Genomic DNA, 99941 nt, shown 5'->3' on the forward strand with positions numbered 1-99941 from the left:
TTCTGATCATATTAAAAAGAATATTTAAAGATAAAAGGTGCCTATAGGGCACCTTTTATATATGGGTAAGCTAAATTAAGTAGTTTTGACTGCGCTTGAGCATTGGGATGAATCAAATCATTTTGCATAAGCTGTTTTTGACCAGCAACACCATCTAGAAAAAACGGTAGTAGTTTCACCTGATGTTTTTGGCTTACGACTTTATAATTATTTTCAAAAGCTTTGCTATACGCAGCACCATAATTTGGCGGAATCTTCATGCCAAAAAGAATAACTTTGGCTTTTTGTTTTTGGCTTAATTGAATGAGCTGATCCAGATTTTTTTGAATCATTTGAGGTGGTTGCCCACGCAAGCCGTCATTTCCACCTAATTCAATCACGACCACATTCGGCTTATAGGTCTGCAATAATTTAGGTAATCGGGCTAAAGCGCCGCTTGTTGTTTCTCCACTAACACTTGCATTGACCACTTTGTGTTGTTTGGGATACTGTTGGTCTAAGCGTTTTTGCAGTAATTGCACCCAACCTTGTTTGGGATCAATTCCGTAACCGGCACTAATACTATCTCCTAAAATTAAAATAGTTTTCGCCGATACAAGCATAGGCAACATACTTAATGAGATGAGCATGATGCTTTTAGAACCAATCAAAAAAGATTTAGACATTTGTACTTCGACCCTGATTCTGAATACATAGGACTTTTCACATCATGCCACAACCCATCATTGCTGCCCATCAAGTTACACAAACTATTCAGATTAACCAAAATCAGTTTACGATTTTAAAAGATATTGATTTAGAGATTTTTGAAGGGGAACAGGTAGCAATTACGGGACGTTCCGGCTCAGGTAAATCAACCTTACTAGGAATTTTGGCGACTTTAGATCAACCGTCTGAAGGTGAAGTCTGGTTGTGTGGTCAAGCTGTACATCAGTTAACAGAGGAACAACGTGCCCAAATCAGAATGCAGCATATTGGTTTTGTATTTCAGTCTTTTCAACTTCTGCCTCAGTTGAGTGCGCTTGAAAATGTGATGTTACCTTTACGATTACGTAAAGATTTTGATTATAAAACAGCTGAGAAAAAAGCTTTAGATTGGTTGCATCGAGTTGGGCTGAGTCGTCAAGTTGAACAAACGCCCAAAGTCTTATCTGGTGGCGAGCAACAGCGTGTGGCGATTGCACGCGCTCTTATTGCAGAACCACAAATTATTTTTGCTGATGAGCCGACTGGAAATCTAGATGGTCAGACAGCACAAGAAATTGAAAGCTTACTCTTTGATTTAAACAGAGAACTAGGTACAACACTGATTTTAGTCACCCATGATCGTAATTTAGCAACCCTTTGTCAGCGTCATGTTGAGTTAGATGATGGCCGGCTAAAGACAGTACAGGGTGGTTAAACTATGCGTAATCTTCTCAAGCCTCTGTTGCTACAAAGTTTTCGTACCGGTGGATTATATCTACTCATTATTGCCCTATCGCTTGCGATCAGTGCAACAACTGCCCTGAAATTTAGTAATGACCAAGTTAAAAATGCAGTCAGTCTGCAAGCTTCACAAATGCTGGGTGCTGATTTAGTTCTGTCGAATAACGAGTCTATCGAACAGCAGTGGAAAAAGAAAGCTGAGCAGCTTGGTTTAAAGCAAACTAATGTCACTATATTTAGCTCGATGGCACATACCCAAGATCAGTTTGTCATGGTGAATGTAAAGGCAATTGAGCCTTTATTTCCACTCAGAGGACAGCTTGAAATTTCGCCAAAAACTCAAGCGATTCAATCTGGTGAAGTTTGGTTAAGTCAAAGAGCAGCAGATTTACTTAAAGTAAAGCGAGGAGATACTGTTTCTATTGCTGATGGTACCTTCCGTTTTAGTGGCGTGATTGTGCGTGATTCAAATCAGGAACTCGGTTTTTCAGGCTTTTCGCCAACCGTTATTATTCATCAAGCCGATATTGCTAAGACTCATGCGATTCAGACAGGGAGCAGAATTGACTATCGTTTATTAATGGCAGGTAGCCCTGAACAGGTTCAGTCATTTTCAAAGCAATTTAAGCAACAGCATGAACCTTCTAAAGATGTAGATGAAACGGCTGGCTTGCGTTTACGTGATGCAAGTGAATCGAACAGTAGGTTATTACGTCCGCTTGAAAACCTAGATACTTTTTTGCAATTGGCCAATATTTTAACGATTTTATTGTGTGGTATTGCCATCGCTTTAACGAGTCAACGTTATGTTCAACAAAACCAAGATCACATTGCACTTATTAGATGCTTAGGCGCTAGTAAATTCCAAATCTTGTGGGCATATATTGGATTGCTTTGTATTGTCAGTGCGATTTCAATTGTGCTGGGAAGCCTATTAGGTTTAATCATGGGGTTTGGCCTGCTGCAACTTATGCTGCAATTGATCCCTCAATTAGAGTTAAGTTTTTCGGTTGTACCTCTTTTAATCGGTCCTTTACCAATTGCTATTTTTACCAGCGTGATTGTGCTGCTTGGTTTTATTTTGCCAAGCATCTGGGAGCTTTTAAATACACCTCCAATTCGAGTTATTCGCGAGCAAGCCAAATCTCGCAAATCTTTATTTTTTATGTTTTTTGCAGGAATCACTAGCCTAGTCGTTTTTAGTTTGGTATTGAGTGAAAACTTAATGCTCAGCATTCTGGTTTTAGCAGCAATTATTGTTCTTTGTATTTTGCTTTACACTGTTGTTTGGCTATTGCTTCGTAGCTTAAAAAAGCTGAAAAATCGTTTGTCTTTTTATATTCGTTCGCCATCACAAAGTGCCTTACAAATTACTGCATTGGCTTTAGGCTTAAGCCTCATTACAGTGCTCAGTGTATTAAGAACAGATTTATTAGAGCGTTGGCAACAACAACTTCCGGAAGGAACACCGAATCAATTTGTTTATGGATTGCCTCCATTTGATTTAAAAACCTTTGAGCAACAGTTAAAGCAACATGGTTGGCAAAGCACCCCGTTATACCCCAATATTCGTGGCCGATTACTGGCTAAAAATGATGTACCTTTTTCAGAAGAGGCTATAAAGCAAAATAATTCTTTACGCCGTGAACTGAATTTGACTCAATCAGATTTACTACCAAATGACAATGTCATTACAAATGGTCAAGCCCAGTTTAATGGCATAGGACAAGTTTCAGTCGAAAGTAAAACTGCCGAAAGTTTGGGAATCCAAATTGGAGACAAGCTTACCTTTAGCCTGCCTGAAGGTACACTACAAGCCAAAGTTGTGAATTTCCGGAGTGTCGAGTGGGAAAGTTTTAGCCCTAACTTTTTCTTTATTTTTTCACCTAAAACCTTAGACGAAAATGCTGGAAGTTATTTAGGTAGTTTCTATGTGCCTAAGCAAGATCAACCTAAAATGATCACTATTATTCAGCAGTTCTCAAATACAGTATTTATTGATGTTGACCGGATTTTAGATGAAGTAAAACGCTTAATGAATGTTTTGGTCAAAATAGTAACTGTACTGGCAGCGTTAGTCGGTTTTTCTGGAATATTGGTACTGATTGCATGTTTAAACCTGTTAATGGACGAGCGACGCCGTGAGGTTGCTTTACTGCGCTCATTTGGTTTATCTAAAAATAAAATGAAGCAAATGCTCAGTTTTGAGATTGGTTTCTTAGGTCTGCTAGCAGGCATAGTTGCCTGCTGTTTTGCAGAAGTGATTAGTGCGATCGCAAGCTATAAAATGAATATGGCAATACAGTGGCATATTGAAATATGGCTGATTTTACCAATTGGCATGATGCTGGTTTGTGCGCTGATTGGTCGTTATCGACTAGGCTATCTCTGTAATTTGCCACCTTTACAAAGTTTAAGAGAATTAAACCAAGTGTAGTTTAAGGAATAATGTCAGGGTTCTGGATAATGATTTCATGCCATAGTGGAAGTAACGGTGAATTGATTTGTACACAGTACATATAAAAACCACCGGTAATAATTACTGCGCCTAATAGGCCGAAAATTTTAAGTATAGCTTTTAATTTGCTGACATAGCTTAAGTACCACATTAGTGCAAGGAATGCTCCAATAATCATGCCGCCAATATGCGCGGCATTATTAATACCCGTTGCGACAAAGCCAAAAACAAGGTTGATGGCCATAATCATTAATAATGCTTTTTTATCGAGTATGTAGGCTTGATGAGGCAGCGGGGGAAATAGAGAAAGTACTGTTAACGCAGCACCTAATCCCATCACGGCACCCGAAGCACCTGCACTGACATGAGGAAGTAAACTTTGATCGAAATGTTGCAGTAATTCATGCCCATTTTGAATGGTCATATAGCTACTGAGAAGGCTACCAAATAAGCCAGCAAGTAAATACATACCTATAAAATAGAAGCGACCAAATAGTGACTCAGCTACATTACCGAAAATATAGAGGGCCCACATGTTAAGCATGAGGTGAACAAGACCAAAATGAAAAAACATGCTGTTAAATAAGCGTTCGGGCTGCCCAGTAAAAGTAAGTGGTGTAAAATCAGCGCCCCAATGAATAGCATCTTTCATGGCTGGGTCGCTAATATCGACACCAGTCGCAATTTGCCAGACAAACAAACTTACATTAATCAAGATCAGTAAGGCGGTCAGCCACCAAGTTTGTACATTGAGTTTACGATTAATGTGCGGAGGCTGATATTGAGTCATGCTATGCTTTTGTTATATATGAACATGCTTAACAGCTTAACATGAAAAAAGTTGAATACAGGAGATCAGGACGAACATGAAAGCTTTTATTGTTCGCGTGTTGTTAATTTTTATTGGGGCAATTCTCCTTATTCAACTTTGGATTTTCTCAAGTTTGGTTTGGTGGCGTACACATGAAGTTGATACCACCATGTTTATGCGAATTGATTATTGGTCAGATACATCTGAGCCGATCATTCATGAATGGCTTGACTATGATGATATTAGCGACAATTTCAAACATGCGATTTTAGCTGGGGAAGATGCAAAATTCATCCATCATCATGGTTTTGACTGGGATGGCATCCGTTTTGCTCTAGAGCGTAATAATGAAGAAGGAGAGGTTGTTGCTGGTGGATCTACTGTGTCTCAGCAACTTGCAAAGAATTTGTTTTTATACAATAAGCGTTCGTTTATTCGTAAAGGCCAAGAAACTATCGCAACTTGGATGATGGAGCGAATGTGGTCAAAACGCCGAATTCTTGAGGTGTATATGAACTCTGTTGAATTTGGCAAAAATCGATATGGTGTTGAAGCAGCAGCTCAATATTATTATGGTAAAAGTGCGAGAAGCTTAACGCGTGAACAAGCAGCCTTTTTAGCTGCGTTATTGCCTGATCCGAAATATTATCAAGACCACCGTAACGATCGTAAACTACAATATAGAAAACGCGTTATTTTACGTTATATGAATAGTACCCAGATTCCTGAATAATGATGTTTAAAGATGTGTTAATTTTTTAGTTTTTACCAAATTGTCATATTTTTGCAGCATACTGTTTTATAGAGATTTTGGCTGGATAGAGAATTGAGTTAGACATGAATACAGCGATTACACCAACGCCCCCTACAGAATATAGTTATAATGACCGTTATATAAATCGTGAATTGTCTATTCTTGACTTCCATTTGCGTGTATTGGAGCAAGCGGTAGACCCTTTACATCCATTACTTGAGCGAATGAATTTCTTGCTCATTTTTTCACGTAATCTAGACGAGTTTTTCGAAATTCGTGTTGCGGGGGTGATGGAGCAATTTTCTCTAGGTAATGAGAGTCGTAGCCCTGATGGTTTGACTCCACGACAAGTCTTACAAAAAATCTCTGAAACTGCTCATGCTGCGATTGAACGTCAATATCGTATTTTAAATGAAGAAATTTTACCTAAGTTGCGTGAAGAAGATATTTGCTTCCTTCGCCGTGGTGAACTAACCCCAGCTCAGTCGGCTTGGATTAAGAAGTATTTTCAAGAGCAAGTTGCACCTGTATTAACTCCAATTAGCTTAGATCCAGCGCATCCGTTCCCACGTCTCGTAAACAAGAGCTTAAACTTTATTATTACCCTAGAAGGTAAAGATGCTTTTGGTCGTCAAATTGATTTAGCTGTGGTACCAGCACCACGTTCATTACCTCGTGTTGTCCGATTGCCAGATGAGTTAACGGGTGGTAAAGAACATCACGTCATGCTATCTGCAATTATTCATGAGCATGTGTCCGATTTATTCCCTGGAATGACAGCAACGGGATGTTATCAATTCCGTGTTACACGTAATGCGGACTTGGCATTAAATGAGGATGTTGAAGATTTAGCTAAAGCTTTAAAAGGCGAATTAAGTTCTCGACGTTTTGGTCGTGCTGTTCGCTTAGAAGTAACTCATAACTGTCCGCAGCATATTTACGAGTACTTATTAGAAGAATTTGATTTAACCGATGAGCAATTATATAAAGTTGATGGTCCTGTAAACTTGGCTCGTCTGGTTTCAAATTTTAAACGTCCTCATTTGCGTTATGACTCACATACGCCGGTTGTGCCTAAAGTGTTTAAAAAGACCGAGAGCATTTTCTCTGCAATGCAGAAGCAAGACATTTTGCTTCATCATCCGTTTGAATCTTTCGCTCCCGTGATTCAGTTACTTCGTGAAGCTGCTCGCGATCCACAAGTCTTGGCAATCAAGCAGACACTTTACCGTAGTGGTGCTGACTCTGAAATTGTACAGATTTTGGCAGAAGCGGCACGTAATGGAAAAGAGGTGACCGCGGTTATTGAATTGCGTGCTCGCTTTGATGAAGAGTCAAATATTGAAGTTGCTAACGTTTTACAAGAAGCGGGGGCTGTCGTTGTTTACGGTATCGTAGGTTATAAAACTCACGCCAAAATGATTATGGTGGTGCGCCGTGAAAACAATAAACTTGTGCGTTACGTTCATTTAGGCACTGGTAACTACCATGCAATGAATGCTCGAATTTATACCGATTATGGTCTTATGACGACCGATAAAGATCTGTGTGAAGACGTGCACCGTATCTTCCAAGAACTCACGGGTATGGGCAAAATGGCGAAATTGAAAAAGCTATTACATGCACCATTTACCTTACATGCTCAGCTCATCAACTTTATTGATGACGAAATTGCCAATGCTAAGGCAGGACGTAAAGCTCAAATCATTGTGAAAGTGAATGCCTTAACGGAAGTTCAATTGATCAATAAATTATATGAAGCATCTCAAGCGGGTGTTCAAATTGATCTGATTATTCGTTCAATTTGCTGTTTACGTCCAGGTTTACCTAACTTATCAGAAAATATTCGTGTACGTTCAATTGTAGGACGCTTCCTTGAGCATACGCGTGTTTATTACTTTAGCAATAATGGTGATGCCCGTATCTATTGTTCAAGTGCAGACTGGATGGATCGTAATTTATTTAATCGTGTTGAGGCATGTTTCCCTATTGAAGATCCTGTTTTGAAAAAGCGTATCTATCAACAAGGATTAGTAAACTATTTACAAGATAATCAACAGGCTTGGTTATTGCAAGCCGATGGTACTTGGGTACGTGCTGAGCCCGCAGAGGGTGAAAAACTACATAATGCTCAAAGGGCATTATTAGAAATGATTAAATAATAAGTTTTAAATTTAATTAAAAAAGCCGACAAAATGTCGGCTTTTTAATTTACTGAAATTCAAAGTAATTTAGTTAGTTTTTCTAAATGGTTGTTGGATAAACGATAATAATTTGAAGCACAGCAATATGTTTTTAAAATATGTGATTTTTGCCATAAAACATTGAATTTTAAGAATATACAAATCAGGAGAAATCTACTTTAATACGCCGCATTAAATATACTTAACTTTGGTAAATGAATAAGATGCAATGCTTTATTAGAAGTTTACTTTTTAAAATAATTTTGGGGATAATGCCAGTGACCGCTTACGCAGATCAGAAGTGTTATGGGGATATCATCGTATTTCAAAGATTTGATGACCAAGGGGTATATCCTTATTTTGTATTAGCTTCTAATGATAAAAATAAAAAGAGTGAGGTAAGGAATAAAGCAATAATCATTCAAAAAAGAAAACAAAAGCAAGATGAGTTTTTAGCTCAAAAGAAAACTGAGGATGTTCACACAAAGAAATTAGAAGAAAAGAAAAATTCTGAAAATAAAAAACAACTTGATGCTGCGATTGCTAAAGAAATTTTGGAAAATGGTGAAAAAAAATGGATGGTACAAGTTGCATTAGCTTCTAATCAAAATAAAGCCAATAGGATTCAATCACAGCTTGAAGCAAAAGGTTATAAGGTCGTAACTAGTTCAACCACTAAAGGAATACGGGTTATGATAGATCCGGCCAACGACTATGCTATAGCACAAATTATTAGAGAAAAAATTGTCGCCGATCCTAGTTTGAATATGCAATCTGCTTGGGTGTTTAAGTGGGCATCCCTTACCGCTCAATAAAATAAAAAGGAGTCCGAAGACTCCTTTTTTTATTCATGTAGGTTTGTTGTGATTTTCTGCATAATTTGCAGTAATACGTCAAATTCACTTTGTAGCGGCGTACTTTTACGAGTAACGAGTGCTAAAGTACGGCTTGGGGCATCTTCAATTGGTTTTGCAGTAATCTGATCATTAAATTTGATCATACTATTTTCAATTGCAATTTCTGGTAAAAGCGTAAAGCCTAAATCAGAAGAAACCATTTCAACTAAAGTTGGTAAAGAACTTGCTTTTAAACGGTTGTCGTTTTTACGTTCACCGATAGGGCAGGCACTTAAAACATGGTCGCGTAAACAGTGACCTTCCTCAAGCAGAATTAATCTTGATAAATCAAGGTCATCTAGAGAGTTTGCTTGTAAAGCATTTGCATCTTGCTTACTACACACAAGGTACAAATTTTCTTTCGAAATTTCAGCGACTTTTAGGCCTCTGGTATCAAATGGTAGAGCAAGAACAATCATGTCTAGATTACCGTGTTCTAGACGCTCTACAATTTTTTCACTTTGAGCTTCATGCAGATGCAATTGAATTTTAGGTAACTGCTGATGCACTTCATCAAGTAACCGTGTCAGGATAAAAGGTGCAATGGTTGGGATAACTCCCAAATGCAAATCACCTGTTAACGGTTCACTCATTTCACGGCTCAAACGCATTAAATCTTGAGCATCTGCTAGTAGTACACGGGCACGAGCAACGACTTGTTCACCTAAGGGTGTTAAACGCACATTCTGACGGTCACGCTCTACCAGAACGCCACCTAATAACCGTTCAAGCTCCATGATGCCGCCTGATAACGTCGATTGCGTGACAAAAGAGCGGCGTGCTGCTTCAGTAAAATGCAAAGTTTCCGACAACGTAACTAAATATGATAGCTGTCTTAGTGAGGGTAATGCAGCCATAGTGTCCTAGTATGATGATTTAAAATGATGCGCAAATAAACCGCTAAGTTGTGGAATAAAATGTGCAGGGATATCATGCCCCATTCCATCAATTAATTCAAACTTAGCACCGGAAATTGCTTTTGCTACGGCCTTACCGTGACTAGGTGGAAGTAAGCGATCACAAGAGCCATGTAAGACTAACGCTGGTTGCTTAATTTCACGGTCCAGTTGAAGTAAGGAGCCTGTACATAATATTGCTAAAAACTGTTGAAGTACACCAGCAGGATAATAGCTACGTTGATAAAGTTTGCGTGCAGTTTGCATTGCTTCAATCTGGTTGACGTAACCAGGTGAACCAATCAATTGAAATAGTTTTAAACTGTGATTAACAATACCTTCTTCGTCACGTGACTCAGGTTTGCCAATTAAACTCAAAAGCTGTTTTGGAAAAGGAGGGGGTAAAAAAGGCTGATTATTACTTGTAAACATGAGCCCCAATTTCTCAACCTTTTCAGGATATTTTGCTGCAAGAATTTGAGCAATCATCCCACCCATTGATGCACCAATGACATGTGTTTTAGCCACGCCTAAACGGTCAATGAGCATTGATACATCATCTGCCATATCGTGCAGGGTATAAGGTGCCCCTTGATTACTTAGACCGAGTGCAAAGCGACCCATCAATTTAACAGTATTTAAACGCTTACCTTCATGACGTACTTTTGAAGAAAGGCCAATATCACGGTTATCAAAACGAATAACACGAAAACCTTGATCAATGAGTGATTTACAGAAGAAATCTGGCCAGAAAAGCATTTGAGCCCCAAGACCCATAATCAGCAAAATGGTTGGATGTTCCGGTTTTCCACCTACTTCTACATGTAGCTCAATACCATTGCCTAAGTTGACTTTGGTTTCTTGCATGAAAGATGTGTAGGGCGAAATGTTAAACTGTAAGGCACTATTCATGTTATTCATTCCTTAAAGGAATACTCACAAAAGAGTATTCCTGATTCAAACCTTATGCTTGGGCTGGAATAAGATCTGGAACAAGCTTTGTTAAAGTTAAGCGTTGCTTACCTGCTGTTGCACCTAACAATACGAAACCACGCAATGTTCCTTCATTGTCAATTGCTTTAGCAAGCATACCATCGTCGAACTCTTCTGTTTCCCAGTTCACTTCTACATCTACTGGTGCCGGTAATACTGTAAGTGGAGCTGCAGGAGTTTTTACTGCAACGGGCATAGCAGGGTAGTGTACGGCAGTTTGTTGTCCGCTGAGGGTTTTTGCAAGAGCACGAGCTTGTTGCATAATTGGCATTACATATGGAAGTAGCGTGCCATTTACTTCTGCACAATCGCCAATTGCATAAATGTCGGCTTGATTCGTTTCAAGTAAACTATTGGTAATAATTCCACGGCTTGTTTGAATATCTGCACTTTTAGCAAGTGAAATATTTGGCTGTAAACCAATGGCTGAAAGAACAATGTCTGCTACCAAAGTTTGGCCATTTGCGAGTGTAATCGCATAATCTTCGCCATCATTAATTTTGCTGACTTTCTCAACGGTTGTGCCTAATGCAAATTTAACACCAGCCTCTTCGAGATTTTGCTGGAATGCAGAAGCAATATGACCTGGCAATAAGCGACCTAATGGTTGAGGTGCCAAATCAATGACAGTAATGTCATATTCACTGTGAAGTAAGTCATTGGCAAATTCACAACCAATCAAACCAGCCCCTAAAATAACAACACGCTTGTCTTTACGTTGAGCTAGATTTTCACGGAAAGCACGGTAATCAATTAGCGAGTTCACTACATGAATGTCATCGCTACCATCGCCTGCAATTGCAAGACGAATTGGGTTAGCACCAACAGCTAAAATTAGTTTTGAATAGGGTTGATTCGAAGTTACTCCGTCTTTCTCAAGAACAAGCTCATGGCGTTCAGTCAAAATTTCTTTTACGAAAGTAAAAGGCTCAATACGCATATTGAGTTGGGTACCCATTTTTGCAGCATCACCTAATGGAATTTGTTCAGGTGCTTTTTTACCTGCAAATGCATTTGATAATGTTGGTTTTGCATAATTCACTGCATCATCCGCACAAATCATCACAAGTTCTTGCTCTGGACTAAGCTTACGAAATTCACGCGCTAAGGTATAACCCGCCATGCCTGATCCGATAATGACGATAGGATGCATTTTTCTCTCCAGAGTTAGAATTATTTATTTAATACGGTGATTGGTAATATTCGTAAAAAAGACCATGTCAATCATGGCCTTTTACTTGAAGTCATTAGATTTCGATCATTTCGAAGTCAGCTTTTGAAACGCCGCAATCAGGGCAAGTCCAGTCATCAGGGATATCTTCCCATTTTGTTCCAGCTGCAATGCCGTCTTGTGGCCAACCTTCTGCTTCATCGTAAATCCATCCACAAACGATACATTGATATTTTTTCATGAGACTCTCCGCACTGATAAGTTTGCTCAAAGCTGCCTTTCAGTAAAACTATTCCATCTATTAATAATGTAACCACGATCCGGTCAATAATAACCAATGTGCCTTTGATCGGATATCAAATTTTTACGCAGTTCTACATTTAATGTAAAGCAAATAACGGAGTTTAATCATTCGTAAGCAAAGATGAATGGCAGGTTAGGACAAATAAGTGGTTTTTTAGGCAAAACTTGAGCATAAACTCATAATAACTAATACATTCTTAACGTTAATTTTAAACTTAATGTTGTTTTTGAAATTATTGAGAAATAAAAAGTGTCTGCTCATTTAAAAGATTTATATAATAAGGAAGCTAAATAACAACAAATGAAAATGTAATAGATGTCATTATTAAATCCGAAAATTAAAATTCGACATCATAAGAACGGAATAAATCAGGGAAGTGAACTATGGAAAACTTAGTATACGAAGTAGAAATTGAAGCGCCTATAGAGAAAGTATGGGAATTGCTCTGGAATAACGAGACATATAATGCTTGGACAAAATTCTTTGCCCCAGATTCCTTAATGCGTACCGATTGGCAAATCGGTGGTAAAACATATTTCTTAGATGGTGAAGGCAATGGCATGGTTTCTACCATTGAAGAATTGAAAAAGCCGGAAATTTTGATTTTTAAGCATTTAGGAATGATAAAGGACGGTAAGGAAGATTTAGAAAGTGAAGAAGTCAAAGGCTGGAGTGATTCATTAGAAAAATATTTTCTAAGCCAACACGATAATGTAACTACTTTAAGAGTCGAATTAGCCACCTTACCCGAATATATGGGTATGTTGAAAAGTGGCTTCGTCCAAGGTTTTGAGGTAATCAAGAAATTGGCAGAAAAAAATAAATAATCTGTTTAAATCTAAGCCAAATATTTTTTATAAATTTTCATAATCAAATCATTGATGCGAGAAGGATAGGCTAAGCGATGATGTCCACCTTCAAATGTTTCAACATTCATGTAGGGTGCAAGTTTTTCTTGAACCTGATACATATCAAGTTGCTCATCTCCTAATTCTAAATAGGCCATTTTAGGATTAGAGATGGTGAGCTCCTCTTCAGAAAGTTGAGGATAGTCAGGTCGAAAACTAGGTGTAAGACTTGGATTTGCCACAATCACAGCTAATTTATGTTGAGCGGCAGTTTTTAAGGCCCAATATCCTCCAAGGCTGTGACCAACCAGTAAATCTGGTTTGATCGTCTGAATAGCCTGATGATAAAAGTACTCAACAGACGCATAACTTAAGTTACGATAATCAACGTCAATACAAAATTTTTCAGGATGTAAAATGGCGTGGAACTTTGTTGATTCACGAGAAGAATCCAAGCCATGTAAAAATAGAATTTTCATTATTTACGACACAATCTCATTGATAAAATACAAGGCAAATAGGGCCTTTGAATATCGAGGTTATTTGGATTTTTTTATATTTTACTAAAAGCTTTAAAAAATGATCTTAGCGATTGGTCTAAGTCATTTTGCCTTTAAAAAGTACTGCTCTTTTCCATAAATTGTCTTTTTTCATTTTTGTTTGATTGAAATCATTCGAAAAACTCCTGCAATCTGTTAAGCTATGCCACTTCATTTTTACTTAATCGAGGCAGAGATGACGCAACAAAACGCTCAATCGACTTCTGAACCAACTATTTCCGAAAACGATTTAATTGCACAGCGTCATGCCAAATTAAAGCAAATCCAAGATGTTGCGAAGGAAACTGGAAAGAGTCCTTGGCCAAATACTTTTAAGCGTGAACATTACGCAGCTGATCTACAAGAACAATTTAAAGATCAGTCGAAAGAACAAATTGAAAGCGCTGAGCATGTTTATGTAAAAGTGGCTGGCCGTGTCATGTTAAACCGTGGTTCTTTCATGGTGATTCAAGACATGACAGGTCGTATTCAGTTATATGTTGACCGTAAAGGCTTACCAAAAGATATTCTTGAAACTATTAAAGGTTTAGATCTTGGTGACATTATTGCTGCCGAAGGTTATATCGGACGTTCAGGCAAAGGTGACTTATATGTTCATCTTGAAGGTTTTGAACTTCTTACAAAATCTCTTCGTCCGTTACCAGATAAATTTCATGGCTTAAATGACACAGAAGTTAAGTACCGTAAACGCTACCTTGACTTAATTGTGAATGAAGAAACACGTAAAACTTTTGAAATCCGCGCCAAAGTTGTTGCTGGTATCCGAGCGTTCTTAAACAAAGAACGTTTCATGGAAGTTGAAACGCCAATGATGCATGTGATTCCAGGTGGTGCTTCTGCACGTCCATTTGAAACGCATCACAATGCTTTGGATATGCCTTTATTCTTACGTATTGCGCCTGAACTTTATTTGAAGCGTTTAGTGGTTGGTGGTTTTGAGCGTGTGTTCGAAATCAACCGTAACTTCCGTAATGAAGGGGTGTCAACACGCCACAACCCTGAATTCACGATGATCGAGTTTTATCAGGCATATGCTGATTATAAAGACTTAATGGCATTGACTGAAAATATGCTTGAAAAGTTGGCTTTAGATATTCTAGGTACAACTGATGTTCCTTACCAAGGTGAAGTATTTAGCTTCAAAGGACCATTCAAGAAAATCTCTATGTTCGATGCGATTTTAGAGAATAACCCGCAGTTCACACCTGAAAATGTAAGTGATCGCGAGTTTCTTGCAAAATTTATTCGTGAAGAGTTGAAAGAAGAAGTTAAGCCAGGTTTTGGTTTAGGTAAGCTTCAAACAATCGTATTTGAAGAAACTGTTGAGACTAAACTTCGTCAGCCAACATTTATTACCGATTATCCAGCGGAAACATCTCCATTGGCTCGTCGTAACGATGACAATCCACACGTTACAGATCGTTTTGAATTCTTCATCGGTGGTCGTGAATTAGCAAATGGCTTCAGCGAGTTAAATGACCCAATCGATCAAGCTGAGCGTTTCCAAGCGCAAGTTGCTGAAAAAGACGCTGGTGATGATGAAGCAATGCATTACGATGCAGAGTTTGTTGAAGCACTTGAATATGGTTTACCTCCAACAGCAGGTGAAGGTATTGGTATTGACCGTTTGGTTATGTTATTTGCTGACGCACCAAGCATCCGCGATGTAATTTTATTCCCGCATATGCGCCGTAAAGAAGGCTAATCTTCTAAGATGCAAAAAGGCAGTATTTATACTGCCTTTTTTATTACTTTTTATATCTAGAAACTTACCTACTTATACTAATCTTAAGATAGCGTTAAAAAATGTAATTGCACAGTTTAACAATTGCAAAGTTGTGATAAAAAATTTAAGGTGTTGCTCATAAATAACTTTGAGAATTGTGCTGGCATGTTTCTAAGAAAAACACTTTCGATTGCAATATTGGCAACTGCTTCATCCGCTATTTTTGCACAAGGTTTGGTGCTAAATGATGAGGACTTACGTACAGACTTAAATTGGTTAAATCAGCAAGGTGTTATTAATATTAGCACTTCAACTTGGCCGTTAAGTGGTGATGAAATTCAGCGTGCGCTCTCTCAGGCAAAAGTGTCTCATCCAGCTCAACAAAAAGTTATTAACTCAGTTCTTAATGCATTAAAAGCAGATAACAATACAGTGAAAGTGGGTGCTTTTGCTGAAACTGATATTAAAAATATTCCACAAGCATTTGGTGATAACCAAAAAGCTCAATATCAAGGTTCGTTAGAATTTAATGCGGGTGGTGAAAACTGGGATGCAAAAATCCGAGTAAATGCAGAAAAAGACCCGCAAATCGACAATGGGCAAGATGTTAATGTCGAGGGTTCATATGTCGCTGGTAAACTTTGGAATCAATGGGTAGTTGCAGGTCAAATTCCAACATGGTGGGGACCTGGACACGATGGTAGTTTAATTCGTGGTGATGCGAGTCGTCCCGTTTATGGCGTGACTGCACAGCGTGCTGTGCAAAATGCTTTTGAAACAAAATGGTTATCTTGGATTGGGCCTTGGCAATATCAAGCTTTTGCAGGTCAATTAGATGATTATAAAGCAGTTCCTGATGCTAAATTATTAGGTTTACGTGTAACTGCAAGACCATTACCTTATTTAGAACTCGGTGCTTCTCGAACTTTACAATGGGGTGGTGAAGGACGTTCTGAAAGTTGGGATTCTTTATGGAATGCGATTAAGGGTAATGATAATGTTTATGATGCCTCTGAAGACAGGTCTAACCAAATTGCTGGATTTGATGCCCGTTTAAATCTTCAATCTCTTTTAAATGCTCCTGTTGGCGTTTATGGGCAATATGTGGGTGAAGATGAGGCTGGGTTACTACCATCTAAAAAGATGTATTTAGCTGGGGTTGATTATTCGTCAAGCTACAATGATATGCCATATCAACTTTATGCGGAATGGGCTGATACACGAACCAATGGTGATGTAAAAGGTATTTCTTATAACCATTATATTTATAAAGATGGTTATTACCAACACGGTTTCCCGTTAGGACATGCGATGGGGGGTGATGGGCAAATGTATTCAGTGGGTGGTGATATCCGCTTTGATGTCATGAACCGTTTAAGTGGTCGCGCTATGGTGGTTAAAGTTAACCAATCTAACTTGGCAATCAATAAAGCATTCCCTAAAGATGATGAAATTAAAGCACTTGATTTAACTTGGACGCATTTCATCAAACCTGATCTTCCATTAAAAATTAATGGCTGGGTAAGTGATTCTGATCTAGAAGGTAATGATGCAGGTGCATCTATTGGTATTGAAATTCCATTAGAACGTAAAATGTTTGGTTTCTAAGAATAGATCATGTTTTAGAAAAGAGAAGCCATCAAAGCTTCTCTTTTTTTATGGTTTTTAGAGAAATATAAAGACTAGAACATGATTTGCTTAAGTTGACTACACAGGCTAGGATTACAAAGTTGTGCAAGTGAATCAGCATATTACATGTATATGATTAAATCGAATATCAATATGAAAAAACAAGCAAAAGGAATCGGTTTTAAATCACTATAATGCATAACTAATGCTATAAGCCATATAAAGGCTTGTAGTTGGATTATCTATCACGAAAAATTGGAGTTGTTATGGCACTCGTTCCTCCACATGGTCTTCTAGGTGGTGGTTTAATACTACTTCTAGATTTTATGGGCAAAATGGATAGAGAAGGACGTGTTCATGACTGAATCAAGACTCACACATCTCAAGCAACTTGAAGCTGAAAGTATTCATATTATCCGTGAAGTTGCTGCAGAATTCGAAAACCCAGTCATGCTTTACTCAATTGGTAAAGACTCGGCTGTTATGCTTCATCTTGCATTAAAAGCATTTTATCCAGCGAAACTTCCATTCCCGTTATTACATGTAGATACGGGTTGGAAGTTTAAAGACATGATCGCGTTTCGCGATAACATGGCAAAAACTCATGGTTTTGACTTAATTGTTCATCAAAACAAAGAAGGCCGTGAAGCTGGGATCAACCCATTTGATCATGGTAGTTCAAAATATACAGATATTATGAAAACCCAAGCTTTAAAACAGGCTTTGGATAAATATCAATTTGATGCTGCTTTTGGTGGTGCACGTCGTGATGAAGAAAAATCACGTGCGAAAGAGCGTGTATATTCATTCCGTGATAGTAAACACCGTTGGGACCCTAAAAACCAACGTCCTGAACTTTGGAACCTTTACAATGGTAAAGTGAACAAAGGTGAAAGTATTCGTGTATTCCCATTATCGAACTGGACAGAGTTGGATATCTGGCAATATATCTATTTAGAAAATATTCAAATTGTTCCTCTTTATTTCTCTGCTGTTCGTCCAGTGGTAGAGCGTAGTGGTACGTTAATCATGGTTGATGACGAACGTATGCGCTTAAAAGAGGGTGAAGTTCCACAGATGAAGTCTGTACGTTTCCGTACGCTTGGCTGTTACCCGTTAACTGGTGCAGTAGAGTCTGAAGCAGATACGTTACCTGAAATTATCCAAGAGATGCTTTTAGCCACGAGTTCTGAGCGTCAAGGTCGTATGATTGACCATGATGAAGCGGGCTCAATGGAAAAGAAAAAGCAAGAAGGCTATTTCTAAGACAATTTCTAAATTTGTGGAGTTTGAGCAATGTCTCATCAATCAGAATTAATCAGCCAAGATATCTTGGCCTATTTAAAGCAACATGAACAAAAAGACCTTCTACGCTTTTTGACTTGCGGTAACGTAGATGATGGTAAAAGTACGCTTATTGGGCGTTTACTTTACGATTCAAAATTGATTTATGAAGATCAATTGCAAGCAGTAACACGTGACAGTAAAAAAGTAGGAACTACGGGTGATGCACCAGATTTGGCATTACTAGTAGATGGACTACAAGCAGAACGTGAACAAGGGATTACCATTGACGTAGCTTACCGCTATTTCTCGACTGAAAAGCGTAAGTTTATTATTGCGGATACCCCAGGGCATGAGCAATATACACGTAACATGGCAACAGGTGCGTCAACTGCGGACTTGGCAATCATCTTGATTGATGCCCGTTATGGTGTACAAACTCAAACTCGTCGCCATACGTTTATTGCAAGTTTGCTTGGTATTAAAAATATTGTTGTTGCAATCAATAAGATGGACTTGGTTGAATATTCACCTGAACGTTTTACTGAAATTCAGATTGAATATGATGCTTTCGTAGGCCAATTAGGTGATCGCCGTCCAGCCAATATTCAGTTTGTACCAATCTCTGCTTTAAATGGCGATAACGTTGTAAATCCGTCAGCTCATACACCTTGGTACAAGGGTCAAACCTTGATGAGCATTCTTGAGTCGGTAGAAATTAGTCGTGAATCAAACAAACACGAATTCCGTTTCCCTGTTCAGTATGTAAACCGTCCAAACCTTGATTTCCGTGGTTTTGCGGGTACCGTTGCTTTAGGTGAAATCAATGTTGGTGATGAGATTGTTGCACTACCATCAGGTAAGCGTTCAACAGTTAAAGAAATCGTTACTTTTGATGGAAACCTTGAGCAGGCTGTAGCGGGGCAAGCGGTTACATTGACCCTGAATGATGAAATTGATATTAGCCGTGGTAACGTTCTGGTACGTGCTGGCGAGCAACCATTAATTTCACGTAGTGTTCGTGCTTCAGTGGTGTGGATGAATGAACATCCGCTCGTGAAAGGTAAGTTATACAACGTTAAGATTGGTACCCAGACTGTTCCTGCTAAAGTAACTAACATTCACTATCGTGTGAATGTGAATACACTTGAACATACTCATGTGGAAGAGCTTGAGTTAAATGCAATTGCAGATGTTGTAGTTGAGTTCGACGCGCCAGTGGTGTTTGATCAATATCAAGATTCTCGTTATACAGGTTCATTCATCTTTATTGACCGCTTAAGCAACGTAACTGTTGGTGCAGGTATGGTTGAAGCTGCCGTTGAATGGACTGCACATAGTAATCCTGTAACAGCTGAAGATCGTGCTGCACGTTTGGGCCAAAAGCCAGCAGTGATTGGGATTTCTGCACAGTTAATCGAGAAAGCTCAAGTTTTAGAAAGTTTGCTGATTCAGCAAGGTGTAGTTGCGATTGCAAAAGCCAACTTAACTGCTGAGCAAATTACTTTATTGCGTGAGACAGGTGTTGTGGTTATCACAACTTCTGTGGAAGGTACGGATACAGAAGTTACTGCTGAAACCGTTGAAGAGGCAGCTGAAAAAGTTGTGGAATTAGTTCGTCTTTAATAGACTGAATTGATTTTGAAAAAACCCGCGTAAGCGGGTTTTTTTATTGAGTTTAGAAAACATTTTGAGTTCTTAAAGTTAAATATTCTCTCAAATCTTTAGGGTAGCTCTGAATCATTTTTAAAAATATATCTCGATCACCTTGATATAAGGCGCGTGTTGCTTCCTCATAATTTGGCATATTGCCTAACATGGCAGACATAAAACGGTCGATGGCTTGTTTGGCCAGCATAATATTGCCTTCAGAGTTTGGGTTATTTAATTCTTTATCAATTAACTTGCGAATCACTGCTGATGCACTCGCGCTTTGTTGATCTAACCAATCCCAATGTTTTTTTTGTAAAGTGATTTCACGCGAAATTACGCCAAGTTTAGGTCGTCCAACTTTTTTAATTTCTTCCGGTTCAGCATAACATTGTTGAATTTCTTGTTCCGAACCAGAAAGATCAAGATCAATTTGTTGACCTGTTTGATCATTAAAAATCAGAATATTTTCTGTTGTTTTAGGAAGAGTTTTTAGTTTTTTTGCAAGTTCAATCAGGGAGTCACTCGCAATAAGTGTGCTTCCAGTGAAAGCAGTATAGGTGATTTTAGTATTCATTTTAGTCGCATATTTTTATCAGGGTAAAATAATATTATCAGGGTAAAATTAATTTAGCAAATAGTAAAAATCATAACCAAGAATTAACTGATTTTATGAGTGTAGTCTCTGAAATTAGTACTATAAAAATAGTCAAGATAATAGGCTATTTAAAACTTTACTCTGCTTTAGTAGCGCTTTTATGAGAGAATACGCCTTTAGTTGTATGTATAGAGACTCCTATGTTTGAGCAATCTCCTGAATCTTTAAGCGATATCGAAATTTTAGACATTTTACAGTCGATGAAAAAAGATAAGCTAGATACGGAAGCAAATGAGATTATCCGTAATGGGGGGAAAGCTGGGCGTCAAGAAGCACATAAACAGGCTTTAGTTGCATTGAATGCAAATTTTGAAGAAAAGTTTGTAGAGGCAGTTACTCTTGCACTAGGTTTAAATGCAGCTCAAGCTAAAAAAATTCGCTATAAAAAAGATCGAATTCGTATTTTGAAAGCGCGTGGTATTGATTATTTAGCTATTGATGGTGCAGAAACAGCGCAAGTTTTGGCACAAATTTCACAAGCAATTGTTCGAGAAGACGCAATAGTTACTCATGATTTACATGACATCTTTCCATTTTGGAAAGAAGGTTGGCCAATGGTGCAATTTGATAATGCCTATAAAATTTTAGAAGAAGATATTAGCTTGCACTTTCATGCGTTCTTAGACGCCATGATTGAGTATATAAATAAATAAAAATAAAAGCCCCGTTTGGGGCTTTTATTTTATAGAAGAATAATTAAAGTGTGCTAAAGAGCGGAAAAACGCCAATCACTAATGCAGTGCCCATCAAAACCATACATGTTATAAATGCCCACTTAAATGTGAACTTTTGATGGTCAGCAAAGTCAACTTTAGCAAGACCGCATAACAAGTAAGTTGATGGAACAAGAGGCGATAGTAAGTGTACTGGTTGGCCTACAATTGATGCACGAGCAATAGCTTCTGGGCTAATACCGTAATGTGAAGCCGCTTCAGCAAGAATTGGTAGTACACCATAGAAGAATGCATCATTTGACATAAAGAATGTTAAAGGCATACTGACTAAAGCGGTAATCGGTGCAAGATATGGGCCCATGCTTGGAGGAATCATTGCGACGAATTCTTTAGACATCGCCTCAACCATACCTGTACCAGATAGAATACCTGTGAAAATACCTGCTGCGAAAATCAAACCTACAACAGCTAAAATACTATCTGCATGCATTGCGATACGCTTTTTCTGCATATCAACATCAGGATAGTTAATGAGCATTGCAATACAGAACGCTAGCATGAATAACACTGACATTGGCAAAATGCCTTTGATTAATGCAATCATAAGAATAATAGTAAGTACCATATTTACTTTGCGTAAATGTGGACGCGTCGCTTCAGGGTCTTTTGACACGGTAATATTGTCACCATGATGACTTTCAAGCTCAATCACGCCTAAACGTTTTTGCTCATAACGGCCATATAAATATGCCAAGAAGAATAACCAACCAATACTAATGATCATCGGAAGGATCATTGGTACGAAAATATGGCTTGGATCAACTTGTAATGCACTTGCAGCACGAGCAGTAGGACCACCCCATGGCGTTAGGTTCATTACACCACTACATAACAGCATAAGCGCAGTCATGATGAGTGTGTTCATTCCTAGACGTTGATAAAGTGGCAACATTGCAGCCACACAGATCATATAAGTGGTTGAGCCATCGCCATCTAAAGAAACGAGAGTGGTTAAAAAGACAGTTCCTAGAGTAATTTTTAAAGGATCGCCTTTAACTTTTTTCAAAATCCATTTAACCGGTGGGTCGAAAAGACCTGCATCGATCATTAAGGCAAAATACAAAATTGCGAATAAAAGCATTACGCCAGTTGGCGCTAATTTTTTGATGCCATCCAGCATCATCTCACTGAGACCTTTAAGTTCAATGTGACTTAAACTTTCAAAGTAATGACCTAGGCCCCAAGCAATGAGAGAAAAAATAAACGGGATGAGAATTAAAGCAATAATAGGGCTTAAACGTTTGGACATGATTAAGTACATGAAGCACAAAATCATGCCAACACCAAGTAATGTCAGCATACAATCAATCCTTTGCCTATAGTTTTACTGAACAAGTTTATTCAAAACTCTGACCTTGGTTATTCTTATTAATTTTTATTAAAAAGACAAATAATATATTTAGTTTATTTGGTTAATATATATTCGTTTGAAGGGGTATATTTAAATGAAATACTGAACATACATATTAAGGTTATAGTGGTCTTATAATAAATGCATATCATTATAAAAGAATATAAAGGTATTATAAAAATAAAAATTATATGGCATTTTTTGAAATTATATATATTTTGATGATTGAAATGAGAAGAAGAACCATTTAAAGATTGGCTTTGGGTTAAGTTACAGAAGTTTGTTTACAATGTAAATGGGACTTAATCATTTTATAGGCAGTTGAGAGATATAGATTATTTTATTAATTTTCAGTATTTAAGCTTTAATGGGGCGCTAAATAAAATAATAATACTTTTAGATTGAAAGAGCAAATTGAATAAATGAATCTAAAATAATTATTACATATATTTAAAAAAATTATTTAGTATTAAAAAATACCCCAGCTAAATTTGTGGGGTATTTAAATTAATACCGATTAATTTTCATCAATTGACGAGTGTACTTCGGTTTGTTCTAAAATTCGAGTTACAAGAAGTTGGTCAATTTTAAAATGGTCGACATCGACAACTTCAAATTTATAGCCACCAAATTCTACAAAATCTGCTGGACGCGGAATTTTACGTAAACGGTACATCATGAAGCCTGCGAGCGTCTCGTAATTTTCTTCATCAGGCATCTCATCAATTTCAAGTGCATGTCTTAGGTCATCAATCGGTGTACTGCCATCAATCAACCAAGAGTTATTATCACGTTTAATGATTTGTTGCTCTTCTTCAATAGGGGTAACCCAATCACCCATAACTGTAATCATAATATCACTCAAGGTGATTACCCCTACAACGAGTGCATATTCATTTATGACCACCGCAAATTTCTCTTTTGTTGAGCGGAAACGATCAAGTAGTTCAGAGAGTGTGAGGGTGTCGGGAATCATGAGTACAGTGCGAATGGTAGACTCATTTAATTGAGTTGGTGATTGATTGTTTAAAATACGAACTAGAAAGTCTTTGGCATCAACATACCCAATGACTTGATCGATATTTTCATTACACACCAAAAATTTTGAATAAGGATATTCTGCTAATTTTTGTCGAATACTATCTTCATGTTCATTTAAGGTGAAATAAACGACGTTCTCGCGTGTCGTCATGCTTGAGGGTACTGTGCGTTCTTCTAATTCAAAAACATTCTCAATAAAGTGGTGTTCTTGTTTTTGAAGTACGCCGGCTTGAGCACCGGCATCCATGACCGCTGAAATATCATCAAAAGTAATATTGTCTTCGCGTGTTGTATTGACTTTAAACAAGCGAAATAACAGATTCGCAATAGCATTAATTCCCCAAGCTAAGGGTTTACATACCTTAATAAAAACTTGAATCGGGTTAATAACGCTAATTGCAATTTTTTCAGGTGCAATCATTGCCAAACGTTTTGGCATGAGATCGGCGAATAAAATAAATAAGGAAGTTACTAAAGTGAAGGAGAGGGCAAAACCTATAGTTTGTGTCCAGGGACCTTCATAAAAGCGATCAACTAAAGTGACGAAAAAGGGACGAAAAGCAGCTTCACCCAAAATACCACCTAAAATTGCAACTGCATTTAGGCCAATTTGAGAAGCTGCAAAAAAGTCGGCAGATTGTTCTTGTAGATCAAGTACTTGTTGGGCACGTTCTTCGCCAGCTTCGGCTAAAATTTTTAACTTTACTTTTCTGGCGCCAGCCAATGCAATTTCAGTTAAAGATAAAAAGCCTGCTGCGATGATGAGCAGTACGATGATAATGATATTTTGAAAGAGACTCACAAATCACCCGAGGTTCATCATTATTATGACTATGTTTTAACACAAAAAAGCGCCGAGGTAATCAGATTGATTGCTCAGCGCTTGAAGATAATGTCTAAAATCGACAATTAAATCAAAATTTACTTAATAGTGAGAAAATTGCGAATTATTTGTTAGAAATTCACGGTTTTCTTCTTCAATCATTTGACGAGCAACAAATAAAATAAGTTGGCGCAACCAGCGATGAGCTGGGTGATGATGTAATAACGGGCACCAAGCCATTTTAAGTTCAAATTCTGGAATATAAAAAGGAGGATCTTTTATAACCAGTTTAGGATTTTGAGTTTGTAGGCGTGCCATTCGAGTTGGAAGGGTGGCAATTAGGTCAACATTTTGAGCAAGTAATGCTGGCATTTGGTAGTGGCGGGTAAAAACAGAAATTTTACGACGTTGACCAATACGTTCTAGTGCCTGATCGATCCAGCCTAAACCGCCTTGTTTATCTGGATTTACCCCAAAGCCTACACCCATACCAGTTTTAGAAACCCAGATATGCTGTGCATCTAGATAACTTTTAAGATTCAAATGGGTTACAGCAGGGTGTTTGTCATTAAGAATACAGCTGAAACTATCACGCCACACTAAAACCTGGTGGAAACTTTGCGGTATTTCATTAAATCTATTAATCGCAAGATCGACTTTACCTTGTTCCATATCTCTATAAGACACATCACTTGGTGTAAGAAAGTCGAGTACAACATTTGGAGCTTCAGAGCGTAGAGCTTTGACAAGACGAGGAACTAAAGTTGCCTCGGCATAGTCAGATGTCATAATGCGGAAAACGCGATTACTTGTATAAGGGCGAAATTCGGTACGGGGTTCCAAAATCATGGAGAGATCAGAAAGGGCATCACGAATACGAGGTTGTAATTCAAGTGCACGTTCTGTTGGGGTCATCCCTTCGGAAGAGCGGATAAGAAGCGGATCATTAAATAAATTACGTAAGCGACGTAAAATATTACTCATTGCAGGCTGAGTTACCCCAAGCTGTTCGGCTGCGCGCGTAACATTTTTTTCACGAAGAAGTACATCAAGATATATTAATAGATTAAGATCTACTCGCTCCAGATTCATAAAAAAAATACCGAAAATAAAACCCTGAAATTGTTTCAAATTATGCCATATTTAATAATCATTGTGTGAAAAAATGATGAGAAAAGCGACATTTTTTGTAGGAATTAAGTAGGGGCGAAAGGTGTTTCAAACGCACGATTTTATTGTCTTTGCTTAGTTTTGAATGTCTCAACTTTAAATAGAATATATTTATAAGTAATTTCTCAATTTCTAGCATATCAATTGACTTTTTTCATTGGCAAAAATAGCCTAATTTACAATTGACTTTTAGGTTTAAAAATGAGTGGAAAATCTCCGAAAATTGTATAAAAATAAGACTTAGTGAGTTTTTAGAATAAAACTCTATACTCCTTTAGGATAATTTTATTTTTATAAACAAGGTGTTAAGGTTTTTGGTTTTATCTATAATATCGATTTATTGGTATATTTTTTAAATAAATACTGAAGATTAACAAAGGATATTGGATTAATTGATTGGCTAAGTCTAAGCTGTGTTCATGAGGAAGCAGCTGGTGTCATAAGAAATTTAAGTAACGTGACTCTAGGCTTCAATCGATGAAATCCTAAAATGAATACAGGACAATATCATGACTACATATCAAACAGCGATTGATGCAGTACGTCAATTAAAAGCAAAATTCGGCAATACTTGGGCAGACATTAGCCCAGAAGATGCTGCTCGTATGCAACTTCAAAACCGTTTCAAAACTGGTTTAGATATTGCTAAGTATACAGCTGCGATTATGCGTCGTGATATGGCTGAATACGATGCTGACTCAAGCAAATACACTCAATCATTAGGTTGCTGGCATGGTTTCATCGCACAACAAAAAATGATTGCGAACAAAAAATATTTCGGTACTACAAGCAAACGTTATATCTACCTTTCTGGTTGGATGGTTGCTGCTCTTCGTTCTGAATTTGGTCCACTTCCTGACCAATCTATGCATGAAAAAACTTCTGTTCCTGCATTGATCGAAGAAATCTATACTTTCTTACGTCAAGCTGACGCAAAAGAATTAAACGATTTATTCCGTGCACTTAAAAAAGCACAAGAAGCTGGTGATACTGCTAAAGCAGCTGAAATCACAGCTCAAATCGACAACTTTGAAACTCACGTTGTGCCAATTATTGCGGACATCGATGCTGGTTTCGGTAATGAAGAAGCAACTTACTTACTTGCTAAGAAAATGATCGAAGCTGGTGCTTGTGCGCTTCAAATCGAAAACCAAGTATCTGATGCTAAACAATGTGGTCACCAAGCTGGTAAAGTAACTGTTCCACACGAAGACTTCATCGCTAAGATCCATGCATTACGTTATGCATTCTTAGAAATGGGTCTTGAAGAAGGTATCATTGTTGCGCGTACTGACTCTGAAGGCGCTGACTTGACTCAAAAAATCCCTGTGGTTAAAGAGCCAGGTGATATCGCTTCTCAATACATCAGCTACTTAGATACCCAAGAAATTGACATTGCTGATGCTCAAGAAGATGAAATCTTAATCAAGCGTGATGGTAAATTACACCGTCCTAAGCGTTTACCTTCTGGCTTATATCAGTTCCGTGCTGACACTCAAATTGACCGTGTTGTACTTGACTGTGTGTCTAGCTTACAAAATGGTGCTGACCTTCTTTGGATCGAAACTGCGACTCCAAACGTAGAAGAAATCGCACACATGGTTAACCGTGTTAAAGAAGTTGTTCCAAATGCTAAGCTTGTTTATAACAACAGCCCATCATTCAACTGGACTTTAAACTTCCGTCAACAAGCTTACGACCGTTGGGTTGCTGAAGGTAAAGACGTTTCTGCATATGACCGCGCTAAATTAATGAGTGCTGAATATGACAACACTGAATTAGCTGCTGATGCTGATGACAAGATCCGTACTTTCCAAGCAGATGCTTCTCGTGAAGCGGGTGTGTTCCATCACTTGATCACACTTCCGACTTACCACACTGCTGCTCTTTCTACTCATGAGCTTGCACAAGGTTACTTCGGTTCTGAAGGTATGTTGGCTTATGTTGCTGGCGTACAACGTAAAGAAATCCGTGGCGGTATCGCTTGTGTTAAACACCAAGCAATGGCGGGTTCTGACATCGGTGATGATCACAAAGAAATCTTCTCTGGTGATAACGCTCTTAAAGCACATGATGATGCTAAAAACACAATGAACCAATTCGCAGCTCACTAAGAATTGATTCATAAAAAACCCGCTCAAATGAGCGGGTTTTTTTCATAACTAAAAAATTATTTTTTCAAAACATAGTGTTCGGCTAAAGAACCTTCAACTTTCTTACCTTCCATATCTAAAGCAGTTGCAGTGTTTTCACCGATAAAGAATTTACGGTTTTGGCCTTTATCATCTAAGGTAATAACTGAAGTATTATCTTTGTCAAAAGTAAACGTACCATGGGTTTCAAATGGTTTTGTATCGCCTTTACCAAGATAGGTTTCAGTCAGCTCGTAGGTTTTATCATCTTTAAGTTCTAATTCGGTTTTAATACCTTCACAGTCTGCGCATGGGAGAGTGCCTTTATATGTGCCGTCCCAATCGAGTGAGTTTTCCGCTGTGTGCGCGCTATCTACAGCATTGTTATTTGCTTCAGTCGTTTGTGCTGGAGCAGATGCTTGAGTTGTCGTGTCGGTTTTATTTTCATTTTTGCTACAAGCGGCAAGAAGGATACTTAAGAGTGCTACTGATAATAGTGTTTTTTTCATGATGATCTAAACCTCGGAAAATAAATAAAAAACAAGTAAACAGGCTATGAAATATAAGAGCCTAATAAAAGTTTAAGTATGTAATTTAATTTTAACAAAAGGTAAAGTGAGTAAGATTTAATCAAAAGGAGAAAGAAATAAAAATTAAAAAGAAAAATTAAGGTATCCACTAAAATTAATGAATACCTTTATTTATCAAGGTTGAGAAGAAACTCCACCTAAAGAATCACAAGCTGATTTATAAAGTTGATATTGTTGCTTTAAAACTTCATCTAGCGGCATGTCGAATAACTCTTCACCATTCTTGTAACTCTCTACATATGAAGTCGCTTTTTCTTTGCTTACCGCTAAAGATTGTTGGTAGTAAGTATTAATTGAGCTTGTTGCAATCTGACTTGTCTCAACATTTTTACATTCAAAATTATGGAGAATTTTTTCTGCACGTTTGACCTCACTAGATTGGCCAAAAATACACCCAGTTAAAAAGACAAGTGGTGTTAACACAAAAAAAAGTTTCATGGAGAGTAAGTATGGAAGCAACGGTGGGCGCTATTGTATAAATAATTCCAAGAGTTACTGTGCTTTTATGTTAGACATTGATGATTTTTTAACTCATTAAAATCGAAAAATTGTATCTAATTTTATCATTTTGCTTATTTTTATATTTGGTGCGTATTTTGCTTATAACTTTAAGCACTTATTTTGAACATATGAACCAGAATGAATCAGGTACAAACGTTTTCTAAAAAATCTTTAGCACCATTTTGGTATGCGCGATTAGAGCTCGGATTTTGTTTTGAAAATTCGCGCACCATAATGAGTCACAGAAAGCATCATGGCCCTGTAAGGGTGCAAAAAATGCTCTGGCCTGAAAAAACAGGTGTATGTCACGCCATTATTGTACATCCCCCCGCAGGAATCGCAGGAGGTGATCATCTTACTTTTCAAATGGAAACCAAAGATCAAGCTCATGCGGTTGTAACGACTCCTGGTGCGGGAAAGTGGTACAAAACCAATGGAAAGCAAGCCTTTCAGCATATTCATCTTCATGTGCGAGATCAGTCTATTCTGGAGTGGGTTCCGCAGGAATCTATGTTATTTGACGGAGCTCTAGCACACTCAGAAACTCACATTCATCTTGACCATGCTGCCAGTTTTATTGGCTGGGATATGTTGGTACTCGGGCGACAGGCACGCGCTGAGCGTTTTGTGCAAGGAAGCTATCACAACCAGTTTAAGTTGTGGCGAGAACAAAAATTATTGGTTGCAGATACATTGTTTTTTGAAGGTGGAGATCGTTGGCTTCATTCATGTTTAGGTATGAATAATCAAGCCGTAATGGGAAGCTTTTGGGCAGTCGCTCCCGAAAAGTATCGCTCAGCTTTTTATTTAGAACAACAGCTCGAACTCATTCGCGAATTGATGATGCGTATGCAAGCACCTGTAACTTTAACATTATTAGATGATGTGATTTGTGCGCGTTTCTTGGGCAATGATGTCCGACATTGCCATGATGCTTTTGCGGCAATAAGAGCAAGATTAAGACATTATTGGTTTGATTTAGATGAAGAATTTCCGAGAATTTGGAGAACCTAATTTACGTTAAATTGCGTATTTAAAAAACGATTAAAACAAGTATGCTGCTTTTGAGCACGTATTTTGCTTAAAGAAAATTAGATGCTATTTAGGAAAGAGATATGGAACTCAATCCAACAGAAAAAGATAAATTACTTATTTTTACCGCAGGGCTAGTCGCTGAGCGCCGTAAAGCTCGTGGTTTGAAACTAAATTATCCGGAAGCTATCGCTTTTATTTCTGCTGCTTTGCTTGAAGGGGCGAGGGACGGTATGACGGTGAGTGACTTGATGCATTACGGTACAACTTTATTAAAGCGCGAAGATGTGATGGATGGTGTGCCAGAAATGATTGCTGAGGTTCAGGTCGAAGCAACTTTTCCTGATGGCTCGAAGTTAGTCACTGTTCATCAGCCAATCGTATAAAAGGAACGCTTATGATCCCCGGTGAAATCATTACTCCAGATGCTGATATTGAACTGAATGTTGGGCGGCAAACTTTAAAAGTTGTAGTTGCCAACATTGGCGATCGGCCTATTCAGGTGGGTTCTCATTTTCATTTTTATGAAGCAAATGATGCATTACAGTTTAATCGCGAAATGGCGAAGGGTTTTCGACTAAATATTGCAGCTGGTACAGCGATACGTTTTGAACCTGGACAAAGTCGGGAGGTTGAGCTTGTTGCTTTAGCGGGTAAGCGAGAAGTTTATGGTTTTGCAGGCCGAGTTATGGGCAAGCTGGACTAGACATAACAACGATAATGAAAGAGATGAGTAGTAAGTTATGAAAATGTCACGTCTTGCATATGCTGAGATGTTTGGTCCAACGGTTGGAGATCGTATTCGCTTGGCTGATACAGAGCTTTTTATTGAGGTTGAGCAAGATTTAACGACTTATGGTGAAGAAGTTAAGTTTGGCGGTGGCAAAGTCATTCGTGATGGAATGGGGCAATCTCAACTTTTAGCTGATGAAGTTGCCGACACTGTGATTACCAATGCTTTGATTGTGGATTGGTGGGGAATTATAAAGGCGGATGTTGGTTTAAAAAATGGTCGAATCTGGAAAATAGGGAAAGCTGGAAATCCTGATATTCAACCTGACATTACCATTCCTTTAGGTGCTGCAACAGAAGTGATTGCGGGTGAAGGGCAAATTTTAACGGCAGGTGGTATTGATACTCACATCCACTGGATTTGTCCTCAACAAGTTGAAACTGCACTTATGTCGGGTACAACAACAATGGTGGGTGGCGGAACAGGACCTGCGGCTGGAACTTCAGCAACGACAGTAACTCCAGGTCCTTGGCATATTGCGACTATGTTGCAGGCGATTGATGATTTGCCTATGAATATTGGCCTGTTAGGCAAAGGTAATTTGAGTTTGCCAGACCCAATTCGAGAGCAAATTAAAGCTGGTGTAATTGGGTTAAAACTACATGAAGACTGGGGCTCAACACCAGCAGCTATTGATAACTGCTTGAGTGTGGCGGATGAGTTTGATGTGCAGGTCGCTATTCATACAGATACTTTAAATGAAGGTGGTTTTTTAGAAGAAACACTGGCTGCGTTTAAAGATCGCACGATTCATACGTACCATACCGAAGGTGCGGGTGGTGGGCATGCACCTGACATTTTAAAAGCAATTGGACAAAGTAATGTCTTGCCGTCTTCAACTAATCCAACACGTCCTTATACGATCAATACTATTGATGAGCATTTAGATATGCTCATGGTTTGCCATCATTTAGATCCGGCAATTGCTGAAGATATCGCTTTTGCTGAAAGTCGTATTCGCCGTGAAACCATTGCCGCCGAAGATATTTTGCAAGATTTGGGCGCAATTTCGATGATGTCTTCTGACTCTCAGGCAATGGGCCGCGTAGGCGAAGTGATTTTACGTACTTGGCAAACTGCTCATAAAATGAAAGTTCAACGTGGTCCTCTAGAGGGTGATAATGAGTTTCATGATAACAATCGCGTTAAACGATACATTGCCAAATATACAATTAACCCAGCCATTACCCATGGTTTAAGCCATGAAGTGGGTTCGATTGAGGCTGGAAAACTTGCTGATCTGGTGTTATGGAAGCCTGCGTTTTTTGGTGTAAAACCTTCCATGATTATTAAAGGTGGCATGATTGCAGCGGCACCGATGGGTGATATCAATGCTTCAATTCCAACCCCACAACCCGTGCACTACCGACCAATGTTTGGTGCCTATCCGCGTGGTGTACATAACACCTGTATTACCTTTTTATCTCAAGCAGCAATTGATGAAAAAGTGGTTGAGAAATTAAACCTCAAAAAGTTAATTAGTCCCTGTAAAAACACGCGTGCAATTACTAAAGCCGATATGAAGCACAATACGTATTGTCCTGTCATGCAGGTTCATCCTGAAACTTATGAGGTGCGGGCTGATGGTGAATTATTAATGTGTGAACCTGCAGACGTATTACCTATGGCTCAGCGCTATTTCTTATTTTGATGAGTTTTATTGAGGTAATTTGCCTCATTACTTTAGATATGAATGAAAGAAATAAGGAGAGAGAAGCTAAATGAAAATCTATACCCAACGTCTTGAAGATATTTCTCCTGATCAGGCATTTGAAACAGTTGAATTGACTTTTGATACCCGTCAAAAATCACGATTTCGAGCGGCTTTGGCAAGTGGCATCGATATTGGTGCTGATTTACCACGTACTGGCATTTTGCGTAGTGGCTCATATATTGCAACGCAAGAGGGGGAGGTATTACGTGTGGATGCCAAGCCTGAACGGTTAATGCAAGTCACGGCTCAAACCGATTTTGATTTGCTTAAAGCTGCCTATCACTTAGGGAATAGACATGTGCCATTAATGCTGACACCTACAGCTTTGTATTTTGAGCCTGATCATGTGCTTGCAGAAATGGTAGAAGGTTTGGGACTTACGGTGACAGAAACCGATCATCCGTTTGAACCTGAAAGTGGGGCTTATGCGCAGCATAGTCATGACCATCGTTTAAGCCCGATTAAAGCTTTGCACCATGTCCATTCATAGCGCCGCGCAATTATTGCAATTACTGACACTGTCTTCTACGGCATTGCCAGTTGGGGCGTATTGTTATTCGCAAGGTGTAGAAACGGCAATTGATATTGGCCTAATACATGATGAAACCTCGGCAATTGCTTACTTTGAAGAAGTGCTTGAGATGTTGTTGGTAAGATTTGAGCTACCCGTATTAAAGCGTCTTATGCAATATCATGATGACTCAGAACAATTTTTGGTTTGGGCAAATTTGTATAAGGCGAGTCGAGAAAGTAAAGAACTTTTGGCAGAATCGCAACAGCTGGCATTTTCTTTAAATGCGTGGATTAAAGATGTTTTAAAAAAAACAGTTGAGGTTAAAAAGCAGTTTGGTTTCGTACCAGTCTATGCACAGCTTTGTGGCCGACTCGAACTCAACGACATGGATGTACTTACGGCTTATACCTTCACTGTTTTAGAAAATCAGGTTTTAGCCGCAGTAAAAACTGTTCCTTTAGGACAAATGGCTGGGCAAAGAATTTTATGGCACTTGCATGGTTTAGTACCACAAGCGGTAGAGAAAGCTTTGAAGCTGAAGGACGAGCAATTGAGTAGTGCTTTACCTCGTTATGCCATGCTGAGCATGAAACACGAAACACAATATTCACGGTTATTCAGATCTTAAGTTTAGGAAAAAAGGATAAAAATCATGACAGAACGTAGTCCATTACGAGTTGGAATTGGCGGACCAGTGGGTTCGGGTAAGACAGCACTTACACTTAATTTATGTTTAGCCTTGCGTAATAAATACAATATGGCTGTGGTGACAAATGATATTTACACCAAAGAAGATTCAAACTTTTTAACCCGTAATGAAGCGATGTCGCCAGATCGTATTGTGGGTGTTGAAACAGGTGGTTGTCCGCATACAGCAATTCGTGAAGATGCTTCAATTAACTTGGCTGCAATTGATGATTTGTGTGAAAAATTTGAAGGTTTAGAACTCATTATCATTGAAAGTGGTGGTGATAATTTGGCGGCAACATTTAGTCCAGAGCTTTCTGATCTAACTTTATATGTGATCGATGTGGCTGGTGGTGAAAAAATTCCTCGTAAAGGTGGCCCGGGTATTACCAAGTCAGATTTACTCATTATTAATAAAACTGATCTTGCGCCAATGGTAGGTGCAAACCTTGATGTCATGGACCAAGACGCAAAACGTATGCGCGGAGAAAAACCATTCTTATTTTCAAATATGAAAACACAAGATGGGCTTGAAGAAATTATTCAATTTATTGAGAAACAAGGGCTGTTTAAAGCTTAAGGAGAGATTATGGACTTCATGAAAAAATGGAGTGTAGCGCTCCTTTCATTATTGCCAGCTCTTGCAATGGCCCATCCGGGACATGATCACGTACATTCTGGTTTTATGGCAGGTTTTATTCACCCTTTTACAGGCTTAGATCATTTAGTCATGGCTTTAGGTTTTGGTGTCTTGTTGTGGTCAGCGGCTAAACAGTGGAAAATTGCTGGGGTCATAGCCTTAAGTATTACCTTAATTATAGGCTTTTTAATAGGTGCTCAAGGTTTGGTACCAGTTAATATAGCTGAATACGGAATTGTTGCTTCTTTAGTTATTACAGCAATTGCCCTATGGACAAAGTCAAATAAAGTTTTACCAATTGCTGCGGCTTTGCTTGCAAGTTTCCATGGTATGGCTCATGGTGTTGAGTTAGCACATGCAGGCCATATTGTTGCATTAGTAACAGGTATGGTTGCAGGTATGGCGCTCATCTATTTTGGTGGATTGGTGTTGGGTGCTGTGCTTACCCAATATGTGCCATATGGCAAAAAAATTGTTGGCGCCTGTGCAGCAGTTGTTGCAGTTATTGGCTTAAGCTAACTAAAAATTTGCAAAGAAAAAGGTAGCTTTAAGCTACCTTTTTTATTCGCTTACTTTTTGGTAAAGCCCTGCGTGAACTGTACCAGCTTTAGTGGTTTTAACTTGTTGCCATGTGGCTGGAAGATGAAGCTGAGATAAATCTCGGTCAGCTTCAACATAAATATATCCATTTTTTTTAATATGAGGCTCGGCCAAGTTCGAGAGTTCATGCCATAAATCAAGACTATAAGGTGGATCTAAAAACACAACATCGAATTGTTCTTTTAAGCGGGGGAGAGCTTGTTGAGCTGTTGCGTTAATTAGATGACAATTTTGGGCTTTTAATAGTTCAATATTATCTTTTAAAAATCGTGCCTGAGTCTTATCTGGCTCAATCATATAAACAGATGCAGCACCACGTGACAGAGCCTCAAAACCTAATGCACCAGAACCTGTACAGATGTCGAGAACTTGAGCATTTTGAATATCCCACATGAGCCAGTTAAATAGAGTTTCGCGTACTCTATCTGGGGTTGGACGTAGACCTTCAATGCTAGCGAAGGGAAGTACTCGTCTTTTCCATTCGCCACCAATTATACGTAATTGATTTTTCATTATTCATCTGCCTCATTGGTAGCAGAACGAGCAGGAGCAGCCTGTGGTGTTGATGCTGCTGGTTTGTTGGTGGTAGCTATAGCCGCTGCTGGGCCAGAACTTTCACCGCCGCTTGGAAGTTCACCTGGTTTAATTCCTGCTGTCATTAGCCCGCCATTTACTTGGTGATTTGCCGGACGAATCGGGTTTTTCTTACGGGTTAATAACCAGTAATCAAACACAGGTCTTGCAAGTTTAGCAGCAGAGCCACCATGACGACCATTTTCCCAAATTACTGCAATCGCAATTTCAGGTTTGTCAGCAGGGGCAAATCCAACGAATAAACCATGGTCAAGCTGACGCTCAGTCAAGGCTGCTTCATTATAACGTTTACCCTGTGCAATACTCTTAACCTGTGCTGTACCTGTTTTTCCTGCAATTTGATAGAGGGGAGTGCGAATACCGCGACCGGTACCTGATTGAATTACATCAATCATGGCATCACGCATTTGAATCCAGTCTTCATCTGTTCCGTTAAAGTTGATTTTGCCATCAGGTGCATTACGTACTGTAAAAGGTTTTGCACCATGAGTTGCGCGTAAAACATGAGGTGTTACATGAGAACCATGATTCGCAGTAATTGCTGTTGCCATCGCAAGCTGCAATGGAGTGGCTGTAAACGCGCCTTGACCAATACTGACAGAAATAGTTTCGCCCTTCATCCATTTCGTTTTACGCGTACGCATTTTCCATTCAGGACTTGGATAAAGGCCTTCACTTTCACTTGGTAAATCGACCCCTGTTTTTTGACCAAATCCAAATTGACGCATCCATTGGTTCATTTGATCAATGCCCATTTGATGGGCAAGAATGTAAAAATAGGTATCACAGGATTGCACAATGGCTTTATGCATATTCACGATGCCATGACCAGATTTTTTCCAGTCACGGAACTTATGTGAATCACCAGGTAAGTGGAAATAACCAGGGTCAGAAATTGCTGTTGACCAGTCTACAATACTGTAGTGTAAACCACCCATTGCTTCCATTGGCTTGATGGTAGAACCGGGTGGATATACACCTTGCACAGCGCGGTTATAGAGTGGTTGATCTAAATTGTCACGTAGTGAACTGTAGTCAGTATGACTAATACCAGTCACAAACAAATTAGGGTTAAAACTTGGGCTAGACACTAACGCTAGAATTTCACCCGTACGAGGATCAATGGCGACAATAGCTCCACGACGACCTGCAAGCTGTTGAGAAGCGACAACTTGTAAACCATAGTCTAAAGATAAATAGAGGTCATTACCGCGAGTAGGGTCTTTGCGGCCTAAATGACGTAATACATTGCTATGCGCATCTGCTTCAACAGATTCATAACCGGGTGTTCCGTGCAATAGGTCTTCATAGCTTTTTTCAACGCCAATTTTTCCAATTAGGTTGGTCCCAGCATATAAGTCTTTATCAATACTTTTTAATTCTTTGTCGTTGATACGCCCGACATAGCCAATCACATGGGCAAATAACTCACCGTGTGGATAATAACGAGTCATTTGTGTCTCGATTCTTACACCCGGAAACTTATATTTGGCTTCACTAAATTTAGCAATATTGGCTTCAGTTAGATTAAGTTTAATCGCGACGCGTTCAGTTTTACGGGCAGTTTTTATACGGCTTTTAAAACGGTCAATATCTTCTTGTGTTAAATCTAAAATAGGCTGTAATTGCTCAATGACACTATCAACATCTTCTACATCTGTTTTACTTAAAGTTGCTGTAAAAACAGGATAGTTATCTGCTAGTAATACACCGTTTCGGTCATAGATATAACCACGAGCAGGCGGAAGTGGTTGTAAGCGAATTCGGTTTTTGTCAGATGCAGTCGAGAATTCGTCGTAGTGAAAAATTTGCAGGTAAGCGTATCGGCTAATTAAGACTAATAAGCAGATGGTCACGATCCCTACGGCAAAAAAGATACGACCTCGATAAATGCGCTTTTCTTGCTGGATATCTTTTAAAGGAAAGTGCTGTTTCATAAGGATCGACTTAATGACATAAGGTAGAAAAATAGCTGCTTATTCTAACGCAAGAGCACTTAAAATATTGCATAATTTTCAAAGTTTCATTGCATTTTAATAAGATACTTTTTGACTTTGCAGACAACAAAATTGTAGATACTTGTATATAAGAAGCAAAATAATTCTGTTAAAGTCTCTCATTCAATAGAATAGGGTTGTTCTCACCATACGATTAGGGAAAATGGAGAAAATAATGAGAAAAATTTATCCCTTACTTGCAGTTTTGACAGTAAGTAGTTGGGCCCATGCTCAAGACTACTCGTTTCTTCCGGAAGCAAAATTAGCAGGACATAATGCATCTACTTGGAATGTGGGTGCAGGCGTTACTCAAAAATTATTACATCTAAATGGTGAGTGGGTAAATCCGTATGGCATTGCCTATGCGAAAGCCGGCGCATTTTTGAATGGTGACAAAACCGCTGGTGGTCAAGTTGGCTTCCGATATCCTTATTATCTTACTGGCACAGACAAAAATGGTTACTATATCGGTTTCTATGCTGGTCATCTTGATAGTAAAGAGGTCGATGGTGATTTTAAATCCCGTTTAGGTGCGGGTGTTGATTTGGCCTATGTGTGGTTAAATTCAGAAAGAATTAGCACTTTTAGTGTGGGTATCGGTGCGGCTGAAAAATTAACTGACCAGAACGGAAATGTTGCTGCAGATACTAAACCACAAATTCAATTTTCTTATTCTCTAAGTTTTGGTTTATAAAACAAAGCAGTTTATCGTTAACTCGCCATAAGCAGAGCACAAATAAATACGAGAGTCTTACATGTTAGAGTACGTCAGTGGATTGTGGCAGACCTTTTTACACAGACCTGATTTTTGGGCCGTTTTGAGTATTATTCCCGTAACGGCTTTTGTCACATGGGCACATGTGTGGATGGCTTTAAAAATGGTATTTTACCCAATTAAATTTTGGGGATTCCATTTAGGACCATTGCCGGTAGGTTGGCAAGGTATCGTGCCACGTAAAGCAGGACGTATCTCTGGGATTATTACCGATAACACTTTATCTAAATTAGGTTCATTGCGTGAATTTTTAGAAGCAATGGATCCTGAAGATATGGCGCGTATTATTGGTGAACAAGTCGGTTTTGAACTTGAACATCTTATTGATGAAGTCATGATCGATCGTAATGCCGTACTTTGGGAAAATCTACCTTATTCAATTAAACGCCGTATTTATGCTCAAGCACATAAGCAATTGCCGGGTGTGTTAAAAGAATTAGTGACTGAGCTGACCATGAATGTAGAGTCACTGGTTAACATGCGTGAAATGGTCGTGAGCCAGATGGAAGGTGATCGCCGTTTAATGGTACGTATGTTCTTAAAGGTTGGTCAAAAAGAAATTAACTTTATTTGGCATATTAGTGCACTGATTGGGATGTTCTTTGGTATTTTCCAAATGGTGGTTTGGTTTGTAGTACCATGGCACTGGACAGTACCATTTTGGGCTGCAATTTGGGGCTTTTTAACTAACTGGATCGCAATCTGGATGGTGTTTAACCCAATTGAGCCGCATTATATTCGTTATCCACAGATTTTTAGATTAACAAAAGATCGTAAGTTTCCATGGATTGTACCAGTTCTTCGAATTGGGACCTATAATGTCCAAGGCGCTTTTATGAAGCGTCAAGAGGAAGTCTCTGATGTGTTTTCGAGCGTAGTCACAGAAGATCTGATCACGTTAAAATCGATTATGACCGAAATGATGTACGGGCCGCGTAAAGATAAAACGCGCCGCATTGTTAAGCGTCATATTAACGAAATCATGGAAACTCCGTTAGTTCGCACCTCTTTACAGCTTTCTTTAGGGCCAAGAGAGTACGCAAGATTAAAGACGGACTTGATTGATCGTTCAATTGAAATTACGATGGGACCCGTATGTGACCCAGCACTGAACGCAAGCCGGGCACAGAAGATTTTTCAAATGTTTAAAGAGCGTATTCGTGAACTAACACCAAAAGAATTTCAGAATTTATTACGTCCTGCATTTCAGGAGGATGAGTGGATTCTTATTGTACTAGGTGGGGTAACCGGATTTATTGCTGGTACAATACATTTGTTTGTGGCTTTCTTATAATTCGATGTCAGGCAGGATCTATTGAAGATTAACGAGACTTTTTCTGCCGGACTTCATATTCATTGTTTTAAATGAGGATGTTTTTTATGCGCATTATTTTACTCGGACCACCTGGAGCAGGCAAAGGGACTCAGGCTCAGTTGATCTGTAAGCGCTACAATGTCCCACAAATTTCAACCGGTGATATGCTCCGTGCTGCGATTCGTGAAGGTACTGAATTAGGTCTAAAAGCTAAAAGTGTAATGGAATCTGGTGGTTTGGTTTCAGATGAACTTATTATCGGTTTAGTAAAAGAACGTATTGCTCAACCTGACTGTGCAAATGGCTGCATTTTCGATGGTTTTCCACGTACTATTCCACAAGCTGAAGCTTTGGAAAAAGAAGGGATTAGCATCGATCACGTGATTGAAATTGATGTTCCTGATGAAGAAATCGTAAAACGTCTTTCTGGTCGTCGTCAGCATCCAGCTTCTGGCCGTGTTTACCACACTGTTTACAATCCACCTAAAGTGGAAGGTAAAGATGATGAAACTGGTGAAGACCTTGTTCAACGTCCAGATGACCAAGAGGAAACAATTCGTAAGCGTTTAGCGTCTTATCACACTGAAACAGAGCAATTGGTTGGTTTCTACCAAGGCCGTGCTGCTTCTGGTGAAAATGCACCAACTTATGACAAGCTTGATGGCTTGCGTACAATTGAAGATGTACAAAAAGATTTGTTCAACATCTTGGACAAATAATTTAATATTGTTTGTGATAATGAGCCCTCTTTGTGAGGGCTCTTTTCTTTGATTAGGTGCAGGAGAACAATATGAAAATCATATTGATTTTAGTGGTATTGCTGAGTCTGACACTATTAATATTTTTGGCTTTTCAAAGCTACAAAATGCTAAGACAGGTTCAAAGACAAGCAAAAGAAGAGCGTAATGAAAAAAAGCGTCTAAAGTAAGTTTGATTGGGTATGATCCCTATACCCAACCTATTTTTAAGCTTCAATATTTTTAATGGCAATTTGCTTTTGTGCGCCAAATTCAAAACGATCAGGCCAGTTACAGACATCAGCAACAACACATTCTGCACATTTAGGTTTACGGGCGATACAACAATAACGACCGTGCAATATGAGCCAGTGATGCGAATCTAAAATAAATTCTTTAGGAATAACCTTAATTAAGCGGTGCTCAACTTCAAGTACATTTTTACCTACGGCTAAACCAGTTCGATTTCCAACTCGGAAAATATGGGTATCGACAGCCATAGTCGGTTGTCCAAAAGCTGTATTTAAAACAACATTTGCGGTTTTACGTCCGACACCCGGTAAAGCTTCCAAGTCTTTTCTATTGCTTGGAACTTCGCCGTTAAATTGTTCCATTAAAATCTTACAGGTCTTAATGACATTTTCTGCTTTAGCGTTGTAAAGGCCAATTGTCTTGATATATTCCTTTAACCCATCTACGCCCAAGTTATAGATTTTTTCAGCTGTATTTGCTACAGGGTAGAGCTTATCCGTTGCTTTATTGACACTTACGTCGGTCGCTTGAGCTGACAACATAACTGCAATCAGTAGCTCAAATGGAGATGAATATTTTAACTCGGTTTGAGGTGAAGGTCGTTGTTCGCGAAGGCGTTCAAAGAAAATTTGAATCTGCTTTTTCGTCATATTCTTGACAGCCATTCAGACCTCCTGTAATTGAATGAGTTGCTGTTGAAGTTCTTCAAGTTGAAGGCGTTTTTTAGTATCTTCACGTACACTGAGCTGTTTTTCCAACTTTTTAATTTGCGTACGAATTTTCGCTAACTCAATTGTAGTTTTCGCATCAGTTGGCACAACTTCTTTAGGTTTTTCGATGAGCTCAATTGAAGGTACTTCATCAAGTGCTTGAGAGAATTGGGCAAACAGTTGAGTATCAATTTCAGCGCGTACTACAGGCCCTTTACGGTGAGTACGACGCTTTTCTTCACGCTGAATGTGAGCGTAATAACGTTGTCTTAAATCATTTTGTTCAGCGATACGCTGTTGCTCATTTGGTAATGCTTGCGTGTCTTCGACCAAATCAATGCAATCTACCGGACAAGGTGGAATACATAGCTCACAACCCGTACATAAGTCAGTCAAAATGGTATGCATGAGCTTACCACTTCCAATAATAGCATCTACAGGGCAAGCACTAATACATTTGGTGCAACCAATACATTCATCTTCTCGAATAATTGCTTTCATTCGCTGGGGACGACCATCGGCCTGCACAGGCCATACGCTAGTTTCAGCGGTTAATACAGGACGACTTAATAGATTCGCAAGTGCATCGGCTACAGGCTGACCACCTGGAACACATTTATTTGCTTCTTCACCTTCAGCAATCGACTTTGCGTAGGGTAGACATCCATCACGATGTCCACATAAACCACACTGAGTCTGTGGTAATAACGCATCAATCTCGCGTATGAGAGAAATAGATGAATTCATAGTGGGCAAATAGCTTGGTTAAAACGATGCGATAATGAAGAAAAACCTAAGTAAGGTCAATGGATTTTAACGAATTTATTGGCTTTTTGGTTGACCTAAAATGTAGCTAATATTGCACAATAATAGATCAATAAAAATAAAAAGATAAATGACTATTTCTTATTTTTAAGTAGTTTTTCTAAAAATAAGTTTTTGATAATTAAGATAAATAAAATAATTTAAAATAAGTATTGTTAAAATTGATGGAAAGGGATTTAATATTTTGCTGCTAAATGATGCATTTAAAAAATGTATTGCACCAATTTAATTCATTACTATGCTGAGGACCGTGCATTGAAATACAACAACCTGAATGAATTCCTGAATTACGTGCAAGCGCGTGATCCGCATCAACCTGAGTTCTTGCAAGCTGTAGAAGAAGTCATGACAAGTTTGTGGCCATTTATTGAAAAAAATCCAGAATATGCAGAGCAGGGATTGCTAGAACGTTTGGTTGAACCTGAGCGTGTGATTCAATTCCGTGTTTCATGGATGGATGATCAAGGCCAGACTCAAGTTAACCGTGCTTTCCGCGTTCAATACAATTCAGCAATTGGTCCCTTCAAAGGTGGAATGCGTTTCCATCCATCGGTCAATCTATCAATTTTAAAATTTTTAGGTTTTGAACAAACTTTTAAAAACTCACTTACTACCTTACCAATGGGTGGGGGGAAAGGTGGTTCAGATTTTGATCCTAAAGGTAAATCTGATGCTGAAATTATGCGCTTCTGTCAAGCATTAATCATTGAGCTTTATCGCCATTTAGGACCAAATACGGATATTCCTGCGGGTGATATTGGTGTGGGGGCACGTGAAGTTGGTTATATGGCAGGCATGATGAAAAAGCTGAGTAACGACACCGCTTGTGTCTTTACCGGTAAGGGAATTTCATTTGGGGGTAGCTTGATGCGCCCTGAAGCAACTGGTTATGGTACGGTTTATTTTGCAGAAGAAATGCTAAAAGCCCGTGGACAATCTTTTGCGGGTAAAACTGTTTCTGTTTCAGGCTCTGGTAACGTCGCACAATATGCGGCGGAAAAAGCGATGTTCTTAGGAGCAAAAGTTGTTACCTTGTCGGACTCAAACGGCACAGTTTATTTAAAAAATGGTTTTACAGATGAGTTACTTGCTGAAGTAATGGAACTGAAAAACGTTAAACGTGGTCGTATTTCCGAGTTTGCTTCTAAACATGGTTTTGAATATTTTGAAGGAAAAACGCCTTGGCATATTCCTGTTGATATTGCTTTGCCATGTGCTACACAAAATGAATTAACGGGTGAAGACGCTAAAACACTTATTTCTAACGGTGTCATTTGTGTAGCTGAAGGCGCTAATATGCCATCTACGCTTGAAGCAGTTGAACACTTTATCGAAGCTAAAATTTTGTATGCGCCAGGTAAAGCATCTAATGCAGGTGGTGTGGCAACTTCTGGTTTAGAAATGTCTCAAAATGCAATTCGTTTAAGCTGGACCCATGCTGAGGTCGATGAGCGCTTACATGCAATTATGAAAGACATTCATGCCAACTGTGTTAGATACGGTACTAAAGAAGACGGTACTGTGAACTATGTGGATGGTGCCAATATTGCAGGTTTTGTAAAAGTTGCTGATGCAATGCTTGCTCAAGGTATTTTCTAATATAGAAATAAAAAATCCGATGCTTATGCATCGGATTTTTTTAGTCTAAAAACTTATTTTTTAGGTTTTTTAACTAACTCTTGTTCTACAACCATATCTAATACATCTGCTTGACTAGATTGGTCTGCAGCTGGGTTTTTCACTTCAAAACGTTTTACACGTAAAATTACGCGTTGGTCTGGTTTGTGTTCAAAACCTTCGATTTGACCGTAATATAATGACCAGTTTTTGTCAGCGTAAGTTTTAACGCCTTTGTCATCATATTTAATTTCACGAACTTGCATACAAGTTTGTGGCGCAACACCAGTACAAGATTTAGTTTCTGGAGCAACTTCTAGGAAAACTGTTTTCCCTTCAGATTGATATTTTGCTTCAGGTGTCATTTTACCTGTGAAAGTATATTTCTGGCCTTGAGCATCAGATACAGTTAATGTTGGTTGATCAACATTTGTAGTATTGAGTTCAAACGGAATTGCACGTTTTTGGAAGAGGCTGCTAGAGAACTGTTCCTGTTTCATTAAAGCAGGTTCACATGCCATCATCGTCGACATTACGTCTGTCGTTACAATCGTATTGTTTTCAACTTTCCAAGTTGTTCCTTGGCGGTTACAACCTGTTGCGATAGATAAACGATCATTTGTAAAGTTAAGAACGATTGGTTTTTTAGTATTTTCTGGCTGATATGACCAAGAGTAGTCTGTTAAAGCTTGAGTATTCACGGCTTTTTGACCTTGGAAAATGTGTTTTTGACCAGTTTTATCTGTCACCGTTAAAATCACTTGACCATTAGTGTTGCTAATTTCGATTGGTAATTTTGCTTCGTTAAAGATGCTATTCGACAATTGTTCTTGTTTCATTAAATCATCTTGGCAAGCCATCATAGTTGAAACAAGATTAGAAGTAACAAGTTGGTTACCTTCAACTTTCCAAGTACCGCCTTGGCCATTACAACCTGTATTGATTGCTAATTTACCATCTGCATTAAAGTTAAGAATAAGTGGCTTAGAAGCTTTTACATTTTGGTAAGTCCATGCATATTCACCTAAAGTGGTTGCAAGGTTTTGTTGTTGCTCAGATACAATTGGAGCAGGAGTATTAGTAACTGTTTGACACGCCATCAAAGAAAAAGGTAATAACGCAAGAATTAAATATTTAATTTTCATTTAAAAACTTCAAGTAAAAAAACAACAGTAATAAGCTTAAAACATTCTTAAAAAAAGAAAATGTAAACATTTGATTGTTTCGGTTTTTAAAATGTATAAGTTTGTAAATTATTCTAATTTTCAACAAAAATAATGGTATACCCCGCAAAACGGGGTATTTGCTAATAATTAATCAAAACGATAGATGTCCATTCCTAATGAGCCCATTGTGAAGCTACTATGAACAATCGTAAAGCGATTGCCTGTACCCATAGCAAAAAACAAAGGTGCAAAATGTTCAAGCGTAGGGTGGTTGCGTTTTACATAAGGCAATGTTTGCCAGTCTAAAACTCCATCATAATCTTGATGGGAAAGCTTATTAACGACAGTATTTCTAAACGTTGAAGCCCATTCAGGAACTTTAGAGTTGTCGCCTTGCCAAGATAACTCTGCAAGATTATGAGTAATACTTCCCGAACCTATGAGTAAAATTTGTTTGTCACGTAAAGGGGCGAGCGTTTGTCCTATACGATAAATTTCTTGTGCACTTAAATTTGATGGCAAAGAAATTTCAACTACAGGAATGTCTGCCTCTGGATACATATGCAATAAAGGCATCCACACGCCATGATCACGAGGACGTGTACTGTTGGCATGTGCAACAAAGTGAGCATCGGCCAATAATTTTAAGATTTCTTCTGCTAATGCTGGATCGCCAGGCGCACTGTAGCGAATTTCATATAACTCTTTAGGAAATCCACGGAAGTCATGCCACGTTTCAGGACGAGTAGAAATGCTCACTTCAAGTGCTTTACTTTCCCAGTGCGCAGACATCACAATAATTGCCTTTGGTATAGGAAGATTTGTGCCTAGACGGTGTAGAGCAGGTCCCACTTGTTCTGGATCAAGTGCAAGCATGGGTGAACCATGTGAAATAAACAGTCCGGGAAGGGTTTGTAGTTCCATTTCATTACACCTGAGTTGAAAAGCAGAATAATAGGTATTATGCCAAAATCAGGACATGATAAAAGTATCCAGATTTCAACGGATTGTTCTTAAAATGAAACGTTTGTTCCTTTTATGCACGGTGGTAGGGATGATTGTGATTAATACTCATGGCTCGATATAGTTGCTCGATTAATAAAACACGTACTAAAGGATGAGGCATCGTAAGTTTTGAAAGTGACCAATGCCAAGCGGCAGCTTTTCGTACTTGATCTGACAAACCATCTGGACCGCCAATAGCAAGTGCTACATCATTACCCTCAAGCATCCATTGTTTCATTGTGTCAGCTAATTTTTCTGTACTCAGTTCCCGACCACCAACTTCTAGAGCAATTAACGTTTCATTCGGTTTTAAAGCATTTAAAATGCTTTCGCCTTCAATTTGGCAATATTTTAAAATATCTGCTTCTGAATCATTCTTACCACGTTTGGCCATAGGTAGTTCAATAACTTGGGTTTGAACAAAAGGTTGGATGCGTTTGAAATAATCTTCAAAACCAGTAAGAACCCAAGCAGGCATTTTTTGACCAATGGTCAGAATACGAATTTTCATGTTATCTATTCATTCAAAAACAGCTGGCGCATTATACCTGAGTAATGAAAGCATCTGACGATCTAAAAGACAGGCATAAAAAACGCAGTCCAAAAAACGGTGTTGGACTGCGATCAAATGATCATCTGTCTGGAGTTCAGATGATCATAGAGAATATAAACAAGGCTATCTAAGAATTAGACAGTGAAGAGTACTCATTTATTTAAATACTCTTATTACCTATTATGAGGATGGTTGGATATTTTTCAATCAAATTATGTAACAAAAAAAAGAGAGCCGAAGCTCTCTTTTTCCATATTTTTAATTAGTGACGTGCTGCTTTTGAGCCTTCCACCGGTTTTACAATCGGTGTTTTAGGTAAAGGTTTTGGCATCGAAACTAATGCTAAAGGCAAGATGTCATCAATACTTTTCACAGCTTTGATTTCCAAACCTTCTTTAACATTCGCAGGAATTTCTGCTAAGTCTCGAACGTTGTCTTGAGGAATAAAGACAAGCTTGATTCCACCACGGTGTGCTGCAAGAAGTTTTTCTTTTAAGCCACCAATACGCATTGCACGACCACCTAAGCTTGTTTCACCAGTCATTGCAATATCAGGTCGAATTGCAATACCTGTAAATGCTGATACAAGCGCAGTTGTTAATGCTAAACCAGCAGATGGACCATCTTTTGGTGTTGCACCTTCAGGTAAGTGAACGTGTACATCAGTTTCTTCAAAACGAGAAGCTTCAATACCTAACTCATCGGCACGTGTACGCACTAAAGTCATTGCTGTAGTAATAGATTCTTTCATTACGTCACCGAGCGAACCAGTCGTAATGAATTTACCTTTACCTTTGACAGCTGCAACTTCAATTGTAAGTAATTCACCACCTACAGATGTCCAAGCTAGACCATTTACGCGTCCTACTTGTGCTTCATCTTCTGCGATACCGAAGTCAAACTTGTGTGGACCTAAGTATTCTGGAAGATTGGCAGAAGTCACATCAAGTTGTAAGTTTTTAGACTTTTTACTTACTGCTTCTTTTACCACTTTACGCGCAATTTTAGATACTTCACGTTCTAAACTACGTACACCAGCTTCACGTGTATAACGTTGAACAATGTCACGAATCGCTTCTTCATGAATTGTTAACTCTTTTGGACGTAGTCCATTGTTCTTAATTGCTTTTGGAACAAGGTAACGTTCAGCAATGTTAACTTTCTCATCTTCGGTATAACCCGGTAGACGAATAACTTCCATACGGTCAAGCAAGGCTTCTGGAATATTCATACTGTTTGCAGTACAGATGAACATCACTTCAGATAGGTCAAGATCAAGATCTAAATAGTGATCGTTGAACTTACTGTTTTGTGATGGATCTAATACTTCAAGCAATGCAGAAGCAGGATCGCCGCGGTAGTCTTGCGCCATCTTGTCAATTTCGTCGAGTAAGAACAATGGGTTCTTCACGCCAACTTTTGTTAAAGATTGCACAATTTTACCTGGCATCGCACCAATATAAGTACGACGGTGACCACGAATTTCTGCTTCGTCACGTACACCACCGAGTGCCATACGAACAAATTCACGACCAGTTGCTTTCGCGACAGACTCACCAAGTGAAGTTTTACCTACACCAGGAGGGCCTACTAAACATAGAATCGGACCTTTGAGTTTTTTAACACGAGACTGAACAGCTAGGTATTCAACAATACGGTCTTTTACGTCATCTAAGCCGTAGTGATCTGTATCGAGAATTTCCTGTGCTTTCGCAAGGTTAATACTCACTTTGCTCGCTTTGTTCCACGGTGTATCTAAAATTACTTCTAGATAGTTACGTACAACAGCTGCTTCACTAGATGCTGGTTGCATTGCTTTAAGCTTACGGAACTCCGCTTCAGCTTTTTTACGTACGTGTTCAGGTAAATCAGCTTCAGCAAGACGTTTCTCTATTTCAGCAACGTCATCTTCAGCACCGCCATTCATGTCAGAAAGTTCACGTTGAATGACTTTCATTTTTTCATTTAGAAAGTATTCACGTTGGTTTTTTTCCATTTGGCGTTTTACGCTGTCATGCAAAGTTTGTTCAATTTGCTGTTCAGCAGATTGATTTACCAAGTAGCTCATAAGCTCTTGCAAATGTGCTTCAAACTCATCGTGCTCTAAAAACTTCTGTTTAATTTCAATATTTAGAGGCACACGTGTTGCTACGAAGAACATGAGTTGTAGCAAGTCTTCAATTTTATTAGCCGCAGCAACGAGTTCGCGTGCATTACGTAATTTTGCTTCAGCATATTGAGCAAATAAAGTACGCAACTCTTGCAAACGAGTTTCTTGAGTAGCTTTATCTACGTTAATTGTCATTGGACTTAAGCTGTGTTCAGCAGTCAAATGGCTATCTTCATCGATAATCTTTTCAAGTTTAGAGCGATGTAAACCTTCAATAAGTACTTTAATGCAGTTTTCATCATTCTCATGATTTACGACTTGAACAATCTTAGCGACAGTTCCGTACTGATAAAGGTTATCGTGATCAATTTCTTCTGTAAGCGAATCTTTTTGCGCAACTACAAATACTAAATTGTCACTGTTACGAGCCACATCAACTGCATTGATCGATTTTTCACGACCCACGAATAACGCAATTTGCATGTGTGGGTAGACCACTACATCACGTAACGCTAAAAGTGGTAATACACTTGGAACCTGAGGCTCTAAGTCAGTTTTTTCATTCATAATAAGTTCAGACATGGGCACTCCTAATGAGTGACAACGAGGTTGCCATGTTTTTTATAGTGATGTGTATTTCAAAAATTACAAGGGCCTCTCTATAGAAAATGTGGAAAAAATGACTAATTTAGTCAACTTTTTTATTAAAATATTATGAATCAACGGATTAATTCTTAAGAAGAATAAAATTTTGTAGAAAGGATAGATAATTTAGCTTAATAATTATGAAATATTCATATAGTAGAAAAGACGTTTGGATGGAAAATAACCATTTTCTTATGTCATTTATCGGCATTGTATAATTAACAATGATGCAAAACTTATTTAATATTGAACATTAAATCGCTGTGTTACTATAAGTTGGTAAATCGGTCTGTCACGTAGAAGTAACCATCCTTAGGTGGTTACTTTTATGATTTTAGGGGCATTAAAAACTTAAGACTAATTTTAATTTTCTATAAATATTATCTTTTAAAATAATAAATATGTTGAGGGGTGAGTAAAGCATCTAAGGGTTGATCCCAACTTTGACGTTTTAAAGTATGTTCAATAAATTGAAATTGATGAGCTAACCCTAAACGATAAGGCTTATGTTTTGCACTAGCCAATGTACGGTCATAATAGCCGCCTCCCATACCAATACGCGTACCGTATTGATCACAAGCTAAAAGTGGCATTAACAGTAAATCAAGTTTTGATACATGTTTTCCTCTTGTTGCCATGGGTTCTTTCATACCCAATGGATGATGAGAAAAACGTCGATTTACATATTGGTTTTTAGATATTCTTACCCAGACTAAACGTTGGTTCATAGAACAAATCATAGGTAAATAAACTTGTTTATTTTTTTGAAAACATAACTTTATGATCAGATCTGTATGAACTTCTCCGAAGGCATGTAAATATAAACCAATTTTTTTTGATGAATGAAAAATAGCAAGACTGTTTAAAAGATGGAGAACATTAAGCTGAGCCTGTTTTTGCTCAAATGAACTTAAAGAACGTCTTTTAGATCTTAAATTTTTTCTAATAAAGCTGAGTTCATTCATGTATAAATCTAACTAAGATTAAAGATCAGTCGTGCAAAATTATACCTATTTTTCGACAGCTTTATGGAAATAGAAGGGTAATTCGAAAATAACTTAAATTCGTTAAACCAAAAGTCATAAATTGATCTGATCTATTGTGTTTAACTATTAAAAATTCTATTTCTTTACGTATTGTCAGTATTTCTTTACATTTAACAAGGTTAAGTATATTTAAAAGATTAATGCAGAATTGTTAAGCCTATGAAGTTGAAAATTTTAACCATTACAATAAGTGCTGGTCTGCTACTTGGTGGATGTACGAAACAAACCGAACCTGAAGCGGCGGAAGTTGATTATAAAGCTCAATTTGAAGAATCAGACCGTAAAATTGGAGAGTTTTTAGATCAACTAGATAACCCGAATACACCTCAAGAAGTTAAAGTTAAAATCTTATGTCATGACTATCCAGAAGTTTATAAGACCCAATATATGCCTGCCTTAATAAAAATTTCGCCTAAACCTTATACCGAAGAGAAATTATTAGCGGATTTGAAAAGTGCGACTGACTATTATAAGGATGCTTTTGCGATTAGATGCACTCAATAATTTTGTATTGAATTTAATCTCAAAAAATCCAATAAATGTGAATTGATTAGCATTATTGTGTTGTGATAAATTTTCTTCTGTCTTTATAAGTGAAAGTTTAGGGAATTTAGATATGGAAATCTTAAAGTTCTTACAGAGTTTTAATACAGTTGGTACATACTTAACGATCGCTTCAACCGTTTTAGTAGGTCTAATTATTTATTTTTATGTGATTAATCCAGCATAAACACCTTTAAAAGAAATAGGGATCAATTTCCTATTTCTTTGTTAAAAATAAAATTCTGTAATTAATTTAAAGCTATAAAAATAAGGTAGGTATATGAAGTTTAAATTATTTTTTCTTAGTTTTTTAGCTTTGGGTTGTTATGCCGATGAAAGTGTAAGTGATCCCGAAATTTGTAATGTGGTAAAGAAAGTTTCTTATACTGTCATGGAAGCGCGTCAACAAAAAGTCCCATCTGAAGACTTGCAGCATATAGCGAATAGTCTTGAAGATCCAAAGGCAAAAGAACTTTATCAAGATTTAATTACTTCTGCTTACTCAACCAAAGTATTCAAGACCAGCTTCTTTAAAAGAAAAGCGATAGAAGATTTTCAAACAGCTTGGTATCAAGAATGCCTGAGTAGAAAAGAAAAGTAACTTTGAGGGCAGAGATTCATTGATCTCTAAAATAATAATGTTATGAATTATTGAATGCTTGAGAGAAGTATCGTACTGACAGGTCTGTATGAAAGGATGAGTGTTCTGAATTTTATTATTTAACTAAAAATAAATGCTCCGAAGATGCCGCTGCATGTGTCGTTACCCTGAACCCGACGAGTTCAAGGTGGACGCGACGTATACTTGCTGGGTTTCCTACTCGAAGGTAGGCATACACTCTAAATATACAGAACGCAATCCATAAGTTTAAGTATCGGCAGGGGAATAGACCCGCTGGCGAACATCCCAGAGATAGCTTAAGTATAACCGATCTGACTATGTTGGCAATCACTTGAGTCTATGGAACTGTAAACTTAGTTTGCGTTTGATGAAGCTTTGTACATTGAAAGTGGATAAAACGATATTCAACCGTAATGAATAGTCAAAAATAAAAAGCCTTGCATCTATGATTTATAGAGCAAGGCTTTTTGTGGCAATCAAAGCTTGTTAAATAACCTGTTCCACATCTTCTAAAATCGTTTGCAGTAGACGTTCGCAGTGAGTGTATTCCTGCAAAGATTTATTAAGACTCAGCACTTCTTGAGTTAACTGTAGAGCGACCATAATGACTAGTTTGTTGTGCTCAACACGTGGGGCACTACGGCGCATGTCATTAAATTTCTCATTGAGAAGTTGTGCTGCGCGTTCAAGTTCATCTTTTTTATCTGAGGTAGTCGCGAGTCTAAAAGTCTGCTCAATCAGCCTAAGCTCTACCATGACTTGTTCACTCATGATTGGATCTCCTCACCGGTTTCAGCATTAGGATGGGCAAGTTGCTGGATTTCTTGAGCGTGTTGATCTTGAGCAGTGCCTAAAATTCCTAAACGCTGAATAATGGCTTCAACTTTTGATTTGGCAAGCTCATTTTTTTGTAACAAACGGTCACGATCTTGTTGTAAATCATGCAGCTCTTGTTGGGTTTGACGTTGATGGGCTTGTAACTTTTCTTTTGCAACACGTAATTCATTTCGTTCTGCAAGAATTTCTTGAAAACGATTTTTTAAATCAGTCGTACTTTTTTCTAATCGGCTATAACGTTCGGCAAGTGTGTTAGCATCTTGATTCAATTGTTGAAATTGGCCTTTTAACTGAGAAAGTTGCTCAGTTACCGACTCAATTTCCTCTTGTTTTTTAGTAATAATACTATTTTTTTGCACAACTTGTGCGTGATGCTCTGTTTCAGCCAGTTCTTTAGCTTCTGAGAGTGCCGCATGTTCACTCTCTAAATGATGTAAGCGTGTTTTTAAAACGCTAATATGCGCTTGTAGCCGCTGTAATTGTTCTAACATAACGAGGTCGCACAGAATTGCAATCAAAGGTAATATATACAAAGTATAGAGATTGGATAAACGAATGCAAGACGATATTTCAGGCTGGACAGATTGGAACGCTCATTTTGAAGGAATTGAAGAAATTTCAAGCCCTAGTGAGTTACATGGTCTATTAACAGGTATTGTTTGTGTGACAGAAGCGCCTACGCGTGAAGAATGGTCACAAATTTTAACAACCCTTAATGTGCCAGAGTTAAGTGAAGATGCTTTAGCGCTTTTGACTGACGAAGCAGAAGATGTGGTTCATGCTTTATCTGAAGATGAATTAGATTATTTACCAATGCTTCCAGATGATGAACATTTACTTCAAGAGCGTGTGCAAGCACTATCTGATTGGTGTGCGGGTGTTGTGTTAGGTTTCGGTTTGGCATCAGGTCATGTTCGTGGTGATGAGCGCGAATTGATTGAACACCTTCAAGATGTTGCTGCAGTAGAATTTGAAGATTCTGACAATGATGAGGAAGGCGAAAGCAGCTACGAGGAATTGTATGAATTTGTACGCTTGATCCCTGTAAGCTTGTCGATTGGTAGAAAAAAAATCACTGTAGCTGAAAGTTCTTTATTGAAAAACTTTCATGCAAAAAGTAAAACTGCTGCTCTAGGTACAGATCAGAATATTGTAGAAATGTTCACACCACATCGTCCAAGCTAATTGAGGCGATGTGTTATTGGTTGTATTTTATTTTTTGACTTTAAAATTCTAAATCAAGTAGATCATTATGAAATTGCCTCAAGCTGATTTTCAACATCGCAGAGACCGTTTAGCAGAAAAAATCGGTCCTAACAGTATTGCAATTATTGCAACGCGTGAGGAGATGTACCGTAATCGTGATGCGGATTATAAATTTCGTGCCGATAGTAGTTTTTTCTATTTGACGGGCTTTGCTGAGCCTGAGGCAGTTGCAGTTATTGAAACTTTTGAGGATGTAACTGACTATAGCTATAGTCTTTTTTGCCGTGAACGTAACCGCGAGATGGAAATCTGGAATGGTTACCGTGCTGGAATTGACGGTGCAATCGAAGACTATGATGCAGATGAAGCCTATGCAATTGATCTGCTTGATGAAGAAATTATTGAAAAGTTATTAAATAAAGAACGCCTTTATTATCGGATTGGGCAAAATGCTGCGTTTGATGCACGAGTGAGCCAGTGGATTAAAAAAGCAGATGCTGAGCATCGACATCAAGGTGCTCCAGCTCAACTGGTACAGCTCGACCGTATTGTCGATGAAATGCGTTTAATCAAGTCACCACAAGAACTTGAGCTGATGCAAACTGCTTCAAAAATTAGTGCTCAGGCACATACCCGAGCGATGCAAATCGTGCGTCCAGGTATGATGGAATATGCGCTTGAAGCCGAGCTCAATTATATATTTGGGCAAAACGGCTGTGTCCCGTCTTATAACAGTATTGTTGGTGGTGGGGCTAATGCCTGCATTTTGCACTATGTTGAAAATAACCAACCTCTTAAAGACGGTGATTTAGTCTTAATTGATGCTGCATGCGAATATGAGTTCTATGCGTCAGATATTACCCGTACTTTTCCGGTTAATGGTAAGTTTAGTGCTGAACAAAAAGCGTTATATGAAGTTGTATTGGCTTCTCAATATGCAGCGATTGATGCAGTACGGATTGGTAATTCGTACCGTGAGCCTCATGAAGTAGCCGTTAAAATTTTAACCGAAGGCTTAGTGGATTTAGGCTTGCTCAAAGGTGATGTTAACGAACTTATCGAAACCGAAGCATACCGTCAATTTTATATGCATGGTACAGGCCATTGGTTAGGAATGGATGTACATGATGTCGGGTCTTACAAAAAAGGTGAAGACTGGCGTCAATATGAAGAAGGTATGGTCGTTACCGTTGAACCCGGCCTATACGTTGCACCAGACGATGAAACTGTAGATAAAAAATGGCGTGGTATTGGTATTCGTATTGAAGATGATGTGGTCGCAACCTCGAAAGGACCACGAGTTTTAACTGCTGATGTAGTTAAAAATATTGCAGATATTGAACATTTAATGGCGCAAGCTAAATCATAATTAAACGTATTCGCCAAAGGAGCACAACTCGATGCAACAACAAGTGATTATTGTAGGTGGGGGAATGGTTGGGCTTAGCCTTTCACTCATGCTGGCGAAGGCTAATATTGCAGTAAAGCTGTTAGAAGCTGTGAAATACCCAAACTATGATGATCAAAATGTTGCCCCTTATCATTCCAGTTTTGATGCGCGTAATACGGCTTTATCGCGTCGTAGCGTCCAGATCTATCAGAAGCTGGGGTTATGGGATGCATTACAGCAGCACGCGACTCCAATTTTACAAGTTCACATTACTGAACAAGGCAGTTTTGGTAAGGCAAGATTAATTGCAGAACAAGAAAAAGTAGAAAGCTTTGGGCAGGTGATTGAAAATGCTTGGCTGGGTCGTGTTTTATTGACTCAAGTACGTCAGCAACCTTTGATTGAGCTGATTGATGGTGTTCAAGTGACTGCTTTAACTCAAGATGCTGAGCAAGTACATATTGAGGCCAAACGTGATGATGAGGTTTTAAAACTTGAATCAAAACTATTAATCGCCGCAGATGGACGTGACTCTTTCTGTCGTCAGGCAATTGGCGTCGGTGTTGATGTTCATGATTATGATCAGGTTGCAATTGTCACTACCGTTCAGACTTCAAAACCCCATGAGCAAGTAGGTTTTGAGCGTTTTAGTGCATTAGGTCCTTTAGCGTTGTTGCCTTTACCGGGCGAATATCGCCGTTCGGTTGTATGGCCCGTTAAAAAAGGCACTGAAAGTGAGTGGTTAGGCGATGAAAATGATCAGCATTTCTTAAATGCTTTACAACAAACTTACGGTGACCGAGCTGGTAAATTTGAAAAAACCGGCAAACGCTTTAGTTATCCGCTTTCACAAGTGCTCGCACATAAACAAGCTGTAGGTCGTGTTATTTTGATGGGTAATGCCGCACATACAATCCATCCTGTTGCAGGACAAGGTTTTAACCTATGTCTACGTGATGTGGATGTTTTAGTACGGTATTTAGTGAACCAGCTAACTGCTTCTGACGATATCGGTAACCCAGATAATTTACTGGCTTATGAACAAGCTCGTTTGTCAGATCAACAACGAGTCATTAAGTTCTGTGACACCGTGGTTCGTGGTTTTAGTAATCAAAATCCATTATTAAAATTAATTCGTAATACGGGATTAATTGCATTTGATGTCATTCCAGGTGTTAAACCACTGGTAGCGAACTATGCAATGGGGCTAAAAGCATGAGTGAAGTGTTAGATGTTGTCATTGTTGGTGGTGGACTGGTTGGTGGTTTAACAGCTTTATTACTTGCGCAAGGTGGTGTACAGCCTACTGTGCTTGATGCTGCTCCTATACTGGATGTTGAAAAAACACTAAGTGTGATGAACCCGCGTGTTTTAGCACTGAGCCAAGCGACCATTCATTTACTTAAAACTGTCAATGTTTGGGATGATCTAGCACGTCAAATGCCATATACAGGCATGCAAGTGTGGAATCTGAATGGCTATGGTGAAATTAATTTCGGCCATGAGTCTGTACAAAGACCAATGCCAGAACAGTCCTTAGGTTCTATGGTTGAGCCAAGTGTATTGAATGTTGCTATTCAACAAAAAATGCTTGAGCAGTTAACAGATTATCGCACTCAAGTTCGAGTGACTCGCATTGAGCAGGGCGTTGGGTGTTGGCATATTGAATTGGCAGATGGCACGACACTTAAAACAAAACTGCTGATTGGTGCAGATGGTGCCAATTCATTTGTACGTGAACAGGCCTTTATTGACCTAGATGTCTTAGATTACAAGCAAGCAGCGATTAGTTGTGCTATTAAAACATCTAAATCCCACAATCATGTTGCTCGTCAAATTTTCTTACCTACAGGGCCTTTAGCCTATTTACCGATGGCTAGTCTTGAAGAAAGTGAAAATGGCTACTGGCAGTCAATTGTCTGGACACTACCTGATGATTATGCCGATGAATATTCTGCTTTAACCGATCATGAGTTTATGCAGCTTTTAACCCGAGAAAGCCAACATATGTTGGGTGAAGTATTAGATGTACGTTCAAGAGCACAATTCCCGCTCAAAGCGCGCGCTGCAAAACAGTATGTGAAAGCTGGTTTAGCTTTAATTGGGGATGCAGCACATGTTATCCATCCACTTGCTGGACAAGGCGTAAATATTGGTTGTTTAGATGCAGCTGTACTCTGTGATGCATTACTACATGACTTAGCGCGTGGCGTATGGGCAAATGAACAGACATTGTTGCGTTATGAGCATCGTCGTAAAGGCGAAAATGACGCAATGATGCATAGCATGTCAGCAATTGGCTGGTTGGAAAGTAGTGAGCTATTTCCATTTATCTGGGCTCGGAATGTGGGACTCAAGCAAGTTGAACAAATTTCCTTCTTAAAAGAGCGTTTTATGCAACAAGCAAACGGTTTAGGGTCTTTACAAAACACCCAGTATAGTCGTTAAAATAATTACGAAGTTTATGCTCTACTGGTCTAAATAAATATCAGTAGATATTTTTTAAACAATCATTTATATATCATTACCAATTGGGTTGAAAAAGATACACATTTGACCAATTTGGCTCTTTGCTAAATGCAAAGAGATTGCTAAATTTCTGAGGTCTTAGGACCATAGCGATGATGCAATAGAAATCATTCTGGGGAGTGAAAAATGTCAGATATCAATGATTATGAAGATGCAGAAGATTCTGCTGTAGATGAAGATGAAGCGAAAGCAGCTGAAAGCGGTGCAGCTGATGAAGAAGCAAGCAGTATTAATGATACTGATATTGCTGAGGCAGAAACACTGACTGTGACTGCTAAGCAAAAACAGCGCCAAGCGCTAGAAGATGAAGTTGCCGCATTTTTAGCTCGCGGGGGGAGAATTACTGAAGTTCCTCCAGATGAACATAGCGACCATTAATCCTAAAAAGCATCACATGAGTGATGCTTTTTTTATTTTTAAGGTGCGTTTTGAAGTTCTTTCAAAATCCCGCATTCATCTACTGTTCGGTTGGTAGAGCAGTGCTGTTTTAAATCAATCAAAGATTCTTTTAAAAGTAATAATCGTTCGATTTTTTCTGATACTTCTTTTAAGTATTTATCGACTAAATTATCAATTTCTGTGCAGGCCTGTTTAGGCTGAGTTTTCATTTCTTTTAATGTTTTAATATCACTTAGTGAAATATCTAATTCACGGCAATGCTTAATAAATAAAAGGTCTGCAAGTGTTTGTTCGGTGTAAATACGATAATTATTTTCTGAACGTTGGATGCGATCAAGTACACCTACTTTTTCGTAATAACGGATCGTATCAATTGGAATATCCGCTTTTTTTGATAATTGACCAATAGAAAGACTCATAAGACTTGACTCTGGAGCTACTCAAGGGTTTTTAATCACTATAAAGAGTTTTTGAGGAAATAAAATGGCTGGATGTGGTTGTGCTTCAACATGTTCTCCTTCAAAGAAAGTGAGTCCACGTTTTAGAAAAGCGTTATGGATTGCACTTGTGATCAATGCCTTAATGTTTGTGGTGGAAATATTGGGAGGTTATAAGGCCCAATCTGTTTCACTTTGGGCAGATGCATTGGACTTCGCCGGAGATGCAGCAAACTATGCACTATCTTTAGTCGTTCTTTCGATGAGTTTATATTGGCGTGCAACTGCGGCATTACTTAAAGGCATAACGATGGCTGCTTTCGGCATTTTTGTTATTGCGAAAGTGGTCTGGTCATATTTTTATGGTGTTTCACCCGAACCAATGGTGATGGGGGCAATTGGTGTAATTGCTTTAATTGCTAACGTTTCTGTCGCGCTTATGCTTTATGCATTTCGTGATGGGGATGCAAATATGCGTTCTGTTTGGTTGTGCAGTAGAAATGACTCAATTGCTAATATTGCTGTAATTTTAGCGGCGGTTGGGGTATTTGGAACAAGCAGTGTATTTCCTGATTTATTGGTTGCCTTTGTCATTGCTTACTTAGGAGTATCCTCCGGCTACGCTGTTATAAAACAGTCACAACAAGAAAGAAAACAGGCAAGAGTTATAGTTGCGAGTGAAGCGTAATACTAAAGCGTAATAAAAAAGGATCTTTTATCTGATCCTTTTTTATTTTAAGCCGTTAAAACAAGAGGGTTATAGCGATACTCCACATAACGCAACCAATAAGGAAGTCTAAAATTTTCCAAGCTTTGGGATTGGTAAATAGTGGCTTTAATAATCTTGCACCATAGCCCAGACTAAAAAAGAAAACCCAAGAGGCAAGAATGCTTCCCAAAGCAAAACTCACTTTGTCTTCAAGCTGAGTTGCAACTGAACCAATCAGAACAATAGTGTCTAAATAGACATGAGGATTAAGCCAAGTAAAGGCAAGACAGGTCACTAATGCTTGAGTTAATGTTTGTTTTTGACTGCTATCAAGGTCCATACTTTGGGTAGTCTTAAATGCAGCATAAAATGCTTTGGCACCATAAACTAATAAAAACGTTGCCCCTAAATATTTAGCTACGGTAATTAAGATAGGTGATGCCGTCATGATTTCGGCAAAGCCTAATACACCACAGGCAATTAAAATTGAGTCGGATAGAGCGCAGATTAAACACAACCAAAATACATATTGCTGTTTAAGTCCTTGTTTTAGGACAAAAGCATTTTGAGCGCCAATTGCTACGATAAGCCCACTGCCAATACCGAAACCTTTAAAAAATATACTAAGAGAGAACATAACAATAAGATGGAAAAATCAGATATGGGAATTATCTGACTTTTTATTAAGAAATAAGTAAAATTAAGAATATTTAGGTTTGGCTAAAAATAATTTAGGTTTGATATGTTAGATAGCAAACAATGTGAAGCCTTTCTTGCAGTTGCAGAATTGGGAAGTTTTGATGCAGCAGGAGAGTATTTATATATTACGCCTTCTGCAGTTTCGTTACGCGTACAGGCTTTAGAAAAGTATTTAGGACAAGTACTCATTATACGGGGGCGCCCGTGTGTGCTCACTCAAGCAGGGCAAACTTTATTGCAGCATTTACGTCATACGAGGTTAATGGAGCAAAATTTATTACAAGGTTTGATGGGAAAATCATCAGAATCTGAATTTTATAAAATTGCTTTAGCTTCAAATGCAGATTCATTAGCAACTTGGCTTTTACCAAATATTCAGCAAACGCTTTTTAAAGAAAAAATCGTGTTAGAACTAAAAATTGATGATCAATCTCACACGCACACTTTATTAGAGACAGGACAAGTCAATGCCTGTATTTCGGCAGAAGAGCAGGTCATGACAGGTTGTTTAGCTCAACCACTAGGAAAAATGCGTTATAAAATGTTGGCTTCTGCTGATTTTGTAAATAAATGGTTTAGTGCTGGAGTGAATAGAGATGCATTAAGAAAAACACCAGCAGTTATTTTTAATCATAAAGATTTAATGCATTCAGAGGTTTTATTAAAAGGATACGGTTTACCGATGCAAAGTTATCCTTATAGTTTTATTCCAGCAACTGATGCTTTCGTCAAAGCAATTCAATTGGGTTTAGGCTATGGCATGGTGCCCGAGTTGCAGGTTCAGCCACTACTCGAAAATGGAACACTTGTTGATATTATGCCTGACGCCCAACTTGATGTTCCTTTATATTGGCACCACTGGAAAAGGCAGTCGCAGCAACTTGATGTATTAACCGAGACGATTGTTCAGTCAGCAAAACATATCTTGAGATAAATTTAAGTCCGTGAGCGGGCATAAAAATTTGAAACATGCTGAATATAAAACTCTATATCTTGTGCTGAGTAACCTAAAAGTTGTCCAATTCTACGGTCAAGCTCTAAGCGATCTTCGAGTTGAGTCTCCTTTAGTGATTTTTCAATACATAACACAAGTTCATTTAAATCTGCTAAAGGTGCATTTTTATGGATCAGCATAATTGAAAATGGTAAAGGTAAAGAGGTTTCAATATCTTTACTCAGCATAGATAAAGTGCATTGCTCGAGATGCTCTAAAAACTCGGTAGGTAATAGATCATAAAATAAAGCGATAGGTTTCTCGCCTGAAAGTAATAATTCTAGTTCAGACTCTTCATGCGGCCCAAGTTTTCCAAGCTGTACAGTCATGTAAATACTCTTATTTTTATCTTTAATATTATTATGCAAAATTCATGCACAGTGATGATGAAGGCTATTTATTGTTCATCACTGTGCTTAATTAAAAGATTAAGATTGTGTTAACTCAAGCGCACGTTGATAAGCAACTTTTTTCTTAACTCCTGTTAAATCGGCAGCCAGTTGAGATGCCGCTTTAACAGATAAATCTTGAAGTAAGCGCTTTAAAAGCTCATCTAGTTTTTCTTGTTCCAGATCTGTCTTTTCTGGTGCACCGCCAACTACAAGAACAATTTCGCCTTTTTCTTGGTTGTGATCATTTTCAATAAAACTGACCAAATCTTTTAAAGTCATTTTTTTGATGGTTTCAAAGGTTTTGGTAATTTCACGTGCGAAACCTACAGGACGGTTTTCACCAAATACCTGAGCCATATTTTTTACACATTCTAAAATACGGTGTGGTGCTTCATAGAAAATTAAGGTCTGAGTTTCATTTTTGAGTTTTTCTAATTGAGAAATACGTTGAGAAGCTTTTGACGGTAAAAATCCTTCAAAACTAAAACGATCGCTCGGTAGACCTACTGCACTTAGAGCGGCAATTGCAGCACAGGCGCCAGGCACGGGAACAACCCTGATACCATGTTCTTGAGCAGCTCGAACTAACTTAAAACCAGGGTCACTAATAAGCGGTGTACCGGCATCACTAATTAAAGCAATGTCATCGCCTGCAAGTAATTTTTGAACTAACTGCTCAATTTTATTACTTTCATTGTGATCATGACATGCAGTAAGTTGAGTCGATATATTATAGTGCTTAAATAATTGTGCTGATTGACGTGTATCTTCGGCAGCTACAATAGAAACTGATTTTAAAATATCAATTGCACGGAAAGTCATATCATCTAAGTGCCCGATTGGGGTGGCTACAACGAATAACTGAGCACTCATTTGGTTTTACTCCGTACAGATAAACAATTTTAATGGGGTAGTTTACCCGAAATTATGATTTGGGCGTGAACAATGTCTGGCAACCTTTGCTTTTCCAAAATGATCTGATTTTCATTTGTTCAATTTAGATCAGAAAGTACGGGTAGATTTAACGAAATAATTTAAGCATCAAAATATGTGGTGCTAATTTTAATTTGGGGAAGATAAGAATGCTATTAGCGCAGCAGTTGGGTAAATGGGCAGAGCAAACGGCTTTAAACGTGTTGCAAAAGCAAAACTATGTATGGGTAACCAGTAATTATCATTCACGCCGTGGTGAAGTGGATTTGATTGTTAAAAGAGGACAAGAACTGGTTTTTGTCGAGGTAAAAGCGCGTACTATAGGAAATTATGGACAAGCTTGCGAAATGGTAACGAGAACAAAGCAGAAGAAAATTATTAAAACCGCGATGCGTTTTTTACAGCGCTACCCATCTTATCAGGATTTTTATTGTCGTTTTGATGTGATTTGTTTTGATTTTCCACAGAAAATTGCAAAAACAGTACAGCAAGACTTTTCAAATTTCCATTATGATCTGCAATGGATCGAAAATGCATTTACTTTGGATTAAGAGTTCATTACTCTTTTGAGCAAATTAAAACCGATGTTTTATGATCAAGCCAAGAAGAGATTGATAGGAGTCTGGTGGAGTGTTGAAACGTATTGCTGTAACAGCGCTTTGTGTCGCAAGTTTGTCAGGTTGCGCAAGTTTTATTTCTGGTGGAACAGGTACAGCTCCAGTCGGAACAGATAGTGGTGTACGTAGCTTAGGTCAGGTATTCATTGATTCTTCAATTAAACGTACAGCGAATATTAACCTCTATAAGCTTGATCAGCGTTTTAAACAATCACGTATTAATATCGAAAGTTTCCATAGTACTGTTTTATTAACAGGACAAGTGCCAGACCCATACTTGAAACAATTGGCAGAAGACAATCTTAAAGCTATGAGTGATGTAAAAGCTGTACATAACTATATTACCGTGGGTAATAAAGTCAGCTACAACACGATCATGCAAGATGCTGGTGTGACTGCAAATACACGTGCTCTATTAATGAAAGCACCTGTAGTGTCTGATAGTAAAGTGCTGGTACATACGGAAGACGGTGTACTTTATGTAATGGGTCGATTGAACACTGCAGAAATTAATGATTTGAATGATGTGCTACAAAAAGTAGGTAACGTGACCAAAATTGTGACACTCATTGATAATGTTGATTTAGCACCTGCGCCAGCGGCGAGTACTGCTAGTGCGACGACTACACCAATTATTAATAACGTCATTGCTCAACCAACAGTTCAAACTCCTGTTGCAATTGATCCTGACCAAACAGATCCAGCTTCGAATGCACAGTAATATATGAATCTGATTGAACAACTACAAAGTAAAATTGAACAGGCGCGAACTCTTTATAAAGAGTTCCGCCTTTATGATTTGGGGAGTTTTGCTTTAAACCGTTTTACGCCAAAAGATGGTTTTGAACAGGTTCCAAATGTTCGTTATGGGCTAAAACCGCGTCACCGTTTGGATATTTATCGATCTGTTAAAAAACTAGCACATCAGCCCCTTATTGTTTTTGTACATGGCGGTGCTTGGCAGCATGGTAATAAGCGAGATTATCTTTTTATTGGTGAGACGTTTGCTAAAGAAGGCTATGACGTTGCAGTTATCAACTATCAACTAGCTCCTAAAAATATTTTTCCAAGTTTTGTTGATGACTTGACACAGGCACTGAATTATTTACATCAAAACCAAGACAAACTAGAAATTTCTACAGAAAATGTTGTGCTTATGGGACATTCAGCAGGGGCATTTAATGTAATGTCTGCTGTTTATCACCCAAAACCAAATCCTATTCAATGTTTAGGTAATATTAAGGCGATTTTTGGTTTAGCTGGACCTTATCATTTTGATTATAAGGGTGACCCACTAGCTGAAGATGCTTTTGATCAAAGTATTTCTTATCAAGAGGTGATGCCATACTATTTCGTCAATCAAAATAGTATTAAACATTACTTGCTCATGGCTGAAAATGATCAGCTTGTCGGTAAAGAAAATACGTTGGATTTGGATCGGGCTTTAAGACAGAGTGGAAATCACAGCCATATCGCTGTGATTCCTAAAACTGGACATATTACAATTTTGGCCAGTCTTTCTAGTTTTATTAGTCACTATTTCAGAACGAAAAGAACGATCTTACATTTTCTTGAAGAAGTGTTTTAAACGAGACTCTCGTTTAAAACACAGCAGATTATCCAGCTTGGGTAATCTGCATAATCATTGAATGAGCAATACTTCCTTTAAATGGAATCTCAGGTAATTGATCAATTTTGAAGAATTGTGCATCTGCAATTTCTTCTTCTTGAAGCTTAATTTCACCCGACTCATATTCTGCCCGAAATGCAACCATAAGGTTACTTGGGAATGGCCAAGGCTGACTTGACATATATTGAATATTTTTGAGTTTTAAGCCTACTTCTTCAAAGGCTTCACGTTGTACTGCCTCTTCAAGTGTTTCGCCAACCTCAACAAAGCCAGCAATCAAACCATACATATTGGTTTTGTTATGGACTGACTTAGCCAGTAAAATTTCATCATCACCACGAGTAATGACGGTAATAATGCAAGGGTTTACACGAGGATATTGATGGTAGCGACAAGAAGGGCATACCATCGCATATTCAGTTGGATGAACTTCTGTTGGATGTCCACAATGGCTACAAAACTTATGGTTACGTCGCCATTCAAGTAATTGAACAGCACGGCTCGCTTGCAAAAACTGTTCTTTCGACCAGCTGGTAATAAGCTGGCGAATTGGGACAAGTTGTAAGCCTTCCGGGATAGGTTCCTCAGCAAGCAAGTCACGTGCAATGACCTGCTCATTATGACTGAAAAGTAAATCACTTGCTAACTTTTCGACTTTGGGGAGTTGGAGATTCTGGTCAACCAGTAATTGTTGATGATGGAAAATATAAGCAAGTGATAATTCAGACATTAAGCTGCCTTTTTTTGAAGTTGTTGACTACTCGACAATGCTACATTAAACATGGATTGTAGAACAGGTTGTTTATTTTTTAAATTGTCAACTAACATGTCAATGCCTGCTAATACGTTAAAAATACAGTGAATTTGGTCTGTATTAAAAGGCTGGCTTTGTCCAAGTTGCTCTTGAACAAATTGGGCAGTTTGGAGTAAAGCATGTTGTTGAGTCGTACTTCCTAAAAATTCGGCTGCACCCGCTAACTCTTTTAATGAACCTGCAATGGCTTCAATATTTTGTGTCTGATCATTGGCATACAAAGTAAGACTCTGACAGATAAAATCAATTAAATTTTTTGTCTCGGTAAGCAAAGCTTGATGAGCTTCATCAAGACGATCTAAAGAAATAGCCGTATTATTTACGCTAAGTTGTAGACGATTTGACGTGTAATTGCGTACCAAAATACCAATTGAGTTCATGGCAGATAAAATGCTGTTCATGAGTTGCTGAGCATAGTTTTCGTCACTTAAAATGTTAAGTTGACTTAAACTGCTGGCTTGTTGAGAAAGCGCAGATGCGGCTTCATCAAGGTTTAGGAGTTTAAAGGTATGAGCCAGTTGTAAAAGGCTCGCTTGTAGTTGCTGTGCTTTTTCAGGCGACATATTTTGGTAGTTGTATTCAATATCGTTTCGTACCTTATTCATTTCATCCAATATCAATTGGCTGACAGTGTGCATCGTGTCAAAATCAGGACCAAAAAGATGACGACTTAAAACGAGTAATTGAGTGTCAGTTGGAGTTTCATCACCAATATGAAGTTGATTACGAATATGGTGAGCAATCTCATCTTCTTGAGCAATAACAATACTTAAAATATCTGCGAAGGCAGCTAAATTAGGTTCAAAACTTTCGGGTACTGCCAAAAATAGAGCAATATGACTTTCAATACTAATCAGTACACGTAGACGTGAATCATTTAAAAGTAGGTTATCAATATAGTTAAAAGCATAATTGACGAGCTGCCAATATTTTTGGCTTGGCTGAGTGTTCGCCATGCTGACCAAATAGGTTGCAATAAGTTTAAAGGCTTGAAAATTCTCAGCTGATGCTGTCTTTTTTAAAAATTGGTGTAGAGATAGTTTGTATAGTTGATGGATGAACTGAGTTTTTTCACTAATTAATATTTCAGGCAAGGGCAGTTCAAGCGAAGTATTTGCAAGTAAAGGAACAATAGCTTGTCCGGAGGTAGTCAGTGGCTTATTTAAAGCCAATTCTAAATTATTTAAGGTCGTAAGAAGAAATTGTGGAACTTGTATTTCACGCAAACAGATAAATTCAATATAGCGCTTTACCATGGTCGTGCCCTCGCTTAGGGCAATGACATCATCCGTATTAATTTGGGCTGGATTCGCAATAATTTTTTGCATCAACTCAGTCGAATATTGAGTGATTTTTGCAAGATAAGGAACATCAATTAAGCGTAGAACTTGAGTGCATTGCTTAAACTGTTCTAATGCATCATCAATACCAAAAGGGAGGGTTTGTTCTTCAATTAAGGTACTTACTGCACCTTCAACCAGTTTTATTGAACGATCAATTTCATGTTTAATGATGAGTAAAGCTGTTGGATCGAAATGAATCGACGTATGCTCAGACATAAACGTTCCCCTTTGCAAAAAAATCAATTGTTATATTCGTAGTGCTCAATAATTTGAGCTAAAAATCTATGTGACTAATATAACTTAACTTGCAAAGGGGAAAAGCTAAAAACACTAAAGAATCAAAAATTTATTTTGCAAAAAGGCAAGGTTCTCCGTGTTTTTCCTCATATTCTTTGACCCAAGTCTCATGTGTATTTAACTCTTCATCTGAAGGGTAAATTACAGGGAGATCAATTTGAACTCTGCTTCTATTGGTTGTTTGCTGGCTATTTTCACTCTGAGATAAAGCATCTATATCAAAAGAAACCTGACCACCAGTCATTGCCAAGTAAACATCAGCAAGAATTTCAGCATCGAGTAATGCACCGTGGAAAGTACGGTCACGTGCTGGAATTTCATAACGTCTTACAAGCGCATCAAGGGAGTTTTTTTGTCCTGGATGTTTGTTTTTCGCTAAAGCTAAAGTATCCGTTACCTCACATACTTCAGAAAGTGCAGGAAGCCCAACGCGTTTAAACTCCATATCGAGGAAGTTCATATCGAAGGTCGCGTTATGGGCAATAATCTCTGCACCTTTGAGATAATCAAATAAGGTGTCAGCAATGTCCGCATAGAGCGGTTTATCTTTTAAGAAATCATCACTAATACCATGGATGTTTTCTGAGTCTCCCACTGGTTTTTGTGGGTTAATATAAATATGAATCGAACTACCCGTAAGTTTACGGTTAATCATCTCAATCGCACCCACCTCAATAATGCGGTCGCCATCTTGGAAATAAAAACCAGTAGTTTCCGTATCGAGAATGAGTTGTCGAGGACCTTGTAATTTTAATTTGGCTTCGGTCACAACGATTTGAGGATGAAGATTTTTGGTTGGCTGCTTACTTTCTTGTTCAGTAGTTTCAACTTCAATAATTTCTTCGGTTACCTCAATCATCTCAACTTCTTCAGTTGCTTCAAGATGAATATTTTCTTCTTCTGTTGCGTCAGCTAGGTCAAACCCAAAAGGGTCATCTAGTAACCAGTCCTGTTCAGGCTTTTTTATATCTTGCGATACAGTGGCAGACTGTGGTTGCTTGAGTTCTTTCGCAGTTTTGTCTGCACCTAAATTAGCAAGCTGGTCTGCCATTTCATTGCCTGGATGTCCTGCATGGCCTTTAATCCAGTTCCACTCAATATTTCTACCTGCACAGACAGCATCTAATTTCTGCCAAAGGTCAGGATTTTTTACATCTTTCCAGTTTTTCTTTTTCCAACCATGAATCCACTCAGTAATACCTTGCTTCACATAATTTGAATCTGTCCAGATAATCAAATGTGCATCGGCTGGGCAAAATGAAACACCTTCAATAGCAGCAGTGAGCTCCATGCGGTTATTGGTTGTATCAGGCTCACCGCCAAATAATTTATGTTCACCCTGCTCAGTAATGACATATGCGCCCCAACCACCTAAACCTGGATTGCCACGACATGCACCATCAACATACAGTGTGATTGTTTGAGACATAAATCGAAACCTAAACTAAAAGAAAAAGAACTGAATATGGTGTATTGTATACGCAAAAAGTTCGGTTCCATCGTATCAAAGCAAGGTTTTTTTAATTTCTTGTAACATTTCCATGCAAATGACATTAAATTATTGCCTTGTCTATCTTGCATGCTTTACTACAATGGCATCGAAGACCTAGGGTTTGTGGGCAGACCCCAAAAAATATTACGCGAGTTGTTTGGAAGTTTTTATGTATAAACCAACCACATTTGTGTGGCAGCCATCTGCAGCATCATTGTTTAAAATTACCGTACTTAGCTCTGCGTTAGCTGCGTTGGGTATTACAACAGGCTGTTCATCGACTCCGCAATCTGCAAAAACCTCAAAATCGAAACAGGTCAGTGGTGCAGGTTATTTAGATGCGAGTAGTCTTGATTCATTGGAAGACTTACTTTCAGCAACTGATATGCGTGCTGTAGAGGGTGACCGTCTGCTTATTTTAAAGCACGGTGATGTCTGGAAACGTATGTCTGTTGGTTTCAAAATGGATTTGAACCATTGGGATTCACGCATTGAAGCTCAGCGTAGTTGGTTTATTTCTCGTCAGCCTTATCTTGATCGTTTAAGTGCCCGTGCAAGTCGTTACTTGTACCATACAGTTAAAGAAGCTGAACGCCGTGGTTTGCCGACAGAGCTTGCATTATTACCTGTAATTGAAAGTTCATATGACCCAGCTGCAACTAGTAGCGCCGCAGCAGCAGGTTTATGGCAGTTTATTCCGAGTACTGGCCGCATTTATGGCTTAAAACAAACAAGTATGTATGATGGCCGTCGAGATGTTGTTGAGTCGACTCGTGCTGCCTATGAGTTTTTAGGAAGCTTATATAACCAATTCGGTTCTTGGGAGCTTGCTTTAGCAGCCTACAACGCTGGACCGGGACGTATTCAACAAGCAATTAACCGAAATCAGGCAGCAGGTTTACCAACTGATTATTGGTCTTTAAAATTACCTCAAGAAACCATGAACTATGTTCCACGTTTCTTGGCTGTTGCCCAAATTATTAAAAATCCAAAAGCTTACGGTATTTCTTTGCCACCTATTGCAAATAGACCCCATTTCCGTGAAGTAACTTTATCTGCACCTTTATCTTTAAATGAAATTGCTTCTGTAGCTGGATTAAGCCGTTCGGAACTCTATGCATTAAACCCAGGATATCGTGGTGAGATGGTGGATCCTGCAAGTCCAATGCGTATCTTGATTCCAGCAGATTTAAGTCCTTCAATTGATAATAAATTAAAAGGTATGAAGTCTGGCGGTGGTTCAGGTTGGTGGGCAAATGTGACTTCACCATCTAAGCCAGATGTAAGTGCTTCAACATCTGTGACAATTAAAACCACGCCTGCAAATCAGGTTCAACCAGTTAAACCGTCAACACCTACTAGAACAACGAGTAGCTCTACCACGGTAAAAACTTCAACTCCCCGTGGATCTGATGCTTTAGCTGCGTTTGCCGCTTCGGCTGATGTACCAAGTGCTCCACGTATTCCTGTTGCTGTGACACCTGCGGCAAATATTAAGCAAGTGAAGACAGAGCCACCAATCTCGGCTGCAGAACGTGAAAAGATTTTAGCGGCAGTTCGAGCTGAAGGTGAGAAAGAAACAGTTCAGCAAGCTCTAGAGCCACAACCAACGCAGGCTGAAAAAGATCAAGTAGTTGCCGAGTTAAAAGCTATTGCACCACAAGGAACAGAAATTGTTGATCCTTATGATGGCAAAATTAAGTTAACTGCGATTCAAACAAGCCAGTCAGTTGCAGAGCAACAAGGTAAAGAAGTAAGTAAAGGTTTTGCATATCCAAAAACTTTAGCTGAAGACGTGACTGTTGCTAACTCTGAAGATGGGCGTCGCAATAAAGACAAACCTTATATTAAAACAGATACAGATGTAGTGGTTGTGCAGCCAAAAGGCAAACGCAGCACCTATACAGTTTTACCGGGTGATACTTTAGCCGTTATTGCGATGAAAAACGGCGTAAACTGGCGCGATGTTGCTAAGTGGAACCAGATTGATCCAGAAAAGACATTATATGTTGGTTCAACGCTTTATCTTTATGACGCTAAGCCACAAGAAACTCAAACGACTTCAAAAAGCACAGCTAAACCAGATGTATATGTCGTTCAGGCTAACGATAGCTTAAGCGGTGTCGCAAATCAGTTTAATTTGTCAGTAAGACAATTAGCTGAATATAACGATTTATCAGTGACAGATGGATTATTTGTAGGGCAAAAACTACAGTTAAAAGAACCAAAGAATAGTCGCTCAAGTGCTAAAGCAGAACCTAAAGCAGTTCAGGCAAGTGCAAAGCGTATAGCAACTAAAAGCTATACTGTGAAGCGCGGTGAATACCTTAAATTAATTGCAGATCGTTATGCGCTCTCGAATCAGGAACTTGCTGAATTAACTCCGGGGTTAACTGCGGGCAGTAACTTAATGGTAGGCCAAAAAATTAATGTGCCTACACAAGATATTTCTGTAGATGAAGTTGCTGAAACCAAGTCTTCTAGTAAATCTGAGAAAGCGACGCAAAGTGTTTCTTATAAAACAGAAAGCTATAAAGTACAGCGTGGTGATACTTTATCGAGTATCGCAACTAAATCAAAAATTAGCCTAGCTGAGTTGGCTGAGCTAAATAATTTAAAAACAAATAGCTATGTACAGCTTGGTCAAACTTTAAAGGTCCCAGCGGGCTTAAGTGTTCCAGAACAATACGTTGTACAGTCGGGTGATAGTTTAAATGCGATTGCAAGTAAATATAATTTGCAAACAAGCTATTTGGCTGACCTAAACGGTTTGTCTCGTACTGCTGGCTTGCGTGTTGGTCAACGCTTAAAACTAACAGGTACAGTTGAAGAAGCACCAACTAAATCTTCCAAAAATACTAAAGAAGAAACGCCAGAAACTTATACGGTTAAATCTGGTGATAGCTTAGGTAATATCGCTAATCGCTACCACTTGCAGCTAGATTACCTTGCTTCATTAAATGGTCTTTCACGCACCAGTAGCGTTCGTATAGGACAACGCTTAAAGCTAACGGGTGATGTACCTACAGTTGAAACAGCTAAAGCAGATACTAAGTCTTCAACTAAAACAGTTGCGGCTGGTAAAAATACTGAAAGATATACTGTTAAATCTGGTGAGTCTTTAAATAGTATTGCGAGCCGTACGGGTATTTCAGTGCGTGAACTGGCTGAAATGAATGCATTAAAAGCAAATGCTAATTTACAACGTGGTCAAAATATTGTGATTCCAAAAACTGTGGTGGAATACAAGGTGAAGCGTGGCGACACCTTGATCGGCCTTGCGAGTAAATATGGTTTAGAAACCAATTTCTTGGCTGAGCTGAATAATTTAACGCCTTCTACTCAGCTTCGCATTGGTGATGTGATTAAAGTGCCTAATTTGTAAAATAATTAGTCATTTATGCATAAATTAAATTTTCAACTGAGCCTGCTAGTCGGGCTCAGTGTCATTTCCCATAGTGTTTTTTCTGCACAGCAAACCACTTCATATATAGCGATTCATTCTAAGCCTAAGTATTTAGAAATGATGGCTATGCCATATGCAAACCCTAATGCACCTAAAGGTGGCCTATTAAGTCAGGCAGCTCAAGGAACTTTTGATAACCTCAATAGTATGAATGGGAAAGGGAATGCTACAGAAGGCGTTAATTATCTTTTTGATACTTTAATGACTCAATCACTTGATGAGGTTGGAGTTTTATATCCGCTTTTGGCTCAGAAAGTGAGTTATGACCCAGAAAAAACGCAATCAGTGACTTTCTATTTAAACCCTAAAGCGCGTTTTAGCAATGGGCAGCCAGTCACTGCGGCAGATGTTAAATTTAGTTTTGATGCTTATCAGACTAAATCTAATTTAGGTTTGCAAATGTACCTTGCTGATTTAGCAAAAACAGAAGTAATCAATGCTCATCAAGTAAAGTTTAGTTTTAAGTCTACACATAATCCTAAAATGCCATTCATTTTGGCAACCTTACCCATTTATTCAAAAGCAGATTGGCAAAAAAGAGATTTTAGCCGAATTACCTTACAACCGATTATTGGTTCGGGGCCATATGTAGTTGAACGAGTTGATCCGGGCAGAAGCATTAGTTATAAACGGAACCCAAATTATTGGGCAAAAGATTTACCTATTAATAAGGGGCGTTATAACTTTGACCGCTTGAGATATGTTTATTATCGAAATTGGGATATTGCTTTTGAAGGATTTAAATCTGGGCAATACACTTTGCATGAAGAAACTAATCCTAAAAAATGGGTAACAGATTACCGTTTTCCAGCCGTAAAAGCAGGATTGGTTACTCAATATAAGTTTCGTCATCATAATCCTATCGCCACTGAAAGCTATGTTTTTAATACGCGACGAAAACCTTTAAATGATATTCGTTTTAGACAAGCTTTAACCTATGCGTATGACTTTGAATGGCAAAATAAAGCTTTGTTTTATGGACAATATCAGCGCCTACAAAGTTATTTTGAAAATAGTGAATTAGCAGCAACAGGCCGTCCTTCAAAAACTGAATTAGAGTTGTTAAAGCCGTTATTGCCTAAGTTATCTCCACTCATGCAGCAAGGTGTTTTAGTAAACTGGAAATACCCAGTGTCAGATGCGAGTGGATTTAACCGTCAGAATTTGTTAACTGCACGACAATTACTGATACAAGCTGGTTATAAAGTTAAAGAAGGGCAGCTATTTACGCCTGAGGGAAAGAAAGTTCAGCTCGAATTTTTAATTCAGCAAGATGGTAAACAACGAACACTTCTACCTTTTATTCGTAACTTAAAAAAATTAGGTATTGCAGTTAATTTGCGTCAGGTTGATGCTCCGCAATATTTAGAACGGACTCGCCGTTACGATTTTGATATGACCACAATGAATTTGCCGCAATCTCTAAATCCGGGAAATGAACAAACTCAGTTTTGGGGAACTATCGCCGCAGCTCAGGATGGAAATTACAATTATGCTGGAATTCGCAATCCAGTGATTGATCAAGTGATTTCAAAACTCGTTGCGAGTAAAAGTCGTGAACAACAGATTATTTATACTCGCATTCTCGATCGATTGCTTAGAGCTGGTTATTATCAAATTCCGACCTATGGTAAAGGTGAAAACTGGTATGCTTATTGGAATATGTATCAACAACCTAAAGTTAAACCAGCACTTTCTTCTGGGATAGAATATTGGTGGAGTGATGTAAACAAAGCCAAAACAGTTGCCAAATATTTACATCAACAATAAAAAGCACCTGCCATAAAGGAAATCCTGTTATATGGGTTCATATATTCTCAAGCGACTTCTTTTAATGATTCCCACATTGTTTGTCATTTTATTGATTAACTTTGTGGTTGTGCAAATTGCACCGGGTGGGCCAGTTGAGCAAGCAATACATCAGGCACAAAGCGATTTGGGAATTGGACGTGCATTAAGTGCAGAAACTTATTATCAAGGTGCTCAAGGTTTAAGCCCTGAAATGGTTGAGCAAATTAAGGCTCAGTACGGCTTTGATCGTTCTGCCCCTGAACGTTTTTTTCTAATGTTAAAAGGCTATTTAACTTTAGATTTTGGACAAAGTTTCTTTAAAGATAAACCCGTTGTGCAATTGTTGTGGGAAAAAATGCCTGTTTCCATTTCACTTGGGCTGGTGAGTACTTTGCTCATTTACCTCATTTCAATTCCTCTGGGAATTAAAAAGGCAAAGCAGCAGGGCTCTTGGTTTGATCGATCCACTTCTTTAGTGCTTGTGGTGGGGTACGCTGTACCAAGTTTTGTATTTGCTATTTTGTTAGTTGTTTTTTTTGCAGGTGGATCTTATTTTCAATGGTTTCCACTACAAAACTTAGTATCAGATAAATTCCATCAACTTAGTCTCTGGGGCAAAGTTACCGATTATTTATGGCATATGACTTTGCCACTAATTACCATGGTATTAGGCGGTTTTGCCAGTTTAACCTATTTAACTAAATACTCATTTCTTGAAGAACTCAATAAACCCTACGTTTTGGCAGCCTATGCAAAAGGGTTGAATAGCCAACAGGTCTTATATAAGCATGTGTTTCGTAATGCTATTTTAGTTGTGCTCGCAGGATTGCCAGAAGCGTTAGCAGGTATTTTCTTTGTGGGTAACCTGTTTGTAGAAATTATCTTTCACCTAGATGGGGTAGGTTTGTTGGGGTTTGAAGCGATTGTTCAGCGCGACTATCCTGTTATTTTTGGTGTTTTATTTTTCTTTACTCTATTTAGCCTGATTTTACGTCTCATTTGTGATGTGTTGTACCAATGGATTGATCCACGAATTCACTTTGATGCGCAAGGAGGCAAATAATGTCCTTGATTGTGCGGACACGATTACAGCGTTTTAGACAGCATAAATTGGGCTGGGCCAGCTTTATTTTATTTAGTCTGATTTTGGTTTTGTCATTAGCCGCGGAGCTGATTGCTAACGATAAACCGTTGTTAGTGAAGTATGAAGATTCGTACTATTTGCCTGTGTTGAAAACTTATCCGGAAACGACGTTTGGTGGAGTGTTTGAAACAGAAGCTGATTATAAAGACCCTGCTGTACAAGCGCTTATTAATACTAAGGGATGGGCAGTTTGGCCCCTCATTCAATTTTCATATCAAACGCCCAATTTAGATTTGGCAGTTCCTGTGCCATCACCACCCTCCAAGCAAAACTGGTTGGGAACCGATGATCAAGGAAGGGATGTTCTTGCCCGTATTCTTTATGGCTTAAGAGTATCGTTGCTTTTCGGTTTAGCTTTAACCTTTTGTTCCGCTTTATTTGGAATTACCGTGGGTGCCATTCAAGGTTATTATGGCGGTTGGGTAGATTTATTGGGGCAACGTTTGGTTGAGGTCTGGAATGGCTTACCCATGCTTTTTATGGTTATGATTTTAGTCAGTATGTTTGTTCCAAATGTATATTGGCTATTTTTCATTATGCTATTTTTTGGCTGGACCGTTTTGGTGGGAATTGTCAGAGCAGAATTTTTGAAAGCTCGCCAGTTAGATTATGTGCGTGCAGCCCAAGTTTTGGGAGTGACCGATCACGCGATTATTTTTAGGCATATTTTGCCCAATGCGATCAGTTCGAGTTTATCTCAGTTACCTTTTATTTTAACAACTAACATTAGCGCTTTAACTGCTCTTGATTTTTTAGGATATGGTCTACCGCCAGATGCTGCCTCTTTAGGTGAATTATTGCTTCAAGGTAAAAATAATTTAGATGCGCCATGGCTAGCAATTTCAGGCTTTTTTAGTCTAGCGATTGTTCTTTCACTTCTAATTTATATTGGGGAGGCGGCTCGTGATGCTTTTGACCCAAGAAAATAATTTAAATCCCACTTCAACATTATTAAAAGTAGAGCATCTTTCGGTTCAAACCAAAAATCAAAGAGTTATATTAGATGACCTGAATTTTTACTTAAGTGAAGGGGAAACACTGGCTGTTGTGGGCGAAAGTGGTTCAGGTAAATCGATGAGCTGCTTAGCAATAATGGGGTTGCTACAAGATAAATTAGAAATAACGGGTCAGGTCTGGATTGGCTCACAAAACATGCTTGAGTTAGATGAGAGAGCTCAATCATATTTACGTGGTCGACAAATCGCTATGATTTTTCAAGAGCCTGCTACTGCATTAAATCCGCTCCATCGGGTTGAAAAAATTATAGGGGAAAATCTTCTTTTATCTGGGTTTTCAAAACTTGAAGTTCGACAGCAAATATTTGAACTATTAAAAGATGTGGGAATTGTTGAACCAGAACAAATTTTAAAACGTTATCCTCATGAGCTTTCTGGTGGACAAAGACAACGTGTCATGATCGCGATGACATTGGCGCTTCGGCCTAAAATTTTGATTGCTGATGAACCTACTACTGCGTTGGATGTGGTTTTACAGATACAGATTTTAGAGCTATTAAAATCTTTGCAAAGCAAATATGGGATGGCACTTATTTTAATTAGCCATGACCTCAATTTAGTGCACCGCTGTGCTGAGAAACTTATTGTATTGCAAAGTGGGCGTGTCGTAGAGCAAGGTGAACTGAGCCAAATCTTTGCAGATCCTAAAACAAGTTATACAGCACAGTTATTAGATCATGATTTTGGAAAAGTAGAATCTAGACCGGCTCAACAGAATGTTTTATCAGTTCGACAGCTCAGCGTGCAGTTTCCTATAAGAAAAGGAATTTTAAATCGCATTCAAGGGTATTTTACCGCAATAGAAGATTTGAGTTTTGATCTTGCTCAAGGTGAATCGCTTGGGGTAGTTGGTGAAAGTGGTGCTGGTAAGTCATCTTTAGCCCTCGCTTTGGTTCAGCTTATTCAGAGCAAAGGGCAGATTGTTTTTTTAGGTCAAGATTTAAATCAGTTACGGCCAAAAGCTTTGCGTTTGATGAGATCTGATTTTCAACTTATATTCCAAGACCCTTTTGGTAGTTTAAACCCGCGTATGACAGTAGAGCAGATTATTGAGGAAGGGTTAAAGTTAAAAGCTGTGGATGATGGCGAGATCAAACAGCAAATTGAATCTGTATTGATAAAAGTTGAATTAGCTGAGGATTTTCAATGCCGTTACCCACATGAACTTTCAGGTGGACAGCGTCAACGTGTCGCCTTAGCCAGAGCTTTGGTGATGCAACCGAAACTTTTAATTCTGGATGAACCTACATCGGCGTTAGATCGGACCACGCAAAAAGCCATGATCAAGTTGTTGAGACAATTACAGCAAACTGAGCAGTTAAGTTATATTTTCATTAGCCATGATCTCAATATAGTAAAAGCACTTTGCCACAAAGTGATGGTATTACGTCATGCAAAAGTTGTTGAATATCAGGAAACTGAACTCTTATTTTCTAAGCCTCAAAGTGAATATACCAAGCAGTTAATTAAAGCATCCTTTTAAAGAAATTTTTTAATTTATTGTTTTATATAGATAAATTTTGGTTAAACTTCTAATGCAAAAAGTTGCATATTTTTATGTTCTTTAAAATTGACATGTGCTATTGTCAGTTATCGATTATGTCTTGACACGCCCAATAACTCATTTAAATTAGAGTAATTGCTCTAAAATTCAAAGAACAGAGGTTAACCATGAATCAGATTGCTCAACCCATCACAATTCGCAATACCACCTTTAAAAACCGAATTATTAAAGGTGCAATGAGTGAGGCACTTGCAAATTATGAAGGCCAGCCAAATGACTTACATCTGGGTTTATATGGTGCATGGGCAAAAGGTGAGCTTGGCTGTGCAATTACTGGCAATGTCATGGTAAATGCCGGAGCAAAAAATGAACCGGGTGTTGTTGTTATTGAAACTGAACGTGATCTAGATCGCTTAAAAGAATGGGCGACATTAGGTAAAAAATATGGCATGGTGCAGTTGATTCAATTGTCGCACCCAGGTCGTCAGTGTCCAAAAGGCTTAAATAAAGAAACCGTAGCGCCATCAGCGGTACCTTTTAGTCCAGCTTTAGCAACCATGTTTGGAACGCCACGTGAACTTACTCATGACGAAATTCTAGATATTATTAAACGTTTTGCGACAGCAGCTCACATCTGTGAAAAAGCAGGTTTTGAAGGGGTGCAATTACACGGTGCACATGGCTATTTAATTAGTCAGTTTTTATCGCCATTAACCAATAAGCGTACAGATCAGTGGGGCGGTTCAGTTGAAAATCGTAGTCGTTTTTTACTAGAGGTTTATAAAGCGGTACGTGAAGCGACTTCAGATAATTTTATTATTTCCGTGAAGCTTAACTCGGCTGACTTCCAGCGTGGTGGTATTAGCGAAGAAGATGTGATTTCAGTTTTTAAAGCAGTAGATGAAGCTGGTATCGATTTAATTGAAATTTCAGGTGGTACTTATGAGGCACCAGCAATGGCTGGAGCTAAGGCTGACAAACGTAAAGCAAGTACGATTGCACGTGAAGCATACTTTTTAGATTTTGCTGAAAAAATCCGCCAGCATGTTAAGTGTAAACTCATGGTGACAGGCGGTTTTCGTACTGTAGAAGGCATGAACGCTGCACTCGCAAGTGGTGCATGTGACTTTATTGGTATTGCTCGCCCATTTGCAGTAGAAACCGATTTAACAGAACGTTTAATTGCTGGGCAAGATGTGCGTTATGCCGTAAAACCGATTAAAACAGGTTTACCTTTTGTCGATAAAATGGCAATTATGGAAATTATTTGGTATGCCGCTCAATTTAAAACGATTGGTAAGGGTAAAAAGCCAAATCCAAAACTTTCACCACTGGTGGTGTTTTTAAATTATGCCAAAGGCAATATTAAAGCTGTTGTGCAAGGTCGCGTGAACTCACGTAAGTCGGCGTAAATCCGATGCGCCATTTCACTAGCTGAAATGGCGCATTTGTTCTAGAACGTATAACTCATACCCACTTGAACCGTACGTGATTCACCAGGATACGCATATAAATTGAAAGCACTTTCATCATAAACTTTGTCAAAAAGATTTTTCAGATCTAAGTTAATACGAAGTTTTGGTGTTGCCTGATAATAAGAAACTAAATCTGTAACAGCATAACCTTTCATTGTATAAGTACTATTGGCTGTTTGACCTGCACGCTTATCAATATATTTTTGATTAATACCTAGACCTAAGCCTTGTAAAGGACCATCTTGAAACTCGTAGATATTTAAAAGATTAAAACTATTCTTGGGAATATTCGCTAAAGCGGTTCCTTTTTTCAAAGTATTGTCTTTGCTGACTTCTGCATCTGTATAGGCATATCCACCAATAATTTTCCAAGCTGGAGTGATTTGCCCTGCAATATTTAGCTCAATACCTTGGCTACGAACTTCACCAGCAGCAACTTTATAGGCTGAATCTACAGGATCGAGAGTTAAGACATTTTCTTTTTTTGCATAAAAAATTGCAGAGTCAACCGATAGCATATTGTCGAGTGCTTGCCATTTAAAGCCTAACTCATAAGCCATGCCTTCTTCTGGGTCAAAACCTTCTCCATTACGGCTAGCACCAGTGTTAGGTTTAAAAGATTTCGCAGCATTGCTATAGATTGAAAGGTCATTACGCGCTTTAAAAACTAAACCTAAACGCGGAATAAATGCATCATGACTGGTATTCCAGTTTGCCGTATTCGGTAATAGATTTTTGTAATCATGTTCGTAGTGCTCAAAACGCAAACCCAGCAGTGCACTTAAACGCTCATTTAAATCGATTTGGTCTTGTACAAAAAGGGCAGTTGTTTTTAAATTTTCGCGGTCATGGGTCGTAATATTTTTAAGCTCAGGGAGAGGTTGGCCTAAAACTGGATCATAAATATTGATCGGGTAGTTATTTGACTTAGGATCTGAACGAATAATATATGACTTATAATCATAGTTTTCATATTCAAGCCCAGTCACTAAAGTATGAGCTAGACCTAAAAGTTGGAAATTACCTGTTAGATTAATTTGGGCATCGGTATCTTGCCATTTTAATTCGCGATAGTTGTAATTTCGGTTTAAAGTTTCGCCGTCATCTTGAATACCATTTGCTTCTACCGCATAGCCATGCAATTTACCATTTAAATATTGCACACCAGCATTCAGCTTCCAGTCATTCCCAAAGTCATGTTCGACTCGTAATTGAGTCATATTGTTATCATTGTAGAGTCGGTTGTTGTATTTACCTGTTTCCCATAAATAGGTTTCGGGTGAACTATTAAAAGACTTCTGACCTGCATAGCGTGTATGACCACGATCAAGCGGATGCTGATTTCTTAAAATATCGGCTTCAAAGGTAACTTTTGTTGCGTCAGAAGCTTGCCATTGAATGACTGGTGCAATTCCATAACGTTTAGACTCGACATGATCGCGATAACTATCACCGTCTTCTGCAATCACATTTAGACGATAACCAATATTTTCTGCATTTGGAATAGTACCTGTGGTGTCTACCGTAGTGCGATATAAACCTTCACTGCTAAGCTGGGCACCTAAAGTGGTTTGTTGCTCAGACTTCGGTGTTTTAGAAATTAAGTTAAACGTACCACCCGGGTCACCACGACCATATAAGCTAGAAGAGGGACCACGTAAAACGTCTACACGTTCAATAGTATTGCTATCAGGGGCATTTGGGTAACCACGGTTAATCGGGAATCCATTACGATAAAATTCACCGCTAGTGAAACCACGAAGGTTAAAGCCTGTTAACCCTTGGCCGCCAAAATTATTAGCACGAGTCACACCGCCAGCTAAATCAAGCGCTTCGATTAAACGTGTCGCGCCAATATCTTCAATTACTTTTTGAGTCACTACACTGACAGATTGTGGCGTATCTTTTAATGCGACTTCACTAAGTGTTGCGCTACTTGAACTATCGACTTTATAAGTTTGGTCAGCAGCTTGTTGGGCTTTAATCTTAATGGTAGCAAGTGTTGTTGATGAACTATTGGTTTCTGCAAAAGCGTTTGAGATACAGCACAGTTGGGCGATGCTTAGGGAGAGGAGGCGAAGCTTAAGATCCATTTAAAACCTTGTTGATAATAAATATCAGTATAAAAATAAGAATTATTATATTGTAAATCTATGTAAAGAAAATACCGGATCCGTGATATATGTGTACAAGTGTATTTTATTAAGAAATACAGAAGATTAGAACTATAAAAAAATTAAAATAGAAAGGAATTTATAAGAAGAGAATATGGCGTCCCTACGGGGATTCGAACCCCGGTTACCGCCGTGAAAGGGCGATGTCCTAGGCCTCTAGACGATAGGGACGTTGAGGATGGCGGTATCTTAAGAAGCCGCCACCAAACTGTCAAGGAGGTAAGGTGACAGTTTGTTCAAAATATAGCAAAACAGTTCAGCAGTCTTCTGAGTATCGTACAAAGCAGAGTGTGCTTCTTTACCATCAAACTCAATTCCAGCTTGAATACAGGCTTTAGCAAGCACAGTTTGTCCAAACATAACAGCACTTAAAGTAACCGTATCCATCACTGAAAAACTATGGAATGGGTTTTGGTTTTTTGTGCTTGTACGTGCAATTGCTGCTTGCACAAAACCAAGGTCAAAATGCGCATTGTGGCCCACTAAGACGGCATGTGTACAATGTTGCTGTTTACGGACTTCATTCACCGATTTAAAAATACGGCGTAATGCAGTGCGTTCATCTTCAGCCATTGCAATACGCATTGGATTGAATGGATCAATACCAATAAAATCTAACGAACGGCGATCGAGATTAGCCCCTTCAAACGGGTTAATATGTGCATGAAATGCTGGGCCAGGGACAAATTGTCCCTGAGCATCATACACAATTGGAATGCACGCAATTTCTAGCAATGCATCTGTCTGGGCATTAAAACCTGCCGTTTCAACGTCAACAACAACAGGTAAGAAGCCACGAAAACGTTGGCCAATGACCGGGACAGAGGTTTCTTGTGTCACACTTTTCTCCATTGCAGCGTTTTCCCGGCATGCAGCGGGATAATTTTTTGATCATCTAAATAATCAAAAGATTCTGGAACGAGGTTATCTTCTTTTACCAAGGTAATGGTAGAAGTATTACGTGGTAGCCCGTAGAAGTCTGCACCAAAGTGGCTTGCAAAACCTTCTAAACGCTCTAATTTACCCACTTGGTCAAATGCTTGAGCATAAAGTTCAATTGCATTAGGCGCACTATAACAGCCCGCACAGCCACACGCATTTTCTTTTGCATTTTGCGAGTGAGGAGCACTATCTGTACCCAAGAAAAATTTAGGGTTACCGCTCGTTGCAACTTCAAGCAAAGTGGTCTGGTGAGTTTGACGCTTTAAAATTGGTAAGCAATAGAAATGCGGTTTAATACCACCAACCAACATATCATTACGGTTAAATAATAAATGTTGAGGCGTAATGGTTGCAGCCACATTGCGATCTTGTTCTAAAACAAAGTGCGCAGCATCGCTTGTTGTGATGTGTTCAAGTACCACTTTAAGTTTTGGAAACTGTTTTAATAACGGTGATAAAACTTCGTCTAAGAAGCGTTTTTCACGGTCAAAAATATCAACGTGGTTATGAGTCACTTCACCATGAAGTAATAACGGAACTTGATGCTCTTCTAGTTGCTCAATGACCGCATAAACTTTACGAATGTCACTTACACCGTTATCAGAGTTAGTGGTCGCGCCTGCTGGATAAAGTTTAATGGCATTTACATGTCCAGATTCTTTAATTTTACGAACTTCGTCTGGTGAGGTGAAATCAGTAAAATAAAGCACCATACGTGGGTCAAAGTTAAGACCCTCTGGAACATGAGCAAGAATACGTTCACGGTAAGCCAATGCTTCTTCCACAGTTTTTACAGGTGGAACAAGGTTTGGCATACAGATCGCACGAGCAAATTGTTTGGCCAAATCAGGTACAGTACGTTTTAATGCTAAACCATCACGTAAATGTGCATGCCAGTCATCTGGCTGGAGCAGGGTAATAGAGTCCAAGGCAGTTCAAACTTCGAAATAAAACAAATGATAATCGATAAAGTGTGAAAATGGTAACGAGAATTACGGACAAATGGCAAAATAAAGCGGCAGAGGCCTTAAAAAATAATGTTATATTTTGTTAATGTGTAATGGGCAGGAATCAAGTAGTGGTGAATAGGGGAAATGTACATGAATTACTCAAAGCAAAAGAAGAAATAGAATATTTGGTAACCCTACATACCCATCGTTATGCCAACATGCCTTTACCACACCAATTAGAAAAAAAATTTTGGTGCTTGAATCTTGAGCGAACTAAACAAAATATCTCAAAATTTTTAACAAGTGGCATTTTAACCTATCTTATTTTTATTTTGTTGGTGTTGCCAACCGACTACTTAGTGATAGGTAAGCCTTATATTACTCTGGACTTTATTTATTGCTTATTAAGTGCAATGAATATTGCGCTTGCACTCTTACTATTTTGGATTTTTGCCAAATCTAAAAAGCTCTCCGAGCACTTTTATTTTGCTGCATGTAGCATTGTTTTTTTTAGCATTATTACAAGTGCAATGTTGTTGCTAAGCGTCGGAAATATGGCGCTTAAAAATCAGTCGATGTTGCTACTTTCATTTTTATATATGCTTGGGTTTATCTTAAGTGGGATCAAGCCACTGCATATGCTGTATGTAGGCTTATCAGCAGCAATATTGGTTTTTATTTTTCTTAATTTACTCAACGTAAATTGTGATTATATTGCACTTGGTCGAGCCTTGTTCGGTACTTGTATTTTAGGTTTTTCAATTAGCACAATGCTTATCTCTAGGGAAAGAAGCCTTTTTTTAAATAATCAGCTTGCTGAACTTAATGAACAAATTTTACGTATTGAGGCATCTGAATTGCTTCATTTAAGCCAGCAAGACGCACTGACTAATATCTCAAATCGACGTACTTTTGATGAGATGTTCGACTTTTTTTACTATCGTGCAAAACAAGAAAAGCGACCATTGGCCGTTTTGTTTATTGATATCGATTTTTTTAAAAATTATAACGATTTTTATGGACATCAAATGGGGGATAAAGTTATCTCATCTATTGCTGCTGCAATTAAAAATTCGATTCGGCATGTTGATTTTGTTGCTCGCTATGGAGGAGAAGAGTTTGTCGTGCTGTTACCGAAAACACCTGCTCAAGGTGCCTATGCCGTCGCTGCAAATATTTATAAAGCGATTGAGCGACAAGCGATTCCTCATGCAGCATCTTTAGTCTCTAAGCATGTCACGATTAGTTTAGGTTTTACTGTTTATACAGAAGGTTTTAAAGTAAATCAGGAAAAATTAATTCATGCTGCGGATCAAGCTCTGTATCGGGCTAAGCAACTTGGGCGTAACCAGATTTATTATCAACCGTTAGAAGTGGCAGAACTTGTTTGAGCACAAATATTTGAAATAAAAAAGCCACCTTTGTAGGTGGCTTTTTTATTAAGTAAGAAAATTATTTTTTCTTGCTATCAAGTTGTGGTACAGCAGAACCTTGGCCGATTGAAAGCAAACCAGCATCTGTATAGATACCAAGTTTTGCACGTGTATCGGTAATGTCGAGGTTACGCATAGTCAACTGACCAATACGGTCCATTGGCGTAAACATTGAATCGCCTTTTTCCATTGTTAAACGTTCAGCTTCGTACGTTAAGTTCGGAGATTCAGTGTTCATGATGGTGTAGTCATTACCACGACGAAGCTCAAGAGTTACTTCACCAGTAATCGCTTTAGCAACCCAACGCTGTGCAGTTTCACGCAACATAAGTGCTTGAGAGTCGAACCAGCGGCCTTGGTAAAGTAAACGACCTAAACGTAAACCGTTAATGCGGTATTGTTCGATCGTATCTTCGTTATGAATACCAGTAACCAAACGCTCATAAGCAATATGAAGAAGGGCCATACCCGGTGCTTCATAAATACCACGAGATTTCGCTTCAATAATACGGTTTTCGATTTGGTCAGACATACCTAAACCATGACGACCACCAATACGGTTTGCTTCCAGAATAAGTTCAACTGGATTGTCAAAAGTTTGACCGTTTAATGCAACAGGTACACCTTCTTCAAAACGTACAGTCACTTCTTCTGGGGTAATTTCAACTTCATCTTTCCAGAAAGCAACACCCATAATTGGGTCAACGATTTTGATACCAGCATTTAGGTATTCAAGATCTTTTGCTTCGTGAGTCGCGCCCAACATGTTTGAGTCAGTTGAGTACGCTTTTTCTTTTGACATTTTGTAGTCAAAACCGTTGTCGATCAGGAACTGTGACATTTCTGCACGGCCACCGAGCTCATCGATGAAGTTTTGATCTAACCAAGGCTTATAAATTTTAAGATTCGGGTTAGTCAACAAACCATAACGATAAAAACGTTCAATATCGTTACCTTTATAAGTTGAACCGTCACCCCAGATGTTTACGTCATCTTCTTTCATTGCAGTAACTAACATTGTACCTGTTACTGCACGACCGAGTGGAGTTGTATTGAAATAAGGAACACCACCTGTACTGATATGGAATGCACCACACTGAATCGCAGCAATACCTTCAAGCGCAAGTTGTAAGCGGCAGTCAATTAAGCGAGCTTTTACAGCGCCGTATTGTTCTGCTTTCTTTGGAATTGCATCGTAGTCATCTTCATCAGGCTGACCTAAGTTTGCAGTATATGCATAAGGTTCTGCGCCTTTTTGTTTCATCCACAATAAGGCAGCTGAAGTGTCTAGGCCTCCGGAGAAGGCAATCCCAACTTTTTTGCCTACTGGTACATGCTGCAAGATAGTTGCATTATCAGTCATTGCTAATCCTAACATTTATGAAAAAGACCCCATATAGGCGGTCTTGAGAATTCTGAATGGCGGCTATTGTAGCACTATTCATGGTGCTTTTTTTCGCAAAAAAAGCATTAATTCACTTGTTCTGATTTGAAGTTTTAATTTGATAAAAAATATAAGGCTATTTATAGAATAAGAAGAAGTGAATGAAGTATTGTTCTTAAATAAATGGATTGACCATAAGCTCCGATAAATTTCTTTGCATGGTCATCCAAAATTATCAAAAAAGTATTAAAGTACTATGCAACAAGTTGCAAAAAATTATTGGGACGCAGCATGACAAGTTACGCCAATTTATTAAAACCATTACATTTAGGCTTTACCACCATTAAAAACCGTGTGGTGATGGGTTCCATGCATACGGGGCTTGAAGACCGTTTTTACAATTATCCAAAACTGGCAGCTTATTTTGAAGAGCGTGCAAAAGGTGGGGTTGGCCTGATTGTGACAGGTGGTATTTCACCGAACCGTCAAGGATGGTTAGCACCTGCTGGCGGAACCATGAATAGCTTATTTGATATTCCACAGCATCGTCTGGTTACACATGCTGTGCATAAACATGGTTCTAAAATCTTAATGCAAATTTTGCATGCAGGTCGCTATGGTTACCAGCCGTTTGTTGTGTCTTCAACTGCAATTAAATCTCCAATTTCCCCATTTAAACCACGCCAGCTTTCTGAAAAAAATATTCTGAGCACAATAGAAGATTACGCACAGTGCGCCGATATTGCCAAAAAAGCAGGTTATGACGGTGTCGAAATTATGGGCTCGGAAGGGTATTTAATTAACCAGTTTTTAAGTCGCCACGTGAACCAGCGGACTGACCGTTGGGGTGGTGAAATTGAAAACCGTATGCGCTTTCCAGTCGAGATTGTTAAAGCGATCCGTGCCAAAGTCGGTGAGAAGTTTATTATCTGTTTCCGCTTGTCATTACTTGATTTAGTCCATGACGGTAACACCATGCAAGAGGTGGTGACTGTAGCCAAAGCTTTAGAAAAAGCAGGGGTGACTTTATTAAATACCGGTATTGGCTGGCATGAAGCTCGTGTTCCGACCATTGTAACATCTGTGCCTCGTGCAGCTTTTGTCGACTATACTGCTCATGTAAAACAACATATTTCTATTCCGATTATTGCGTCAAACCGCATTAACATGCCTGAAACTGCCGAAGAAATTTTGGCAACTGGCAAAGCAGATATGGTTCAAATGGCGCGTCCTTTATTGGCCGATGCATTTTGGGTAAATAAAACTGCGACTAACCGTGTTGATGAAATTAATACCTGTATTGCATGTAACCAAGCCTGTTTGGACCATGCTTTTAAAAATAAGCGTGTGTCTTGTTTAGTGAACCCACGTGCAGGACATGAAACTGAACTGGTCTATTTAAAGACTAAACAGCCTAAGCGAATTGCAGTTGTGGGCGGCGGAGTAGCGGGTATGTCGGCGGCAACTGTTGCCGCAAGCCGTGGCCATGCAGTGACGCTGTTTGAGGCAACTTCTGATGTTGGTGGTCAATTTAACTTTGCCAAAGTTGTACCAGGCAAAGAAGAATTTCACGAGACGATCCGCTACTTTAAAGTCCAACTGGAAAAAACTGGAGTGGACGTACGTTTAAATACTCGCGTGAACCGTGAGCAGCTTGAACGCGAAGGTTTTGATGAAGTGATTGTTGCAACAGGTGTAATCCCTCGTGCATTAAAAATTGAAGGAAGTGACGCGCCACAAGTCCTTTCTTATGCTCAAGTTTTGAAAGGGGCAGAAGTCGGGCAAAAAGTTGCAGTGATTGGTGCGGGTGGTATTGGTTTTGACGTGTCAGAATTTTTACTTAAGCCGCCACATCAACCACAGCCTCAACCTTTGGCTGATTGGCAACGTGAATGGGGTGTAGACCCAGATCCGAATTATGTTTCTGAAGGTGGTATGCAGCCGCCAGAAGTTGAACCAGCAATCCGTGAAATTTATTTACTACAACGTAAAACCACACCACTCGGTATTGGCCTTGGCAAGACTTCGGGTTGGGTACACCGTGCACAGCTTAAAAAGCATGGCGTACGTATGCTGCGTGGTGTGCAATATAAAGCAGTCACTGATGAAGGACTTTGGATTGAGCACAATGGGCAAGATCAACTTTTACGTGTAGATACGGTTGTGGTGTGTGCAGGTCAAGAGTCGGTAAAAGACTTGATGCCAAAAGAAGGTGAGTCGACTATAGCGAACTACCATATTATTGGTGGAGCAAAGCTCGCAGCAGAGCTAGATGCGAAGCGTGCGATCAAAGAAGGAGCAGAATTGGCTGCGCAACTGTAAAATTGATGAAACAATATGCACTTGAACACAAAGCGATGATATTTTTCTTGAATAAAATGAATAAGCTTTGTATTCTTACGCACATGGAAGCGTGGCAGAGCGGTTTAATGCACCGGTCTTGAAAACCGACGAGGGTGTGAGTCCTCCGTGAGTTCGAATCTCACCGCTTCCGCCAAATTCAAAAAGCCCCTGTTAAAAACAGGGGCTTTTTTTATATCTATTATTTTACCCCTCATCTTACCCTCCATAAAAATTTGGATTGTGTTAGACAGATTTTGATTTCAGTTTAATTTTATATTGTGTAGTTAATCGCATCCTCATAATGGTCAATATCTTGTAATTGTTTGATGAATTCTTTCGGGGTAACTATTGCTGCTATATGTATAATTATGGGTAGAATAGCGCCTTATAATACTGATCTCTTTGCATCCCTAACTTGCAACGTAAAATCGCCTGATATGTACCGAATTTAAATTAATAGATATGGATAGTTCATGAATTTAATAAATCATTGTAGTAAGTTATTTCTTGCAATTTTTCTTATGATGAATTTTTCAAATACATATGCAGCAAAGATGGAGGCTGTAGATGCGGAAGTACAGGAGAGTGCTGTAGATGCAATGGAAGCTGCTGGAGCAGAAGCTGTAGAGGCTGATGGAGGGGAGACTGCATGTCGTGCTGACGAGGCGTGTGATGTTGCATCTGCTGTTTCTGAGGATGAAATGTACGGTGGCATTCAACAGGAATATGTCGTAAAAGGCTGTAAGGTAACAATCTATAACGATGGGCCTGTGAAAATGGTCAATGTAAAGACGGATCAACCATGTGATGCTCCTCTTCCTAAAGATCATAAATTTTCTAGATAGAGCTTGTTAAATTATTTTTCAAAGCTAAGCCACGGTTATCAGGCTTAGCTTTTTATTTAGAATATTGTTTTAATTATCTTATAATTGGGGGTATAAATTTTCGCTAAAAAAGTTATTGATTCCAATAAGTATTAAAAATTTCTTTAATGCCAATTTCATCTTCCATATATTTATCAGGAGATATTTTTAACCCAATACCACTTAAATATATTACTGCTTTCCATAGGAGTTGCTCTTTAATAGGTGGATCGAAAGTTAAGTCTTGGTTATTCAGTGCATTCATTCTTTTTCTTGCTCACTCTTCAGCATCCTCTCGGCTAATTTTATGGTTTAACAAATCATTGAATACTTCTTGTACATCTAATAAAGATATTTTCATTTCATCATTTACCATTTTTTATATTCTAATCTTACCTGTTAAAACTAATATATCTATATAAAATTCAATCCCGTTATAAACCCCAATTTAACAATAACTCTTTCATTATTTATCCTTACTTTTTAATGATCTAATTTAAAACAAATGTCATTTTGTGTGCTTGACTGTAAGAGAGTTGAATACTATTCTTCGCATGCTGGCCACATTGCCAGTCGGTTGTCGCAGACCGGGAAAACAAAGTCGATATGCAAAATTCTTATTTTGTGTGTCGGGAACTCGTTCGCCCCCTTTTTCTCTACGGTAGGGCGGAAGGGGGACACCTTCGGGTGTGCTGGTTCCTTTGTTTCCAGTCTGCGAACCCCCTTTCGTTCTGCCACCATAATTTTAATGATTTGGCAGAACTCCCAATAAAAAAGGAGTTGGCTTTGCACATTCATTATTTCTTGGCAGCCTTTGCCAAAGTCTATATCGACACAACTTAAAAATTTAAAGCAGCTTGAACGCCATAAGGTTTTCAGGCTTTAGTCATTTTTACTTAAAACTTAGCAAAACAAAACTTGAGATGTGCCAAGCACCGTCTTACGGCTTTGCTGTGCCTTTTTTCTCCCAAAAAGGGCACAGGCTTTTTATCTCATTTAGAAACAACAAGAATTTATAACGGTAAAACTATGCCAACTTTAGAAATATCTTCCAAAAAATTACAGGTGGTTCAAACCGCTATCCAACTTTTTACCACGCATGGATTTCATAATGCAGGCGTAGACCTGATTATTAAAAAATCCAAAATTCAAAAAGCGACGTTTTATAACTACTTTCACTCGAAAGAACGGCTTGTTGAAATGTGCCTAATCTTTCAAAAAAGCCGACTCAAAGAAGAAGTTCTGGCAATTGTCTATTCACATCGCTACCCAAACGCAGCCGATAAACTCAAAGAAATTGCCCGCTTACATGTCGATATAAATAGCCTTTACCATCTTTTGTTTAAAGCCATTTTTGAATTAAAACTGCTTTATCCTCGAGCTTACCGCATGGCGATTGAATATAGAAAATGGCTACTTAAAGAACTTTTTGATTTGATATTTAGTCTAGAAAGTCGTGGCTTAAAAGCTGATGCAAACATTATTTTATTTATGATTGATGGCGCAATCATCCAACTTTTAGATCCTAATAAAGCTAGTGAAAGGGAGCAATTGTTGGATTATTTTTTAAATGTTTTGAGATAATTGAGTGAGGGGATGGGTAAGGAAAAATACCCTAAGTGCGTACTTTCCTTACTTTAAAAATAAATTAAACCTGAACTTAATTTATATAAATATTACTTCTTTTGCTTAAAACGGTATTTACATTTTAGACAGCGATAATCTTGAAAAATATTCTTGTCGATTATTACGCCAGCTTTCTTACCAAAAATATTACCAACTACACCGCCAGTAATTCCTGCACTAATGGCACCAACAAAAGTCCCTACAGTTCCGCCAACAATTACACCTAAAGGACCAGCAACAGTACCAATAGCTGCTCCAACAGTAGCACCAGTCGCAGCACCACCTACAGTGCCTGCCGTTGTGCCGGCAGCTGTGAGTAAAACACCGCCAGTTGTTCTAAGTAATTTGTCATGGTCACGTGCTTCAATTTCTGTAGAACCACACTTAGGACATTGCAGAGCTTTTTCCATAAAATTTCCTGTCTTCATCATTGAGTGACACAGTTGAGGGCTAAATCAGTAAAGTGGGTAAAGAGCCTGTCTTACGATGCAGTATCTTTTGCCTATTGAGTGATCGTAACGATAACTGGTCTGCTTTGATTTTAGCTGAACATTGACACAAATATTTATAGATCATGTAAACACTTGTACTTTAATAATTATCTCATTAAATACCAATGTTTAGAATGACTAAGGTTTACATATCCATGTGTCTAGCAGAGAGCAATTCAATAATGATGAATAGAATGTGAATGGTTTTTTGAATAGATTTTCTGAAGTTGCTCAGGGTGACGAACTGTTAAATGATAAAAGGCTTATCCTGTTTGAATAAGCCTTTTTTGAATATTAGAGTGCTTTTTTCCAACTCAGAAATTTATATAGTCCAAACATGAATGTAATCCAGATTGGAATTAAAATAACAGATTTTTCAAACCCTTGGGTCCACATGATATATAAAATCATGCCAATAAAAATCAAAACGATATAGTTACTTAAAGGTGAAAATAGAGCAGGGAATTTGGCAACTTTATTTTCAAGTTTCATAGCATGTTTAAACTTTAAATGAGTAAAGCTAATAATTGCCCAGTTTAAAACCAGTGCAGCCACGGCCATGTACATGAGATAGCTTAAAGCTTGTTCTGGGATAAAATAGTTCAGTAATACACAACCAAAAATCAGAATAGAAGAAAAGATAACAGCAGGCGTTGGAACCCCTTGTTTGCTGACTTTTGTAAAAATTTTGGATGCATGACCTTGTACAGCGAGGCCATATAACATACGACTGTTTGCATACATACCGCTGTTATAAACCGACAGTGCAGCCGTCAAAATAATAAAGTTAAGCAAATGCGCTGCCCAACCAATACCAAGCTGGCTAAAAATCATCACAAATGGACTTTTATCTAAACCACCGAGGTCAAGCTGATTCCACGGAATGAGTGACATGATGATGGCAAGCGAAGCTACATAGAAAACCAAGATTCGAAAGATGACTTGGTTAATGGCTTGCGGAATACTTTTTTCTGGATTTTCCGCTTCAGCGGCAGTCATCCCAATCAGTTCAATACCGCCAAAAGCAAACATTAAAAAGGCGAGCATATAAAATAGGCCCGAGAACCCATGCGGGAAAAATCCGCCATGCTGCCATAAGTTTGCAAAGCTAGCGATAGAATCATTACCTGTGGTGAGCAACAAATATAAGCCAAACACGATCATGGCAATGACTGCTGCGACTTTAATAATGGCTAACCAAAACTCAGATTCACCGTAAAATTTAACGTTGCCTAAGTTCAAACATGTGACCAAAACAAAGAAAAATAAGGCTGATATCCAAGCAGGAATGTGGGGCCACCAGTAATGCACATATTTAGCAACTGCTGTTAACTCAGTCATCGCGACCAGAATATAGACCACCCAATAGTTCCAGCCCGATAAAAAACCGGGGAATTTTCCCCAATATTTTTGTGCAAAGTAACTAAAGGAACCAACCACTGGTTCTTCTACGATCATTTCACCCATTTGGCGCATAATTAAAAATGCGACCAAACCGACAATGGCATAACCTAAAATAATAGAAGGACCAGCAGACTGGATGACTTGTGCAGAGCCTAAAAATAAACCTGTCCCGACAGCACCACCCATAGCGATCAACTGGATATGGCGATTTTTAAGTCCGCGTTTTAATTGGGAAGATGAATTGCTCAAAATATATGCGCTGAATAAAAAAGCTGGCGCTATTGTAATAGATTGGGTAGGGATAACCTAGTTTGAAAAGGATTTTACTCAGCTAAATAAAAAGGATCCGTACAAAGCTATACGAATCCTTTTTTGAAACTGGTTATTTTATAAATTAGAAAGATACCATTTTGCCTGGATTAATCATTGCGCCAATGCCATACATACTTTTTGCGAGTGGAATAACCACGGGTGCAAGGGTACGACCAAAAATAATATTTTGATGATCAATTTTAGATAACATTTCGAAGTCGTTAGATTGCCCAACAAAGTCATTTGCGATGGCTTTACCAATACGTACCGTCTGAGCAACGCCGTGACCACTCCAACCATGAACAGCATAAATTGGGAATTTATTGCCAAACTTACGGCTATCGACTGCACCATTTACGGTTAAATCGGTCGTGCCACTCCAGACAAAATCCATCTCTAGATTTTTAATTTGAGGGAAAACCGTATGAATTCGATGTTCTAAATAATTTAATGTTTTCTCTGGTCCCCAGCAGGTTCCTGTACCTTGTCCACCAAATAATAAGCGGTTATTAAATACGGGGCGATAGTAATCAATTTGGAACTGAGTGTCATAAACTGGATGCCCAAATGGCAGTAGCTCTTTCGTATCAAGCTCTAGCGGGGCAGTCGTCGCAACATAGGTATAAAACGGAATAGTGGTATTGTTTTGTTCTGATAAAAGTTTAAACGAAGCATGGTGTACTGCTAAAACTACAGACTTTTTAGCTTTCACGACAGCATTTGCAGTTTGAACATAAATACCATCTGGTTTTTCTTCTATTGAAATGACTTCTGTTTGTTCATAGACAGAACCGCCGTTTTGGCAAAAGCCATAAATTAAGCCACGGTTCAAAGCTAAAGGATGGATTTGTCCTCCCAACTTATCAATTAAGCCACCTGTATAGTAATCCGACTTAATATAGTCCATGAGTTCATGTTTACCCACAATGCGGGTATGGTCTTCACCTAAATATTTTCGTGCGTCGGCGCCTTGTGTTAAGCCAACTAAATGTCCTTCATGAACGGCGGCAGTAATGTGACCATATTTTCGGTCAAAGTTAAGTTGGTATTTTTCCGAGATGTCATCAATGAGTTGCATCGCTTCCGTAGAGGTAAAATGCCAGAGTTTTTTGGCATCTTCATAGCCTAAGCGATCGGCCATTTCTTGAGCTTCCCAGCGAGCTAAACCGGGGGTAAGTTGTCCGCCATTTCGGCCAGAAGCTGCACTACCAATGCGATTTTTTTCTAATAAAACAGTCTCTACGCCTTGTTCAGCTAAATGTAATGCACTCGATGAACCTAATAAACCACCGCCAATAACCACGACATCACATTCAATATCAGCTTTTAAACTGTCAAAAGTATGCCAATCAGAAAGTGAGCTTTCATAGTAGTTTGCTGGATTATCTGCCGATGCACCTTCTACAGTTGTTGCGTCAAATTTTGCATGCTTTGGATTTAACCAGCTCCACTCTTTGCCCACTTGTAGAGATTTACTTGGTTTATATTCCACGTCTTTTAAAAGTTGAGGTTTAGAAATAATTTTCATGACGAAGTTCCTTAAAAATTAATAAGCATTACTGATAGCAATGCTTTGTTTTTTAATCGTTTTATAGATAAATAGGAGAATGCCCAAAGCTAACCAGAAACATCCAAAAATCAGTGAAGATGAGTCAAGATTAAGCCAGAGGCAAATAATGCTGAACACAGAAATAAACGGTAAAAATAGGTTTAGAAATTTGTTTTTAAAACCTGCGCGCTGTTTATCTTTAATATAAAACTTCATAAAAACAGAGAAATTTACGGCTGTAAAAGCGACTAGGGCACCAAAGCTGATGAGGCTTACGACTTGGGCTAAATCTAGAAAAACCGCAGACATTGAAATAAGACCAACAAACAAAACCGAAAAAAATGGTGTACCTAATGAGATATGAATTGTCCCAAAATACTTTTTAGGGAAAATATTATCGGTACCCATTATATACAGTAAACGTGAAGCACTGGCATGAGAGGCAAGGCCAGAGGCGACAGTGTTCATAATTTGTCCGCATAAGAATACAGATTGGAAAAAAGCACCACCCACGTAAAGCACAATTTCAGGTAATGCTTCAGATGGATGCTGAAAGCGTAGATTGTTTGGAAAATAAAGTTGAATAAACCAAGCTGCTGTGAAGAAAATAAGTCCACCTGCAAGAGTCGTTAACATGACTGCGCGGGGAATATTTTTGGTGGGTTGTTTGGTTTCATTAGAAAGCGTGGTAACCGCATCAAAACCTAAAAATGAAAAGCACAAAACTGAGGCACCCGCAACGAGGGGGAGTAAAGATTGGTGCTCATGCCAGAGTGGCGCCAATGTAAGCACATGCTCATAACCTTGAGTCGAGCCAATACCCTTAATCACTAAATAAACAAAAATGACCATAAGTATGATGGGGGCAAATACAAACAATAGGCTTAAATTGGCGAGTAATCGAATGCGAAAACAATTCACTAAAGTGACTAGGCTTGCTGATACAAGCACCCAGAACCAGTAAGGCAGACTTGGGATAAGGGCGGTCAGATAAATCGCAGCTAGCAAAACATTAATGAGGGGTAATAACAAATAGTCGAGTAGCGAACACCAACCGACAAAAAAACCACTTTTAGGTCCTAAACTTTCAGCGGTATAACTATATGCTGAACCTGATTTTTCTGAATTTTGACTAAATCTTGCATAGCTCCAAGCGGTGAGTAGCATGGCGCCAAGTGCGAGTAAATATGCCAGTGGTACGTGTCCATTGGTAATTCCAGAGACAATACCGAAGGTATCAAATACCGTCATAGGGGTCATGTAGGCAATACCAATAATCGTGACTTGCCAAAGAGACAGTTTTTTTAAGGAAGACGTTTTATTTTCCATGTCATTTCAACCTCAAATTCGTTGTTTTGCTTTTCATCCGGGAAAGCGATGCTATTTTTGAGCCAAAACTTCCCCTAGACCTGAATAAACAAGTCTGTTTGGAGAAACTTTGAACAAAAGCTAGGGGCTGTTTCGCTTTAGTGATGCCCTAAAGCAAGATCAGATATTTATATTTTCGGCTTCACTCTAGATCACGACCAGTTGAAAAGATTGACACGGTCGTGACAGAACCTGCTCGGGGCTTTGGCCTTTAAATAATGTGCCTGTTCTGATGGTGATGTCATTTGAAGTAATCACTCGAGAAGAGTCGTTAATCACAATTGCTTTTTGTTTAATATTCTTGAGCTTCGGCATAAGAAGTTTTTCGAGTGCGGAAACTAAAATATCGGTAGCAATTACACCGATAAATTGATCACGAATCATGACCGGATGGGCAAGGGTGATGGTGTATGCGCCATTGCAAATATAGTCGACATAGGGTCCATGGATGCACGGACTTTTGTTTTGAGCAGGCTTATGGAACCATTCGAAAGAGCGAAAGTCTAGAAATCGCTGAGCATTTTGATAGTTTTCAAGTTTGGCTTGCTGTAACTGATCTTCTTTTTTATACCACCATTCGAGTGTCCAATAATCCTGTTCTTCTTGCGTTGCAGGGCTATAACTTGCAAAACCAATGCCTTGACTGTAATGGCTTTCCTGTAATGCCTTTTTAATTTCTTTTTGCAAAGCTGTGCGTTCTGAACCTGAAAGCTTAACGTCTTTTGTTTTTTCAGGTTCATGTTTTGAAAGAATTTTGCTCGCTTTAGTTGCCAGCTTTTCTGTAATGGCTGTCGTTTCTTCAACCACCGTCTTTAACAAATTTTGAAGCTCTTCTATATCTAAATGTTGGGTCATTCCTATAACTCCTAAAATTCCGTATTTCTCACTCGATATTTTATAAGTGCTCTACTTTATTGTTTTTATTCAATAGATAACTTATATCGAAGCATTTGGTCTGTTAGCATCGAAATGATTTTTCGCGCTTGAATAACAGCATCATCTTCATTGCCTTGAACAAAAGATGATAAAAGTTGGTGGTGTTGAGCGACGACCAGTTGATGAAATTGATCATCTTGATAAAGCACTGCGATGAGCGGCGCCCATTCGGCTTGTATAGTTAACTCTTGATTTGCCAAGCGAGCTGATTGAGCAAAAGAGGTGAGTGTGAGCAAGCAACGTAAATCAAGTTGGGCACGAGTGTCTGCTTCAATGGCCTGTTCAAATTGATCGATAAGTTCTTTGATTTTACCCAGTTCATATTCAGTGGTTCTTTGTGCTGCCAAATATGCAGCATGACTTAAAATTGCACTATGAAACTCGCCTAAATCAGCTAGATATTCATTGGAAGCTTGACGCAGAGGGTGCTTGTTTAAGAGTAAATCGGAAGGTAACTCGCAAACAAAGCTTCCGCCGTTTCGCCCACGTCGTGTATCAATCAAACCTTTTACGCGTAAAGTATTTAAAGCTTCACGAACTGTAATGGGTGACACTCCCATTAAGCGAGCTAGATCCGCTTCGTTAGGAAGCTGTTCATTGCTTTTGAGCAATCCAGAGATAATTGCATTTTCCAAGCGTTCTACAACTTGTTCCGATCGAGTTGCCTGAGCGATAGGTGCAAAAATTATCGTATATGCTGACATGGCGAATTCTCTAAAAGCTAAGTCAGAGACTTAGCTTAATGAAACGGATAAATGATTAAAACACGCCATATTGATGGACGGCCTGTTCATCTTCAGGCACAGCTGGTATTGCATCCCAAAGTTCAACAATTTTGCCATTATCTACACGCCATAATTCAAAATAGGCATGTCGATTTCCGGCAATACTTCCTTCGGAATGTGTCAAGACAAATTGACCATCAGCAATGGAGCGATGCGTTTTGGAGTATACCAAACCTTGTCCTTCATTACGGATATTGTTCAAAAAATCAATCACTGCCTTAACACCATCGCCAATATCTGGGCTATGTTGAATGAACTGATCGTTGTGAGTGTATTCTTTAAATGCTTCGTAGTTGCCATCAATTAATGACTCCTTAAAGAAAGAGGTCACGATCTCACGATTTTTCTCTGGATCATGGTGAGTGATGATCTCAGTCGGACCATCTAGTTGGGTTCTACCACTCACATTCGGAGCTGCTTCTGCTACCAGTCCATCCCAATGTTCCACAATTTTGCTGTCTTTCACTCGGTAAATATCAAAGCCAACTAACGGGTTTTCATCTAATCCTTGAAAGCGGCCATGAATTGCAACCAAGTCACCATCTGCCAATACACGCACAGCTTCATGTTGCATGTCGGGGCAGTCTTCTACCAATTGGCGAAGGCCTGAAATGCCATTTGCAACGAGTGGTGAGTGCTCTATAAAGTCTTCAGAAAAATAACGATCCAGAGCAGTGGTGTCGTGCAAATTAAAAAGCTCGTGATGGGCTTTAGTCACCAAGTCTTTCATTTCTTGTCTATTCATTTTGATCTCCTTTCAAAACTCATTGTTATTATTCGTTTGAACTCATCACATGTTTAACGCGAGTATATTCTTCAAAACCGTAGCCAGATAAATCTTTACCATAACCTGACTTTTTGAAGCCGCCGTGTGGCATTTCTGCGGTTAAAGGAATATGGGTGTTAATCCAAACTGTACCGAAATCGAGTTCACGAGACAGACGAGTTGCGCGGGCATGGTCTTTGGTCCAAACACTTGAAGCTAAGCCATATTCAACATCGTTGGCTTTTTCAATCGCATCATTTTCATCTGTAAATTTTTGAACGGTAATCACTGGTCCAAAAATTTCATTTTGAATTGCTTCGTCGTGTTGTTTTAAGCCACTAATAACCGTCGGTTCAAAATAGAAGCCTGGACGGTCTGCCTGTTTCCCGCCCGTTTCAACTTTAGCGTGAGCAGGTAAGTTGTCGATAAAGGCTTTAACATTTTTCAATTGGTTGGCATTGTTAAGTGGGCCATAAAGTGCGTCTTGATCATCTGGATCACCAAAACGGGTATTTTTTGCAGCTTCAACAAGTTTAGCTAAAAACTCATCATGAACTGCTTCAGACACAATTACACGTGTTGCCGCAGTACAGTCTTGGCCTGCGTTGAAATAGCCCGTTAATGCAATCATTTCAACTGCTTTATCGAGGTCGGCATCTTCAAAAACCACTACAGGTGCTTTACCACCAAGCTCAAGATGAGCTTTTGCTAAATTTGCCGCAGCAGAAGCAGCAACTTGTAATCCGGCGCGAACTGAACCTGTAATCGAAACGAGAGCAGGGGTTTTATGTGATACAACTTTTGAACCGACCTGAGCTTGGCCTAACACCACGTTAAATGCACCTTTAGGAAAAAATGGTGCAGCAATTTCTGCCAGTAAAAGCGTACTTTCAGGCGTAGTATCACTTGGTTTAAGCACTACTGTGTTACCTGCGGCTAAAGCTGGAGCAATTTTCCAAACAGCCATCATGAGTGGATAGTTCCAAGGTGTAACTTGCCCAACTACACCGACAGGTTCGCGGCGAATAGAAGAGGTTAAACCTTCTAAATATTCACCTGAAGCAGTGCCATTGAGTAGGCGAGCAGCACCTGCAAAGAAACGAACCTGATCTGCTGATGCACCCACTTCTTCAGATGCAATTAAGTGTTTTAACTGACCTGTATTACGACTTTGTGCCTCAATTAAACGATCAGCATTTGCTTCAATAGCATCTGCCAAGTTAAGTAATGCTTTTTGACGTGTCGAAGGTGTACTGCGTCCCCAAATTTTAAATGCTTCTTTTGCAGCAGCATAAGCTGCATCAACTTCTGCCTCGGTTGCATTCGGTGATTGCGCATAAACTTCACCGGTCACTGGGCTTACCAAGTCGAAATAATCATTTCCTTTGCTAGCAACATATTCGCCGTTAATAAAGTGTTGTAGTTGAGTTTTAGCCATTTTTTATACCTTGTCCTTAGGTTTTAACATATAACATATAACATATAATACTATATGTATTATGTTTTAAATTTTCTGTCAAATGCTTTGATGAGGGGAGTAAGTGAAAAAAGTTGGAATTTAAATCAAACTAGATTTTAAGTTTTTGATTTGATTGTTTAAAAAATATTAAAAATTTATTAAAGATTTTTAGGAGAGGTTGATTGTCGTACTAGTTAAGTAGATTTGATGAAAGATAATTGAATAATTTTCTAATCGAGAGCAGCTTGAGGAGCCAAGATTCATGCTTAGCTCAGCAATTTTTTGATCTTATAATTTGAAATTAAAGTGAGTTATCAGGTCTTATGACTCGCAAGCAGAATGCTAGTTTCACTGTTATAAATACCTGAAATATTCCTGATTCTTTCTAAAACTTTGTCGAAGTTTTCTAAGGTGTCAGAGCGTAGCTCGACCAAAATGTCCCATTTGCCATTGGTTTTATGCAAACATTCCACGGCACTTTCTAGGCGTAATTCTTTAATCACAGACTGTGCTTTAGTGCCTTCGACCATAATGCTCATCCATGCACGGATGACGTTGCGTTCAGCATTCGGTTTAAAACGAACCGTATATCCGGTAATAATGCCCGAAGACTCAAGATACTCCATTCTCTTCTTGATAGTTGCTCTTGAAACGTGAACTTTTTCGGCTAACTCTGTAACAGACATCCGTGCGTTATCTTTAAGTAAACCTAAAATAATTTGATCAATGTTATCCATATTGTAATTGTCAATTATCAAATTGGTAAAAAATAATTCATTTTTGACTGAATTACAAATTTTGTGAATCAATTTGATTTTGAATAATAGGGTCATCAGTTAAGCCTAATAATTCAATTTAATGGACTAGATAAGATGAATAATTTTGTAGTTTCTCGTGATGACTTTAATGAGTGGATGGTTCCAGTTTTTGCACCGGCAAATTTCATTCCGGTACGTGGC

Annotated in this window: 94 protein-coding genes, 2 tRNA genes, 1 other RNA gene and 3 pseudogenes (1 of these 100 only partly in view); 52 read left to right on the forward strand and 48 right to left on the reverse strand. The window is 38.7% G+C overall.

What is annotated here, in order from left to right:
- Positions 1-6, forward strand: partial view of a carbonic anhydrase gene (locus ACXM0J_RS01315; RefSeq protein ID WP_002117769.1) — the 3' portion only. The gene continues 609 nt to the left of window position 1, outside the view; the window shows 6 of its 615 coding nt (coding positions 610-615); the start codon falls outside the window, past its left edge; its stop codon occupies positions 4-6.
- Positions 7-41: 35 nt separating this feature from the next.
- Here the strand turns inward: ACXM0J_RS01315 and ACXM0J_RS01320 are convergent, their stop codons facing one another.
- Positions 42-665: an arylesterase gene (locus ACXM0J_RS01320; protein WP_033848609.1), complete on the reverse strand. Its 624-nt coding sequence runs from the start codon at positions 663-665 to the stop codon at positions 42-44.
- Between the two features lie 44 nt (positions 666-709).
- Here ACXM0J_RS01320 and ACXM0J_RS01325 point away from each other — a divergent pair, with 44 nt between their 5' ends.
- Positions 710-1402 (forward strand): ABC transporter ATP-binding protein, encoded by a 693-nt coding sequence (locus ACXM0J_RS01325; protein WP_005802976.1) that lies wholly within the window; start codon positions 710-712, stop codon positions 1400-1402.
- Between the two features lie 3 nt (positions 1403-1405).
- The gene (locus ACXM0J_RS01330; RefSeq protein ID WP_086264882.1) at positions 1406-3865 is read left to right on the forward strand and encodes an ABC transporter permease; all 2460 of its coding nucleotides are present in this window, start codon (positions 1406-1408) and stop codon (positions 3863-3865) included.
- A gap of 1 nt (position 3866) precedes the next feature.
- Here the strand turns inward: ACXM0J_RS01330 and ACXM0J_RS01335 are convergent, their stop codons facing one another.
- Positions 3867-4676 carry a rhomboid family intramembrane serine protease gene (locus ACXM0J_RS01335; RefSeq protein ID WP_086264883.1) on the reverse strand — a complete coding sequence of 270 codons (810 nt, stop codon included), beginning with the start codon at positions 4674-4676 and terminating at the stop codon, positions 3867-3869.
- A gap of 76 nt (positions 4677-4752) precedes the next feature.
- Here ACXM0J_RS01335 and mtgA point away from each other — a divergent pair, with 76 nt between their 5' ends.
- Positions 4753-5430 carry a monofunctional biosynthetic peptidoglycan transglycosylase gene (gene mtgA, locus ACXM0J_RS01340; protein WP_002117784.1) on the forward strand — a complete coding sequence of 226 codons (678 nt, stop codon included), beginning with the start codon at positions 4753-4755 and terminating at the stop codon, positions 5428-5430.
- A gap of 104 nt (positions 5431-5534) precedes the next feature.
- Positions 5535-7613: a polyphosphate kinase 1 gene (gene ppk1, locus ACXM0J_RS01345; protein ID WP_086264884.1), complete on the forward strand. Its 2079-nt coding sequence runs from the start codon at positions 5535-5537 to the stop codon at positions 7611-7613.
- Between the two features lie 59 nt (positions 7614-7672).
- Here the strand turns inward: ppk1 and ACXM0J_RS01350 are convergent, their stop codons facing one another.
- A complete protein-coding gene (locus ACXM0J_RS01350; RefSeq protein ID WP_086264938.1) occupies positions 7673-7801 on the reverse strand; it encodes a hypothetical protein in 129 nt (42 codons plus the stop codon).
- A 57-nt stretch (positions 7802-7858) separates the two neighbouring features.
- On the opposite strand from ACXM0J_RS01350, the gene ACXM0J_RS01355 reads away from it, so the two are divergent.
- Positions 7859-8449 (forward strand): SPOR domain-containing protein, encoded by a 591-nt coding sequence (locus ACXM0J_RS01355; protein ID WP_213034398.1) that lies wholly within the window; start codon positions 7859-7861, stop codon positions 8447-8449.
- A gap of 29 nt (positions 8450-8478) precedes the next feature.
- On the opposite strand, the gene oxyR is transcribed toward ACXM0J_RS01355, so the two are convergent.
- The 4 genes from oxyR to rubA all read right to left on the reverse strand — a co-directional run bounded on the left by oxyR (position 8479) and on the right by rubA (position 11831).
- Positions 8479-9387: a LysR family transcriptional regulator OxyR gene (gene oxyR, locus ACXM0J_RS01360; RefSeq protein ID WP_068566306.1), complete on the reverse strand. Its 909-nt coding sequence runs from the start codon at positions 9385-9387 to the stop codon at positions 8479-8481.
- A gap of 6 nt (positions 9388-9393) precedes the next feature.
- Positions 9394-10338, reverse strand: a complete 945-nt coding sequence (gene estB / locus ACXM0J_RS01365; RefSeq protein WP_213034393.1) for an esterase EstB — start codon at positions 10336-10338, stop codon at positions 9394-9396.
- Positions 10339-10390: 52 nt separating this feature from the next.
- On the reverse strand, positions 10391-11572 hold the full coding sequence (rubB, locus tag ACXM0J_RS01370; protein ID WP_086264885.1) for a rubredoxin reductase RubB: 1182 nt from the start codon (positions 11570-11572) through the stop codon (positions 10391-10393).
- A gap of 94 nt (positions 11573-11666) precedes the next feature.
- A complete protein-coding gene (gene rubA / locus ACXM0J_RS01375) occupies positions 11667-11831 on the reverse strand; it encodes a rubredoxin RubA (protein ID WP_000760495.1) in 165 nt (54 codons plus the stop codon).
- A gap of 446 nt (positions 11832-12277) precedes the next feature.
- Between rubA and ACXM0J_RS01380 the strand changes: the two genes are divergently transcribed.
- Positions 12278-12721: an SRPBCC family protein gene (locus ACXM0J_RS01380; protein ID WP_086264886.1), complete on the forward strand. Its 444-nt coding sequence runs from the start codon at positions 12278-12280 to the stop codon at positions 12719-12721.
- A gap of 11 nt (positions 12722-12732) precedes the next feature.
- On the opposite strand, the gene ACXM0J_RS01385 is transcribed toward ACXM0J_RS01380, so the two are convergent.
- A complete protein-coding gene (locus tag ACXM0J_RS01385) occupies positions 12733-13221 on the reverse strand; it encodes a YqiA/YcfP family alpha/beta fold hydrolase (RefSeq protein WP_005070605.1) in 489 nt (162 codons plus the stop codon).
- A gap of 256 nt (positions 13222-13477) precedes the next feature.
- On the opposite strand from ACXM0J_RS01385, the gene lysS reads away from it, so the two are divergent.
- The 5 genes from lysS to cysN all read left to right on the forward strand — a co-directional run bounded on the left by lysS (position 13478) and on the right by cysN (position 19567).
- Positions 13478-15007 carry a lysine--tRNA ligase gene (gene lysS / locus ACXM0J_RS01390; protein WP_086264941.1) on the forward strand — a complete coding sequence of 510 codons (1530 nt, stop codon included), beginning with the start codon at positions 13478-13480 and terminating at the stop codon, positions 15005-15007.
- Between the two features lie 186 nt (positions 15008-15193).
- Complete coding sequence (locus ACXM0J_RS01395) at positions 15194-16636, forward strand: capsule assembly Wzi family protein (protein WP_086264887.1); 1443 nt, start codon at positions 15194-15196, stop codon at positions 16634-16636.
- 254 nt (positions 16637-16890) lie between these two features.
- Complete coding sequence (locus ACXM0J_RS01400) at positions 16891-17022, forward strand: hypothetical protein (RefSeq protein WP_002117520.1); 132 nt, start codon at positions 16891-16893, stop codon at positions 17020-17022.
- Positions 17015-17923, forward strand: coding sequence for a sulfate adenylyltransferase subunit CysD (gene cysD, locus ACXM0J_RS01405; protein WP_000140408.1), 909 nt, complete (start codon positions 17015-17017; stop codon positions 17921-17923). Before ACXM0J_RS01400 ends, cysD begins: the two co-directional genes overlap by 8 nt.
- A 30-nt stretch (positions 17924-17953) precedes the next feature.
- On the forward strand, positions 17954-19567 hold the full coding sequence (gene cysN, locus ACXM0J_RS01410; protein ID WP_086264888.1) for a sulfate adenylyltransferase subunit CysN: 1614 nt from the start codon (positions 17954-17956) through the stop codon (positions 19565-19567).
- 52 nt (positions 19568-19619) lie between these two features.
- On the opposite strand, the gene ACXM0J_RS01415 is transcribed toward cysN, so the two are convergent.
- Positions 19620-20168 carry a DUF2239 family protein gene (locus tag ACXM0J_RS01415; protein WP_086264889.1) on the reverse strand — a complete coding sequence of 183 codons (549 nt, stop codon included), beginning with the start codon at positions 20166-20168 and terminating at the stop codon, positions 19620-19622.
- 221 nt (positions 20169-20389) lie between these two features.
- On the opposite strand from ACXM0J_RS01415, the gene ACXM0J_RS01420 reads away from it, so the two are divergent.
- Entirely contained in the window at positions 20390-20902 is a 513-nt protein-coding gene (locus ACXM0J_RS01420; RefSeq protein ID WP_086264890.1) for a hypothetical protein, read from the forward strand.
- A 43-nt stretch (positions 20903-20945) separates the two neighbouring features.
- Here the strand turns inward: ACXM0J_RS01420 and ACXM0J_RS01425 are convergent, their stop codons facing one another.
- The 3 genes from ACXM0J_RS01425 to ACXM0J_RS01435 all read right to left on the reverse strand — a co-directional run bounded on the left by ACXM0J_RS01425 (position 20946) and on the right by ACXM0J_RS01435 (position 25290).
- Positions 20946-22283 carry a CitMHS family transporter gene (locus ACXM0J_RS01425; RefSeq protein WP_002117607.1) on the reverse strand — a complete coding sequence of 446 codons (1338 nt, stop codon included), beginning with the start codon at positions 22281-22283 and terminating at the stop codon, positions 20946-20948.
- Positions 22284-22851: 568 nt separating this feature from the next.
- A complete protein-coding gene (gene paeA / locus ACXM0J_RS01430) occupies positions 22852-24177 on the reverse strand; it encodes a polyamine export protein PaeA (protein ID WP_086264891.1) in 1326 nt (441 codons plus the stop codon).
- 123 nt (positions 24178-24300) lie between these two features.
- Entirely contained in the window at positions 24301-25290 is a 990-nt protein-coding gene (locus ACXM0J_RS01435; RefSeq protein WP_004703082.1) for a LysR family transcriptional regulator, read from the reverse strand.
- A 587-nt stretch (positions 25291-25877) separates the two neighbouring features.
- Between ACXM0J_RS01435 and ACXM0J_RS01440 the strand changes: the two genes are divergently transcribed.
- Positions 25878-27482 (forward strand): isocitrate lyase, encoded by a 1605-nt coding sequence (locus ACXM0J_RS01440; RefSeq protein WP_002117581.1) that lies wholly within the window; start codon positions 25878-25880, stop codon positions 27480-27482.
- 56 nt (positions 27483-27538) lie between these two features.
- Here ACXM0J_RS01440 and ACXM0J_RS01445 read toward each other — a convergent pair whose 3' ends face one another.
- Entirely contained in the window at positions 27539-28009 is a 471-nt protein-coding gene (locus ACXM0J_RS01445; protein WP_086264892.1) for a copper resistance protein NlpE, read from the reverse strand.
- Between the two features lie 195 nt (positions 28010-28204).
- Positions 28205-28528, reverse strand: a complete 324-nt coding sequence (locus ACXM0J_RS01450) for a hypothetical protein (RefSeq protein ID WP_171545271.1) — start codon at positions 28526-28528, stop codon at positions 28205-28207.
- 201 nt (positions 28529-28729) lie between these two features.
- Here ACXM0J_RS01450 and ACXM0J_RS01455 point away from each other — a divergent pair, with 201 nt between their 5' ends.
- The 8 genes from ACXM0J_RS01455 (at position 28730) to ACXM0J_RS01490 (ending at position 34490) form a co-directional block, all read left to right on the forward strand.
- Positions 28730-29605, forward strand: coding sequence for an urease accessory protein UreD (locus tag ACXM0J_RS01455; protein ID WP_213034394.1), 876 nt, complete (start codon positions 28730-28732; stop codon positions 29603-29605).
- A 101-nt stretch (positions 29606-29706) separates the two neighbouring features.
- Positions 29707-30009, forward strand: coding sequence for an urease subunit gamma (gene ureA, locus ACXM0J_RS01460; protein ID WP_002117495.1), 303 nt, complete (start codon positions 29707-29709; stop codon positions 30007-30009).
- Positions 30010-30020: 11 nt separating this feature from the next.
- Entirely contained in the window at positions 30021-30329 is a 309-nt protein-coding gene (locus ACXM0J_RS01465) for an urease subunit beta (protein WP_086264893.1), read from the forward strand.
- Positions 30330-30366: 37 nt separating this feature from the next.
- Positions 30367-32067: an urease subunit alpha gene (gene ureC / locus ACXM0J_RS01470; protein WP_086264894.1), complete on the forward strand. Its 1701-nt coding sequence runs from the start codon at positions 30367-30369 to the stop codon at positions 32065-32067.
- Positions 32068-32137: 70 nt separating this feature from the next.
- Entirely contained in the window at positions 32138-32620 is a 483-nt protein-coding gene (gene ureE / locus ACXM0J_RS01475) for an urease accessory protein UreE (RefSeq protein ID WP_086264895.1), read from the forward strand.
- Positions 32607-33272, forward strand: a complete 666-nt coding sequence (locus ACXM0J_RS01480; RefSeq protein WP_086264896.1) for an urease accessory protein UreF — start codon at positions 32607-32609, stop codon at positions 33270-33272. The genes ureE and ACXM0J_RS01480 overlap by 14 nt, the downstream gene beginning before the upstream one ends.
- Positions 33273-33296: 24 nt before the next feature.
- Positions 33297-33911 carry an urease accessory protein UreG gene (gene ureG / locus ACXM0J_RS01485; protein ID WP_002117800.1) on the forward strand — a complete coding sequence of 205 codons (615 nt, stop codon included), beginning with the start codon at positions 33297-33299 and terminating at the stop codon, positions 33909-33911.
- 9 nt (positions 33912-33920) lie between these two features.
- Positions 33921-34490: a HupE/UreJ family protein gene (locus ACXM0J_RS01490; RefSeq protein WP_086264897.1), complete on the forward strand. Its 570-nt coding sequence runs from the start codon at positions 33921-33923 to the stop codon at positions 34488-34490.
- A 42-nt stretch (positions 34491-34532) separates the two neighbouring features.
- Here ACXM0J_RS01490 and rsmD read toward each other — a convergent pair whose 3' ends face one another.
- Positions 34533-35084, reverse strand: a complete 552-nt coding sequence (gene rsmD / locus ACXM0J_RS01495) for a 16S rRNA (guanine(966)-N(2))-methyltransferase RsmD (protein ID WP_086264898.1) — start codon at positions 35082-35084, stop codon at positions 34533-34535.
- Positions 35084-37102 carry a penicillin-binding protein 2 gene (mrdA, locus tag ACXM0J_RS01500; protein ID WP_086264899.1) on the reverse strand — a complete coding sequence of 673 codons (2019 nt, stop codon included), beginning with the start codon at positions 37100-37102 and terminating at the stop codon, positions 35084-35086. The genes rsmD and mrdA overlap by 1 nt, the downstream gene beginning before the upstream one ends.
- Before the next feature lie 235 nt (positions 37103-37337).
- Here mrdA and ACXM0J_RS01505 point away from each other — a divergent pair, with 235 nt between their 5' ends.
- From ACXM0J_RS01505 to ACXM0J_RS01520, 4 genes are all read left to right on the forward strand, one after another.
- The gene (locus ACXM0J_RS01505; RefSeq protein ID WP_002117557.1) at positions 37338-37856 is read left to right on the forward strand and encodes a hypothetical protein; all 519 of its coding nucleotides are present in this window, start codon (positions 37338-37340) and stop codon (positions 37854-37856) included.
- A gap of 61 nt (positions 37857-37917) precedes the next feature.
- Positions 37918-39231: a DUF445 domain-containing protein gene (locus tag ACXM0J_RS01510; protein WP_005070566.1), complete on the forward strand. Its 1314-nt coding sequence runs from the start codon at positions 37918-37920 to the stop codon at positions 39229-39231.
- A gap of 86 nt (positions 39232-39317) precedes the next feature.
- Positions 39318-39971 carry an adenylate kinase gene (gene adk, locus ACXM0J_RS01515; RefSeq protein ID WP_002117671.1) on the forward strand — a complete coding sequence of 218 codons (654 nt, stop codon included), beginning with the start codon at positions 39318-39320 and terminating at the stop codon, positions 39969-39971.
- A gap of 71 nt (positions 39972-40042) precedes the next feature.
- Positions 40043-40180 (forward strand): hypothetical protein, encoded by a 138-nt coding sequence (locus tag ACXM0J_RS01520; protein ID WP_368662598.1) that lies wholly within the window; start codon positions 40043-40045, stop codon positions 40178-40180.
- A 36-nt stretch (positions 40181-40216) separates the two neighbouring features.
- Here ACXM0J_RS01520 and nth read toward each other — a convergent pair whose 3' ends face one another.
- A complete protein-coding gene (gene nth, locus ACXM0J_RS01525; protein ID WP_002117539.1) occupies positions 40217-40906 on the reverse strand; it encodes an endonuclease III in 690 nt (229 codons plus the stop codon).
- A complete protein-coding gene (locus ACXM0J_RS01530; protein ID WP_086264900.1) occupies positions 40907-41698 on the reverse strand; it encodes an RnfABCDGE type electron transport complex subunit B in 792 nt (263 codons plus the stop codon).
- Between the two features lie 272 nt (positions 41699-41970).
- On the opposite strand from ACXM0J_RS01530, the pseudogene gdhA reads away from it, so the two are divergent.
- Positions 41971-43375 (forward strand): annotated as a pseudogene (gdhA, locus tag ACXM0J_RS01535) (NADP-specific glutamate dehydrogenase).
- A 53-nt stretch (positions 43376-43428) separates the two neighbouring features.
- Here the strand turns inward: gdhA and ACXM0J_RS01540 are convergent.
- The 5 genes from ACXM0J_RS01540 to ACXM0J_RS01560 form a co-directional block, all read right to left on the reverse strand.
- Entirely contained in the window at positions 43429-44538 is a 1110-nt protein-coding gene (locus tag ACXM0J_RS01540) for an META and DUF4377 domain-containing protein (RefSeq protein WP_086264902.1), read from the reverse strand.
- A gap of 168 nt (positions 44539-44706) precedes the next feature.
- On the reverse strand, positions 44707-45483 hold the full coding sequence (locus ACXM0J_RS01545; RefSeq protein ID WP_086264903.1) for a DODA-type extradiol aromatic ring-opening family dioxygenase: 777 nt from the start codon (positions 45481-45483) through the stop codon (positions 44707-44709).
- 112 nt (positions 45484-45595) lie between these two features.
- Positions 45596-46075: a 23S rRNA (pseudouridine(1915)-N(3))-methyltransferase RlmH gene (rlmH, locus tag ACXM0J_RS01550; protein ID WP_002054393.1), complete on the reverse strand. Its 480-nt coding sequence runs from the start codon at positions 46073-46075 to the stop codon at positions 45596-45598.
- Between the two features lie 304 nt (positions 46076-46379).
- Entirely contained in the window at positions 46380-48809 is a 2430-nt protein-coding gene (gene lon / locus ACXM0J_RS01555; protein WP_002117591.1) for an endopeptidase La, read from the reverse strand.
- Between the two features lie 443 nt (positions 48810-49252).
- A complete protein-coding gene (locus ACXM0J_RS01560; protein WP_213034395.1) occupies positions 49253-49837 on the reverse strand; it encodes a 5-formyltetrahydrofolate cyclo-ligase in 585 nt (194 codons plus the stop codon).
- Positions 49838-50077: 240 nt separating this feature from the next.
- On the opposite strand from ACXM0J_RS01560, the gene ACXM0J_RS01565 reads away from it, so the two are divergent.
- The 3 genes from ACXM0J_RS01565 (at position 50078) to ACXM0J_RS01575 (ending at position 51062) form a co-directional block, all read left to right on the forward strand.
- Positions 50078-50422, forward strand: a complete 345-nt coding sequence (locus tag ACXM0J_RS01565; protein ID WP_086264904.1) for a hypothetical protein — start codon at positions 50078-50080, stop codon at positions 50420-50422.
- Between the two features lie 112 nt (positions 50423-50534).
- Positions 50535-50648 (forward strand): hypothetical protein, encoded by a 114-nt coding sequence (locus ACXM0J_RS01570; RefSeq protein WP_002117788.1) that lies wholly within the window; start codon positions 50535-50537, stop codon positions 50646-50648.
- Between the two features lie 93 nt (positions 50649-50741).
- A complete protein-coding gene (locus tag ACXM0J_RS01575) occupies positions 50742-51062 on the forward strand; it encodes a hypothetical protein (RefSeq protein ID WP_139841466.1) in 321 nt (106 codons plus the stop codon).
- Between the two features lie 131 nt (positions 51063-51193).
- Here the strand turns inward: ACXM0J_RS01575 and ssrS are convergent.
- The 3 genes from ssrS to ACXM0J_RS01590 form a co-directional block, all read right to left on the reverse strand.
- A non-coding RNA gene (ssrS, locus tag ACXM0J_RS01580) (6S RNA) lies at positions 51194-51378 on the reverse strand.
- A gap of 191 nt (positions 51379-51569) precedes the next feature.
- Positions 51570-51854, reverse strand: coding sequence for a cell division protein ZapA (locus ACXM0J_RS01585; protein WP_005070547.1), 285 nt, complete (start codon positions 51852-51854; stop codon positions 51570-51572).
- Positions 51851-52411, reverse strand: coding sequence for a hypothetical protein (locus ACXM0J_RS01590; RefSeq protein ID WP_002117619.1), 561 nt, complete (start codon positions 52409-52411; stop codon positions 51851-51853). Before ACXM0J_RS01590 ends, ACXM0J_RS01585 begins: the two co-directional genes overlap by 4 nt.
- 64 nt (positions 52412-52475) lie before the next feature.
- Between ACXM0J_RS01590 and ACXM0J_RS01595 the strand changes: the two genes are divergently transcribed.
- The 5 genes from ACXM0J_RS01595 (at position 52476) to ACXM0J_RS01615 (ending at position 57423) form a co-directional block, all read left to right on the forward strand.
- Complete coding sequence (locus ACXM0J_RS01595; RefSeq protein WP_005802891.1) at positions 52476-53105, forward strand: UPF0149 family protein; 630 nt, start codon at positions 52476-52478, stop codon at positions 53103-53105.
- Positions 53106-53172: 67 nt separating this feature from the next.
- Positions 53173-54495, forward strand: a complete 1323-nt coding sequence (gene pepP, locus ACXM0J_RS01600) for a Xaa-Pro aminopeptidase (RefSeq protein ID WP_032056822.1) — start codon at positions 53173-53175, stop codon at positions 54493-54495.
- Between the two features lie 31 nt (positions 54496-54526).
- Positions 54527-55735 carry a 2-octaprenyl-6-methoxyphenyl hydroxylase gene (gene ubiH / locus ACXM0J_RS01605; protein WP_086264905.1) on the forward strand — a complete coding sequence of 403 codons (1209 nt, stop codon included), beginning with the start codon at positions 54527-54529 and terminating at the stop codon, positions 55733-55735.
- Positions 55732-56964: an FAD-dependent monooxygenase gene (locus tag ACXM0J_RS01610; RefSeq protein WP_086264906.1), complete on the forward strand. Its 1233-nt coding sequence runs from the start codon at positions 55732-55734 to the stop codon at positions 56962-56964. Before ubiH ends, ACXM0J_RS01610 begins: the two co-directional genes overlap by 4 nt.
- 207 nt (positions 56965-57171) lie before the next feature.
- Entirely contained in the window at positions 57172-57423 is a 252-nt protein-coding gene (locus ACXM0J_RS01615; RefSeq protein WP_002117665.1) for a hypothetical protein, read from the forward strand.
- Positions 57424-57461: 38 nt separating this feature from the next.
- Here the strand turns inward: ACXM0J_RS01615 and ACXM0J_RS01620 are convergent, their stop codons facing one another.
- Complete coding sequence (locus ACXM0J_RS01620; RefSeq protein ID WP_057068554.1) at positions 57462-57863, reverse strand: MerR family transcriptional regulator; 402 nt, start codon at positions 57861-57863, stop codon at positions 57462-57464.
- A 64-nt stretch (positions 57864-57927) separates the two neighbouring features.
- Between ACXM0J_RS01620 and ACXM0J_RS01625 the strand changes: the two genes are divergently transcribed.
- Positions 57928-58569: a cation efflux transmembrane domain-containing protein gene (locus tag ACXM0J_RS01625; RefSeq protein ID WP_086264907.1), complete on the forward strand. Its 642-nt coding sequence runs from the start codon at positions 57928-57930 to the stop codon at positions 58567-58569.
- A gap of 55 nt (positions 58570-58624) precedes the next feature.
- Here the strand turns inward: ACXM0J_RS01625 and ACXM0J_RS01630 are convergent, their stop codons facing one another.
- Positions 58625-59227: a LysE/ArgO family amino acid transporter gene (locus ACXM0J_RS01630; RefSeq protein WP_005070532.1), complete on the reverse strand. Its 603-nt coding sequence runs from the start codon at positions 59225-59227 to the stop codon at positions 58625-58627.
- Positions 59228-59332: 105 nt separating this feature from the next.
- Here ACXM0J_RS01630 and ACXM0J_RS01635 point away from each other — a divergent pair, with 105 nt between their 5' ends.
- The gene (locus ACXM0J_RS01635) at positions 59333-60223 is read left to right on the forward strand and encodes a LysR family transcriptional regulator ArgP (protein WP_086264908.1); all 891 of its coding nucleotides are present in this window, start codon (positions 59333-59335) and stop codon (positions 60221-60223) included.
- A 2-nt stretch (positions 60224-60225) separates the two neighbouring features.
- On the opposite strand, the gene ACXM0J_RS01640 is transcribed toward ACXM0J_RS01635, so the two are convergent.
- Positions 60226-60612, reverse strand: coding sequence for a hemin receptor (locus tag ACXM0J_RS01640; protein WP_086264909.1), 387 nt, complete (start codon positions 60610-60612; stop codon positions 60226-60228).
- Positions 60613-60711: 99 nt separating this feature from the next.
- The gene (gene rsmI / locus ACXM0J_RS01645) at positions 60712-61548 is read right to left on the reverse strand and encodes a 16S rRNA (cytidine(1402)-2'-O)-methyltransferase (protein ID WP_086264910.1); all 837 of its coding nucleotides are present in this window, start codon (positions 61546-61548) and stop codon (positions 60712-60714) included.
- A gap of 209 nt (positions 61549-61757) precedes the next feature.
- Between rsmI and ACXM0J_RS01650 the strand changes: the two genes are divergently transcribed.
- The 3 genes from ACXM0J_RS01650 (at position 61758) to ACXM0J_RS01660 (ending at position 63813) form a co-directional block, all read left to right on the forward strand.
- A complete protein-coding gene (locus ACXM0J_RS01650) occupies positions 61758-62159 on the forward strand; it encodes a YraN family protein (RefSeq protein ID WP_086264911.1) in 402 nt (133 codons plus the stop codon).
- A gap of 79 nt (positions 62160-62238) precedes the next feature.
- Positions 62239-62946: a BON domain-containing protein gene (locus ACXM0J_RS01655; protein ID WP_086264912.1), complete on the forward strand. Its 708-nt coding sequence runs from the start codon at positions 62239-62241 to the stop codon at positions 62944-62946.
- 3 nt (positions 62947-62949) lie between these two features.
- Positions 62950-63813: an alpha/beta hydrolase gene (locus ACXM0J_RS01660; protein WP_086264913.1), complete on the forward strand. Its 864-nt coding sequence runs from the start codon at positions 62950-62952 to the stop codon at positions 63811-63813.
- Positions 63814-63841: 28 nt separating this feature from the next.
- Here the strand turns inward: ACXM0J_RS01660 and nudC are convergent, their stop codons facing one another.
- The 3 genes from nudC to dnaQ form a co-directional block, all read right to left on the reverse strand.
- Complete coding sequence (gene nudC, locus ACXM0J_RS01665) at positions 63842-64585, reverse strand: NAD(+) diphosphatase (RefSeq protein ID WP_086264914.1); 744 nt, start codon at positions 64583-64585, stop codon at positions 63842-63844.
- Positions 64585-66228, reverse strand: coding sequence for a chemotaxis protein (locus ACXM0J_RS01670; protein ID WP_086264915.1), 1644 nt, complete (start codon positions 66226-66228; stop codon positions 64585-64587). The genes nudC and ACXM0J_RS01670 overlap by 1 nt, the downstream gene beginning before the upstream one ends.
- 130 nt (positions 66229-66358) lie before the next feature.
- Positions 66359-67738: a DNA polymerase III subunit epsilon gene (dnaQ, locus tag ACXM0J_RS01675; RefSeq protein ID WP_086264916.1), complete on the reverse strand. Its 1380-nt coding sequence runs from the start codon at positions 67736-67738 to the stop codon at positions 66359-66361.
- A 232-nt stretch (positions 67739-67970) separates the two neighbouring features.
- On the opposite strand from dnaQ, the gene ACXM0J_RS01680 reads away from it, so the two are divergent.
- The 6 genes from ACXM0J_RS01680 to ACXM0J_RS01705 all read left to right on the forward strand — a co-directional run bounded on the left by ACXM0J_RS01680 (position 67971) and on the right by ACXM0J_RS01705 (position 78134).
- Positions 67971-71186 (forward strand): lytic transglycosylase, encoded by a 3216-nt coding sequence (locus ACXM0J_RS01680; RefSeq protein WP_086264917.1) that lies wholly within the window; start codon positions 67971-67973, stop codon positions 71184-71186.
- A 15-nt stretch (positions 71187-71201) separates the two neighbouring features.
- Positions 71202-73037 carry an extracellular solute-binding protein gene (locus ACXM0J_RS01685; RefSeq protein ID WP_213034396.1) on the forward strand — a complete coding sequence of 612 codons (1836 nt, stop codon included), beginning with the start codon at positions 71202-71204 and terminating at the stop codon, positions 73035-73037.
- Positions 73038-73068: 31 nt separating this feature from the next.
- Positions 73069-74121 carry a microcin C ABC transporter permease YejB gene (locus tag ACXM0J_RS01690; protein ID WP_213034397.1) on the forward strand — a complete coding sequence of 351 codons (1053 nt, stop codon included), beginning with the start codon at positions 73069-73071 and terminating at the stop codon, positions 74119-74121.
- The gene (locus ACXM0J_RS01695; protein ID WP_086264918.1) at positions 74121-75131 is read left to right on the forward strand and encodes an ABC transporter permease; all 1011 of its coding nucleotides are present in this window, start codon (positions 74121-74123) and stop codon (positions 75129-75131) included. Before ACXM0J_RS01690 ends, ACXM0J_RS01695 begins: the two co-directional genes overlap by 1 nt.
- Positions 75106-76701: an ABC transporter ATP-binding protein gene (locus tag ACXM0J_RS01700; RefSeq protein ID WP_086264919.1), complete on the forward strand. Its 1596-nt coding sequence runs from the start codon at positions 75106-75108 to the stop codon at positions 76699-76701. Before ACXM0J_RS01695 ends, ACXM0J_RS01700 begins: the two co-directional genes overlap by 26 nt.
- A 188-nt stretch (positions 76702-76889) precedes the next feature.
- On the forward strand, positions 76890-78134 hold the full coding sequence (locus tag ACXM0J_RS01705; RefSeq protein ID WP_086264920.1) for an NADH:flavin oxidoreductase/NADH oxidase family protein: 1245 nt from the start codon (positions 76890-76892) through the stop codon (positions 78132-78134).
- 41 nt (positions 78135-78175) lie between these two features.
- Here ACXM0J_RS01705 and ACXM0J_RS01710 read toward each other — a convergent pair whose 3' ends face one another.
- The 4 genes from ACXM0J_RS01710 to pyrC form a co-directional block, all read right to left on the reverse strand.
- Positions 78176-80290 (reverse strand): TonB-dependent siderophore receptor, encoded by a 2115-nt coding sequence (locus tag ACXM0J_RS01710; protein WP_086264921.1) that lies wholly within the window; start codon positions 80288-80290, stop codon positions 78176-78178.
- A gap of 176 nt (positions 80291-80466) precedes the next feature.
- A tRNA-Glu gene (locus tag ACXM0J_RS01715) sits at positions 80467-80542 on the reverse strand.
- A gap of 18 nt (positions 80543-80560) precedes the next feature.
- A complete protein-coding gene (rnt, locus tag ACXM0J_RS01720; protein ID WP_002117536.1) occupies positions 80561-81223 on the reverse strand; it encodes a ribonuclease T in 663 nt (220 codons plus the stop codon).
- Positions 81208-82242 carry a dihydroorotase gene (pyrC, locus tag ACXM0J_RS01725; protein ID WP_005070491.1) on the reverse strand — a complete coding sequence of 345 codons (1035 nt, stop codon included), beginning with the start codon at positions 82240-82242 and terminating at the stop codon, positions 81208-81210. Before pyrC ends, rnt begins: the two co-directional genes overlap by 16 nt.
- A gap of 149 nt (positions 82243-82391) precedes the next feature.
- Between pyrC and ACXM0J_RS01730 the strand changes: the two genes are divergently transcribed.
- Entirely contained in the window at positions 82392-83654 is a 1263-nt protein-coding gene (locus tag ACXM0J_RS01730; protein WP_057085186.1) for a GGDEF domain-containing protein, read from the forward strand.
- 61 nt (positions 83655-83715) lie between these two features.
- On the opposite strand, the gene argG is transcribed toward ACXM0J_RS01730, so the two are convergent.
- Positions 83716-85074, reverse strand: coding sequence for an argininosuccinate synthase (argG, locus tag ACXM0J_RS01735; RefSeq protein WP_014206117.1), 1359 nt, complete (start codon positions 85072-85074; stop codon positions 83716-83718).
- A gap of 297 nt (positions 85075-85371) precedes the next feature.
- Between argG and ACXM0J_RS01740 the strand changes: the two genes are divergently transcribed.
- The 3 genes from ACXM0J_RS01740 (at position 85372) to ACXM0J_RS01750 (ending at position 88268) form a co-directional block, all read left to right on the forward strand.
- Positions 85372-87402, forward strand: coding sequence for an NADPH-dependent 2,4-dienoyl-CoA reductase (locus tag ACXM0J_RS01740; RefSeq protein WP_016802556.1), 2031 nt, complete (start codon positions 85372-85374; stop codon positions 87400-87402).
- Positions 87403-87487: 85 nt separating this feature from the next.
- Positions 87488-87577, forward strand: a tRNA-Ser gene (locus ACXM0J_RS01745).
- A 367-nt stretch (positions 87578-87944) separates the two neighbouring features.
- Positions 87945-88268 (forward strand): hypothetical protein, encoded by a 324-nt coding sequence (locus ACXM0J_RS01750; protein ID WP_086264948.1) that lies wholly within the window; start codon positions 87945-87947, stop codon positions 88266-88268.
- Positions 88269-88380: 112 nt separating this feature from the next.
- Here ACXM0J_RS01750 and ACXM0J_RS01755 read toward each other — a convergent pair.
- Positions 88381-88647, reverse strand: a pseudogene (locus ACXM0J_RS01755) (hypothetical protein).
- 668 nt (positions 88648-89315) lie between these two features.
- Here ACXM0J_RS01755 and ACXM0J_RS01760 point away from each other — a divergent pair.
- Positions 89316-89870 (forward strand): TetR/AcrR family transcriptional regulator, encoded by a 555-nt coding sequence (locus ACXM0J_RS01760; protein ID WP_086264949.1) that lies wholly within the window; start codon positions 89316-89318, stop codon positions 89868-89870.
- Positions 89871-89962: 92 nt separating this feature from the next.
- On the opposite strand, the gene ACXM0J_RS01765 is transcribed toward ACXM0J_RS01760, so the two are convergent.
- The 9 genes from ACXM0J_RS01765 to ACXM0J_RS01805 form a co-directional block, all read right to left on the reverse strand.
- Positions 89963-90322 (reverse strand): hypothetical protein, encoded by a 360-nt coding sequence (locus ACXM0J_RS01765; RefSeq protein ID WP_002120526.1) that lies wholly within the window; start codon positions 90320-90322, stop codon positions 89963-89965.
- A 375-nt stretch (positions 90323-90697) separates the two neighbouring features.
- Positions 90698-92056 carry an amino acid permease gene (locus ACXM0J_RS01770; RefSeq protein WP_086264922.1) on the reverse strand — a complete coding sequence of 453 codons (1359 nt, stop codon included), beginning with the start codon at positions 92054-92056 and terminating at the stop codon, positions 90698-90700.
- A 145-nt stretch (positions 92057-92201) separates the two neighbouring features.
- Positions 92202-93647 carry an NAD(P)/FAD-dependent oxidoreductase gene (locus tag ACXM0J_RS01775; protein ID WP_086264923.1) on the reverse strand — a complete coding sequence of 482 codons (1446 nt, stop codon included), beginning with the start codon at positions 93645-93647 and terminating at the stop codon, positions 92202-92204.
- 18 nt (positions 93648-93665) lie between these two features.
- On the reverse strand, positions 93666-94997 hold the full coding sequence (locus ACXM0J_RS01780) for an APC family permease (protein WP_086264924.1): 1332 nt from the start codon (positions 94995-94997) through the stop codon (positions 93666-93668).
- Positions 94998-95183: 186 nt separating this feature from the next.
- A complete protein-coding gene (locus tag ACXM0J_RS01785; protein ID WP_086264925.1) occupies positions 95184-95891 on the reverse strand; it encodes a cache domain-containing protein in 708 nt (235 codons plus the stop codon).
- A gap of 65 nt (positions 95892-95956) precedes the next feature.
- Positions 95957-96676, reverse strand: a complete 720-nt coding sequence (locus ACXM0J_RS01790) for a FadR/GntR family transcriptional regulator (RefSeq protein WP_086264926.1) — start codon at positions 96674-96676, stop codon at positions 95957-95959.
- A 55-nt stretch (positions 96677-96731) separates the two neighbouring features.
- Positions 96732-97502 (reverse strand): nuclear transport factor 2 family protein, encoded by a 771-nt coding sequence (locus ACXM0J_RS01795; RefSeq protein ID WP_086264927.1) that lies wholly within the window; start codon positions 97500-97502, stop codon positions 96732-96734.
- Between the two features lie 28 nt (positions 97503-97530).
- On the reverse strand, positions 97531-98961 hold the full coding sequence (locus ACXM0J_RS01800) for a gamma-aminobutyraldehyde dehydrogenase (RefSeq protein ID WP_086264928.1): 1431 nt from the start codon (positions 98959-98961) through the stop codon (positions 97531-97533).
- Positions 98962-99296: 335 nt separating this feature from the next.
- Positions 99297-99719, reverse strand: a complete 423-nt coding sequence (locus ACXM0J_RS01805) for an Lrp/AsnC family transcriptional regulator (RefSeq protein WP_002001056.1) — start codon at positions 99717-99719, stop codon at positions 99297-99299.
- A gap of 135 nt (positions 99720-99854) precedes the next feature.
- On the opposite strand from ACXM0J_RS01805, the pseudogene ACXM0J_RS01810 reads away from it, so the two are divergent.
- Positions 99855-99941: pseudogene (locus ACXM0J_RS01810) on the forward strand (hypothetical protein); the annotation flags it as partial.

This window comes from Acinetobacter sp. GRABPA_MV_2, from assembly GCF_056725885.1.

Bases quoted from the DNA above. Each gene is read 5' to 3' on its own strand.
- ACXM0J_RS01320 (WP_033848609.1), bottom strand. From the start codon at position 665: ATGTCTAAATCTTTTTTGATTGGTTCTAAAAGCATCATGCTCATCTCA.
- ACXM0J_RS01325 (WP_005802976.1), top strand. From the start codon at position 710: ATGCCACAACCCATCATTGCTGCCCATCAAGTTACACAAACTATTCAG.
- ACXM0J_RS01330 (WP_086264882.1), top strand. From the start codon at position 1,406: ATGCGTAATCTTCTCAAGCCTCTGTTGCTACAAAGTTTTCGTACCGGT.
- ACXM0J_RS01335 (WP_086264883.1), bottom strand. From the start codon at position 4,676: ATGACTCAATATCAGCCTCCGCACATTAATCGTAAACTCAATGTACAA.
- mtgA (WP_002117784.1), top strand. From the start codon at position 4,753: ATGAAAGCTTTTATTGTTCGCGTGTTGTTAATTTTTATTGGGGCAATT.
- ppk1 (WP_086264884.1), top strand. From the start codon at position 5,535: ATGAATACAGCGATTACACCAACGCCCCCTACAGAATATAGTTATAAT.
- ACXM0J_RS01355 (WP_213034398.1), top strand. From the start codon at position 7,859: ATGCAATGCTTTATTAGAAGTTTACTTTTTAAAATAATTTTGGGGATA.
- oxyR (WP_068566306.1), bottom strand. From the start codon at position 9,387: ATGGCTGCATTACCCTCACTAAGACAGCTATCATATTTAGTTACGTTG.
- estB (WP_213034393.1), bottom strand. From the start codon at position 10,338: ATGAATAGTGCCTTACAGTTTAACATTTCGCCCTACACATCTTTCATG.
- rubB (WP_086264885.1), bottom strand. From the start codon at position 11,572: ATGCATCCTATCGTCATTATCGGATCAGGCATGGCGGGTTATACCTTA.
- rubA (WP_000760495.1), bottom strand. From the start codon at position 11,831: ATGAAAAAATATCAATGTATCGTTTGTGGATGGATTTACGATGAAGCA.
- ACXM0J_RS01380 (WP_086264886.1), top strand. From the start codon at position 12,278: ATGGAAAACTTAGTATACGAAGTAGAAATTGAAGCGCCTATAGAGAAA.
- ACXM0J_RS01385 (WP_005070605.1), bottom strand. From the start codon at position 13,221: ATGAAAATTCTATTTTTACATGGCTTGGATTCTTCTCGTGAATCAACA.
- lysS (WP_086264941.1), top strand. From the start codon at position 13,478: ATGACGCAACAAAACGCTCAATCGACTTCTGAACCAACTATTTCCGAA.
- ACXM0J_RS01395 (WP_086264887.1), top strand. From the start codon at position 15,194: ATGTTTCTAAGAAAAACACTTTCGATTGCAATATTGGCAACTGCTTCA.
- cysD (WP_000140408.1), top strand. From the start codon at position 17,015: ATGACTGAATCAAGACTCACACATCTCAAGCAACTTGAAGCTGAAAGT.
- cysN (WP_086264888.1), top strand. From the start codon at position 17,954: ATGTCTCATCAATCAGAATTAATCAGCCAAGATATCTTGGCCTATTTA.
- ACXM0J_RS01415 (WP_086264889.1), bottom strand. From the start codon at position 20,168: ATGAATACTAAAATCACCTATACTGCTTTCACTGGAAGCACACTTATT.
- ACXM0J_RS01420 (WP_086264890.1), top strand. From the start codon at position 20,390: ATGTTTGAGCAATCTCCTGAATCTTTAAGCGATATCGAAATTTTAGAC.
- ACXM0J_RS01425 (WP_002117607.1), bottom strand. From the start codon at position 22,283: ATGCTGACATTACTTGGTGTTGGCATGATTTTGTGCTTCATGTACTTA.
- ACXM0J_RS01435 (WP_004703082.1), bottom strand. From the start codon at position 25,290: ATGAATCTGGAGCGAGTAGATCTTAATCTATTAATATATCTTGATGTA.
- ACXM0J_RS01440 (WP_002117581.1), top strand. From the start codon at position 25,878: ATGACTACATATCAAACAGCGATTGATGCAGTACGTCAATTAAAAGCA.
- ACXM0J_RS01445 (WP_086264892.1), bottom strand. From the start codon at position 28,009: ATGAAAAAAACACTATTATCAGTAGCACTCTTAAGTATCCTTCTTGCC.
- ACXM0J_RS01450 (WP_171545271.1), bottom strand. From the start codon at position 28,528: ATGAAACTTTTTTTTGTGTTAACACCACTTGTCTTTTTAACTGGGTGT.
- ACXM0J_RS01455 (WP_213034394.1), top strand. From the start codon at position 28,730: ATGAATCAGGTACAAACGTTTTCTAAAAAATCTTTAGCACCATTTTGG.
- ureA (WP_002117495.1), top strand. From the start codon at position 29,707: ATGGAACTCAATCCAACAGAAAAAGATAAATTACTTATTTTTACCGCA.
- ACXM0J_RS01465 (WP_086264893.1), top strand. From the start codon at position 30,021: ATGATCCCCGGTGAAATCATTACTCCAGATGCTGATATTGAACTGAAT.
- ureC (WP_086264894.1), top strand. From the start codon at position 30,367: ATGAAAATGTCACGTCTTGCATATGCTGAGATGTTTGGTCCAACGGTT.
- ureE (WP_086264895.1), top strand. From the start codon at position 32,138: ATGAAAATCTATACCCAACGTCTTGAAGATATTTCTCCTGATCAGGCA.
- ACXM0J_RS01480 (WP_086264896.1), top strand. From the start codon at position 32,607: ATGTCCATTCATAGCGCCGCGCAATTATTGCAATTACTGACACTGTCT.
- ureG (WP_002117800.1), top strand. From the start codon at position 33,297: ATGACAGAACGTAGTCCATTACGAGTTGGAATTGGCGGACCAGTGGGT.
- ACXM0J_RS01490 (WP_086264897.1), top strand. From the start codon at position 33,921: ATGGACTTCATGAAAAAATGGAGTGTAGCGCTCCTTTCATTATTGCCA.
- rsmD (WP_086264898.1), bottom strand. From the start codon at position 35,084: ATGAAAAATCAATTACGTATAATTGGTGGCGAATGGAAAAGACGAGTA.
- mrdA (WP_086264899.1), bottom strand. From the start codon at position 37,102: ATGAAACAGCACTTTCCTTTAAAAGATATCCAGCAAGAAAAGCGCATT.
- ACXM0J_RS01505 (WP_002117557.1), top strand. From the start codon at position 37,338: ATGAGAAAAATTTATCCCTTACTTGCAGTTTTGACAGTAAGTAGTTGG.
- ACXM0J_RS01510 (WP_005070566.1), top strand. From the start codon at position 37,918: ATGTTAGAGTACGTCAGTGGATTGTGGCAGACCTTTTTACACAGACCT.
- adk (WP_002117671.1), top strand. From the start codon at position 39,318: ATGCGCATTATTTTACTCGGACCACCTGGAGCAGGCAAAGGGACTCAG.
- ACXM0J_RS01520 (WP_368662598.1), top strand. From the start codon at position 40,043: ATGAAAATCATATTGATTTTAGTGGTATTGCTGAGTCTGACACTATTA.
- nth (WP_002117539.1), bottom strand. From the start codon at position 40,906: ATGGCTGTCAAGAATATGACGAAAAAGCAGATTCAAATTTTCTTTGAA.
- ACXM0J_RS01530 (WP_086264900.1), bottom strand. From the start codon at position 41,698: ATGAATTCATCTATTTCTCTCATACGCGAGATTGATGCGTTATTACCA.
- ACXM0J_RS01540 (WP_086264902.1), bottom strand. From the start codon at position 44,538: ATGAAAATTAAATATTTAATTCTTGCGTTATTACCTTTTTCTTTGATG.
- ACXM0J_RS01545 (WP_086264903.1), bottom strand. From the start codon at position 45,483: ATGGAACTACAAACCCTTCCCGGACTGTTTATTTCACATGGTTCACCC.
- rlmH (WP_002054393.1), bottom strand. From the start codon at position 46,075: ATGAAAATTCGTATTCTGACCATTGGTCAAAAAATGCCTGCTTGGGTT.
- lon (WP_002117591.1), bottom strand. From the start codon at position 48,809: ATGTCTGAACTTATTATGAATGAAAAAACTGACTTAGAGCCTCAGGTT.
- ACXM0J_RS01560 (WP_213034395.1), bottom strand. From the start codon at position 49,837: ATGAATGAACTCAGCTTTATTAGAAAAAATTTAAGATCTAAAAGACGT.
- ACXM0J_RS01565 (WP_086264904.1), top strand. From the start codon at position 50,078: ATGAAGTTGAAAATTTTAACCATTACAATAAGTGCTGGTCTGCTACTT.
- ACXM0J_RS01570 (WP_002117788.1), top strand. From the start codon at position 50,535: ATGGAAATCTTAAAGTTCTTACAGAGTTTTAATACAGTTGGTACATAC.
- ACXM0J_RS01575 (WP_139841466.1), top strand. From the start codon at position 50,742: ATGAAGTTTAAATTATTTTTTCTTAGTTTTTTAGCTTTGGGTTGTTAT.
- ACXM0J_RS01585 (WP_005070547.1), bottom strand. From the start codon at position 51,854: ATGAGTGAACAAGTCATGGTAGAGCTTAGGCTGATTGAGCAGACTTTT.
- ACXM0J_RS01590 (WP_002117619.1), bottom strand. From the start codon at position 52,411: ATGTTAGAACAATTACAGCGGCTACAAGCGCATATTAGCGTTTTAAAA.
- ACXM0J_RS01595 (WP_005802891.1), top strand. From the start codon at position 52,476: ATGCAAGACGATATTTCAGGCTGGACAGATTGGAACGCTCATTTTGAA.
- pepP (WP_032056822.1), top strand. From the start codon at position 53,173: ATGAAATTGCCTCAAGCTGATTTTCAACATCGCAGAGACCGTTTAGCA.
- ubiH (WP_086264905.1), top strand. From the start codon at position 54,527: ATGCAACAACAAGTGATTATTGTAGGTGGGGGAATGGTTGGGCTTAGC.
- ACXM0J_RS01610 (WP_086264906.1), top strand. From the start codon at position 55,732: ATGAGTGAAGTGTTAGATGTTGTCATTGTTGGTGGTGGACTGGTTGGT.
- ACXM0J_RS01615 (WP_002117665.1), top strand. From the start codon at position 57,172: ATGTCAGATATCAATGATTATGAAGATGCAGAAGATTCTGCTGTAGAT.
- ACXM0J_RS01620 (WP_057068554.1), bottom strand. From the start codon at position 57,863: ATGAGTCTTTCTATTGGTCAATTATCAAAAAAAGCGGATATTCCAATT.
- ACXM0J_RS01625 (WP_086264907.1), top strand. From the start codon at position 57,928: ATGGCTGGATGTGGTTGTGCTTCAACATGTTCTCCTTCAAAGAAAGTG.
- ACXM0J_RS01630 (WP_005070532.1), bottom strand. From the start codon at position 59,227: ATGTTCTCTCTTAGTATATTTTTTAAAGGTTTCGGTATTGGCAGTGGG.
- ACXM0J_RS01635 (WP_086264908.1), top strand. From the start codon at position 59,333: ATGTTAGATAGCAAACAATGTGAAGCCTTTCTTGCAGTTGCAGAATTG.
- ACXM0J_RS01640 (WP_086264909.1), bottom strand. From the start codon at position 60,612: ATGACTGTACAGCTTGGAAAACTTGGGCCGCATGAAGAGTCTGAACTA.
- rsmI (WP_086264910.1), bottom strand. From the start codon at position 61,548: ATGAGTGCTCAGTTATTCGTTGTAGCCACCCCAATCGGGCACTTAGAT.
- ACXM0J_RS01650 (WP_086264911.1), top strand. From the start codon at position 61,758: ATGCTATTAGCGCAGCAGTTGGGTAAATGGGCAGAGCAAACGGCTTTA.
- ACXM0J_RS01660 (WP_086264913.1), top strand. From the start codon at position 62,950: ATGAATCTGATTGAACAACTACAAAGTAAAATTGAACAGGCGCGAACT.
- nudC (WP_086264914.1), bottom strand. From the start codon at position 64,585: ATGTCTGAATTATCACTTGCTTATATTTTCCATCATCAACAATTACTG.
- ACXM0J_RS01670 (WP_086264915.1), bottom strand. From the start codon at position 66,228: ATGTCTGAGCATACGTCGATTCATTTCGATCCAACAGCTTTACTCATC.
- dnaQ (WP_086264916.1), bottom strand. From the start codon at position 67,738: ATGTCTCAAACAATCACACTGTATGTTGATGGTGCATGTCGTGGCAAT.
- ACXM0J_RS01680 (WP_086264917.1), top strand. From the start codon at position 67,971: ATGTATAAACCAACCACATTTGTGTGGCAGCCATCTGCAGCATCATTG.
- ACXM0J_RS01685 (WP_213034396.1), top strand. From the start codon at position 71,202: ATGCATAAATTAAATTTTCAACTGAGCCTGCTAGTCGGGCTCAGTGTC.
- ACXM0J_RS01690 (WP_213034397.1), top strand. From the start codon at position 73,069: ATGGGTTCATATATTCTCAAGCGACTTCTTTTAATGATTCCCACATTG.
- ACXM0J_RS01695 (WP_086264918.1), top strand. From the start codon at position 74,121: ATGTCCTTGATTGTGCGGACACGATTACAGCGTTTTAGACAGCATAAA.
- ACXM0J_RS01705 (WP_086264920.1), top strand. From the start codon at position 76,890: ATGAATCAGATTGCTCAACCCATCACAATTCGCAATACCACCTTTAAA.
- ACXM0J_RS01710 (WP_086264921.1), bottom strand. From the start codon at position 80,290: ATGGATCTTAAGCTTCGCCTCCTCTCCCTAAGCATCGCCCAACTGTGC.
- rnt (WP_002117536.1), bottom strand. From the start codon at position 81,223: ATGGAGAAAAGTGTGACACAAGAAACCTCTGTCCCGGTCATTGGCCAA.
- argG (WP_014206117.1), bottom strand. From the start codon at position 85,074: ATGTTAGGATTAGCAATGACTGATAATGCAACTATCTTGCAGCATGTA.
- ACXM0J_RS01740 (WP_016802556.1), top strand. From the start codon at position 85,372: ATGACAAGTTACGCCAATTTATTAAAACCATTACATTTAGGCTTTACC.
- ACXM0J_RS01750 (WP_086264948.1), top strand. From the start codon at position 87,945: ATGATGAATTTTTCAAATACATATGCAGCAAAGATGGAGGCTGTAGAT.
- ACXM0J_RS01760 (WP_086264949.1), top strand. From the start codon at position 89,316: ATGCCAACTTTAGAAATATCTTCCAAAAAATTACAGGTGGTTCAAACC.
- ACXM0J_RS01765 (WP_002120526.1), bottom strand. From the start codon at position 90,322: ATGGAAAAAGCTCTGCAATGTCCTAAGTGTGGTTCTACAGAAATTGAA.
- ACXM0J_RS01775 (WP_086264923.1), bottom strand. From the start codon at position 93,647: ATGAAAATTATTTCTAAACCTCAACTTTTAAAAGACGTGGAATATAAA.
- ACXM0J_RS01780 (WP_086264924.1), bottom strand. From the start codon at position 94,997: ATGGAAAATAAAACGTCTTCCTTAAAAAAACTGTCTCTTTGGCAAGTC.
- ACXM0J_RS01785 (WP_086264925.1), bottom strand. From the start codon at position 95,891: ATGACCCAACATTTAGATATAGAAGAGCTTCAAAATTTGTTAAAGACG.
- ACXM0J_RS01790 (WP_086264926.1), bottom strand. From the start codon at position 96,676: ATGTCAGCATATACGATAATTTTTGCACCTATCGCTCAGGCAACTCGA.
- ACXM0J_RS01795 (WP_086264927.1), bottom strand. From the start codon at position 97,502: ATGAATAGACAAGAAATGAAAGACTTGGTGACTAAAGCCCATCACGAG.
- ACXM0J_RS01800 (WP_086264928.1), bottom strand. From the start codon at position 98,961: ATGGCTAAAACTCAACTACAACACTTTATTAACGGCGAATATGTTGCT.
- ACXM0J_RS01805 (WP_002001056.1), bottom strand. From the start codon at position 99,719: ATGGATAACATTGATCAAATTATTTTAGGTTTACTTAAAGATAACGCA.